At 55.0% G+C, this 115,343-nt stretch carries 101 protein-coding genes, 1 pseudogene and 1 riboswitch (2 of these 103 only partly in view); of the genes and pseudogenes, 54 read left to right on the top strand and 48 right to left on the bottom strand.

Going from position 1 to position 115,343, the window contains the following annotated elements; genetic code table 11:
* The 6 genes from ybiO to rhtA form a co-directional block, all read right to left on the bottom strand.
* Window positions 1-497 carry the 5' end (the start) of a mechanosensitive channel protein gene (gene ybiO, locus CWM66_RS04760; protein ID WP_107146288.1) on the bottom strand. The gene continues 1,741 nt to the left of window position 1, outside the view, so only the first 497 of its 2,238 coding nucleotides appear in the window; its start codon is at window positions 495-497; its stop codon lies off the left edge, out of view.
* Between the two features lie 117 nt (window positions 498-614).
* Window positions 615-1,337, bottom strand: coding sequence for a glutamine ABC transporter ATP-binding protein GlnQ (glnQ, locus tag CWM66_RS04755; protein ID WP_007373996.1), 723 nt, complete (start codon window positions 1,335-1,337; stop codon window positions 615-617).
* Window positions 1,334-1,993: a glutamine ABC transporter permease GlnP gene (glnP, locus tag CWM66_RS04750; protein WP_007373997.1), complete on the bottom strand. Its 660-nt coding sequence runs from the start codon at window positions 1,991-1,993 to the stop codon at window positions 1,334-1,336. Before glnP ends, glnQ begins: the two co-directional genes overlap by 4 nt.
* An 84-nt stretch (window positions 1,994-2,077) precedes the next feature.
* The gene (gene glnH / locus CWM66_RS04745; RefSeq protein ID WP_007373998.1) at window positions 2,078-2,824 is read right to left on the bottom strand and encodes a glutamine ABC transporter substrate-binding protein GlnH; all 747 of its coding nucleotides are present in this window, start codon (window positions 2,822-2,824) and stop codon (window positions 2,078-2,080) included.
* 361 nt (window positions 2,825-3,185) lie between these two features.
* Entirely contained in the window at window positions 3,186-3,689 is a 504-nt protein-coding gene (gene dps / locus CWM66_RS04735; RefSeq protein ID WP_007374000.1) for a DNA starvation/stationary phase protection protein Dps, read from the bottom strand.
* Window positions 3,690-3,987: 298 nt separating this feature from the next.
* On the bottom strand, window positions 3,988-4,875 hold the full coding sequence (gene rhtA, locus CWM66_RS04730; protein ID WP_007374001.1) for a threonine/homoserine exporter RhtA: 888 nt from the start codon (window positions 4,873-4,875) through the stop codon (window positions 3,988-3,990).
* A 363-nt stretch (window positions 4,876-5,238) separates the two neighbouring features.
* Between rhtA and ompX the strand changes: the two genes are divergently transcribed.
* Window positions 5,239-5,751, top strand: a complete 513-nt coding sequence (ompX, locus tag CWM66_RS04725; RefSeq protein WP_007374002.1) for an outer membrane protein OmpX — start codon at window positions 5,239-5,241, stop codon at window positions 5,749-5,751.
* Between the two features lie 64 nt (window positions 5,752-5,815).
* Here ompX and CWM66_RS04720 read toward each other — a convergent pair whose 3' ends face one another.
* On the bottom strand, window positions 5,816-7,405 hold the full coding sequence (locus CWM66_RS04720) for a phosphoethanolamine transferase (RefSeq protein ID WP_107146287.1): 1,590 nt from the start codon (window positions 7,403-7,405) through the stop codon (window positions 5,816-5,818).
* A gap of 278 nt (window positions 7,406-7,683) precedes the next feature.
* On the bottom strand, window positions 7,684-7,815 hold the full coding sequence (gene mntS / locus CWM66_RS04715) for a manganase accumulation protein MntS (protein WP_079518196.1): 132 nt from the start codon (window positions 7,813-7,815) through the stop codon (window positions 7,684-7,686).
* A gap of 188 nt (window positions 7,816-8,003) precedes the next feature.
* Here mntS and mntR point away from each other — a divergent pair, with 188 nt between their 5' ends.
* The 9 genes from mntR to CWM66_RS04670 all read left to right on the top strand — a co-directional run bounded on the left by mntR (window position 8,004) and on the right by CWM66_RS04670 (window position 18,705).
* Window positions 8,004-8,474 carry a manganese-binding transcriptional regulator MntR gene (mntR, locus tag CWM66_RS04710; RefSeq protein ID WP_007374005.1) on the top strand — a complete coding sequence of 157 codons (471 nt, stop codon included), beginning with the start codon at window positions 8,004-8,006 and terminating at the stop codon, window positions 8,472-8,474.
* Window positions 8,471-9,580: an anion transporter gene (locus CWM66_RS04705; protein WP_035885918.1), complete on the top strand. Its 1,110-nt coding sequence runs from the start codon at window positions 8,471-8,473 to the stop codon at window positions 9,578-9,580. Before mntR ends, CWM66_RS04705 begins: the two co-directional genes overlap by 4 nt.
* A 101-nt stretch (window positions 9,581-9,681) precedes the next feature.
* A complete protein-coding gene (locus tag CWM66_RS04700) occupies window positions 9,682-10,779 on the top strand; it encodes an HlyD family secretion protein (RefSeq protein WP_090397212.1) in 1,098 nt (365 codons plus the stop codon).
* Window positions 10,776-12,347: a DHA2 family efflux MFS transporter permease subunit gene (locus CWM66_RS04695; RefSeq protein ID WP_007374008.1), complete on the top strand. Its 1,572-nt coding sequence runs from the start codon at window positions 10,776-10,778 to the stop codon at window positions 12,345-12,347. The genes CWM66_RS04700 and CWM66_RS04695 overlap by 4 nt, the downstream gene beginning before the upstream one ends.
* Window position 12,348: 1 nt before the next feature.
* On the top strand, window positions 12,349-13,872 hold the full coding sequence (locus CWM66_RS04690) for an efflux transporter outer membrane subunit (RefSeq protein ID WP_007374009.1): 1,524 nt from the start codon (window positions 12,349-12,351) through the stop codon (window positions 13,870-13,872).
* A 100-nt stretch (window positions 13,873-13,972) separates the two neighbouring features.
* The gene (locus tag CWM66_RS04685; protein WP_064567677.1) at window positions 13,973-15,013 is read left to right on the top strand and encodes an aldo/keto reductase; all 1,041 of its coding nucleotides are present in this window, start codon (window positions 13,973-13,975) and stop codon (window positions 15,011-15,013) included.
* Window positions 15,014-15,252: 239 nt separating this feature from the next.
* The gene (locus CWM66_RS04680) at window positions 15,253-16,629 is read left to right on the top strand and encodes a glycoside hydrolase family 1 protein (protein ID WP_107146286.1); all 1,377 of its coding nucleotides are present in this window, start codon (window positions 15,253-15,255) and stop codon (window positions 16,627-16,629) included.
* A 24-nt stretch (window positions 16,630-16,653) separates the two neighbouring features.
* Window positions 16,654-17,973 (top strand): PTS sugar transporter subunit IIC, encoded by a 1,320-nt coding sequence (locus CWM66_RS04675; protein WP_107146285.1) that lies wholly within the window; start codon window positions 16,654-16,656, stop codon window positions 17,971-17,973.
* Between the two features lie 15 nt (window positions 17,974-17,988).
* Window positions 17,989-18,705, top strand: coding sequence for a GntR family transcriptional regulator (locus tag CWM66_RS04670; protein ID WP_007374013.1), 717 nt, complete (start codon window positions 17,989-17,991; stop codon window positions 18,703-18,705).
* Window positions 18,706-18,795: 90 nt separating this feature from the next.
* Here CWM66_RS04670 and ldtB read toward each other — a convergent pair whose 3' ends face one another.
* A complete protein-coding gene (ldtB, locus tag CWM66_RS04665; RefSeq protein ID WP_007374014.1) occupies window positions 18,796-19,716 on the bottom strand; it encodes a L,D-transpeptidase in 921 nt (306 codons plus the stop codon).
* A gap of 207 nt (window positions 19,717-19,923) precedes the next feature.
* Here ldtB and CWM66_RS04660 point away from each other — a divergent pair, with 207 nt between their 5' ends.
* Complete coding sequence (locus tag CWM66_RS04660) at window positions 19,924-21,516, top strand: ABC-F family ATPase (RefSeq protein WP_007374015.1); 1,593 nt, start codon at window positions 19,924-19,926, stop codon at window positions 21,514-21,516.
* 694 nt (window positions 21,517-22,210) lie between these two features.
* Here the strand turns inward: CWM66_RS04660 and CWM66_RS04655 are convergent.
* Window positions 22,211-24,577, bottom strand: coding sequence for a TIM-barrel domain-containing protein (locus tag CWM66_RS04655; protein WP_007374017.1), 2,367 nt, complete (start codon window positions 24,575-24,577; stop codon window positions 22,211-22,213).
* 15 nt (window positions 24,578-24,592) lie between these two features.
* Window positions 24,593-25,894, bottom strand: a complete 1,302-nt coding sequence (locus CWM66_RS04650; RefSeq protein WP_007374018.1) for an MFS transporter — start codon at window positions 25,892-25,894, stop codon at window positions 24,593-24,595.
* Between the two features lie 297 nt (window positions 25,895-26,191).
* On the opposite strand from CWM66_RS04650, the gene CWM66_RS04645 reads away from it, so the two are divergent.
* Entirely contained in the window at window positions 26,192-27,265 is a 1,074-nt protein-coding gene (locus tag CWM66_RS04645) for a LacI family DNA-binding transcriptional regulator (RefSeq protein ID WP_007374019.1), read from the top strand.
* Here the strand turns inward: CWM66_RS04645 and CWM66_RS04640 are convergent.
* The 4 genes from CWM66_RS04640 to CWM66_RS04625 form a co-directional block, all read right to left on the bottom strand.
* A complete protein-coding gene (locus CWM66_RS04640) occupies window positions 27,262-28,521 on the bottom strand; it encodes a DUF1479 domain-containing protein (RefSeq protein ID WP_007374020.1) in 1,260 nt (419 codons plus the stop codon). The genes CWM66_RS04645 and CWM66_RS04640 overlap by 4 nt on opposite strands.
* A gap of 161 nt (window positions 28,522-28,682) precedes the next feature.
* Window positions 28,683-29,498: a Cof-type HAD-IIB family hydrolase gene (locus CWM66_RS04635; RefSeq protein ID WP_035885909.1), complete on the bottom strand. Its 816-nt coding sequence runs from the start codon at window positions 29,496-29,498 to the stop codon at window positions 28,683-28,685.
* Between the two features lie 280 nt (window positions 29,499-29,778).
* Window positions 29,779-32,211, bottom strand: coding sequence for a formate C-acetyltransferase/glycerol dehydratase family glycyl radical enzyme (locus CWM66_RS04630; protein ID WP_107146284.1), 2,433 nt, complete (start codon window positions 32,209-32,211; stop codon window positions 29,779-29,781).
* 4 nt (window positions 32,212-32,215) lie between these two features.
* Window positions 32,216-33,115 carry a glycyl-radical enzyme activating protein gene (locus CWM66_RS04625; RefSeq protein WP_007374023.1) on the bottom strand — a complete coding sequence of 300 codons (900 nt, stop codon included), beginning with the start codon at window positions 33,113-33,115 and terminating at the stop codon, window positions 32,216-32,218.
* Window positions 33,116-33,249: 134 nt separating this feature from the next.
* On the opposite strand from CWM66_RS04625, the gene fsa reads away from it, so the two are divergent.
* Window positions 33,250-33,912 (top strand): fructose-6-phosphate aldolase, encoded by a 663-nt coding sequence (gene fsa / locus CWM66_RS04620; protein ID WP_007374024.1) that lies wholly within the window; start codon window positions 33,250-33,252, stop codon window positions 33,910-33,912.
* A 39-nt stretch (window positions 33,913-33,951) separates the two neighbouring features.
* Here fsa and moeB read toward each other — a convergent pair whose 3' ends face one another.
* Both moeB and moeA read right to left on the bottom strand, forming a co-directional pair.
* On the bottom strand, window positions 33,952-34,701 hold the full coding sequence (gene moeB, locus CWM66_RS04615) for a molybdopterin-synthase adenylyltransferase MoeB (RefSeq protein ID WP_007374025.1): 750 nt from the start codon (window positions 34,699-34,701) through the stop codon (window positions 33,952-33,954).
* A 2-nt stretch (window positions 34,702-34,703) separates the two neighbouring features.
* Complete coding sequence (gene moeA / locus CWM66_RS04610; RefSeq protein WP_090397203.1) at window positions 34,704-35,936, bottom strand: molybdopterin molybdotransferase MoeA; 1,233 nt, start codon at window positions 35,934-35,936, stop codon at window positions 34,704-34,706.
* A 163-nt stretch (window positions 35,937-36,099) separates the two neighbouring features.
* On the opposite strand from moeA, the gene iaaA reads away from it, so the two are divergent.
* From iaaA to gsiD, 5 genes are read left to right on the top strand one after another with little or no spacing between them, the layout of a single operon-like run.
* Window positions 36,100-37,041: a beta-aspartyl-peptidase gene (gene iaaA / locus CWM66_RS04605; RefSeq protein WP_107146283.1), complete on the top strand. Its 942-nt coding sequence runs from the start codon at window positions 36,100-36,102 to the stop codon at window positions 37,039-37,041.
* Window positions 37,042-37,051: 10 nt separating this feature from the next.
* Window positions 37,052-38,923 (top strand): glutathione ABC transporter ATP-binding protein GsiA, encoded by a 1,872-nt coding sequence (gsiA, locus tag CWM66_RS04600; RefSeq protein WP_007374028.1) that lies wholly within the window; start codon window positions 37,052-37,054, stop codon window positions 38,921-38,923.
* A 33-nt stretch (window positions 38,924-38,956) separates the two neighbouring features.
* Complete coding sequence (gsiB, locus tag CWM66_RS04595) at window positions 38,957-40,498, top strand: glutathione ABC transporter substrate-binding protein GsiB (RefSeq protein ID WP_007374029.1); 1,542 nt, start codon at window positions 38,957-38,959, stop codon at window positions 40,496-40,498.
* A gap of 49 nt (window positions 40,499-40,547) precedes the next feature.
* Window positions 40,548-41,468, top strand: a complete 921-nt coding sequence (gene gsiC / locus CWM66_RS04590; protein ID WP_007374030.1) for a glutathione ABC transporter permease GsiC — start codon at window positions 40,548-40,550, stop codon at window positions 41,466-41,468.
* A 2-nt stretch (window positions 41,469-41,470) separates the two neighbouring features.
* On the top strand, window positions 41,471-42,382 hold the full coding sequence (gsiD, locus tag CWM66_RS04585) for a glutathione ABC transporter permease GsiD (protein ID WP_007374031.1): 912 nt from the start codon (window positions 41,471-41,473) through the stop codon (window positions 42,380-42,382).
* 101 nt (window positions 42,383-42,483) lie between these two features.
* Here gsiD and rimO read toward each other — a convergent pair whose 3' ends face one another.
* The 9 genes from rimO to CWM66_RS04540 all read right to left on the bottom strand — a co-directional run bounded on the left by rimO (window position 42,484) and on the right by CWM66_RS04540 (window position 60,616).
* Window positions 42,484-43,791: a 30S ribosomal protein S12 methylthiotransferase RimO gene (gene rimO, locus CWM66_RS04580; RefSeq protein ID WP_035885906.1), complete on the bottom strand. Its 1,308-nt coding sequence runs from the start codon at window positions 43,789-43,791 to the stop codon at window positions 42,484-42,486.
* 248 nt (window positions 43,792-44,039) lie between these two features.
* Entirely contained in the window at window positions 44,040-45,404 is a 1,365-nt protein-coding gene (locus CWM66_RS04575) for an HlyD family type I secretion periplasmic adaptor subunit (RefSeq protein WP_035943230.1), read from the bottom strand.
* Window positions 45,391-47,571, bottom strand: a complete 2,181-nt coding sequence (locus CWM66_RS04570) for a type I secretion system permease/ATPase (protein ID WP_035943547.1) — start codon at window positions 47,569-47,571, stop codon at window positions 45,391-45,393. Before CWM66_RS04570 ends, CWM66_RS04575 begins: the two co-directional genes overlap by 14 nt.
* 101 nt (window positions 47,572-47,672) lie before the next feature.
* Window positions 47,673-49,025: a TolC family outer membrane protein gene (locus CWM66_RS04565; RefSeq protein ID WP_007374035.1), complete on the bottom strand. Its 1,353-nt coding sequence runs from the start codon at window positions 49,023-49,025 to the stop codon at window positions 47,673-47,675.
* A 53-nt stretch (window positions 49,026-49,078) separates the two neighbouring features.
* Entirely contained in the window at window positions 49,079-55,573 is a 6,495-nt protein-coding gene (locus CWM66_RS29455) for an adhesin (RefSeq protein ID WP_107146282.1), read from the bottom strand.
* Between the two features lie 323 nt (window positions 55,574-55,896).
* Window positions 55,897-56,238: a hypothetical protein gene (locus CWM66_RS04555; protein ID WP_007374039.1), complete on the bottom strand. Its 342-nt coding sequence runs from the start codon at window positions 56,236-56,238 to the stop codon at window positions 55,897-55,899.
* A 37-nt stretch (window positions 56,239-56,275) separates the two neighbouring features.
* Window positions 56,276-58,213, bottom strand: coding sequence for an EAL domain-containing protein (locus CWM66_RS04550; RefSeq protein WP_072438508.1), 1,938 nt, complete (start codon window positions 58,211-58,213; stop codon window positions 56,276-56,278).
* 9 nt (window positions 58,214-58,222) lie between these two features.
* Window positions 58,223-58,927: a cysteine protease LapG gene (lapG, locus tag CWM66_RS04545; protein WP_233218361.1), complete on the bottom strand. Its 705-nt coding sequence runs from the start codon at window positions 58,925-58,927 to the stop codon at window positions 58,223-58,225.
* A 9-nt stretch (window positions 58,928-58,936) separates the two neighbouring features.
* Window positions 58,937-60,616, bottom strand: a complete 1,680-nt coding sequence (locus tag CWM66_RS04540; protein WP_007374043.1) for a hypothetical protein — start codon at window positions 60,614-60,616, stop codon at window positions 58,937-58,939.
* A 104-nt stretch (window positions 60,617-60,720) separates the two neighbouring features.
* On the opposite strand from CWM66_RS04540, the gene CWM66_RS04535 reads away from it, so the two are divergent.
* Complete coding sequence (locus tag CWM66_RS04535; RefSeq protein WP_233218360.1) at window positions 60,721-61,623, top strand: S9 family peptidase; 903 nt, start codon at window positions 60,721-60,723, stop codon at window positions 61,621-61,623.
* Window positions 61,577-64,906, top strand: coding sequence for a CapA family protein (locus CWM66_RS04530; RefSeq protein ID WP_107146280.1), 3,330 nt, complete (start codon window positions 61,577-61,579; stop codon window positions 64,904-64,906). The genes CWM66_RS04535 and CWM66_RS04530 overlap by 47 nt, the downstream gene beginning before the upstream one ends.
* A gap of 160 nt (window positions 64,907-65,066) precedes the next feature.
* Here CWM66_RS04530 and CWM66_RS04525 read toward each other — a convergent pair whose 3' ends face one another.
* On the bottom strand, window positions 65,067-65,525 hold the full coding sequence (locus tag CWM66_RS04525) for a YbjP/YqhG family protein (RefSeq protein WP_007374046.1): 459 nt from the start codon (window positions 65,523-65,525) through the stop codon (window positions 65,067-65,069).
* Window positions 65,525-65,880, bottom strand: a pseudogene (locus tag CWM66_RS29210) (hypothetical protein). The gene CWM66_RS04525 and the pseudogene CWM66_RS29210 overlap by 1 nt, the downstream one beginning before the upstream one ends.
* Before the next feature lie 293 nt (window positions 65,881-66,173).
* Between CWM66_RS29210 and CWM66_RS04515 the strand changes: the two are divergent.
* The gene (locus CWM66_RS04515; protein WP_107146279.1) at window positions 66,174-67,076 is read left to right on the top strand and encodes an alpha/beta hydrolase; all 903 of its coding nucleotides are present in this window, start codon (window positions 66,174-66,176) and stop codon (window positions 67,074-67,076) included.
* Window positions 67,077-67,102: 26 nt separating this feature from the next.
* Here CWM66_RS04515 and CWM66_RS29045 read toward each other — a convergent pair whose 3' ends face one another.
* Window positions 67,103-67,255, bottom strand: coding sequence for a hypothetical protein (locus tag CWM66_RS29045; protein WP_233218359.1), 153 nt, complete (start codon window positions 67,253-67,255; stop codon window positions 67,103-67,105).
* Window positions 67,256-67,370: 115 nt separating this feature from the next.
* Between CWM66_RS29045 and CWM66_RS04510 the strand changes: the two genes are divergently transcribed.
* Window positions 67,371-67,847 carry a GNAT family N-acetyltransferase gene (locus CWM66_RS04510; protein WP_107146278.1) on the top strand — a complete coding sequence of 159 codons (477 nt, stop codon included), beginning with the start codon at window positions 67,371-67,373 and terminating at the stop codon, window positions 67,845-67,847.
* Window positions 67,848-67,874: 27 nt separating this feature from the next.
* Here CWM66_RS04510 and CWM66_RS04505 read toward each other — a convergent pair whose 3' ends face one another.
* Window positions 67,875-68,255, bottom strand: coding sequence for a helix-turn-helix domain-containing protein (locus CWM66_RS04505; RefSeq protein WP_035885898.1), 381 nt, complete (start codon window positions 68,253-68,255; stop codon window positions 67,875-67,877).
* A gap of 111 nt (window positions 68,256-68,366) precedes the next feature.
* On the opposite strand from CWM66_RS04505, the gene CWM66_RS04500 reads away from it, so the two are divergent.
* Window positions 68,367-69,416, top strand: a complete 1,050-nt coding sequence (locus CWM66_RS04500; protein ID WP_107146277.1) for an NAD(P)-dependent alcohol dehydrogenase — start codon at window positions 68,367-68,369, stop codon at window positions 69,414-69,416.
* A 38-nt stretch (window positions 69,417-69,454) separates the two neighbouring features.
* Entirely contained in the window at window positions 69,455-69,724 is a 270-nt protein-coding gene (locus CWM66_RS04495; protein WP_079518185.1) for a hypothetical protein, read from the top strand.
* A 10-nt stretch (window positions 69,725-69,734) separates the two neighbouring features.
* On the opposite strand, the gene CWM66_RS04490 is transcribed toward CWM66_RS04495, so the two are convergent.
* Window positions 69,735-70,172, bottom strand: coding sequence for an NUDIX domain-containing protein (locus CWM66_RS04490; RefSeq protein ID WP_035885896.1), 438 nt, complete (start codon window positions 70,170-70,172; stop codon window positions 69,735-69,737).
* A 78-nt stretch (window positions 70,173-70,250) separates the two neighbouring features.
* The gene (locus CWM66_RS04485) at window positions 70,251-70,874 is read right to left on the bottom strand and encodes a glutathione S-transferase family protein (protein WP_007374055.1); all 624 of its coding nucleotides are present in this window, start codon (window positions 70,872-70,874) and stop codon (window positions 70,251-70,253) included.
* A gap of 221 nt (window positions 70,875-71,095) precedes the next feature.
* Window positions 71,096-71,194: riboswitch (guanidine-I (ykkC/yxkD leader) on the top strand.
* Window positions 71,195-71,251: 57 nt separating this feature from the next.
* On the opposite strand from CWM66_RS04485, the gene CWM66_RS04480 reads away from it, so the two are divergent.
* The 10 genes from CWM66_RS04480 to CWM66_RS04435 all read left to right on the top strand — a co-directional run bounded on the left by CWM66_RS04480 (window position 71,252) and on the right by CWM66_RS04435 (window position 83,415).
* A complete protein-coding gene (locus tag CWM66_RS04480; protein WP_007374056.1) occupies window positions 71,252-72,310 on the top strand; it encodes a putative urea ABC transporter substrate-binding protein in 1,059 nt (352 codons plus the stop codon).
* Between the two features lie 18 nt (window positions 72,311-72,328).
* A complete protein-coding gene (locus CWM66_RS04475; RefSeq protein ID WP_007374057.1) occupies window positions 72,329-73,144 on the top strand; it encodes an ABC transporter permease in 816 nt (271 codons plus the stop codon).
* Complete coding sequence (locus CWM66_RS04470) at window positions 73,141-73,917, top strand: ABC transporter ATP-binding protein (RefSeq protein ID WP_007374058.1); 777 nt, start codon at window positions 73,141-73,143, stop codon at window positions 73,915-73,917. The genes CWM66_RS04475 and CWM66_RS04470 overlap by 4 nt, the downstream gene beginning before the upstream one ends.
* A gap of 4 nt (window positions 73,918-73,921) precedes the next feature.
* Window positions 73,922-74,638: an urea amidolyase associated protein UAAP1 gene (locus CWM66_RS04465; RefSeq protein WP_007374059.1), complete on the top strand. Its 717-nt coding sequence runs from the start codon at window positions 73,922-73,924 to the stop codon at window positions 74,636-74,638.
* Window positions 74,639-74,649: 11 nt separating this feature from the next.
* A complete protein-coding gene (locus CWM66_RS04460) occupies window positions 74,650-75,282 on the top strand; it encodes an urea amidolyase associated protein UAAP2 (protein WP_007374060.1) in 633 nt (210 codons plus the stop codon).
* A 152-nt stretch (window positions 75,283-75,434) separates the two neighbouring features.
* A complete protein-coding gene (uca, locus tag CWM66_RS04455; RefSeq protein WP_107146276.1) occupies window positions 75,435-79,037 on the top strand; it encodes an urea carboxylase in 3,603 nt (1,200 codons plus the stop codon).
* Entirely contained in the window at window positions 79,034-80,833 is a 1,800-nt protein-coding gene (gene atzF / locus CWM66_RS04450) for an allophanate hydrolase (RefSeq protein WP_107146275.1), read from the top strand. The genes uca and atzF overlap by 4 nt, the downstream gene beginning before the upstream one ends.
* A 103-nt stretch (window positions 80,834-80,936) precedes the next feature.
* On the top strand, window positions 80,937-81,320 hold the full coding sequence (locus CWM66_RS04445; RefSeq protein ID WP_007374064.1) for a biofilm formation regulator BssR: 384 nt from the start codon (window positions 80,937-80,939) through the stop codon (window positions 81,318-81,320).
* Window positions 81,321-81,460: 140 nt separating this feature from the next.
* Window positions 81,461-82,567, top strand: a complete 1,107-nt coding sequence (locus CWM66_RS04440) for a PQQ-dependent sugar dehydrogenase (RefSeq protein ID WP_035885890.1) — start codon at window positions 81,461-81,463, stop codon at window positions 82,565-82,567.
* Between the two features lie 230 nt (window positions 82,568-82,797).
* A complete protein-coding gene (locus CWM66_RS04435) occupies window positions 82,798-83,415 on the top strand; it encodes a protein phosphatase CheZ (protein WP_007374066.1) in 618 nt (205 codons plus the stop codon).
* A 309-nt stretch (window positions 83,416-83,724) separates the two neighbouring features.
* Here CWM66_RS04435 and CWM66_RS04430 read toward each other — a convergent pair whose 3' ends face one another.
* Window positions 83,725-84,630: a flagellin gene (locus CWM66_RS04430; protein ID WP_007374068.1), complete on the bottom strand. Its 906-nt coding sequence runs from the start codon at window positions 84,628-84,630 to the stop codon at window positions 83,725-83,727.
* Window positions 84,631-85,448: 818 nt separating this feature from the next.
* On the opposite strand from CWM66_RS04430, the gene CWM66_RS04425 reads away from it, so the two are divergent.
* Window positions 85,449-86,351: a LysR substrate-binding domain-containing protein gene (locus tag CWM66_RS04425; RefSeq protein ID WP_007374070.1), complete on the top strand. Its 903-nt coding sequence runs from the start codon at window positions 85,449-85,451 to the stop codon at window positions 86,349-86,351.
* 188 nt (window positions 86,352-86,539) lie between these two features.
* Complete coding sequence (locus CWM66_RS04420) at window positions 86,540-86,998, top strand: hypothetical protein (RefSeq protein ID WP_233218358.1); 459 nt, start codon at window positions 86,540-86,542, stop codon at window positions 86,996-86,998.
* A gap of 43 nt (window positions 86,999-87,041) precedes the next feature.
* On the opposite strand, the gene CWM66_RS04415 is transcribed toward CWM66_RS04420, so the two are convergent.
* Window positions 87,042-87,671 carry a glutathione S-transferase family protein gene (locus tag CWM66_RS04415; RefSeq protein WP_007374072.1) on the bottom strand — a complete coding sequence of 210 codons (630 nt, stop codon included), beginning with the start codon at window positions 87,669-87,671 and terminating at the stop codon, window positions 87,042-87,044.
* 234 nt (window positions 87,672-87,905) lie between these two features.
* On the opposite strand from CWM66_RS04415, the gene dacC reads away from it, so the two are divergent.
* Window positions 87,906-89,108 carry a serine-type D-Ala-D-Ala carboxypeptidase gene (gene dacC / locus CWM66_RS04410; protein ID WP_007374073.1) on the top strand — a complete coding sequence of 401 codons (1,203 nt, stop codon included), beginning with the start codon at window positions 87,906-87,908 and terminating at the stop codon, window positions 89,106-89,108.
* Window positions 89,109-89,138: 30 nt separating this feature from the next.
* On the opposite strand, the gene deoR is transcribed toward dacC, so the two are convergent.
* Both deoR and ybjG read right to left on the bottom strand, forming a co-directional pair.
* Complete coding sequence (gene deoR / locus CWM66_RS04405) at window positions 89,139-89,897, bottom strand: DNA-binding transcriptional repressor DeoR (RefSeq protein ID WP_107146274.1); 759 nt, start codon at window positions 89,895-89,897, stop codon at window positions 89,139-89,141.
* A gap of 65 nt (window positions 89,898-89,962) precedes the next feature.
* Window positions 89,963-90,571, bottom strand: a complete 609-nt coding sequence (ybjG, locus tag CWM66_RS04400) for an undecaprenyl-diphosphate phosphatase (RefSeq protein WP_007374075.1) — start codon at window positions 90,569-90,571, stop codon at window positions 89,963-89,965.
* A gap of 273 nt (window positions 90,572-90,844) precedes the next feature.
* Here ybjG and CWM66_RS04395 point away from each other — a divergent pair, with 273 nt between their 5' ends.
* Window positions 90,845-92,077 carry an MFS transporter gene (locus CWM66_RS04395; RefSeq protein WP_107146273.1) on the top strand — a complete coding sequence of 411 codons (1,233 nt, stop codon included), beginning with the start codon at window positions 90,845-90,847 and terminating at the stop codon, window positions 92,075-92,077.
* 23 nt (window positions 92,078-92,100) lie between these two features.
* Here CWM66_RS04395 and CWM66_RS04390 read toward each other — a convergent pair whose 3' ends face one another.
* A complete protein-coding gene (locus CWM66_RS04390; RefSeq protein WP_107146272.1) occupies window positions 92,101-93,303 on the bottom strand; it encodes an MFS transporter in 1,203 nt (400 codons plus the stop codon).
* Between the two features lie 80 nt (window positions 93,304-93,383).
* Here CWM66_RS04390 and CWM66_RS04385 point away from each other — a divergent pair, with 80 nt between their 5' ends.
* Entirely contained in the window at window positions 93,384-93,926 is a 543-nt protein-coding gene (locus CWM66_RS04385; protein WP_035885885.1) for a TetR/AcrR family transcriptional regulator, read from the top strand.
* On the opposite strand, the gene CWM66_RS04380 is transcribed toward CWM66_RS04385, so the two are convergent.
* Complete coding sequence (locus CWM66_RS04380) at window positions 93,897-94,646, bottom strand: 2-phosphosulfolactate phosphatase (RefSeq protein ID WP_369878857.1); 750 nt, start codon at window positions 94,644-94,646, stop codon at window positions 93,897-93,899. The genes CWM66_RS04385 and CWM66_RS04380 overlap by 30 nt on opposite strands.
* A gap of 47 nt (window positions 94,647-94,693) precedes the next feature.
* Here CWM66_RS04380 and CWM66_RS28700 point away from each other — a divergent pair, with 47 nt between their 5' ends.
* Window positions 94,694-94,951 carry a hypothetical protein gene (locus CWM66_RS28700; RefSeq protein ID WP_146159921.1) on the top strand — a complete coding sequence of 86 codons (258 nt, stop codon included), beginning with the start codon at window positions 94,694-94,696 and terminating at the stop codon, window positions 94,949-94,951.
* On the top strand, window positions 94,911-95,900 hold the full coding sequence (locus tag CWM66_RS04375) for an alpha/beta hydrolase (protein ID WP_090397184.1): 990 nt from the start codon (window positions 94,911-94,913) through the stop codon (window positions 95,898-95,900). The genes CWM66_RS28700 and CWM66_RS04375 overlap by 41 nt, the downstream gene beginning before the upstream one ends.
* 240 nt (window positions 95,901-96,140) lie before the next feature.
* On the opposite strand, the gene CWM66_RS04370 is transcribed toward CWM66_RS04375, so the two are convergent.
* On the bottom strand, window positions 96,141-97,826 hold the full coding sequence (locus CWM66_RS04370) for an aspartate:alanine antiporter (protein WP_035885883.1): 1,686 nt from the start codon (window positions 97,824-97,826) through the stop codon (window positions 96,141-96,143).
* A gap of 274 nt (window positions 97,827-98,100) precedes the next feature.
* Between CWM66_RS04370 and ybjM the strand changes: the two genes are divergently transcribed.
* Window positions 98,101-98,460 (top strand): inner membrane protein YbjM, encoded by a 360-nt coding sequence (gene ybjM, locus CWM66_RS04365; protein WP_035885882.1) that lies wholly within the window; start codon window positions 98,101-98,103, stop codon window positions 98,458-98,460.
* 33 nt (window positions 98,461-98,493) lie between these two features.
* On the opposite strand, the gene CWM66_RS04360 is transcribed toward ybjM, so the two are convergent.
* Window positions 98,494-98,757, bottom strand: a complete 264-nt coding sequence (locus CWM66_RS04360; RefSeq protein ID WP_007374085.1) for a GrxA family glutaredoxin — start codon at window positions 98,755-98,757, stop codon at window positions 98,494-98,496.
* A gap of 177 nt (window positions 98,758-98,934) precedes the next feature.
* Between CWM66_RS04360 and nfsA the strand changes: the two genes are divergently transcribed.
* The 9 genes from nfsA to rlmC all read left to right on the top strand — a co-directional run bounded on the left by nfsA (window position 98,935) and on the right by rlmC (window position 107,459).
* The gene (nfsA, locus tag CWM66_RS04355) at window positions 98,935-99,657 is read left to right on the top strand and encodes an oxygen-insensitive NADPH nitroreductase (protein ID WP_107146271.1); all 723 of its coding nucleotides are present in this window, start codon (window positions 98,935-98,937) and stop codon (window positions 99,655-99,657) included.
* 72 nt (window positions 99,658-99,729) lie between these two features.
* Window positions 99,730-100,632 (top strand): 30S ribosomal protein S6--L-glutamate ligase, encoded by a 903-nt coding sequence (gene rimK, locus CWM66_RS04350; RefSeq protein WP_107146270.1) that lies wholly within the window; start codon window positions 99,730-99,732, stop codon window positions 100,630-100,632.
* Between the two features lie 84 nt (window positions 100,633-100,716).
* Window positions 100,717-101,202, top strand: a complete 486-nt coding sequence (locus tag CWM66_RS04345) for a YbjN domain-containing protein (protein ID WP_007374088.1) — start codon at window positions 100,717-100,719, stop codon at window positions 101,200-101,202.
* A gap of 351 nt (window positions 101,203-101,553) precedes the next feature.
* Window positions 101,554-102,666: a spermidine/putrescine ABC transporter substrate-binding protein PotF gene (gene potF / locus CWM66_RS04340; protein WP_007374089.1), complete on the top strand. Its 1,113-nt coding sequence runs from the start codon at window positions 101,554-101,556 to the stop codon at window positions 102,664-102,666.
* 140 nt (window positions 102,667-102,806) lie between these two features.
* A complete protein-coding gene (gene potG / locus CWM66_RS04335; protein WP_007374090.1) occupies window positions 102,807-103,940 on the top strand; it encodes a putrescine ABC transporter ATP-binding subunit PotG in 1,134 nt (377 codons plus the stop codon).
* Between the two features lie 9 nt (window positions 103,941-103,949).
* The gene (potH, locus tag CWM66_RS04330) at window positions 103,950-104,903 is read left to right on the top strand and encodes a putrescine ABC transporter permease PotH (RefSeq protein ID WP_007374091.1); all 954 of its coding nucleotides are present in this window, start codon (window positions 103,950-103,952) and stop codon (window positions 104,901-104,903) included.
* Window positions 104,900-105,754 (top strand): putrescine ABC transporter permease PotI, encoded by an 855-nt coding sequence (potI, locus tag CWM66_RS04325; RefSeq protein ID WP_007374092.1) that lies wholly within the window; start codon window positions 104,900-104,902, stop codon window positions 105,752-105,754. The genes potH and potI overlap by 4 nt, the downstream gene beginning before the upstream one ends.
* 116 nt (window positions 105,755-105,870) lie before the next feature.
* On the top strand, window positions 105,871-106,290 hold the full coding sequence (locus tag CWM66_RS04320; protein ID WP_090474329.1) for a YbjO family protein: 420 nt from the start codon (window positions 105,871-105,873) through the stop codon (window positions 106,288-106,290).
* Between the two features lie 41 nt (window positions 106,291-106,331).
* Entirely contained in the window at window positions 106,332-107,459 is a 1,128-nt protein-coding gene (gene rlmC, locus CWM66_RS04315; RefSeq protein ID WP_035885880.1) for a 23S rRNA (uracil(747)-C(5))-methyltransferase RlmC, read from the top strand.
* Between the two features lie 109 nt (window positions 107,460-107,568).
* Here rlmC and artJ read toward each other — a convergent pair whose 3' ends face one another.
* The 6 genes from artJ to CWM66_RS04285 form a co-directional block, all read right to left on the bottom strand.
* Complete coding sequence (gene artJ / locus CWM66_RS04310) at window positions 107,569-108,303, bottom strand: arginine ABC transporter substrate-binding protein ArtJ (protein ID WP_007374097.1); 735 nt, start codon at window positions 108,301-108,303, stop codon at window positions 107,569-107,571.
* 170 nt (window positions 108,304-108,473) lie between these two features.
* Window positions 108,474-109,142, bottom strand: a complete 669-nt coding sequence (gene artM, locus CWM66_RS04305; protein WP_007374098.1) for an arginine ABC transporter permease ArtM — start codon at window positions 109,140-109,142, stop codon at window positions 108,474-108,476.
* Window positions 109,142-109,858 carry an arginine ABC transporter permease ArtQ gene (gene artQ / locus CWM66_RS04300; RefSeq protein ID WP_107146269.1) on the bottom strand — a complete coding sequence of 239 codons (717 nt, stop codon included), beginning with the start codon at window positions 109,856-109,858 and terminating at the stop codon, window positions 109,142-109,144. Before artQ ends, artM begins: the two co-directional genes overlap by 1 nt.
* 6 nt (window positions 109,859-109,864) lie before the next feature.
* Complete coding sequence (gene artI / locus CWM66_RS04295; protein ID WP_035885879.1) at window positions 109,865-110,596, bottom strand: arginine ABC transporter substrate-binding protein ArtI; 732 nt, start codon at window positions 110,594-110,596, stop codon at window positions 109,865-109,867.
* A gap of 19 nt (window positions 110,597-110,615) precedes the next feature.
* Complete coding sequence (gene artP / locus CWM66_RS04290; RefSeq protein WP_007374101.1) at window positions 110,616-111,344, bottom strand: arginine ABC transporter ATP-binding protein ArtP; 729 nt, start codon at window positions 111,342-111,344, stop codon at window positions 110,616-110,618.
* A 208-nt stretch (window positions 111,345-111,552) separates the two neighbouring features.
* A complete protein-coding gene (locus CWM66_RS04285; protein ID WP_007374102.1) occupies window positions 111,553-112,068 on the bottom strand; it encodes a lipoprotein in 516 nt (171 codons plus the stop codon).
* A gap of 100 nt (window positions 112,069-112,168) precedes the next feature.
* Here CWM66_RS04285 and CWM66_RS04280 point away from each other — a divergent pair, with 100 nt between their 5' ends.
* Genes CWM66_RS04280 through CWM66_RS04270 form a run of 3 tightly spaced genes read left to right on the top strand, consistent with a single transcriptional unit; the run spans window position 112,169 to window position 113,912 of the window.
* Window positions 112,169-112,492, top strand: coding sequence for a heavy metal-binding domain-containing protein (locus CWM66_RS04280; RefSeq protein ID WP_035885878.1), 324 nt, complete (start codon window positions 112,169-112,171; stop codon window positions 112,490-112,492).
* Entirely contained in the window at window positions 112,489-113,316 is an 828-nt protein-coding gene (locus CWM66_RS04275; protein ID WP_107146268.1) for an N-acetylmuramoyl-L-alanine amidase, read from the top strand. Before CWM66_RS04280 ends, CWM66_RS04275 begins: the two co-directional genes overlap by 4 nt.
* A gap of 17 nt (window positions 113,317-113,333) precedes the next feature.
* Window positions 113,334-113,912, top strand: coding sequence for a hypothetical protein (locus CWM66_RS04270; protein WP_227135788.1), 579 nt, complete (start codon window positions 113,334-113,336; stop codon window positions 113,910-113,912).
* A gap of 4 nt (window positions 113,913-113,916) precedes the next feature.
* Here CWM66_RS04270 and CWM66_RS04265 read toward each other — a convergent pair whose 3' ends face one another.
* Together CWM66_RS04265 and CWM66_RS04260 are read right to left on the bottom strand one after the other, a co-directional pair.
* On the bottom strand, window positions 113,917-114,930 hold the full coding sequence (locus CWM66_RS04265; RefSeq protein ID WP_007374106.1) for an NAD(P)-dependent oxidoreductase: 1,014 nt from the start codon (window positions 114,928-114,930) through the stop codon (window positions 113,917-113,919).
* A gap of 94 nt (window positions 114,931-115,024) precedes the next feature.
* Window positions 115,025-115,343, bottom strand: partial view of a DUF2867 domain-containing protein gene (locus tag CWM66_RS04260; RefSeq protein ID WP_107146267.1) — the 3' end only. The gene runs 1,118 nt beyond the window's last position; the window shows 319 of its 1,437 coding nt (coding positions 1,119-1,437); its start codon lies off the right edge, out of view; the stop codon is at window positions 115,025-115,027.

Genomic DNA, 115,343 nt, shown 5'->3' with positions numbered 1-115,343 from the left:
CCCATCCGGCGGTAGAGCGGCATAACACACTGACGCACCAGTATCCAGAAAGCAAAAACCAGTACCGCGAGTAATGAAAAGTGGCTGGCGGCATTAGTGAAGGTTTGCGGGTTAAAGGCCTTATGCGGCGAGCCGGTGATATTGCGGTAGAGTTGGGCGAAGCGAGAGGCCAGCGCTTCGCCGTAGTAGCCGCTGACTTCGGTGACATTTTCCAGCACCGTTTTCTGTTCTTTGACTTCCGGCGGCGTGATCTCCGGAACCGGCTCCTGCGGCGGTGTGGTGGCGACTTTCCGCAGTTGATCAATCAATTCTTTGCGTGAATCATCGTTTTCCAGCACGTCTGCCAGCGCCGCATAGGCTGCTTTTTTTTGTTCGACGCTGGGTTCACTGTTTTGGGTAGATGACGCGCTACTGGCTGCGGGTGCTGTGATGCCGGGTATCGTCGCGGCCTGAAGCGGCGCGCACAGCAGAGTGATGAATAGCAATATCCACGGCATATGCTCCTCCGGTGAGAAAGTCCAGCAAAATGATAAGTATAGATGCCGGGCGGAGCAGGGCAGGAAATGAGAACAATCCGGGGGAAACGCCCCTCCAGGCGGAGGGGCACAAGCGCATCAGGAAACGTGTTGTAAAAATTCCTGTAAGCGCGGGCTGGGTGGATTTTCGATCAACTGTTGCGGATTGCCGTCTTCGGCAATGCGCCCTTTGTCGATGAAAATCAGGCGCGACGCCACTTTCTCGGCGAAGCCGATTTCATGGGTAACGATCACCATGGTCATGCCTTCTTCAGCCAGATCCTGCATCACTTTTAGTACTTCGTGGCGCAGTTCCGGATCGAGCGCGGAAGTTGGCTCATCGAACAGCATCATCTTCGGTTTTACCGCCAGCGCGCGGGCAATCGCGACGCGCTGCTGCTGGCCGCCCGAAAGCTCAGACGGATAGTGGTGCGCACGTTCAGCCAGCCCGACCTTCGCCAGCAGATCTCTTGCCAGCTTTTCAGCATCGGCTTTATTGGTTCCGCGCACGCGCAGCGGGCCAAACATGACGTTTTCCAGCGCCGTCAGATGCGGGAACAGATAGAACTGCTGGAAAACCATGCCGGCTTCCTGGCGGATCAGGCGCTCATCCACTTTCGGATCGTTGACTTTCAGGCCATCAACAATCAGATCACCGCTGGTGATCTCTTCTAGCTTGTTAATGCAACGCAGCAGTGTTGATTTACCAGAGCCGGACGGCCCGATAATGACCACCACTTCACCTTCAGTGATATTCAGATCAATGTTGTGCAGCACCTGGGTTTGACCAAAGTGCTTGGAGACGTTTTTAAATTCGATCACAGGATTTTCATCCTTCTTTCAAGACGACGCAGAATGAAGCTCAGCACCAGGGTAATGATCAGATAGACGACCGCAACGGCGCTCCAGATCTCCAGCGCGCGGAAGTTGCCGGCAATGATTTCCTGGCCCTGGCGGGTCAGTTCGGCGACGCCGATAACAATAAACAGCGAAGTATCTTTGATGCTGATGATCCACTGGTTGCCCAGCGGCGGCAGCATACGGCGCAGCGCTAACGGTAGGATCACATGGCGAATGGTTTCACCACGCGACAGACCTAACGCGAGGCCCGCTTCCCGGAAGCCTTTATGAATAGAAAGCACTGCACCACGGGTGATTTCCGCAATATAGGCGCCAGAGTTAATCATAATGGTGACAACGGCGGCCGAGAAAGGATCGATGCGCAGATCGTTAAACGCCATCGGCAGGGCAAAGTAGATAAACATGACCTGTACGACGATAGGCGTACCGCGAATAACTTCGATAAATACCAGTGCGATATGGTTGGAAATCCAGCCGCCGAAAGTACGTGCGAAACCCGCTGCCAGACCAATGATCAACCCGCCAATGAGGCCGAGGACCGAGATCAACAGCGTCATCTTCGCGCCTTCGATCAGAAGCGGAATGGCAGGCCAAATGGCGCTCCAGTCAAACTGCATGATGTGTTCCTGTATACCGTGGTTGTAACAAATGTATCAGGGGCGAAGATCGCCCCTGAGGAGTAACGCTTTATTTTTTAATAATTATTTAGGCTCAGAACCGAACCATTTTTTGTAGATTTCGTTGTAGGTGCCGTTTTCGCGCAGGGTTTTCAGCGCGCCGTTCACTTTTTCACGCAGGTCGTCGCTGCCTTTCGGGAAGGCGATACCGTACTGCTGCGCTTCCAGGGACTCACCAACCGCTTTGAACTGACCGTTACCGGCAGTTTTAATGAAGTACAGGATGTTTGGCGTGTCATGCAGAACGGCATCTGCGCGGCCAGTGCCCAGTTCCATGTATGCATTGTCGATGTTCGGGAACTGACGCAGGTCTTTGGTTTTGATGTTTGCTTTCGCGTAATCAACAGAACCGGTACCGCTCTTCACCGCCACCACTTTGCCATCCAGATCTTTGACGCTTTTCACGTCGTTGTTGTTGGCTTTCACCATCACCAGCAGACCGCTTTTGTAATAGCCGTCAGAGAACTCGATCGCTTTCTTACGCTCTTCGGTAATCGTAATGCCTGCCAGCGCCAGGTCGACGTTTTTGGTTTGCAGCGCTGGGATGATGCCGCTGAAATCCATCGGCTTCAGTTCATAATTCAGTTTCAGCTCTTTCGCGATAGCTGCCCACAGATCCACGTCGAAACCAACGTATTTGTCGCCTTGTTTAAACTCGAAAGGAACGAATGCTGTGTCGGTGGCAACCACCAGTTTTTTATCAGCAGCCTGAGAGGAAACAGCAAAGGCGAGAGCGAGTGCAGCCAGGGAAAATTTCAGTACAGACTTCATAGTTTTTCCTTTTGTATCCGGGGAGCGATCCCCTGCGAGAATGAACGCAGTATGAAAAAATCATGCCAGGTTTACAACCTATTGTTTTGTAAAGGCGATGCTTTAACCGGTTGCACAATAAGCATAGCAACGAGACTGTTTAGCACTATTTTGGTGCGCACTTTTGGTGCATAAAAATAACCCGGCGGATTTTGCTCTTTTTTAGCGCAGAACGTGGGTGTAAAACAATCGGTTATTAACAATTTTGTGATGAGATAATAACGTAGAGGAAACTTTAGGCAGGGAAAAAGGAAAAACATTGCACCTTAAAAGTGCAAACCCCTTCGCGGGAAGCGAAGGGGTCATTGATAAAGCTTATGGATTATTCGATATTGGATTCGATGAACCACAGGAATTTATCCAGATCGCGGGATGCCGCAGTGAAGATATCTGCAGTATCTTCGTCTTTCGCTTCACTAATCGCTTTACGCACGTCATTTGCCACGATGGCATAACGATCGGCCAGTTCTTTCAGGTGATCCTGAACGCTGTGGATGTCCAGCGGGTAGCTTTTCAGCGGGGTTTTGCTGTTGATCACCTGCGTGGTGCCCAGTGCCACTCCGCCCAGCTGTACAGCACGTTCCGCCATCGTATCAAGATGGTCGGTCAACGCAGTACGGAACTGATCCAGCATTTCATGTACGGCAATGAAGTTAGCACCGCGCATATTCCAGTGGGCCTGTTTGGTAATCAGCGACAGGTCAATGAACTGGATCACCTGGCGATTCAACAACTCAATGGTCGCTTTTTTATCGCTATCCGATACATCGTTGCGGGTATAAAGCAGATTAGACGCTTTCGTTTTAACCAGTTTAGCGGTACTCATAATCTCATATCCTCTTGATGTTTGTGTCCCAAGTAATTACCGGAACTAAGTATAGCACCAGATTTCATTTATCTGTTTTGGCTGTGCCTATCGGTTCAATAGCAAAACCAGAATATATGCTCATTTTTTATGTGGTGACAACTAACAAGATGAATTATAAGAAAAATTAAATAATTTCGTGAATGGAAGGGGGACGGTAATCCTATTTCAAGAGAAATGTACGTAAACGTAAGAAATAATGTCTCTGCAGTTGGAGGATATTCAGCATAAGACAAATCTCATGCTGAACAATAATTATTTAACCAATATCCACTTTGCGGATTTTACTTTCCCGCCGCAGCGTCAGCGTGGAGCCCATCGAGGCGATGACGATGGCCATCAGCGCCAGCACCTGCTGCAAAGCGAGCGTTTCGCCAAGGAAAACCATGCCTGAGATCGCTGCCATCGCGGGCTCCATACTCATCAGAGTACCGAAAGTGCGGGTGGGAAGCCTGGTTAATGCAATCATCTCCAGTGAGTAGGGCAGTGCGGTGGACAACACGGCAACGGCGATACCAAGCGGCAAAATCGACCAGTGCCACAGCAGTTCACCAGACTGGAGCGTACCGAGAGGGACAAACACGATCGCCGCAATTAACGATCCAAGCGCGACCGTTGCCGGGCCGTGTTCCTCACCCGCGCGCTGGCCGCAGAGGATGTAAATCGCCCAGCAGGCACCGGCGCCGAGGGCAAAGGCTGCGCCGCTCAGATTCACATGCGAGACGTTTTCTCCCAGCGGCAGCAAATACCATAGCCCAAGTACGGCCAGGATCACCCAGATAAAATCGACCGGGCGGCGGGAGGAGAACAACGCAACGGCCAGTGGCCCGGTGAATTCCAGCGCCACGGCGATACCAAGTGGTACGGTCTGAATGGAGAGGTAGAACATATAGTTCATCCCGCCGAGCGACAGCCCGTAGAACAGTAGCGGCAAACGTTGCTCACGGGTGAAACGTAACCGCCAGGGTTTGAAAACGATGGCCAGGATAATCGTGCCGAGCGCCAGACGCAGTGCAGTAACGCCAGGTGCACCGACCAGTGGAAACAAAGATTTCGCCAGCGATGCACCGCCCTGAATAGAGATCATGGCGATAAGTAACACCAAAACCGGCAGCCACACCGGTAGCTTACGAGACAACCCTGGCATCCTTTCTCCCGTCAATTTATGTCAAGTGAAGTAAAGCCGTCAGTCTACTTGAAAATACCTCCGGCTGGTTGAGTGTTCGTTGAAAAAAACTGCCCGAATATCCGTAGAATAAGGATCATCTGATGGTTAATTAACCTGTTGATTTAAGAATTGTCTGGATGAATGTGCCACTTATTGAGCATCATAATGGCGCGTTATGCGGGAAAATACGTGTTTTTTGAAAGGGTTGTTCAACAGCGGAAACTTTCTGTTACATCAAATGGCACTTTAGACCCCAATTCCTGCAAAGAGTTTCCTGACCATTTTTGATATATTTAAAAACGTAGGACGTAGGATTTACTTGAAGCACATTTGAGGTGGATTATGAAAAAAATTGCATGTCTTTCAGCACTGGCCGCTCTTCTGGCGGTATCTGCAGGTTCCGCAGTAGCAGCAACTTCAACCGTTACCGGCGGCTACGCTCAGAGCGATGCGCAGGGTATTGCTAACAAAACTAACGGTTTCAACCTGAAATACCGCTACGAGCAGAATGACAACCCGCTGGGTGTTATCGGTTCCTTTACTTACACTGAAAAAGATCGTACCGAAAGCGGCGTCTATAACAAAGCGCAGTACTACGGTATCACCGCGGGTCCGGCTTACCGTCTGAACGACTGGGCGAGCATCTACGGTGTAGTAGGTGTTGGTTACGGTAAATTCCAGCAGACTGTTGATACCGCTAAAGTTTCTGACACCAGCGACTACGGCTTCTCTTACGGTGCCGGTCTGCAGTTCAACCCGATGGAAAACGTTGCTCTGGACTTCTCTTACGAGCAGAGCCGTATTCGTAGCGTTGACGTTGGCACCTGGATTGCCGGTGTTGGTTACCGTTTCTAATCGCTTCGGCGATATAAAAAATCCGCCCAATGGGCGGATTTTTTTTGCCGGAAACGCTCACCAATCAGTGTTTACTGTGGGTATCAAAAAGATCTGTGCCCAGTTGGTTGTAGTCAACTTTCTGTAACTTAAAGTTAGTAATGTAGACTGGCCCGGCCTTTTGCTCGGAGATAAAGCGGTAAGAATTTTTTATCTGCTCGGCGGCGATCCCGGTCCACTGCGAGAAGAAACCAAGGAAATCATTGGCTGAACGGCGAGCCTTGACGATCCGGTGCTTTGTATCGTCGCTGGAGATCACCATAAACGGCACCTGGAAATCCTGCTGGAATTTGTCGGCATGCGCCAGATACTGCGCCTCTTTACCGCGCTCTTTAATTGCCAGCCCGTGATCGGAAAAATAGACCATCGAAAAGCTGTCGCCGGTATTCACCAACTGGGAATAGAGCTTGCCAAGCAGATCGTCCGTCTGCGTGATGGAGTAGAGGTAGCAGGACGTTTCTTTCGATTGTACAAACTCATTGTATTTACCGCCGGTGCGATCGCAGGCTTGCGGGTGCGAACCCATCAGATGCAGAACGATCAACTGAGGCTGCGTACGCTGAGTTGAAAAGACCTGAGCGGTCAACTTCAGCAGCTCTTCGTCACGGGTGTTTTTATTCGCTTCAAAATCGCCATTTTTCAGGAACTGCACTTCATCGGCGCGCTTTGCAATGCTGGCAATCGCCGTATCGTATTCGCCAATCTGCCCCTGATTAGAGAACCACCAGGTCTGGAAACCCGCACGATTCGCCAGCGTAACAAAGTTATCCTGGTATTGCGGTTTATCATCGACCACCCGGTTCAGCGTCAGACCGAGCGACTTCTGCGTTGAGCCGCTGGCAGATACGTAATCCATAAAGAAAGTGCCGTTTGCCTGGCTGGCGAAAGGCGTGTTATTCCAGTGGCCGCCAAACGCGCCTAGCGCATCGCGGCGTGCGCTTTCGCCAATCACCACCACATAGATGTGATATTTCGGTTTTACCGCCGTTACGGTCCAGGTGTCTTTCATGCTGGCGAACTGCGCCATATTCTCCTGCTCGACGCGCACTAAATAGTAGTTAAACGCTACATCGCGCACGAAACGCAGCACCGGCACGCCAGTATCGATAATCCTGAAGTCATATCCCAGGAAGTGGTTCTGTACCGGGCCGATAAAATAAGATGCCACGCAAAACACGGCGCCTACGGTATCCCACTTTAGCCACGGCGTCGGCACGGCCGGGATGCGGCGACGCATCGAAATGACGCCCAGAGCGAAGATAAACAGGCCAATTGCATAGTGATACCACGGGAAAATAGTCAGAATTTCCGTGGACTCTTCCATATTGGTCGACAGCAGAGCGAGCAGCGTATTGAAGTTCGGCGCGCCGTAGGCCTGGCCAAACGGGAAATAACACGCTGCCACCAGAGAGATTATGCCGACAAACACCTTCTGCGCGCGTGGCGCTTGACGCCAGAGCACAATCAGGGCGCAGGTCAGGACAACGGCATACAACACGCTAAATTCGTAACCAAGAGCGAAATTAATCAACATCGACTGGAGAAAATAGAAACCCGTCCACGGATTGACGGTCTGGCTGCGAAACGCAGCGGATTCTTTCAGAATTAGGCTCATTGATGACTATCGCGAAACCGCCATGTGCTCACCCTGGCGTAAGGGTCAAAACCTGCCGGACAGTGCGTGGAGAGGGGATGTGGTCCGCTTCTGCGAGCCGCAATTTGTGCAGGGCAGCGCAAAGATAGAGCGAGGCGCAACGAAGGTCAACACCGGCTAAACGGTTGTTTTGAGAGGGTGATTGCAAATCCAGCAAAAATACGCGAATTTTTAGACGAAACGTTCAGTATGACGTGGGATTGTGACAGAAAAATGAAGCGGCGTACCGCGACGCCGCATTACTTGGAAGGCTTGTCCGGGGTTTGCTGTGGTTTGCCGTTGATGATATCGCACAGCATATTCAGCAGCATTAAACGGACTTTAAAGGGAGAGTGACTAAACACAAGCATGCACCTCTTGAACTCATTCATCGGAACCTCCTTACGCTTTCGTGACCTTTCGTTCCGTGAAGGGTGAACGCATTACATACAGATATAGCACAGGCTATATTTTATAGCTATGGCTAATGCGTTAATTTTTTGTGCTGGTTCACGGATGGTTTACAATGGCGCTTCTCTTATATGATGCAGTACCGCGTCACACCGTCAGAGGAAGCACAATGAACCGTCGCGCAGCGAATCCAACAATAAAAAAAGTGACGCTGGTAAATGTTGAAGAGCACGTCGAAGGCTTTCGCCAGGTGCGCGAAGCGCATCGTCGTGAGCTGATTGACGACTACGTTGAACTGATTTCCGATTTAATTCGCGAAGTGGGCGAAGCCCGCCAGGTTGATATGGCGGCGCGTCTTGGCGTTTCGCAGCCTACTGTGGCAAAAATGCTGAAAAAGCTGGCGACCGTCGGGTTGATTGAGCAGATCCCGTGGCGCGGTGTTTTTCTGACGCCGGAAGGGGAGAAGCTGGCGCAGGAGAGCCGCGAGCGCCATCAAATCGTAGAAAGTTTTCTGCTGGTACTTGGCGTCAGCCCGGAGATTGCCCGCCGCGATGCGGAAGGGATGGAGCACCACGTCAGCCAGGAAACCCTCGACTGTTTCCGCCGTTTTACCCTGCAACACGGGTTGCCTTCCGAATGAACATACCGCTGTTTCGCGCACTGGCGCGCGACCATTTTCTCCATCTGCTGTTGATCATTGGCGTTGTGCTCTGCTTCTTCGTTCCGTTTGCGCCTGCGCGTTGGCCAGGGGCAATTGACTGGCACACCATTATCACCCTGAGCGGCCTGATGCTGCTGACCAAGGGCGTTGAGCTGAGCGGCTATTTCGATGTGCTCGGGCGGCGCATGGTGCGTCGTTTTCACAATGAACGCCGCCTGGCGATGTTTATGGTGCTGGCGGCGGCGCTGCTCTCCACCTTCTTAACCAACGATGTGGCGCTGTTTATTGTGGTGCCGCTGACCATTACGCTAAAGAAGCTGTGTGAAATCCCGGTCAACCGGCTAATCATCTTCGAAGCACTGGCGGTCAATGCCGGTTCGTTGTTGACGCCGATTGGCAACCCGCAAAACATCTTATTATGGGGGCGCTCCGGCCTCTCATTCCCTGCGTTTATCTGGCAGATGACGCCGCTGGCGTTGGTGATGATGGCAACATTGTTGGCGCTGTGCTGGTTTTGTTTTCCCAATAAAAAGCTTAACTACCACAGCGGCGCGCAGACTGCCGACTGGCAACCGCGCCTGGTATGGAGTTGTCTCGCGTTTTACCTCGTCTTTATTACCGCGCTGGAGCTAAAGCAGGAGCTGTGGGGGCTGGGGCTGATCGCGGTCGGTTTTCTGCTGCTGGCGCGTCGCGTGGTGCTGAGCGTTGACTGGACATTGCTGCTGGTCTTTATTGCCATGTTTATCGATGTGCATCTGCTAATACAGCTTCCGGCGCTGCACAGCGTGCTGACCAGCACCAGTCAGCTTTCACCTTCGGGCCTGTGGCTTGCGGCCATTGGTTTGTCGCAATTTATCAGTAACGTGCCCGCCACCATTTTGCTGCTCAACTATGTTCCACCGGATACCTTGCTGGCCTGGGCGGTGAACGTTGGCGGTTTTGGTTTATTGCCCGGTTCGCTGGCGAACCTTATTGCGCTGCGGATGGCGAACGATCGCCGTATCTGGTGGCGCTTTCACCTCTATTCCTTGCCGATGTTGCTGTGGGCTGCGGCCGTCGGATACGGATTACTCTTATTCAGATAGTGCTGATTTGTCAGTTTATCCTGGAAAATGTATAGCAACCGCCTAACTTTAGGTAACGGTGCATCCCTGGCGCCGTTACCTGACAGGACCGTTGCGATACTATGGCAGAAAACACAACCTCTCCTGACGATGTTCAGGAAAATAATAATGACGACACCCGTAAACGCCCCGGAAAGAAACCGCTGATTATCCTCGCCATTGTGGTTGGCGTGATGGTGATCGTCGCGCTGGTATGGTGGTTTTTAACCCGTAACGAAGAGAGTACCGATGATGCCTTCACCGATGGCGATGCGGTCACTGTTGCGCCGAAAGTTGCCGGTTACGTTACCGAGTTGCGGGTCAAAGATAACCAGCGGGTGAAGAAGGGCGATTTACTGGTGGTTATCGATCCCCGCGATGCCACCGCGCAGCGCGATCAGGCACAGGCGCAGTTAGGGCTGGCAACGGCGCAACTGCACCAGGCGCAGGCGCAACTCGAACTCTCAAAAGTGCAGTACCCCGCACAGCTCGATGAAGCGAAGGCGCAGGTACTGAAAGCACAGGCGGATCTGGCGAATGCCGAAGCCGCTTACCGTCGTCAGCGCGGCGTCGATCCCCGTGCAACCACGCAGCAAAATATCGACAGCGCCAACGCCCAGTTGCGTAGCGCGCAGGCGCAACTTGCCAGTGCCCGCGCCCAGTTGGAAGTAGCGGAGCAGGTGCAACTGCAAATCCGTCAGCAGGAGACCAACGTTGAGGCGCGCCAGCAGCAGGTCGCGCAGGCGAAAGCGCAACTGGAAACGGCGGAACTGAATCTCTCGTGGACGGAAGTCCGCGCGCCATTCGATGGCTTTGTCACCAAACGTAACGTACAAAACGGTACGCTGGTGCAGGCCGGCACGGCACTGTTCTCGCTGGTGTCGCCGGAAATCTGGGTGGTGGCCAATTTCAAAGAGTCGCAGCTTGAGCGAATGCGTCCGGGCAATAAAGTGAGCATCAAAGTCGATTCTTGGCCGGATCTGCAACTGGAAGGGCACATCGACAGTATCCAGCAGGGTAGCGGTTCGAAATTTGCTGCTTTCCCGTCCGAAAATGCCACCGGTAACTTTGTCAAAATCGTGCAGCGCGTGCCAGTGAAAATCGTCATTGATAAAGGGCTGGATGCGAATAAGCCATTGCCGCTGGGCCTCTCCGTCGAACCGAAGGTAACGCTGGAATGACCGATCACAGCCACGAAAACTGGCGACCCGCCAGTAACCCGTGGGCCGTGGCATGGGTGGTTACGCTCGCGGTATTTATGGAGATCCTCGACACCACGATTGTTAACGTGGCGCTGCCGCACGTTGCCGGTTCGCTGTCGGCCAGCTACGACGAATCGACATGGGTTCTGACCAGCTACCTGGTGGCGAACGGTATTGTGCTGCCGATTTCGGCCTTTCTCAGCCGGACGTTTGGCCGCAAACAGTTTTTCCTTATCTGCATTGTGATGTTCACCGTCTGCTCATTTCTTTGCGGCATTGCGACTGAGCTGTGGCAAATCATCCTGTTTCGTATTTTGCAGGGCTTTTTTGGCGGTGGCCTGCAGCCGACGCAGCAGTCGGTGTTACTGGATTACTTTAAGCCGGAGGATCGCGGTAAAGCGTTTGGCCTGTCGTCGATTGCCATCATTGTCGCGCCGGTAATGGGGCCGACGCTGGGCGGCTGGATCACCGATAACTACTCCTGGCGCTGGGTGTTCTTCATCAATATTCCGGTGGGCATTATCACCGTGCTGGCGATCTACCAGTTACTGGAAGATCCGCCGTGGGAGCGGAAATCGAAGCAAAAACTGACTATCGACTGGCCAGGGATTGGGCTGATTGCGCTGGGGTTGGGCTGCCTGCAAGTGATGCTCGATCGCGGTGAAGATGAAGACTGGTTCGCGTCAGATTTCACCCGCATTTTCGCGGTGCTGACGGCGGTGGGGATTGTCGGCGCAATCTACTGGCTGCTCTACGCCAAAAAACCGGTGGTGGATTTGCGCTGCATGGCGGACAAAAACTTTACCGTCTCCAGCCTGCTGATGGCGGGCATGGCGATGATTCTGTATGGCAGCTCGGTGGTGATCCCGCAACTGGCGCAGCAGGATCTCGGCTATACCGCTACCTGGTCCGGGCTGGTGCTGTCGCCTGGCGCGGTGCTGATTGTGATGACCATTCCGCTGGTACTGAAGCTGATGCCGATAGTGCAGACGCGCTGGATTATCGCCTTCGGCTTTTGCTGCCTCGCAGCCTCATTCTGGTGGTCGCGTACGCTGACGCCGGATATCGATTTCGAAACGTTAGTGCTTTTTCGCAGCGCGCAATCCATCGGGCTTGGCTTCCTGTTTGTGCCGCTCACCACCATTGCTTTTATCTCCACGCCGCGCGAACTCAATGCGGATGCCGCCGCGTTGTTTACCATGTTCCGTAACGTGGCAGGCTCGATCGGCATTTCGCTCTCCACGGCTGCCATCACAGAGCGCTCGCAGGCGCATATGTCGCATTTGTCGGAACATACCTCCCCGTTTAATGAGCAATTTCAGCTGGCGTTGCGCCAGACTGCCGAGGCGATTCGCAATTTCACCAGTCTGTTGGGCGATCCGCTTTCCAGCGCCAACGGACAGATGTACAAAGCGATGGTCGCCCAGTCGCGTTTTCTGGCGTACATCGACGTTTTTACAATTTTGAGCGTGGTCGCGCTGTTATTGATTCCATTTTGTCTATTGCTTTCGCCGATCAAAAGCGAAGGCAGCGCAGGAGCACATTAATATGAGGTGGCGTCGTTTTCCCGTAACCCTGTTATCGCTGTGGCTGGCAGGCTGTGCCGTGGGGCCTGATTACCGGCCGCCACAACCGCAAACGCCTGCGCGCTGGAACGATCCGGGAGACCGTGCGGTGAAGTCACAGGTTTCCATGCAGGCGCTTAACCCGCGCTGGTGGACCACGTTTCAGTCACCGCAACTCAACAGCCTGATTGAACGGGCGATTGCCGGTAACCTGTCGCTGCAACAAACCGTGCTGCGAATTGCCGGGGCGCGCGAGCAAATCAATCAGGCTGGCGGCGCGCTTCTGCCGTCGGTCAACGGTTCGCTGAAAGCCACGCGTCAGCAGCTTGGCCTTGAAGGTGAGCTGAAATCTCATGATGTTTACGGGCAACTGGATAATGCCGATCCGGCCATCAGCGGTGCGCTGGGCGCGTTAACCCAGCCGGTGAATCTCTACCAGGGTAGCTTTGATGCGCAGTGGGAGCTGGACCTGTGGGGTAAAGTGCGCCGTCAGGTAGAAGCCGCCTCCGCGCAGCAACAGCAGACAATAGAACAACGTAATGACGCGCTGGTGTCGCTGGAAGCGGAAGTGGCGCGCGCCTGGCTGCAGCTGCGCGGCGCGCAGGGCATCATCGCCACGCTGAATACGCAAATCGACAGCGCGCAGCAGACCTTTATCCTGACAGAGAATCGTCAGAAAGGCGGGTTATCGCCGCAGATGGATGTGGAAAATGCCCGTGCGCAGGTCGGTAATCTTGAGGCGCAACTGCCACAGTACCAGGCGCAGGAGCGCCAGGCGATGAACGCGCTGGCGATCCTGCTGGGGAAACCGCCGGGCGCGCTGGATGACGAACTGCGTAACGCGCAGCCGCTTCCAGCATTGCCGGAAGTTGTGCCGACCGGTATTCCTTCGACGCTGGCGCGTCGTCGCCCGGATGTGCGCGAAGCCGAGGCCAGCCTGCATGCTGCTACGGCACAGATTGGTGTTTCGGTTGCTGAGCTATTCCCGAGCTTGTCTCTGAGCGGTCAGTTTGGCCTGCGCAACAGTGAAACCAACTGGCTGACCGACTGGAGCAGCCACTTCTACAGCTTTGGCCCGCAGATTTCGATTCCGATCTTCCAGGGCGGTCGGCTGGTGTCGAGCGTTAAGCTGGCACGTGCGCAGCAGGGCGCGGGGGTGATCAATTATCGCCAGACGGTACTGAGCGCATTAGGCGATGTGGAAAATGCGCTGGTCAGCTATCGCGCCGATCAGCAGCGGGAAGCGGCGCTGGATAAAACAATCAGCGCCCTGCAAAGCGCTTTTGACCTTGCCAGCGACAGCTACCGTAAAGGGATCGCCAGCTTTATCGACGTGCTGGATGCGCAGCGTCAGCTGGCGCAGGCCAGCCAGCAGCGTGAGCAGGCGCGCGTGCAGAGTAGCCTTGATCTCGTGGCGTTGTACAAGGCGCTCGGCGGCGGCTGGGAACCGTATCAAAATGTGCAACTGCCTGATTACAAAGTCTTTGGTGATGCGCCTCGCGGATAATCAGAGAATTGGGCAAGAAACAGGCAGGATCCTCACATTCCTCCTGCCAAAAGATTCCGTATAACTGTTGCGTCAACTAAACCGATGAGGAGACGCCATCATGCGCTATCAAAAATTGGGTAATACCGGACTGTTTGTTTCTGAGTTATGCCTCGGCACCATGACCTTCGGCGGCGAAGGCGGAATGTGGGGCAAAATCGGCCAGCTACAGCAGGCGCAGGCGGAGCAGTTGATTGGCCGCGCACTTGATGCGGGCATTAACTTTATCGACACCGCCAATGTTTATTCTGAAGGGCGCTCGGAAGAGATCACCGGCCAGGCGCTGAAGAATCTGAAAGTCCCGCGTGAAAACGTGGTTGTCGCCACCAAAGTGTTTGGTGAAACCGGCACCGCCGGGGTGAACTCGCGCGGTAGTTCGCGCTATCACATTATCAACAGTGTGAAAGAGAGCCTGCGTCGCTTGCAGCTCGATCATATCGATCTCTACCAACTGCACGGTTTTGATCCGGCTACGCCGATCGAAGAGACACTCTACGCGCTGGATAATCTGGTGCAGCACGGGCATGTACGCTATATCGGCGTCTCTAACTGGGCGGCGTGGCAGATTACCAAGGCGCTGGGGATTTCCGAACGGCTTGGGCTGGCGCGTTTTGCCTCGTTGCAGGCCTACTACACCATTGCCGGTCGCGATCTGGAACGCGAGCTGGTGCCGATGATGCAGAGCGAAGGCGTCGGGTTGATGGTCTGGAGCCCACTGGCCGGAGGCTTGCTGAGCGGTAAATACGATCGCGATGGCAATGGGGAAGCGGGCGGTCGTCGGCTGGAGTTTGATTTCCCGCCGGTGAACAAAGATCGCGCCTTTGACTGCGTGGATGTGATGCGCACCATTGCCGACAGTAAAGGCGTTTCGGTAGCGCAAATCGCGCTGGCCTGGCTGCTGCATCAGCCGGTAGTCAGTAGCGTGATCATTGGCGCTAAACGGCAGGAACAACTGGATGACAACCTTGCCGCCACCGCGATTCGTTTAAGTGCAGATGAGCTGCAACAGCTTGACGCCGTAAGCGCGCTGCCCCGCGAGTATCCTGGCTGGATGCTGGAGCGCCAGGGCGAGTATCGTCGTAATCAGTTAAAACAGCAGTAATTTAAATCCGTTCACCACACCCCGTAGGCCGGATAAGCATTAGCGTCATCCGGCAATCGTGGCACCACTGGCCAAAAAACGCCGGATGGCGGCTACGTCTTATTCGGCCTACTTATGCTGTTATTCGGTAAATCTTTCGAAAACCATCACAAATCTGCACATCTTTCTTTGCCCATTTTTTCGCCGTTATCTATATGACTAGTCATATTCATTAAATGACTAGTCATGGAGAAAGCGCGATGAGCAAAACGTTACCGACTGGCTTCCTGTGGGGGAATTCCGTTTCCAGCATGCAGACTGAAGGGGCATGGAATGAGGGCGGGAAAGGGATGTCGGTATATGACATCCGTGAAGCCAGCGAATTTGCCTCAGACTGGAAAGTCGCCACCGATTCTTACCACCGCTACCGCGAAGATTTCGATCTGATGCAGGATCTGGGCATGAACTGTTACCGTTTCCAGATTGCCTGGAGCCGCGTTTGCCCGCAGGGCGACGGCGAGTTCAACGAAGAGGGTATCGCGTTTTACGACCGCTTTATTGACGATCTGCTGGCGCGCGGCATCGAACCGATGGTGTGTCTCTACCACTTTGATATGCCGCTGGCACTGGCGCAGCAGTACAACGGTTTTGCCGATCGACATGTGCAGGACGCCTTTGTGCGCTACGGCAAAAAAATGATCGATTGCTTCGGCAGCCGGGTGAAGTTCTGGCTGACCTTCAATGAGCAGAACATCTACCACATGCCGGGCGCGTTCCAGGTGGGCGGCTATATCAACGGCGAGAAAACCCTGCGCGAGCTGTATCAGATCCAGCATCACGTGATGATGTCGCATGTGCTGCTCACCCACTATCTGCATGAGACACAACCCGGACGCCTGATGGGCGGCATGCTGGCGCATCAACTGATTTATCCGGCAACCTGCAAGCCGCGCGATGTTTTTTGCGCGACCCAGTATGACGAGTTTCTCAACCAGAATTTGCTGAGGGTGTTTGCCGGGCAGGGCTACAGCCCGGAAGTGCTGGCGGTCGTCGATCGCGAAGGTTTCCGCGATATCTATCGCGATGAGGATCTGGCGCAAATCGCCCGCGTGAAAAACGACTTTATGGCGTTCAGCTATTACGCCAGTAAAACCCTTGATAGCGACGCCATCTCGCCAGAAACCCCGGTCAACTACTACCTGCAACAGGGCGATAAAGCCAACCCGTACCTTGAAGCCACCGAATGGGGCTGGCAAATCGATCCCCTTGGTTTTCGCGCCATTATCACCCGTTACTACAACGACTGGCGCTTGCCGATGTTCCCGATTGAAAACGGCATTGGTGTGATTGAAGAGTGGGACGGCGTAAATCCCATCGATGACGACTACCGTATTGCCTACCACCGCGACCATATCCAGGCGATGCAGGATGCCATTTTCATTGATGGTGCACAGGTGATTGGCTATCTCGGCTGGGGCTTAATCGACATTCTCAGTTCACAGGGCGATATGCGTAAGCGCTACGGCGTGGTGTATGTGAACCGGGAAAATCACGATCTGAAAGATATGAAACGCGTACCGAAGAAGAGTTATCGCTGGCTGCAACAGGTGATCCGCAGTAACGGGCGCGACATGTAACACATTGATTGAGAGGACAGCGCTATGTCTGAAACTAAAATCACGCCGAATATGCAGTCATTCGTCGATAAGTTCGTCGATTTTTCTGCCCGCCTGGCAAACCAGGTGCACCTGCGTTCCCTGCGCGACGCCTTTGCGGCAGTGATGCCGATTTTTATCCTTGCCGGATTGGCGGTGCTGATCAACAACGTCATTTTCCCCTGGGTGCTGGAAGGGGAGACGCTGGCGCGTTTTAAAGTATGGGGCGAAGCGGTGATCAACGGAACGCTGAATATTGCCGCGCTACTGATCGCGCCGATGACGGCCTGGTCACTGGCGCGCAATAAGAACTTTGGCAACCCGGTGTCGGCGGTGGTCATTGCGCTGTCCAGCTTTATTATCATGATGCCGATGCAACTTGAGGTGGTGCCGGTGGGCGCGAAAGCCACGGTCAGCGTGACGCAGATGCTGGCTTTCACTAACATCGGCTCGACCGGGATTTTTGCCGGGGTGATTATCGGGCTGCTCTCCACCGAGCTGTTTATCCGTGTCGCTGGCGTGAAACGGTTTTCAATTTCGCTGGGCGAGAATGTGCCTGCAGCGGTAGGGCAATCTTTTTCCTCGCTGATCCCGGCCATTATTACCCTGTCGCTGTTTGCCATCGTTGCCGCGCTGCTGGCGAATCTTCTCCACACCGATTTGATCCACCTGATCACCACGCTTATCCAGCAACCGCTGCGGCAGATCAACACCAGCCTGCCGGGCACACTGTTTATTTATAGCTTCGGCAACTTCCTGTTTACGCTGGGCATCCACCAGACGGTGGTCAACGGCGTGATCCTGGAGCCGCTTTTGCTGATCAACACCAACGAAAATATGCTGGCTTTTGCCAACGGGCAGCCGATCCCGCATATCATCAACAATATCTTCGTTCCGACCTTTGGCATGATTGGCGGCACCGGCAGTACTATTTCCCTGCTGATCGCCATCTTTCTCTTTGCGAAACAGCAATCGGCGAAGCAGGTGGCGCGCCTCGCCATTTCGCCGGGGCTGTTTAATATTAACGAGCCGGTGATTTTCGGCTTGCCGATCGTATTCAACCTGCCGCTGATGATCCCGTTTGTGCTGTTGCCCGCGATTGGCATCTGGTTTGCCTGGCTCTGTACAACGCTGGGCTGGATGTCGCGCTGTGTGGTGATGATCCCATGGACGACACCGCCGATTCTCAGCGCCTGGCTGGCAACGGCGGGTGACTGGCGGGCGGTGGTGGTGCAGTTGATCATCATTGTCTTTGGTGTATTCTTTTACCTGCCTTTCCTCAAAATTGCCGAGCGAGTGGCCTTGAAAAACAATGGGATACAATAATTACAGAGAAGGGCTATGGCGGCAAAATACATCATGATTGCGCGCGAGATTAAGCGGCGCATTCTCAGCCAGCACTACGCTGCCAGCGCACCGTTACCGGATCAATTTGCGCTGGCGGCAGAGTTTAATACCAGCCGGATGACGATTCAGCAGGCGATGCGCCAGCTGATTGTGGAGGGGCTGGTCTATACCCGCCAGGGGCAGGGCACGTTCATCCGCAAAAACTTTCTTCAGTTGTCGCGCTGGGATCTGCCCGGCAGCGACTATTTTGGCGCCACCAAAACCTGGGAGAGCGTTGGCGAAGTGACGAGTAAAATCATCCGCTTCGAACTGCGTTTTCCCAGTGAGAAAGAGCAGGCATCGCTGCTGGTGGGGCCGGACGATCCGGTATACGACTTTATCCGTTTGCGCATGCTGGAAGGCGAACCGATGTCGCTGGAGTTCACGCTGATGCCGGTCAATCTGGTGCCGGGGCTGAATCGCGGGCATCTGGAAAGTTCCGTCTTTCGCTATGTGCAGGAAGAGCTGGCGCTGAAGATCATGGGGTCGTATCGCATTGTGCGCGCGCTGAAACCCTGGGCGGAGGACAAACAGTATTTGAACTGTGAAGAGACCGATCCGGTGCTGGAAGTGGAACAGGTTATCTATCTGGAAGACGGCACGCCGCTGGAGTACGCCCATTGCCATTATCGCTACGATCACGGCGGGATAATTGTGGTCAATAACGGGTGATTTTTTGGCCGGATGGAGGCTGACGCCTTATCCGGCCTGTGGGTTTTGTCGGCCCGGTAAGCGTAGCGCCACCGGGCATTAAACCGCAGATTAGTTCAGACGTACCGGCATACCGGAACGGTTCTGCACTGCCTGATCGACAACGTTTGAATCCACATCAGACTGACTGGTGACGGCCTGTACCGCTTTGCTCAGCGCGATCGGCACAATTTCGCCGCCGTTGAACTGCGCTTCCGTGGTGGACAGCGGGTTGTGAACTTCGATATAGCGGCTGCCATCCGGCTCGGTGGTCGCTTTTACTGGCTCATCAATGAACTGTACGCGGGTGCCGACCGGCACGTTTTCGAACAGGAATTTGATGTCATCGTTACGCAGACGCACACAGCCGTGGCTTACGCGCAGGCCGATACCGAAGTTGGCGTTGGTGCCGTGGATCGCATACAGACGGCCGATATAGAGCGCATACAGGCCCATCGGGTTGTCCGGGCCAGCCGGAACCACTGCCGGCAGCGGTTGACCTGCTGCAATGTATTCCGCGTGCATTTTCGCGGTCGGCGTCCATGTCGGGCCGGCTTTCTTACGCTCAACTTTGGTGGTCCAGGCGATCGGGGTATCTTTCCCGAGCTGGCCGATACCGATAGGCAGCACGATTACCGTATTGGTGCCTTTCGGGTAGTAGTAGAGACGCATTTCTGCGCTGTTGATGACAATGCCTTCGTGAACGGTATCCGGCAGGATCAGTTGCTGCGGAACATTCATTACCGTACCGCCTTTCGGCAGGTAGGCATCAATGCCCGGGTTGGCTTCCAGCATGTTGGACAGGCCCATCTGATATTCAGCGGCGTAATATTCCAGAGGCTGAGTGTTGCCTTCCGGGATAGTGACAACCTGGTTCTGACCAATCAATCGGCTACCGTCTGTCGGCAGCGGATAAGTAACAGCAGACGCATTATTGCAAAATCCCACGACAGCCAAAGCCGCCGCGAAAAGGGTTTTTATTTTCATGTTCATTTTGTGCGAGATTTTTGCCACACAGGCCGTTGGGTTAGGAATGCAGGAAGCGCATTATATGTGCATTCCTGCGCTCAGGGAATTCAGATGTGTACGAAATCACACTTTTTTCCTTTTGCTTGCAGTTTAGCCATCTGACAGCGGGCAGGAATCTAATTCGGAATTGTGGCATAATAGGGTGTTTGTCACATATTTCAGGATACCTCTGTGTTAGTCACCAGCAACGTCACCATGCAGTTCGGCAGCAAGCCGCTGTTCGAAAATATTTCCGTCAAATTCGGCGGCGGCAACCGTTATGGCCTGATCGGCGCTAACGGGAGCGGAAAATCCACCTTTATGAAGATCCTCGGCGGTGATTTAGAACCGACGCTGGGTAACGTCTCTCTCGATCCAAACGAGCGTATCGGTAAGCTGCGCCAGGATCAGTTTGCCTTTGAAGAGTTCAGCGTGCTCGACACGGTGATCATGGGTCACGCCGAACTGTGGGAAGTGAAACAGGAACGCGATCGCATCTACGGCCTGGCTGAGATGAGCGAAGAAGATGGCTATAAAGTGGCCGATCTTGAAGTACAGTACGGCGAAATGGACGGCTACTCCGCCGAAGCGCGTGCGGGCGAACTGCTGCTCGGCGTTGGCATTCCTGTAGAACAACACTACGGCCCGATGAGCGAAGTGGCACCCGGCTGGAAGCTGCGTGTGCTGCTGGCGCAGGCGCTGTTCGCTAACCCGGACATTCTGCTGCTCGATGAACCGACCAACAACCTGGACATCGATACCATTCGCTGGCTGGAGCAGGTGCTGAACGAGCGTGACAGCACCATGATCATCATTTCGCACGACCGTCACTTCCTCAACATGGTGTGTACCCACATGGCGGATCTCGACTACGGCGAGCTGCGCGTTTACCCGGGTAATTATGATGAGTACATGACGGCGGCAACGCAGGCGCGCGAACGCCTGCTGGCGGATAACGCCAAGAAGAAAGCACAAATCGCCGAGCTGCAATCCTTTGTCAGCCGCTTTAGCGCCAACGCCTCGAAATCTCGCCAGGCAACTTCCCGCGCCCGTCAGATTGATAAGATCAAGCTGGATGAGGTGAAAGCCTCCAGCCGTCAGAACCCGTTTATTCGCTTCGAGCAGGACAAGAAACTGTTCCGTAATGCGCTGGAAGTGGAGCAACTAACCAAAGGTTTTGATAACGGCCCGCTGTTTAAAAACTTCAACCTGCTGCTGGAAGTGGGCGAGAAAGTGGCGGTGCTCGGTACTAACGGCGTGGGTAAATCCACTCTGCTGAAAACGCTGGTCGGCGATCTGCAGCCGGATAACGGAACGGTGAAATGGTCGGAAAATGCCAGCATCGGTTATTACGCGCAGGATCATGCCGCAGACTTTGATAACGATCTGACTGTGTTCGACTGGATGAGCCAGTGGAAACAGGAAGGCGATGACGAGCAGGCGGTGCGCAGTATTCTCGGTCGTTTGCTGTTCAGCCAGGACGATATCAAGAAACCAGCGAAGGTGCTTTCCGGTGGTGAGAAGGGCCGTATGCTGTTCGGTAAGCTGATGATGGAAAAACCGAATATCCTGGTGATGGATGAACCAACCAACCACCTTGATATGGAATCCATCGAGTCGCTGAACATGGCGCTGGAGATGTACCAGGGCACGCTGATCTTTGTTTCTCACGACCGTGAATTCGTAAGTTCGCTGGCAACCCGCGTGATTGAGATTACGCCGCAGCGCGTGGTGGATTTCACCGGGAACTATGAAGATTATTTGCGCAGTCAGGGCATCGAATAAATTTACCGTCGTCTTTCACGCCGCAGGTGCGTTGGCTGCACCTTCGTACCCCGGTCACTTACTCATGTAAGCTTCCGGGGATACTCAGGTTTGCCGCCTTCCTGCAACGCGAAATACTTAGGTAAATTGCGGCGTATTCCGTCGTCTTTCACGCCGCAGGTGCGTTGGCTGCACCTTCGTACCCCGGTTACTTACTTATGTAAGCTCCCAGGGATACTCAGGTTTGCCGCCTTCCGGCAAAACCGTTGGTTTGACGTAGGTGGAATTGTTCCGTTCACCAGATGAACGGTGGTCACATCAACTCGGTATCACGTGAACGGGAAAAGGGGAAGCCACCGCGCTTCCCCTTTTCAATCCCCCGCGGCCCCGCGGGAAATCGGTGCTTCGCACTGCGCTCACCTCCCGCACATTTGCCTGCGGTCGGGTCGACTCGTGATTACTCGTCCCATCCATGGGACTCGCCCCTTCGGGGCCAGCGTAAGCGCTGTTCAAAATTGCTCCCGGCAATTTTGTCCTGCTCGACTCGCCTCTGGCCGCCATCCATGGCGTCCAGACCTTGTCATCTGCGCTTCGGTTCGCCGATTTCGAGCGGGGAACTTAACCCCATCGCTGCAAGACTGGTGTTAGCAAAAACTGTCTCATTGCTGAAAGGGCGCTGATGCCGGGTAAGCGCCAGCGCCATCCGGCATCGGCGTTATGCAAACATCCACTCCGTTGCCGCCACGCCATTGATCAATAACTGGCGTTTATCTCCCGCAGGCAGCGTCACTTTCAGCGCCTGCCAGGCCGGGCGGTAATCACCGCGGGTGCGCACCTGTAAATCCACGCTGCTGCCGCTGCAAACCATTTCCCATTCCAGCCACAGCGCATTGCCGTCTTTATATCCCCAGGATTCGCCATCATCTTCAAACAACAGACCGCCGGAACGCCCCGTACCTTTTACCGGGAAGAGTCTCAGCTCGCGGGTATCATCCGCTTTGGCATCCACATGGCTAATGCGCTCGCTCATCGGCAATCCGGCACCGGCACGAACCAGTAACGGCAGGGTTTCCAGCGGTGCATCCAGCGTTACCCACTGGCCCGGCGCATACCAGACGCCGCTGTAAAAGTCATACCAGCCGTTGTCATTGGCCGGTAACCACACGCGGCGTTCGCGCTGGCCGGGTTCAACCACGCTGGCGACAAGAATATCGCGGCCGAGCAGGAAGTCGTCGCACTCCTCGAACGTCTGTTGGTCATGTTCGTGATCGAGGAACGTTGGGCGCAACATCGGTTCATCGTCGACGTGCGCCTGCCACAGCAGCGTGTAGAGATAGGGCAACAGGCGGTAGCGCAATTCAATGGCGCTGCGGATCGCTGGTGTAATTGCCGGGTACATCCACGGTTCGTTGACCGTACGATCGTCGTTCCAGGAGTGGATGGTAAAGCGCGGATGCATCACGCCGTTCTGTACCCAACGAACGAACAGTTCCGCATCCGGTTTATCGCCGGAGAAACCGCCAACATCGTGACCGACGTTATACAACCCGGAAAGGCTCATGCCGACGCCCATCCGCGTGTTGTAACGCAGCGTATCCCAGTTGGTGCGGTTATCTCCGCTCCAGGTCTGCACATAGCGCTGCATCCCGGCGCAGCCGGAACGGGAGATCAGATACGGGCGTTTCTGCGGCGCAAAACGCTGCTGCGCTTCCATCGAGGCGCGCATCATCAGCAGCGGCATCACCGGGCGAATATGTTTGATGGCGATTTCGCGGCCAAAACCCTGGCAGCGCGCTTCGCCGTCCCACACTTCGAATTCATTATTATCGTTCCAGGTGGAATCAATCCCCATCTCCAGCAGTTGCGTGGTCACACCGTCCTGCCACCAGGCAACGGTCTGCGGATTGGTAAAATCGAGATGAGACCCTTCATCGTCCCAGAAGCTGGAACGCTCCGGCGCGTCGTTTTCCGAATCGCGAATAAACAGGCCTTTCTCCGCCACTTCGTTATAGCGCGGGTGATCCTGCAACAGGCAGGGTTTGATATTCGCCGCCAGCTTCAGCCCGGCATCGTGAAACGCCTGGCTCATCACTTTCGGCTGCGGCACTTTGTCGTAGTTCCAGTTAAAGACGTAGCGCTTACCGTTAATTGAGGTATAGCCGGAGGAGAGCTGGAACGAATCGCACGGAATCGCATGTTCTTCGCACAGGCGAATAAAGTTCATCAGCTGATTTTGCGCATCCGGCGCATCGGTGTAATGCATGGTCGAGCCGCTGTAACCGAGGCTCCATTTCGGCCCGAACAGCGTTTTCCCCGTCAGGCGGACAAACGCTTTGGTCACATCCAGTGCGCGTGCGCCGGTAAAAATGTAGTAATCGATATCACCGGCTTCGGCCTGCCAGCGGCGATAAGCGGTGTGGTAGTTATCGATTTCATTGCCCAGATCCAGCCAGCAACTGCTGAGGTTGTCATAAAACAAGCCGTAGCTGATATCGTCCCGGCGCGTCAGGGTAAAGGGAATGTGTTTGTACAGCGGATCGGTGCTGGCGGCGTTATATCCCATTGCATCAAGGTTGCGCATTTCATAGCGCTGGCCGTTACGTTGCAGGTTGCCCGCTTTTTCACCAAGACCGTAAAAGCGCTCCTCTTTTTTACGGCTGAGATAGTGCGCCACGCCGTCGCCGTGCGCGTTCACCAGATAGGCGCTGGTAGGACGATCGCCTGCCAGCCACTGCCACTCGCCCGCCGCATTGCGGTAGTGCCACTCCAGCCACAGCGGCTGGTGGACCGTCACGCGTAGCTGCGCGCTTTCCAGCACCAGCGTGTCGGCCTGCTGAGTCAGCGTCCAGGCGGGCAAGGTGAAGCCCGACACATCTTCGCGCGAACGGCCTTCCCACGGCACATCTTCACGCGGCGCAATACTCCAGGTTCTGTCCAGCGCCAGCTCGCCTTTGCGTTTTAGCAGCACGCGGAACAGATGCTCTTCCAGCACATACAGGCACAAGGTGTGTTGCCCGTCCACCAGCAGCTCAACGTGGTGAGCCGCCTGTTTTTGTAACGTCCAGTTTTTCAGCGTTTTCATTTCAACGATCCACAATCAGGCGCGTTTAGCGCGACGTTCAGCAATAAATGCCACCAGGAACAGAGCGCCAATCAGGTCAAAGAAACCCATGGCAATAAACAGCGGATTGAAACCAATCTTGTCGGCGGTCACGCCGATCAGCAGTGAAAAGAGGAAGCTGGCGATCCACGCCGCCGAGCCGCGCATGCCGTTCACCGTCGCCATTTGCCCTTTATCGAAGGACTCGACCACCAGTGCGCTCAACATGCAGGAGATGATCTGGTGGCCAAAACCGCCAATCGAGATCAACACAATGGTGATGTAGGGATCGCGCGTGATGGCGACCACGGCCAGCGAAATCATCAGGAATGCGCCGGTCACGGAACTGGCCACCACCGAGTTCACACGGGTGCAGCCAAACCAGCGGGTATAGAGTTTGGTCAGATAACCGCTCGCCACGCTGCCGAGGTCAGCGGCGAGGAACGGCAGCCAGGCGAACATCGCAATCTGCTTCAGATCCATGCCGTGCTCTTTCGCCAGATAGAGCGGCACCCAGAAACTCAGCACCGCCCATGCCGGTTCCGCCATAAAAGCGGGAATGGCGATACCGTAAAAGCGCTTGTTTTTCGATACGGTTTTCAGCGCAGTAAAGAAGGGGAGTTTCACCGCTGGCGGTTCGTGATCCTGCTGAATAAAGGTCAGTTCGTCCTTGCTCAGGTTCGGGTGTTTATCCGGATTATGGTAAAACGCCCACCACAAAATGACCCACACCAGCGCCAGCACGCCGGTAAACATAAACGCGCCCTGCCAGCCAAACGAGGCATGGGCGAAGTAGATGATCGGCGGCGCCAGCATCGCACCAATCGAGAAGCCGACGCCCGCCCAGCCCGCAGCAACCGGGCGTTCCGCTTTCGGGAACCATTCGCCGATGGTTTTGGCGTTGGCTGGCGTGGCAGCAGCTTCCGATGCGCCCATGGTGAAGCGCAGGATCGCCAGATGCACCCAGTTGGCAGCACCCGCGTGGAAGATACAGGCCAGCGCCCAGATAATGGCGCACACCATAAAGCCGACTTTCAGGCCGATAACATCAATCAGCCAGCCGCACAGCGGCTGAAAAATGGTGTAAGCGAGCTGAAAGGCGCCGACAATCCACGAGTACTGTTCGGTGGTGATACCGAGGCTGCTTTTCAGTTCCGGCGCCAGAATGCCCAGCGAGTTACGGGTGATGTAGTTCACCGTCACACCGAATAAAAACAGCACCAGCATCCACCAGCGTAATTTTTTCACTATCCGGCGGCTCTTGCTGGCCGCCATTTCGTTGTTGATTCCCTGGCTCATTCTTTTCTCCGCACATCGTTTTGTAGGGAAGTCGGGGCGAGTCTTTCAGATTTGTTATACCGAAGTGGTTCGCCAGAAGATTTTTTTCGTTTTTTGCCATCAAAATGCATACAACTAGTATGGAAGTTGTACGACAGGTTTACGTTAGGTGAGAAAAATGCGCCGCTAAAGCGGATTTTGTGCAAGGATTCTCATCAGTGACGGCAGATATGCGGCAAACTCTTATTCATGCCATGAATAACAGGGTTTATGGCTCATGAAAATTTTCCCATTCAGCAAATGGAGCGAGATCACAGAATGGATAAAAAGCTAAAAATCAGTGAAATTGCCCGCCGTACAAACCTGTCTACCAGTACCGTTTCACGCGTGCTGGCCGGTAAAGCAAACACCAGCGAGCAGGCACGAAGCGCGGTGCTCGCCTGCGCCCGTGAGCTGGGCGTGATGGAGGGCATTGCTGCCGGGCGTCTGTTGCTGAATAACCTGGTGGTCTTTGCGCCGCAGCGCGCTTTTGATGAGCGGTCCGACATCTTTTATTACCGCGTGATACAGAGCATCAACAAAGCGCTCGATTCTCACGAAGTACGGCTGCGCTACTGTGCGCTGGAGGAGCTGGACAGCGACGCCGGCACGTTTCTTGGCAGGATGCAGGCTGCGGAAACGCAGGCCGCAATCCTGCTCGGCATTGACGATCCGCACATTCACGATCTGGCAGCAGAGAGCGGTAAACCCTGCGTGTTGATCAACTGCCGCGACAGGCGGATGCGTCTACCGTCGATCGCGCCGGATCACCGCACCATTGGCGAATTTGCCGCACGCTATCTGTTTGATATGGGCCACCGCGACGTGGTGACTGTTATGTGCCTGCGCCGTTACACCATGGATCTGCGGCTGGCGGGGATCAAAGATGCCTGGCTGCATGACAATTTGCGCTTTAACAGCAAGCGCAATTTGATCACGGTTCCCAGTTTCAGCGCCCGCGAAGCGCAGCAGCGGGTGGGCGAGTGGCTGGACGACCCGGCGCATAATGTGCCGCCCACGGCATTTCTCGTCAGTGGGGATTTTATGGCGGAAGGCACGGTGCGCGCGTTGCAGCAGCGCGGTTTGCGTGTGCCGCAGGATATCTCGGTGATGAGTATCGATGCCTTTAACCTGGCGGCGATTCAGGATGTCCCGCTGACGGCGGTGCATGTTCCGCGCGATGAGCTGGGCGTTGAAGCGGTGCATCTGTTACAGCAGCGGTTGATTCGTCCGCAGGCGGCGGTCGGTTCGCTGCTGTTGAACGGCACGCTGGTGGTGCGGGAATCGGTACGGCGGATACGTTCGGGACAGCAACGCACCGCCGTTGAATGGCAGGGGCTATACGACGCTTAAACGTCGATACCCAGCGCGCGTTTACCGTGCGCATTCAGATCATCAAGCGTAAAGCGGCCTGTCCAGTCGCTTTCGTAGTTCTCGCGCGGGAAATCCCCCGGCGATGCGCCTTGCTCCAGCGCCACTTTCACCTTGCGGGCATAAGCGAGGTTCTTCTCGCACAGCGGCGCGGCGGGAATATACATCACGTTCCCCCAGCCCTGCTGGTTTTCCACCGGCGCGACCGAGTGGATAACATCGCAGTGCCACCACACGGAATCGCCCGCGTCCAGCGCTGGTATGCTGCTCAGCGCCTCAATCAGTAGCGGGTGCCACTTCTCTGAAACCGGCAGAACGCGGCCCGGCGCGACGCCGCACAGCTCATCCTCCGGCACATCGTCAAGCAGCGGACGCAGCAGGATATACGCCATCGCTTCCGGGATCGGCACCACGTGCAGCAATCCCTGGCCGGGGATCATGTCCGACAGCGCCGTCCAGCCCTGGAAGGTACGGAATACTGAGCATTTGGTGGTGTTATCCACCGTGTACTCTTCCACCTCGGTGCGATGCGCGGCATCCCACGGATCGTACTCTTCCAGTTTGCCGTTAAACACGCTGGCGAATACGCGCTGGTAAGCGGGCAGCAACCAGCGCTCCAGCGCGCCGGAATCGGTATGCGCGCCGAGCCCTTTTGAGGTGGTACCCGGCGGGCGACGGCGGATGCGATCCGGGTAGATCACGCTGACATCCGGGTCGAACCACTGGCGGCCTTCGCTTTCGAAACGCCACAGGCGATTGAGGAAAGATTGCACTGCCGCCATTTCATTGCTTTGCCGCGCCTGCATTTGCGCCTGCGACCAGTAAATCGGGTAGATTTCCGGGCGCGACGCTTCCAGCGTGCCAAAGAAGCTGTCGCCCGGGCCTTTATACACATCGTCAAAATGGTTGGCGTCGAGATAATCCAGCATTGCGCGATCCCAGCCCAGCGCCCGATCGCGCGGAAAGTGGCCTTTGATCACCGCGCAACCGCGCTGTTTAATCAGCGCCCGCTGCGCGTCGCTAACACGGCCCTGCGCAATATCGGCGTAAGGGATTTGTGGCCAGACCGATTCGCCGCGCGCTTGCAGCGCTTTGATCTCTGCGACACGGGCGGCAATCTGCTCGCTCAGGCGGTTAAAGACGCTTTGCACGTCGCCGATCTGCGCGCGCAGTGTCTGTTTCATCTGACGAATCGACGCTTTGTGATCGGCAGGCAAGGTCTCGCTGGTAAACGTCATGTGAACCTCTCAACTTTCATTCGAAAGAAATTAAACTTACAAGTGATAATCTAAGTTAAAAATAAGTTAATGCAAGTTTAAAAATTTGATGGGCAGCACAAAGGGAGAAAAGAGAGAAGAGCAGGGGAGGAAAAAGCCGGAGCGGGCGCTCCGGCGGGAGATTAGCGGTCGAACGGTGCGGTATTATCGAGCACGGCCTGAATCACGTTCAGCGCGCCCTGATGATTGTTGTCATCGGTCTGATGGCGGGCAATGGCTTTAATGGCATCCCCGGCGTTGCCCATGGCAAAGGAGAACTCCGTCATGCGTAGCATTTCAGCGTCATTACCGCTGTCGCCAATGGTGACGCACTGCTGCGGCGACACGCCCCAGCGTTTCAGCAGGCGGGTAATGCCGTTGGCTTTATGCAGACCGGGGATAATCAAATCAACGAAGCCAAAACCGCTGGTGACCGGCTTCATAATGCCATCAAGTGAGACATGCAGTTCATCGATGAGCTGCGGAATCTCGCTGTCCGGTAAGTTCAGCGAGAACTTAAACAGCGTGTCGTCAATCTTCTGGAAATCGCGCACCGGTTTTAAACGGTAGTAGTGCTTTGACATCAGATCGACAAATTCGGCCGGGGCGTTCTCGCTTACGTAGGCGCTTTCCAGCCCGCAGGCGACAAAGTTCAGGCTGCTGTCTTTTAACAGTTCGCCAATGACGACCTGCGCTTCGTGACGGGTCAGCTCACCGTGGAACAGTTGCTGGCCATGTTCATACACCAGCGCGCCGTTTTCGGCGACGAAACAAATCGTCTCTTTCAGTTCCGGGAAGAAGGAGATCAGCTGGTAATACTGGTTGCCGCTGGCGACCACAAACTCAATACCGCGCTGCTGAAGTTGCTGGAATTGCGCCATAAACCGCGTGCGATCGTACTGCTTGGCGTCATCAAGGAAAGTTCCGTCCATGTCAGTGACGATAACTTTGACGGTCATATACTGCGCTCCTGAATATTTTTGTAACGAGCAATATTCTAGAGACAATGTGAGCTGATGCACAAATTTTATTTCATATGAAAGTTTAACCGTCGTCTTTCGAACCGCAGGTGCGTTGGCTGCGGCGGTGCGCCCCGGTCACTTACTTGTGTAAGCTCCCGGGGACTTACCGCCTTGCCGCCTTCCTGCCATTCGAAATCCATAGGTTAAAGGGGAAGGGGGTACAGATAGCGGCGTTATGTATATTGCCGGACAAACGCAGCGCTGTCCGGCAATCACCTTACAAAGTGTGTTCGGTACGGGCGATAATGTCGTCCTGCGTATCCGGCGACAGGGCGGTGAAGAACGCCGAATAACCTGCCACGCGCACCACCAAATCGCGGTACTGATCCGGATGTTTTTTCGCTTCCAGCAGCGTCTCGCGCGAAACAATGTTGTACTGAATATGCCAGCCCTTATGCACTTCAAAGAACGTGCGCAGCAGCACCATCAGTTTCTGCTTATCGCTCTCGTTTTCCAGCGTTGCCGGGTTCAGCTTCTGGTTCAACAACACGCCGCCGAGGATCGCTTCGACCGGCAGTTTACCCACCGAACTGATGACCGCCGTCGGGCCGAGATGATCGGTACCGGAAGCGGGACTTGCACCTTCCGCCAGCGGGGTGTGCGCCTTGCGGCCATCCGGCGTTGCCATGGTGGCGGCACCAAACGGCACGTTGGCGGAAATCGACGACGTTCCGGCGTAGTAATTGCCGCCAATCGGGCCGCGGCCGTAGCGTGGATTATGGTACTGCTTCAGTTCGTCGATATAGGTCTGATAGGCGCGCACCAGCAGGTTATCCACGCTGTCATCGTCGTTACCGTATTTCGGCGCGCTGTTCACCAGACGCTGGCGCAGTTGTTCGTGCGTCAGGCCGTCAAAATTCGCCGCCAGCGCATCTGCCAGTTGCTGCTGCCCGATTACGCCCTGATCAAAGACCAGTTTTTTCACCGCAGCCAGGCTGTTGCCGAGGTTGGCGATCCCGACCTGCAAACCGGAAACCCAGTCATACTTCGCACCGCCCTGTTTGATGCTTTTCGCCCGTTCGATGCAGTCGTCAACCAGCGCTGAGCAGAGAATATCCGGCACGTTCTCTTCCAGCATGGTATCGACGACATACTCGATCTCGATGGATTTACGCGTGTAATAGCGGATCTGCCGATCCCACGCCTGCATCACTTCATCAAATGCCGCAAAGTTACCGGTGGAAAGCGCTTTGCTCTGCGGCAGGAAGATCTTACCGCTGGTGGCGTCGCGACCGCCTTCCAGCGCGGCCAGCATCACGCGGGCAAAATTGATAAAACTCATGCCGGTGCAGCGGTAGCCCCATTTGCCGCCGACCGCGGTTTCGATACAGCCAATCGCGGCATAGTCGTAGGCATCGGCCGTTTCGACGCCCAGTTTGATAAATTCCGGGATCACAATTTCGTCGTTATTGAACGCCGGCATGCCGAAGCCGCAGCGGATCACCTGCACGCAGGCGTCGAGGAAGTCGCTGCTCATCCCGGCGTGGTAACGCACGCTCAGGTTCGGCTGCGTGGAGCGCAGACGACCACAGGATTCGAGGATCGCATACGACAGCGGATTTACCGCATCCTGCGCTGCGCCGTTAATCCACTGCTGCCCGCCGATGGTGACGTTCTGGTACAGCGGGCTACCCGCCGACGCTTTCGAGTGCGAGCCGGAACGGATCTTGTTCACTTCCAGCAGCTTCAACCAGCAACTGTGCAACAGCTCGATGGCATCTTCCCGTTGCAGTGATTGTTGCAGTTCAACATCGCGGCGGTAATAGGGATAGAGATACTGATCCATGCGGCCGAACGAGACCGAGTGGCCGTTGGATTCAATTTGCAAAATCAACTGGATAAAATAGCAAAGCTGCAACGCCTGCCAGAAGGTTTTCGGCGGTTCATGGGCAATAATCAGGCAGTTTTCCGCTATCGCCAGCAGTTCGTCGCGGCGGCTTTGGCGCGTTTCTTCACCCGCCATTTTCCGCGCCAGATCGGCAAAACGCTCAATATGCAGGCTCACGGCCTCAAGCACGATATCGATCGCTTTCAGGAACTGGTCGCCGTGCAGATCGTCAAGCACCGTCAGGTTGATGCGCGTACGGCGTTCGTCCACTTTATGCCGCAGACCATCCAGCCCTTTCTCCAGCAGCAGCGGGAAGTTGACGGCGAGGTGCGCATCGCCGGAGGTCATATTGCCTTCGGCTTTAATAATGCCGGTGTCGAGCAGCGCTTTTTGTTCGTCGGTAAACATACCATAGCAACGATCCTGCACCGTCTGGCCGCGCCACCACGGGCAGATCTCATGCAGTATGCGCTTATTCTCTTCGCTGACGGCAAAACCGGCACCGGGGCGATCCGCCAGTTCGTCGATCTCTTTTTCAATCCACGAAACGGTGTATTCCGGGAAGATCGGCGCGGCGCGAACTTCGCTGGCCTGGTTGCCGATAATCAACTCGTCATGCTTGATCCAGATCGTGCGCTGCGCCAGATGGTGCGCCAGCGCCAGCGCGCGACGTACCGGCAGCGGTTTATCCATATTCTGCTGATAAATCTGAGTGTAATGGCGGGCGCGTTCGGTGCAGACCGGCGGTTTAACAATATGGATCAGCGCCGTTTTATGCGCTTTGATGCGGTCAGTCAGCGTGTTCAGTTGCAGTGTGGTCATGGTGTTATCCTCGTAATGTCGCCGTCAGCCCTTTCTGGCTGGCAAAATCTTCGGCAAACGCCAGCAATTGCGGGGCGTCGAGCGGCTTTTCAGGGGCGGTGTAGGGTTCGCCAAGCAGGTGGTACTTGTTCATGCCCAGCGTGTGATAAGGCAAAAAATGGATGTCGCTGACGTTCAGTTCGTCGGCGGCAAAGGTGGTAATGGCTTTGATTGACGCTTCGTCAGCGTTAAAACCGGGGATCAGCGGCACGCGGATGGTCATCTTTTTCCCCGCCTGCGCCAGCCGTTTCAGGTTGTCGAGCACGCGTCTGGCCGAACCGCCGGTCCACTGACGAAATAGAGCCTCATCGACGTGCTTCAAATCCGCCAGAAACAGATCAACGTAAGGCAGGGAAGGTTCGATATAGTGCCACGGCACATGCAGGCAGGTTTCCACTGCCGTATGAATACCCTGCTGGTGGCTGCTTTGCAGCAGCGCCTGCGCCAGTTGCGGGTTCATAAACGGTTCGCCGCCGGAAAGGGTGATCCCGCCGCCGCTGCGCAGGTAAAAGGGTTTATCGCGCAGCACGGCGGCCATGATTTCATCAACGCTTTGCGTTTCGCCGCAGACGCTCAGCGCCTGGGTCGGGCAGCAATCGGTCAGGGCGTTAAGCTGCGTATCGTTTAGCTTTTCCCGGTGGATCAGCAAACCGTTCAGCGCACGCTCAATCACCTGCGGTGCGGCCTGCTGACACAAATCGCAGCCTGCAAGGCACAGACGCTCATCAAACAGCAGGTCGCGCGTGCGGGAGCGGCTTTCCGGGTTCTGGCACCAGCGGCAGCTCAGCGAACAGCCCTTCAGAAAGACCACCGTACGAATACCGGGGCCATCATGGGTGGAATAGCGCTGAATATTGAAAATCATAACCTGCCTCCGTTATTTCATATGAATAGTAAATTACTTTCGAATGAAAGTTATTTTGATGAAGGTCAACTCTTTGGCGGGTTGTTGCGTGATAGCGTTAAAGCATGCGGAAACTCACACTTCAGGTGAAAACGATGGAACTCTATCTTGATACCTCTGATGTCGCGGCAGTGAAGAAACTGGCGCGTATCTTCCCGCTGGCGGGTGTAACCACAAACCCCAGCATTGTCGCCAGCGGCGCTATACCAATTGAGAAACTGTTGCCCGCCTTGCATGAGGCGCTGGACGGCCGCGGGCGGTTGTTTGCCCAGGTGCTGGCGAATGATGCCGACGGTATGGTGGCCGAAGCGCGTAAGCTGCGGGAAATGGTGGCCGATCTGGTGGTGAAAGTACCGGTAACGGCAGAAGGTCTGGCGGCGATTAAGCGCTTAAAAACGGAAGGTATTCCGACGCTCGGCACTGCCGTTTACGGCGCGGCGCAGGGATTGCTGGCGGCGCTGGCGGGCGCGGAGTATATCGCGCCGTATGTTAACCGCGTAGATGCGCAGGGCGGCGACGGAATTCAGACCGTGACAGAGTTACAGCGCCTGCTCACGCTGCATGCGCCGCAGTCGAAAGTGCTGGCGGCGAGCTTTAAAACACCGCGCCAGGCGCTGGATTGCCTGCTGGCGGGCTGTGCATCCATTACGCTGCCGCTGGATGTGGCGCAGCAGATGATTGCTGCTCCGGCGGTAAGTGCGGCAGTCGGGAAGTTTGAACAGGACTGGCTGGCGGCCTTTGGGCGCGTCACGCTCTGAGTAATAAGCCGGCTGGCATCGCGCCATCCGGCAATGACATCAGCCGCCGCATACTTCACAGGTGGGGTTGCGTTGCAGTTTCATTTCGCGGAACTGGCAGGTCATCGCATCATACATCACGATTTTCCCCGCCGCTGGCGTGCCATAGTGCGCCAGCACTTTTATCGCTTCCATCGCCTGCAACGAACCAATCACGCCCACTAATGGCGCCATCACACCGGCTTCCACGCAGGTCAGCGCGTTTTCGCCAAACAGGCGGCTCAGACAGCGGTAGCAGGGGGTATTTTCTTGCCAGGTAAAGACGCTGATCTGCCCCTCCATACGAATGGCCGCGCCGGAAACCAGCGGCACTTTATGCTGAAAACAGCCCGCGTTGAGTTGATTGCGAATGGCGACATTATCGGTGCAGTCCAGCACCAGGTCATGGGCGGCAATCTGCGCGAACAGCGACGCTTCATCCAGCAGCGCATTGATGGCGGTGTACTGCACATGCGGATTAATGCGCAGCAGCGATTCGCGGGCGGAATCCACTTTCGCCACGCCAATATCCGCATCGCCGTGCAGCGTCTGGCGTTGCAGATTGGAGAGCGCCACGCTATCGAAATCGAGCAGCGTCATCTGCCCGGCGCCCGCCGCCGCCAGATACTGCGCGGCAGCGCAACCCAGACCGCCCAGGCCGACCACCAGCACGCGGGCAGCTTTTAACCGCTCCTGACCGTCAAAATCAAAACCGCGCAGAATGATCTGCCGGTTGTAGCGCATCATCTCCGCGTCGCTGAGTTCGACCATCTTTAGCCTCCAAAGAGCGGGGTAAACATCTCAACGTCCACCCATTCGCCCGCTTCGACATTGCCGCGCTCGCGCTCCAGCACCACGAAACAGTTGCCCTGGCTGAAGGAGCTGAAAATGTGCGAACCCTGATGTCCGGTACTGCGCACTTCCAGCGAACCATCTTCGCCGCGGCTTACTATGCCGCGCTGGAAATCGAGACGACCGGGTGTCTTTTTCAACCGTTCCACGGCGCGGGCGCGAAAACGCAGCGGCTCGAAAGTAGCCGTATCGCCGCTCAGTTTCGCCAGCAGCGGCTGCACCAGTTGGTAGAAAGTGAGAACAGCGGAAACCGGATTGCCGGGCAGACCGCAGAACCAGCTATGGCTCAGCTTGCCGAAGGCGAAGGGTTTGCCGGGCTTGATCGCCAGCTTCCAGAAGGCGATTTCGCCCAGTTCGTCGAGGATGGTTTTGGTGTAATCGGCTTCGCCTACCGACACGCCGCCGGAGCTAATGACCACATCGGCCTGCTGGTCTGCGGCAATAAAGGTCGCACGCAGTTTTTCCGGATCGTCCGGAATAATGCCGAGGTTAATCACCTCGTAACCCAGTTGCGCCAGCATCAGATGAATAGCCAGGCGGTTGGTGTCATAAATCTGCCCGTCGGCCAGCGGTTGCCCCGGCAGTTGCAGCTCGTCACCGGTAGAGAACAGCGCCACGCGGACTTTGCGCAGCACGGAGACATCCGCAATGCCCAGCGATGCCAGCACTGGCAACTCGGCGGCAGTCAGTTTGGTTCCGGCGCGAAACACCACGGCATCTTTGGTGATATCTTCACCGGCCCTGCGGATGTTCTGATTTTGGCGTACCTCAGAGGTAAAGCGGATACCGGCGTCTTTTTGCTCGGTTTGTTCCTGCATCACGACGGCATCGCAACCGGCAGGAATCGGCGCGCCGGTCATAATGCGCACGCAGGTGCCTGCTGGCCACTCGCCTGCGAAAGGCTGTCCGGCAAAGGCTTTGCCCGCCACCGGTAAAGCGCTGCCGCTACTCACATCGGCGATCCGCACGGCATAACCGTCCATCGCCGAGTTATCAAAACCGGGGACATTTAGCGGGGAGATAATATCTTCTGCCACCACGCGGCCAAAGCAGGCGATGAGCGGTAAGGTTTCGCTTTCCGTCAGCGGCGAAATGCGTGACAACATCTGTGACAGGGCCGTCTCCAGTGAGATCAGGCCATTTGATGATTCCATATTTACTGTCCTGCACAATGCGTTAAGGGGCACATTATGGCAGAAAAGGCGAGTCGCCAACACGGCTTGCGGCTACCTCGTTGTAATCACATCGCTTTACATCGTTGTAACGAATTTCTATATTCAGAAATCGTCGGAAACGAAGTGAACCCGGGCAGCACAAATGGTGAAAGCGGTAATCGCAATACATGGCGGGGCGGGAGCGATCGCCCGTGCGCAGATGAGCCAGCAACAGGAGCTGCGATATGTCGAGGCACTCTCTTCGATTGTCGAAACCGGCCAGCGAATGCTGGAGGCGGGCGAAAGCGCGCTGGACGTGGTCACCGAAGCGGTGCGCCTGCTGGAAGAGTGCCCGCTGTTTAACGCCGGGATCGGCGCGGTGTTCACCCGCGATGAAACCCACGAACTTGATGCCTGCGTGATGGATGGCAACACTCTGCACGCCGGGGCCGTCGCAGGCGTCAGCCGCCTGCGCAACCCGGTGCTGGCGGCGCGGCTGGTGATGGAGCAAAGCCCGCACGTATTAATGATTGGCGAAGGGGCGGAGAATTTCGCCTTTTCGCACGGTATGGCCGAGGTTTCGCCGACGATCTTCTCTACGCCGGAGCGTTTCCAGCAACTGTTGCAGGCGCGGGAAAACGGGCAAACGGTGCTCGATCATGGCTCTGCGCCGCTCGATGAGAGTAAAAAATTCGGTACGGTTGGTGCGGTGGCGCTCGATAAACAGGGGAACCTGGCGGCCGCGACCTCTACGGGTGGTATGACCAATAAATTGCCGGGGCGCGTCGGCGACAGCCCGCTGCCGGGCGCCGGGTGTTATGCCAATAACGCCAGTGTAGCGGTCTCCTGTACCGGCACCGGCGAAGTCTTTATCCCCACGCTGGCGGCGTACGATATTGCGGCGCTGATGGACTACGGCGGATTAAGCCTGCACGAGGCCTGCGAAGCGGTGGTGATGGATAAACTCCCGGCGCTCGGCGGCAGCGGCGGGCTGATTGCTATCGATCGTGAAGGCAATGTCGCATTGCCGTTTAACAGCGAAGGGATGTACCGCGCCTGGGGCTATGCCGGCGATGCGCCGAGCGTAGGCATTTATCGTGAATAAGGAGAGTGGGGTGTCGCACGGGGTTGAGACAGATGCCGATGTGGTGCTGGATGTCCGCAATCTGAATATCGGTTTTCGTGATGAAAAAGAGCTGACCCCGGCGGTACGTCACCTCTCATTTTCCCTGAAACGGGGCGAAACGCTGGCGATTGTCGGCGAGTCCGGCTCCGGTAAATCGGTGACGGCGCTGTCGCTGCTGCGCCTGATTGAACAGGCAGGCGGTGAAGTGAGCTGCGATCATATGCGCTTGACGCGGCGCAATCGCCAGAAAGTGGATCTGACCCGCCTCTCTTCGTCGCAGATGCGTAGCGTGCGCGGCGCTGACATTGCGATGATTTTTCAGGAACCGATGACCTCGCTCAACCCGGTCTTTCCGGTTGGCGAGCAGATTGCCGAGTCGATTCGCCTGCACCAGCGGCTGGGGCGTGAAGATGCGATGAATGAAGCGCGGCGCATGCTCGACCTGGTGCGCATTCCGGAGTCGCAGGCTATTTTATCCAGCTTCCCGCATCAGCTTTCCGGCGGCATGCGCCAGCGGGTGATGATTGCTATGGCGCTGTCGTGTCGCCCGGCGGTGCTGATCGCCGACGAGCCGACCACCGCGCTGGATGTCACGATCCAGGCGCAGATCCTGCAACTGATCGCGGTGCTGCAAAAAGAGATGTCGATGGGGGTGATTTTTATCACTCACGATATGGGCGTGGTGGCGGATGTCGCCGACCGGGTTCTGGTGATGAACGATGGCGAAGCGGTGGAGACGGGCACGGTAGATCAGGTTTTCAATGCGCCGTCGCATCCTTATACCAAAGCGCTGCTGGCTGCAGTGCCCAAACTTGGCGCGATGAACGGCAGCAATCTGCCGCGCCGCTTTCCGCTGATTTCCATGAAAAACCCTCAGCATCAGGAAGCGGAAACCGAACAGAATACGGTGGTGCCGGGCGAGCCGATTTTGCAGGTGCGCGATCTGGAAGCGCGCTTTCCGCTGCGCAGCGGCATTCTCAACCGCGTGACCAAAGAGGTACATGCGGTGGAAGGCGTCAGCTTTGATCTCTGGCCGGGCGAAACGCTGTCGCTGGTCGGTGAATCCGGCTGTGGAAAGTCAACCACCGGGCGGGCGCTGCTGCGGCTGGTGGAGAGTCAGGGCGGTTCGATTATCTTTAACGGCCAGCGGATCGACACGTTGCCGGACAGCAAATTGAAACAGGTGCGTCGCGATATTCAGTTTATTTTCCAGGATCCTTATGCTTCGCTGGATCCCCGCCAGACGGTGGGCGATTCGATTATCGAGCCGCTGCGGGTGCACAATTTATTAGCGGAAAAAGAGGGACATCAGCGGATTGAGTGGCTGCTGGAGCGCGTCGGCCTGAAACCGGAGCACGCCTGGCGTTACCCGCATGAGTTTTCCGGCGGCCAGCGGCAGCGCATCTGCATTGCCCGCGCGCTGGCGCTGAATCCGCGCGTGGTAGTGGCGGATGAGTCGGTCTCGGCGCTGGATGTCTCTATCCGCGCGCAGATCATCAATTTATTGCTCGATCTCCAGCGTGAAATGGGGATCGCGTTCCTGTTTATTTCCCACGATATGGCGGTGGTGGAGCGCATCAGCCACCGGGTGGCGGTAATGTACCTTGGGCAGATTGTTGAGATTGGCCCGCGCCGCGCGGTATTCGAAAACCCGCAACACCCCTATACGCGCAAATTAATGTCGGCGGTTCCGGTGGCCGATCCTGCGCATACCCATGCGCAAAGAGTGCTGTTATCTGATGACATGCCCAGCAATATCCGCAAGCGCGGCGAGTCAATGCAACGCGTGCAGTTGCAGAACGTGGGGCCGGGGCACTATGTTGCCCGTTCCACGCCTGGCAGTACGCAGTCCCGTTTTTAACTGAGCAGTGGCAGGGTTATTCAGGAGAGCAACATGACACAATTCGTTTACCGGCAGTGGCGGCTCGTTGCAGGCATGTTGTTCGCGCTGACCGCCACGCAGGCCTTTGCCGCGAAAGACGTGGTGGTTGCGGTCGGCTCCAATTTCACCACGCTCGATCCCTATGATGCCAATGACACGCTGTCGCAGGCGGTAGCAAAATCCTTTTATCAGGGGCTGTTTGGCCTGGATAAAGATATGAAACTGGAAAACGTGCTGGCGCAAAGCTACACAGTTTCTGCCGACGGGCTGATCTACACCATTTTCCTGCGTCAGGGCGTGAAGTTTCAGGATGGAACCGATTTTGATGCCGCAGCCGTTAAGGCCAACCTCGATCGCGCCAGCGATCCGGATAACAGCCTGAAGCGCTACAACCTGTATAAAAATATCGACTTAACCGAGGTGGTGGATCGCTACACGGTAAAAATCATTCTTAAGCAGCCTTTCTCGGCGTTTATCAATATCCTGGCGCATCCGGCAACGGCGATGATCTCTCCGGCGGCGCTAAAAAAGTACGGCAAAGATATCGGTTTTCATCCGGTGGGTACCGGCCCGTATGAACTGGAAGCCTGGAATCAGACCGACTTTGTGAAGGTGAAGAAGTTCGACGGTTACTGGCAGAAAGGGCAGCCGAAACTCGATTCCATCACCTGGCGCCCGGTGGTGGATAACAATACGCGTGCGGCGATGCTGCAAACCGGCGAGGCGCAGTTCGCATTTCCGATCCCTTATGAGCAGGCGGAAGTGCTGAAGAGAAACAGCAAGCTTGAACTGGTCGCCAGCCCGTCGATTATGCAGCGTTACATCAGCATGAACGTCACACAAAAACCGTTTGATAACCCGAAAGTGCGCGAAGCGATTAACTACGCTATCAACCGCCCGGCGCTGGTGAAGGTAGCTTTTGCCGGTTTCGCTACGCCCGCTACCGGCGTGTTGCCGCCGTCGATCCCCTATTCGCAGGCATATCAGCCCTGGCCTTACGATCCGGCAAAAGCCCGCGAGCTGCTGAAAGAGGCGGGTTATCCGCAGGGCTTCAGCACAACGCTGTGGTCGTCGCATAACCACAGTACCGCGCAGAAGGTGTTGCAGTTTACCCAGCAGCAACTGGCGCAGGTGGGGATTAAAGTGCAGGTGACCGCGATGGATGCCGGGCAGCGCGCGGCGCAAGTGGAAGCCAAAGGGCAGAAAGAGAGTGGCGTACGCATGTTTTATACCGGTTGGTCGGCCTCAACCGGCGAAGCAGACTGGGGGCTGTCGCCGCTGTTTGCTTCATGGAACTGGCCGCCGACGCAGTTCAACACCGCGTTTTACAGTAACCCACAGGTGGATAAAGATTTTGCCGATGCGCTAAGAACCTTCAGCCCGCAAGAGAAAGAGCGTTTGTACAAACAGGCGCAGGACATCATCTGGCAGGAGGCGCCATGGGTGCCGCTGGTGGTGGAAAAGCTGGTTTCCGCGCATAACAAGAAGCTGACCGGTTTCTATATCATGCCCGATACCGGGTTCAGCTTTGACAATGCTGATTTGGTGAAATAACTGACTCATTCCACCTTACCGGACGGAAGGGGGCATGAGGGAACAAGCGATGCTTAATTATATTATTAAACGCCTGCTGGGCCTGATCCCGACGCTACTGATTGTGGCTGTGCTGGTGTTTTTATTTGTGCATTTACTGCCAGGGGATCCGGCGCGGCTGATTGCCGGGCAGGAGGCTGACGCGCAGGTGATTGAACTGGTGCGCCGCCAGCTTGGGCTGGATCAGCCACTGTGGTTACAGTTCTGGCACTACATCACCAGCGTGTTGCAGGGGGATTTCGGCATTTCGATGGCGTCCCGCCGCCCGGTAGTGGATGAGATCGCCAGCCGCTTTATGCCGACGCTGCTGCTAACCCTCACCAGCATGTTCTGGGCGATGCTGTTCGGGCTGGGTGCCGGCATTGCCGCCGCCGTGTGGCGCAACCGCTGGCCGGATCATCTGGGAATGGCGCTGGCGGTCACCGGGATCTCATTCCCCGCTTTTGCGCTGGGGATGCTGCTGATGCAAATCTTCTCCGTTGAACTGGGCTGGTTGCCGACCGTGGGCGCCGATAGCTGGCAGCACTATATTTTGCCTTCTTTGACGCTGGGCGCGGCCGTGGCCGCCGTGATGGCGCGCTTCACCCGCGCCTCGTTTGTTGATGTGCTGAATGAGGATTATATGCGCACCGCGCGCGCCAAAGGCGTCAGCGAGCGCTGGGTGATCCTTAAGCACGGTCTGCGTAATGCGATGATCCCGGTCGTCACTATGATGGGGCTGCAATTTGGCTTCCTGCTGGGCGGCTCGATTGTGGTGGAAAAAGTCTTTAACTGGCCGGGGCTGGGGCGTTTGCTAGTGGACTCGGTGGAAATGCGCGACTACCCGGTGATCCAGGCGGAAGTGCTGCTCTTTTCGCTGGAATTTATTCTTATCAACTTGGTGGTTGATGTGCTCTACGCCGCGCTCAACCCTGCTATCAGGTATAAGTAAGGATGCGATTGTTTAACTGGCGCCGACAGGCGATTTTGAACGCCATGCCGGTGGTGAAACCGGGACATGTCCGCACGCCGTGGCATGAGTTCTGGCGACGTTTTTGCCGCCAGCCACTGGCTATGGCCGCCGGGCTGTTTGTGCTGCTGCTGATCCTGCTGGCGGTAATTGCGCCGTGGATTGCTCCCTACGATGCGGAAACCTACTTCGACTATGACCGGCTGAATGAAGGGCCGTCGCTGGTGCACTGGTTCGGCGTCGATTCGCTGGGCCGCGATATCTTCAGCCGCGTGCTGGTTGGCGCGCAGATCTCGCTGGCGGCCGGCCTTTTTGCCGTGCTGATTGGCGCAGCGATTGGTACGGTGCTTGGGTTGCTGGCGGGTTATTACGAAGGCTGGTGGGATCGCCTTATCATGCGCATCTGCGACGTGCTGTTCGCGTTTCCCGGCATTCTGCTGGCGATTGCGGTGGTGGCGGTGATGGGCAGCGGGATGGCGAATGTGATCATTGCCGTGGCCGTCTTCTCGGTGCCCGCTTTTGCCCGCTTGGTGCGCGGCAATACGCTGGTGCTGAAGCAGCAGACGTTTATCGAGTCGGCGCGCAGCATCGGTGCCAGCGATACGGTGATTTTGTTCCACCATATTCTGCCGGGAACGGTGTCGTCGATTGTGGTCTATTTCACCATGCGTATCGGCACCTCGATTATCTCTGCCGCCAGCCTGTCGTTCCTCGGAATGGGCGCGCAACCGCCGACGCCGGAGTGGGGCGCGATGCTCAACGAAGCACGTGCGGATATGGTGATTGCCCCACATGTGGCGCTGTTTCCATCTCTGGCGATTTTTCTGACGGTGCTGGCGTTTAACCTGTTCGGCGACGGCCTGCGCGACGCGCTGGATCCGAAGATTAAAGGGTAAGGCCGATCTCTATTGCCGGATGGCGGCGTCGGCTTATTTGATCTGGGGAAATGGTACAGCAGAAACAAAAAACCCGGCATAGTAGCCGGGTTTTTATGGCATTAAACGCGGGAGCCCCACAGGTCGTACTCGTCGGCGTTTTCCACTTTCACGCGGATCACATCGCCCGGTTTGACACGGGTTTCACCGTTCAGGTACACCGCGCCGTCGATCTCAGGCGCATCTGCCATGCTGCGGCCAATCGCGCCTTCTTCATCCACTTCATCAATGATGACGAGAATTTCGCGGCCGATTTTTTCCTGCAAACGTTCCGCCGAGATCTGCTGTTGCAACTGCATAAAGCGGTTCCAGCGCTCCTCTTTGACCTCTTCCGGCACCTGATCCGCCAGCTCGTTGGCCGTTGCGCCTTCCACCGGGCTGTATTTGAAGCAGCCGACGCGATCCAGACGCGCTTCTTTCAGGAAATCCAGCAGCATCTGGAAATCTTCTTCGGTTTCACCAGGGAAGCCGACGATAAAGGTGGAGCGCAGGGTCAGCTCCGGGCAAATCTCACGCCACTGTTTGATGCGCGCTAACTGACGATCGACCGAACCCGGGCGCTTCATCAGCTTGAGAATGCGTGGGCTGGCGTGTTGCAGCGGGATATCCAGGTACGGCAGGATTTTGCCTTCCGCCATCAGCGGAATGACATCATCAACGTGCGGATACGGATAAACGTAATGCAGACGCGTCCAGATGCCGAGCTTCGCCAGTTGCTCGCACAGGCCGACCATACTGGTTTTCACCGGCTCGCCGTTATGGAAGCCCATGCGATGCTTCACATCCACGCCATAAGCGGAAGTATCCTGCGAGATCACCAGCAGCTCTTTCACGCCCGCATCGACCAGACGTTTGGCTTCGGCCAGCACATCGCCAATCGGACGGCTCACCAGATCGCCACGCATCGACGGGATGATGCAGAAGGTGCAACGGTGGTTACAGCCTTCGGAAATTTTCAGATACGCGTAGTGACGCGGCGTCAGTTTTACGCCCTGTTCCGGCACCAGGCTGATAAACGGGTTGTGTTTCGGTTTCGGCACATAGTGATGAACATGGGACAGCACCTGCTCATAGCTGTGCGGCCCGGTGATTTCCAGCACCTTCGGATGCACTTCGCGAATTTGATCTTCTTTCGCACCCAGGCAACCGGTGACGATAACTTTGCCGTTTTCGTTCAGCGCTTCGCCGATGACTTCCAGCGACTCTTGCACCGCGCTGTCGATAAAGCCGCAGGTATTGACGATAACCATATCGGCGTCGTCATAGCTCTGGACAACGTCGTAACCTTCGGTGCGCAGCTCGGTAAGGATGCGCTCGGAATCGACCAGGTTTTTCGGACACCCTAACGATATAAAACCAATCTTAGACATTTTTTATACTGTACATTGCTCGGAATCGGGGGATTATACATATGCCTCAACGGTACAGCTATATCTGCTGGTTATCGAAAAGGCCGCATAAAAGGGTTAACCGGGCGTTTGTTTTACGCGCCGAATGGAACTTATTGAAATTGAAGATCCCCGGCGGGCGCTGTTCGCTCGAAGAACACAATAAAAGATCATCTGATGGGGCCGGGCGATGGTGTACGGGTGGCGGCGCAGCGACACCCGTCGTGATTTTACCTTTCATGTAATGCATCTGCTCTGGCGCGCAAGAGCGGTTTTAACAGGTACTGAAGAATGGTGCGCTTACCCGTAATAATATCGACCGAAGCCACCATACCCGGAATGATTAATAACGGTTTATCGTCAGTGCCAAGATGGTTTTTATCGGTGCGCAGACGAATAACATAGAAACTATTCCCATCCTTATCTGTCACCGTATCCGGGCTTATCTGCACCAGTTTGGCAGGCAGACCACCGTAAATGGTGTAATCGTAAGCGGAGAATTTCACCATCGCTTCCTGCCCCGGATGGATAAAGGCAATATCCTGCGGGCGAATTTTTGCCTCAATCAGCAACGTGTCATCCAGCGGTACGATTTCAACCATATCATTTCCTGGCTGAATAACGCCGCCAATGGTGTTGACCATGACCTGCTGCACAATCCCCCGTACCGGTGAGACGACCATGGTGCGATTGACCCGGTCTTCAATCGCTTTGTTGGTTGCTTCGGCTTTGCTGAGATCGGTACGAGCCTGATTCAGTTGAGTGAGTGCGTCGCTGCGGGTATTGTCCAGCGTCTCTTTGATTTTGCTTTCTATCTCTTTTACCGCGGCTACCGCACCCGGTATCGCCACTGTTGTGGTGTCCAGTTGCCCGCGCGTCTCCACTTCTGTTCGCTGGAGTCGCAACACTTCCACGCGGGAGATCGCGCCTTTGCTGATTAACGGGACAGAAAGGCTGATCTCCTGTTGCAACAATTGCAGGCTTTTCCGGTACTGCCCGGCTTTGGCCTGCATATCAAGCAGTTCCTGTTTTTTTTGCACCAGCTGTTCATTCAGCCCCGCGATAGCGCTGTTGACGCGGTTATTAATGCTGGTAAACAGTTCCATTTCGCCTTTGGCGATATCCGGCGCATCTTTAACAATATCGGGTGACAACGTCAGCGTTGTGTCGCCATTCGTCTGGGCTGTCAGGCGCTCTACGCGCGCCCGCAATGCCAAACGATCGGCACCGGTTTCCTCGGCATTCGAACGAAAACGGGTATCATCGAGCCGAATGAGCGGCGCACCGGCATTCACAATATCGCCATCGCGCACGTAGACCTGAGCGACAATCCCGCCCTCCAGGTTTTGAATTTTTTGCAGACGAGCAGAGGGAATCGCCCGGCCTTCTCCGCGCGCCACTTCATCAATATCGGCGAGGGCCGACCAGAAAAACATGCAGATAAAAAAGGCAAATATTGCCCACAGCGTGATACGCATAACGCGCGGTGAGTCATCGATTACCGCCTGATTGACTTCATTAATGGCGATTGGGCTGGATTTTCTGTCGCCGAAAAGCCAGCCCATCAGGCGGCTAAGCATGTCAACGATTCGCATGGATTTGCCCCTTTTTCAGAGCACTCATCACACTCTCTTTCGGACCATCGGCAATGATTTTGCCGTTATCGAGAATGATGAGTCGTTCAACCAGTGACAGTAATGAAGCGCGGTGGGTCACCAATAACAGCGTTTTATCGGCTACCACCGGCATCAAGGCTTTTTTGATCAGTTCTTCGCTCGTGTTATCCATTGAGCTGGTCGGTTCATCCATCAACAAAATGGGGGGATTGAGCAGCAGCGCGCGGGCCAGCGCCACCGCCTGGCGCTGGCCGCCGGAAAGGTTCATTCCACGCTCTCCCACGCGCATGTTATAGCCGGAGGGATGGCGACGCGCGAACTCATGCACGCCGGTGATTGTAGCCACCTGCAGCATCGCTTCTTCATCCATATAGCTGGCGCCATACAGCAAGTTGTCGCGCAACGTGCCGCTAAATAAATGAATATCCTGCGGCGCATAGCCAATGTTGTGGCGCAGCTCATGCACATCCAACTGCCGGGCATCGATATCGTCAATCAATATGCTGCCTGCATCCGGCTGGTAGAAGCCGACCAGCAATTTTGCCAGCGAGCTTTTGCCGGAACCGCTGCGGCCAATAATGCCGATTTTTTCGCCCGGCTTGATAGTCAGAGAAATATTATTCAGCGATGTATATTGATTGGATGGATAGTGAAACGTGACATCGCGGAACTCAATCGCGCCAGAGAGTTTCTCGCGTTTTAACGGAACCTCATCGTCGTGGATCTCCTGCTCCAGATCCATCATGCGATCCACGGTTTCTTTGGTGGTTTTTGCCCGTTGATAACGGGTAATCAGCCCGCAAAGCTGTCCGACAGGCATCATGGCGCGGCGATGCAGTAAGTAGCAGGCAACCAGGCCGCCCTGGGTGAGATTACCGCTGATAATGACATAAACCCCGGCGACGATAATCGCCACTCCGCTGGCCTGCTGCACCCACGAGGTAAAGTTAACCGCGACGAACGAGAGCGATTTCACCTTCAATTCCATTTTACTGAGCTGACCAATAATCTGTTCCCACTGATACTGGCGTTCGCTTTGCGCGTTATTCACTTTGATGGCATCAAGCCCGGTCAGGGTTTCGACCAGCATGGCCTGACGCTCGCTGGACAAGCGGAACGTTTTTTGGACTCTGGACATCAACGGGCGCTGGAGCAGCCAGTTACCCACCAACGCAACCGGGTAGGCGACCAGCGGAATAAAAACCAGCGGGCCGCCGATGATGCCGATGACCAGTACAATGAGCAGGGTGAAAGGAAAGTCGATCATCCCGGTCAGCGTCAGCGAGGAGAGAAAATCGCGCACTGACTGATACTCCTGGAAATTTTGCGCAAAGCTTCCGACGCGCGGCGGGCGAAGCTTCATCTTCATGCCCAGCATGCGTTCAAATAGCGCCGCAGAAACGATCAGATCCGTTTTTTTACCCGCCAGATCCAGACACATGCCGCGCAATATTTTCAGAATAAAATCAAAAAAGTAGGCAATGGTAATGCCAATTGCCAGCACCCATAACGTCACCGTCGCCTGATTGGGTACGACGCGATCATAGACGTTCATAACGAACAGTGGAGCGGCCAGTGCGATGATATTAACCAGCAGACTGGCAATCACCGCATCGATATAGAGAAACTTCGAGAGCTTCAGCGTATCCTGGAACCAGTTTTTGGTACGCGGAATCTTCGCCGTCGCTTGTGTATCGTATTCATGCTGCGGCTGGAGAAAGATCGCGACACCGCTGTAATCCTCCTCCAGTTCTTCGCGCGTCAGGGTAATTTCCCCACCTTCCGTTTCACTCGGTAACAGCCGCGCCTTTTCTCCGTCCCAGGCGACCAGCACGGCAGCCTGGTTGTTTTTCAGCAGCAGGATCGCCGGTAATGAGTGGGAAGAGATAGTCTGAAGCGGGCGCTGGAGCGTTCTCGCTTTCAAATCGACCCGTGCCGCCGCGCGCGGAAAAATGCTGAGGATCAGCGTATGGTTTTTTAGCGGCAGCCCGGACGTTAAGGCGTGACGCGACGTAGTAATGTTGTGCAGCGTGCAGACAATCATCAGGCAATCCAGTAAAGGATCGTCATGTGTCTGTCGTGGATCGCTCCTGAGAATCTCATTAGACGAATCAGTGTTATCTTGAGAATCATCATGTTGCGTCATATTCTGACCTCTCAAACCAGCGGTAAATCTGCTATGCGGAGAACCAATAAGGGAATATTCCATCCGGAACACCTGAAATACCCTTGCCTGAATCCGAACTGTTACTTCAGTTCCGGTAATTCGACTTTTGAAGTTTGCAACTCGTCAACGGGCTGAGCCGAAGAGGGCGGCTGGATATTCAGTGTCTTGAGTAATGTTCCGGTACGTGCGTTGATACGGTACGTCGTAAACATCTCGATAAATTGCAGCTCAACGTAACGGCGTTGCGCGGTGAAAACTTCGTTTTCGCTGTCGAGCATATCCAGCAGTGACCGATCGCCTAAGCTGAACTGCTCCTGATAAGCGGTGCGAACCGTCTTGCTTCGATCTGCATAATCTTTGGCGATAGGAACCTGTTTCTCGGCGTTCTGTAACGCGTTCCAGGAGAGGCGTAACTCTTCGTTAAGCTGACGCAGGGCGTTGTTTTTGACATCCTGCGCTTCCTTCATTTTGTAAGCGTCGGACATTAAGGCCGCTTTATCACTGCCGCCGTTGTAGAGGTTGTAACTCATGCGCACCATCGCCTGCCATTCCTGGTTATGGCCCCGGGTGCCGTCAATGTTGTCATCCATTGTGCGCGCCACTTCCAGATTTACGCTGGGGTAAAAACGTGACTTCGCCGCTTCATATTGCTGCCGTGTGGCTTCCACATCTTCATCGGCTTGTTTCAGTAATGGACTGTTTTGCAACATCACTTTTCGCGCCGCTTCCAGCGAGTCAGGGATCGCCGACTTTGCAGGAAGGGTGAGATCATCGGCTTCTTTACCAACCACGCTCTGATAATTCGCCAGCGAATCATCCAGGTTGGTCTGTTCCGTCAGCAGGTTATTGCGTGCCTGCGCCAGTCGGGCTTCGGCTTGTTCGTAATCGGCCTGACGGCCAACGCCCTGCTCGGTACGTAAGGTAATTTGATCGAAAATACGCTCGTGGTTTTTCAGGTTATCTTCTGCCAGCAGTACCATCTGGCGACCTCTCAGCACATCCAGATAGGCCTGAATCGCCGTCAGCGCCGTCGTTTCGCTGGTGTCCAGTACCGTCCAGGCGCGGGAGTTGACCGTGGCGGTCTGTCTGGCCACTTCGCTACGGGTGGCAAAACCACTAAACAGGTTCTGCGTCACCGAAATGCTGGATTCGTTGCGTTGCAGATCGCGCCGATGGTATCCCTCTGCGCGCGTGGTGGAGTTATCCGTTCGCTCCCAACCCGTTCCCGCAGAGAGTTCCACGCTGGGATAATATCCCCCACGCGCTGCGCGCAGATCCTGTTCCGCCGAATAGCGACGATTACTGGAAGCGCTCACATCCGGATGCCAGAGGATGGCATCTTTCACCGCTTGCTCAAGCGTCGTGGCGTTCGCGCTTTTCAGTAAAAGCAGCGAGAGCCCAACTCCGAATAACAGCGTATTGCGATATAACATATGTCACCTTGTACTGCGTTGAGGTTTATTCCGGGCAAAAGGGAGCTGAATCATCAGCCTCCATCGCTGTCGGGTTTGGCGATCAAGTTATCCATGTCATCGTGACTGCCTCCATCACCACTGCCCGCGTCATCGCCGCCTTCACCGGGAGGTGCGGCAGGGGCGGGATGATCGGTATCCTCCGTGGGATCGACTGGCGTGGCTGGCGCGCTGTCACCCTGGATAAGGCTTGCCAGATCCTGGTGTTCGTCACCATCAAGGATGATGTCGCTGAAGTTGATCTGCTGATCCTGGTCAAGGCCTGGCGAGGTGCTGTCGCCGCTATCCTGTGAGGCAGTTTCGCTGCCTTCACCCGAAGCGCTGCTGTTGTCAGGCTGCGTTGCGTGATCCGCTGTCCCGCCCGTGTCGTTCTCAGCCTGCTCACCATCGTCTTCCAGCAGGTTATTCAGCGAACCTGCATCCGTTGTCGATATACTCTGGTCGTCGTGCGCTTCGGCATCTTCGCTGCTGCCAAAGTCCAGACTGATCTCACTGCTATCGACCAGTAATGGCGCACTGGCGTTATCGGCAGCCGTCGCATCGGTATCGGCGGCTGTCTCTGCGTCGGCAGGTGCATCTCCGGCATCGGTGTGGGTATCATCGGTATTCGCGTGGGTATCACCGGCATCGGCATGCGAGAGGTCATCCACTGCTGCGCTGGTGGCTTCAATGTGCGCGCTATCAGCGGCGTCATCCGCAGGGTGATCGTCGCTGTCGGTCATGTCGGTTCCGCTGACGAATTGCCCGCCTTCCCCGGCATTGAAGCTAAAGTCAGTATCGTGATGCTCAGAGGCGGTAGAGTTCACCTCCATTGAGATATCACCGATATCATGCTGGCCTTCCGGGAGGTCGACGGAAATCTGCCCATCGTAATGGGTGGCATGCTCGTCAAAGGTCAGGGTGTACGACCCTTTGTCGCCGTCATAGCTGACGTCGGTATATTCACCGCTAAACTCAGCGCCTTCCGGAAGCCCGTTAAGGGTGATCGACGTCAGATGATCGTTGCTGTCCGAACTTTCCAGATCCACGTCGACGTTCAGCGTTACGGAGTGCGTAACCTCCGTCGAGCCGCCCAGGCTGGAAGAGGGGCCGTCACCGAAGATAACGCCTTCAATACCGTTCGCATTCCCGATCGGGTGCGAGCCATTTTCGGTATTGGTAATTTGCAGGTTATCGATGGAGTTGTTCTGGTGATTTGCCGGGTGATCGACGCCGGAAACGTTGTAATTCGCGCTGTCACCGTTAACAAAGATGTAGTCTTTGCCAGCGCTGCCCTCAGCCACACCATGATTGCCGGTAATGTTATGTACTGGCCTGAAATCATAGTGATCATTCGACCAGTCACCCTGCTGGTAGTAGCCGCCAGTGTGATCGCCCACCACGAAGATATCGGTATGACCGGCCGAACTGCCGTTCACGTTCACGTTACCGTTGCTGTCGTAATAGTGAATCTGACCCGGATTACTGCATTCCGGAACGTGATCGCCTTTAATCGCGCCGTCCGGGCTGTCCGGCGTCAGCCAGATTTGCACGTTGTCGCCAATCGCGATAATGACGCCATTCTGCACATCGTAGCCGTTCGGATCTTCACTACCGCCGTTGATATGCATCACTTTGTTATCAGAAGCCTCTTCCGACTGGCTACCCGGCCTAACGTCTACCGTGAGATGAACATCAACGGCTTCGATACTGGTCACGGTCGCGTCTGCGACTGGCACCGCTTGAGCGCTGCTATCGCTGCTTGCTGCCGTATCGGGCTGCGCTGCGACTGCGTCGCTGGCAGTCTCTTCAGCCGTGGTTGTGCCTGCATCATCAGCGGTTACGGCGCTGGCGTCATCCGTCGCTGTCGTGCCGGAATCATCCGTTGTGGTAGCGTGTGCTTCATCATGCGTGACATCTGTAGCCACGCTTTCTGAGACTGGATGCAGGGTATCAGCCGACGCGCTCTCCGTGCCGCTGGTCAATTGCCCGCCTTCTTCGCCATCGAAGGTGAAGTCGTGATCGATCTGATCAGATGCCGTGGAGCCGACATCTATGGTTATCTCGCCGAGATTGCTTGCACCATCCGGCAGGGTAACCGTTACCTGCCCGTCGTAATGGGTAGTGCTGTCATCAAACGTCAGCGTGTAGCTGCCATGCTCAGGATCGTAGGTGACGCTGGTATATTCGCCGCCAAATTGAGCCCCTTCCGGAAGACCATTGATCGTGATCGAGTTCAGATGATCGCTGCTGTCGGAACTTTGCAGATCCACATCGACGTTCAGCGTTACGGAGTGCGTCACATCCGTAGAGCCGCCCAGACTGGAAGAGGGGCCATCGCCAAAGATAATGCCTTCGACACCGTTCGCATTACCGATCGGGTGCGAGCCATTTTCCGTATTGGTGATCTGTACGTTATCAACGGAGTTGTTCTGATGGTTATCCGGGTGATCGACGCCCGTTACGTTGTAATTCGAACTGTCACCGTTAACAAAAATATAGTCTTTGCCCGCTTCGCCCTCAGGTACACCTTGGTTGCCGGTAATATTATTGACTGGACGGAAATCATAGTGATCGTTCGACCAGTCACCCTGCTGGTAGTAGCCGCCGGTATGATCGCCCACCACAAAAATATCGGTATGACCGGCTGAGCTGCCGTTCACGTTACCGTTGCTGTCGTAATAGTGAATCTGACTCGGATCGCTGCATTTGGGAACAAAATCCCCCTGAATTGCGCCGTCCGGGCTGTCCGGTGTCAGCCAGATCTGCACGTTGTCGCCGATAGCAACAATCACGCCATTCTGTATGTCATAACCATCTGGATTGCCGCTGCCGCCATTAATATGAATGACGTCATTGTCAGACGAATTATCCGTACTGCTGCCCGGCGTCACCGTTACAGTCAGATGCACATCCGAATCGCTGCCTGAATCAGAAGGGTGATCAGCATCTGAGTCCGCATCGGCGTCGGCATCGGCATCGGAGTCTGCGTCAGAATCCGCATCCGCGTCGGAGTCTGCATCAGCATCCGCGTCAGAATCGGCATCAGCGTCCGAATCAGCATCCGCATCCGCATCCGCATCCGCATCCGCATCCGCATCCGCATCCGAATCTGCATCGGAGTCCGCATCAGCGTCTGCGTCGGCATCGGAGTCGGCGTCTGCATCAGCATCAGCATCCGCGTCGGAATCCGCATCGGCGTCGGAATCCGCATCAGCGTCCGCATCTGCATCGGCGTCGGCATCCGAGTCAGCGTCGGCATCCGAGTCAGCATCAGCGTCAGAATCGGCATCCGCATCGGCATCCGAATCTGCATCGGCATCCGAGTCAGCGTCGGCATCCGAGTCAGCGTCGGCATCCGAGTCAGCGTCGGCATCCGAGTCAGCGTCGGCATCCGAATCAGCGTCGGCATCGGTATCGGAGTCAGAATCAGCATCCGCATCCGCATCGGCATCCGAATCTGCATCGGAGTCCGCATCTGCATCAGCGTCAGAATCAGCATCGGAATCGGCGTCCGCATCCGAGTCAGCGTCTGCATCAGCATCGGCATCGGCATCGGCATCGGCATCGGCGTCGGAATCGGCATCGGCGTCCGAATCCGCATCGGCGTCGGAATCCGCATCCGCGTCGGCGTCAGAATCCGCATCCGCATCGGCGTCAGAATCAGCATCGGAATCGGCGTCCGCATCCGAGTCAGCGTCGGAATCCGCATCAGAATCAGCATCCGCGTCGGAATCTGCATCAGCGTCAGCGTCGGAATCGGCGTCGGAGTCAGCATCAGCATCGGCATCGGCATCGGCATCGGCATCGGCATCGGCGTCGGAATCGGCGTCTGCATCGGCGTCCGAGTCCGCATCGGCATCGGCATCGGCATCGGCATCCGCATCCGCATCGGAATCAGCATCAGCATCGGCATCGGAGTCTGCATCGGCATCGGAGTCCGCATCGGCATCCGCATCCGCATCCGCGTCGGCGTCAGAATCCGCGTCTGAATCAGAATCTGCGTCGGCGTCCGAATCTGCATCGGAATCAGCATCAGCATCGGCATCCGCATCGGCATCCGAGTCAGCGTCAGCGTCGGAATCCGCATCTGCATCAGCATCCGCGTCAGAATCTGCATCGGCGTCAGAATCCGCATCCGCATCGGCGTCGGTGTCCGAATCAGCGTCGGCATCGGCGTCGGAATCCGCATCCGCGTCGGAGTCGGCGTCTGCATCTGCATCTGCATCTGCATCTGCATCGGAATCTGCATCTGCGTCTGCATCCGCGTCCGCGTCGGAGTCAGCATCCGCATCAGCGTCCGCATCGGCGTCTGCATCTGCGTCGGCGTCTGCATCTGCGTCGGCATCAGCGTCCGCGTCCGAATCGGCATCGGAGTCCGCATCTGCATCGGCATCCGAATCAGCGTCGGCATCCGAATCTGCATCAGAGTCGGCATCGGCGTCTGCGTCTGCGTCTGCGTCTGCGTCGGCGTCGGCGTCTGCATCCGCATCAGCGTCTGAATCGGCATCCGCGTCCGCGTCTGCGTCTGCGTCGGCGTCGGAATCTGCATCAGCATCCGCGTCGGCATCGGCATCGGCATCGGAGTCAGCATCGGCGTCGGCATCGGAATCTGCGTCCGAGTCGGCGTCGGAGTCTGCATCAGCGTCGGAGTCTGCATCAGAATCCGCATCGGCGTCCGCATCCGCATCCGCATCAGCATCTGCGTCTGCATCGGAGTCCGCATCAGCATCTGCATCAGAGTCAGCGTCGGCGTCCGCATCCGCATCGGAGTCCGCATCTGCATCAGCGTCGGCATCTGCGTCTGCATCCGCGTCGGAATCTGCATCCGCATCAGCGTCTGCATCTGTATCGGAATCTGCATCAGCGTCGGCATCCGCGTCCGCATCGGCATCTGCATCCGCATCGGCATCCGCATCGGCATCCGCGTCGGCGTCTGCGTCGGCATCCGCGTCGGCATCCGCGTCGGCGTCGGCATCAGCGTCCGAATCCGCATCGGCATCCGCGTCCGCATCAGCATCCGAATCGGCATCAGAATCTGCATCGGAGTCGGCATCTGCATCGGCATCGTCATCGGCATCGGCATCGGCATCCGCATCGGAATCTGCATCAGAGTCTGCATCGGCATCCGAATCAGCATCCGCGTCGGCGTCGGCGTCGGCGTCCGCATCGGCATCAGAGTCTGCATCGGCATCCGAATCAGCATCCGCGTCGGCGTCCGCATCGGCATCAGCATCAGCATCCGCGTCGGAATCCGCATCAGCGTCGGCATCCGAATCAGCGTCGGCATCGGTATCGGCATCGGAGTCCGCATCAGAGTCCGCATCGGCATCAGTGTCTGCATCCGCGTCTGCATCAGCGTCTGCGTCTGCGTCGGCATCCGCATCGGCATCTGCATCAGTGTCTGCGTCGGAATCGGCATCGGCATCCGCATCCGCATCCGCATCCGCATCCGCATCCGCGTCGGCGTCGGCGTCGGCATCCGCATCTGCATCGGAGTCTGCGTCAGCGTCGGAATCCGCATCTGCATCTGCATCGGCATCCGAATCTGCATCTGCATCTGCATCCGAATCTGCATCTGCATCAGCATCCGCGTCAGAATCTGCATCTGCATCGGTGTCTGCATCCGCATCCGCATCCGCATCCGCGTCGGCATCCGCATCCGCGTCGGCATCCGCATCGGAGTCGGAGTCGGAGTCGGAGTCGGCATCGGCATCGGCATCGGCATCGGCGTCCGCATCCGAATCAGCATCGGCATCCGAATCTGCATCGGAGTCCGCATCGGAATCCGCATCCGAATCAGCGTCCGCATCAGCATCCGAGTCGGCATCTGCATCGGCATCGGAATCTGCGTCCGCATCCGCATCGGCATCCGAGTCGGCGTCAGCATCAGCATCAGCGTCAGAATCTGCATCCGAGTCGGCGTCTGCATCCGTGTCAGAATCCGCGTCCGCATCGGCGTCGGCATCAGCGTCGGAATCCGCATCGGCATCCGCATCGGAGTCAGCATCTGCATTCGCGGCAGCGATTTCGGGGCCTTGTTCGGATGCAGGAAGGCCTAATTCTTCACGCAGGTCGCCATCGGGATTATCAATTCCGGCAGTGGGGTATCCGGCGGTGGGATCGAGGATCTCACCGGTAAGATCGAGGATGACCTGAGTGTGGCTACCGCCTTCCTCACCGCCATCCGGCGCGGCGGGTGTGGCGTTGGCATTCGGGCCTGCAGCAGGTGCTTCAAGGGTTTGCGTCGGGTCCTGCCCGGCGGCAATCGCCTGCTGGATGGCTTCAACGTCTGTGGATGGGGTTTCGGAGTCCGCGGTTAAAGCAACGTCGTGGCTATCCCAATGGGTATCACGGCCCAAATCGAGGGTTTTTCCATCGGATAAGGTAATCGAAATGGCACCTGCGGCACCCGTATCTATTTGCTCTCCTTCCTGGATTGTGTCGCCTTCAACCAGCAGATGTCTGCTTCCGTCAGGGGAGGTCGCAAAGACTTGTCCTATAACTGTTTTTACGACCCCGACACTCATATAAATTAGCCTCTTAAATACGTCAGATATTTGCCGCTGAATAATCAGAAATGCATTTGTTAAATTAAATAATCGATGCCCGGGTAATTATATTCGGTATCGGAATCATTATTTCTAAAGCGTTGTTTTAAAGGTGGTGATTTTTCCTAAAATAAAATCAACATGATTTCTAAGGAAATGTGATTTTTCCTAAGGGTCATCTTATTTTAAGGTTCGTGATTATTCCTAAGATAAAAAAGAAATGTTATTTAAAAGTTATGTGATTTTTCCTAAAAAATAGTATTTATTATAAGTTGATGATTATTCCGAAAGTGAAAAATAATTCAGAAGATCCCCTCATCTTCATCATCGATTAAACGTTCCAGCCCGCTGAGTGTAAGTCGCGCTTGCGTGCGATTAATCAGTTTGCTTTGCGCGGCTTGCGGCAGATCGGTAATACTAATAATTCCTTTACTCATCAATACTTCAATAAGATCCTCCAGCACACGAACCATTTCAAGATCGCTTTGCTGGAGCCGTTTAAGCGTCTCCTGATGCATGGCATGTATACGAATCCATTCGGTGATTTCTTGAGTATCTTCTTCACGCTGTTCTACCATCCCCGCAAATGGCGAGGATTCGACTCGTGTAATTCGTCCTTCAGCATCGCGTTCAATGTAATGCATGCTTAACTCCTGTTGTATTTATGATGTGACTATTAACTTATTGTTTCGACAATAAACCGGGATCGCCGAAGTAACGCCCCATTGCCCCATAGAGACCTATTTTATTGAGTATCGCTAATTCTCCGGATGTTTCCACTCGCTCAGCAATAAGCGGAAGATCGATTTGCCGGGTTGCCCAGTACATCGCTTCAATAAAAATTCTCTTGTCTTCTTCTGTATCAATAAGATGAATATAGGCGCCGTCCACCTTTATCCAGGCCAGCCCCCATTGAGGTAAATTACCTATCAAATTGAATCTACCGCCAAAATGCTGAATACCCAGATGGCAACCCACGGCTTTAAGTTTATTAACCAGTTCATTGACGCGCTCGGCATGGGGCAATTCATTTTCATCCAGTTCGAGTGTTAAGCGACTGGCCTGATTCGGCGCATTTTTTAACAGCTGTAATATCGCATCCAGTTTTTCGTCATTCGCTACGCTTTCACCGCTGATGCTCAGCGCTAAAGGGTAGGGGATATTTGTCATTTCACGCAGTATTTGCTTAAGCATGACTAAATCCATACGAAAGCTGAGTGAAAACCGATGAATCCAGGGCATGAAATGTCCGGCAGGCGTTAATTCGCCATTATCCTCTTTTATTCGCGCCAGCACTTTATAGTGCAAAATGCGCTGTTGATCGTGACAGGAAAATACCGGCTGCGCGTAAAGGATAAACTTTTCTGCGCTCAATACTTTTTCGAGTTTGCTAAGCCACTGGTGATGGTTCTCCTCACTGTATCCCGTTGCTGTTATCCACGGTTCGGCGGCGTAATGTTTCTCCGTTTCGGCCTCCGCCAGCGCGTGATCGGCCTGCGTCAGCACCGCCTGTGGCGTGTCACCCATGCGAAACGTAACATGCGTGAAATAGGCGACGGGCGAGGTATCGCTCATCCCCGTGTCGTTAAGCGCTTTCAGCCGCCTGGACAACGTGTTTTCCAGTTCTGGCGGAAGAAACTCGCCGGTCAGGAGAGCAAATTCACTGCCGCGAATGCGGGCGAGAAAACCCTCGTTGCGCAGGAAGCGTTTCTGTAGTTCGCGCAAAATAGTGGCAATAGATTTCAGTAGTTCATCGGCTTTTTCTGCGCCGATGCGCTGATTCAACCCGATAAGATCCTGCACCCGCAGTAAAATAAGGTTCCCTTCTTTGCTCTCTTCGTCGCTCAGCAGTGATTGCAGTTTGATATCAAACGCGCGGCGGTTATTGAGTTCCGTCAGGCTATCGCGATAGGCGGCTTCACGCAGAGATTCGGTGCGTTCTGCTTGCTCATGAAACAGGGCTTTCAGTTGCGAAACCATCATGTTGCTGGCTTCGACAACACGCATCAGCTCCGGTGTTTTAGGTACATCGGTGACTTTGCGAAACTCGCGGTGGCAGATGGAGCGAGCCTGCTCAACAACGTTATTCAAGGGGCGCAGGCTGCGGTGCAACATGAACATCGCGCACAGGATGCACAGCAAACTGCACAGGCTCAACCACAGGAAACTGGCGACCATATTGTTCCATAACCGGGCCACAGAAAACATCTGATGGCTGACCACTTCAACACGTGCTGCCTGAATCCAGCCATTCATCACAATGGCATCGCCCACGCCTGGCCGCAGTCTCACGAGATGTGCGAACCACTGGGGAACATTCGCACTTTGCGGCGTGCCTTTTCGCTCAATTAACGTCTTACCACTCTTCACATCGACCAGGCGAATGCTGTAGAAATAACCGCTGTCAAAAATGGAATCTACCATCAGCTCGATCACTGCCGGGTCGTCAATATGGCCGGTCAGTGCAACGCCCAGCGCGGTCGCGGCATCCTGAGCGTGCGAGTTCAGCTGATTACTGTATTGCTCACGTGAGCTTTCAAGCGTGATCACGTAATTTCCGCATAAAAGAACCAATGTAAACAGACAGATGCCGATCAGTAGCTGCTTATACAATGACATGGCAATCTCCTATTCTTGAATGACAAATCCTTCCGCCCGCATTCTTGTGAGAAGCTCCTGCCAGCGGGATAAGCGCTTACTGTCGCCGACACGTTTATTTCCCCCGGCTCCTGGCAGCCATAGCCCCTCGCCGTTAAATGCATAAACCGGCAGAAGATCCGGACGCTGCGTGGCCGGTAAAATTGCGGTATTCAAATTATCCAGTACCAACGGGATCGCATCCGGCGTGGCATACCACGTCACCACCATATGCGCCTGGTTCAGTTTTACTGCTTTGACATAGGTGATGCGTAACTGGCTGGCAGGCACGCCAATTTCGCGCAATGTGAAATATTTGGCTAATGCATAATCCTCGCAGTCGCCTTCACCTTTACGTAAAAATTCAATCGGTGTTGCCCAGTAGTCTTCCGTTCCCCAGACCAGCTTGTCATCGCGAAAAAGCATGCGTTGATTAAAAAACTGGTTCACACGATTTAACTTTCCTTTAATCGATTCCTGCGGCGGGTTATTCACCAATATTGCCCATTGATCAATCCGTTGCTGAGCTGCTGGCGTCGCTGTGCCATATAACTGGTGCGTGCGGGAATTAATGGCATTGAAATCCCATCTCGCCGCCAATCCGCCGGGAGAAAAAAGAAACACAAGCAACAACCAGAAGCACAAATATCGCTGCCTGCCATGGCCTGCTCTGGTTGAGTAGAGGCGCCCGTTCATAAGTCAGTACTAAAGAGCCGAGTGTTGTTCAGTTTTCTGAGCGGCTTGTTGTTGCCAGTATTTTCGATAGGCGATGTAACCTGAAAGATAGTGTTCGACATCATCAATCCTGACCCGATAGCTGTGGTGGCGAATAAAAAAGCTGCCAACGATACGCGATGGATTTTTAAAAAACATCGCCAGTTCCGGCCAAAAAAAACCATTAGCCAGATAACGGGCGCGAGTTTCCAGCGCCAGAGAAAATTTTTCAGGATCGTGTTCTTTTAACAAATGCCGGTGCTCAGATTCCGTCAGGCGGGCTATCATTTTTGCCGCCGCCATCATCAGTTCCAGCAGTGTTGGGTAGGTTGTGATCCGGTTCAGTACAAAATCAAGATGGCCATGAACGTTGTCAAGGCCAAACTGGTAATAACGTTCAAGCGGACGATAGAGTGTCAACTCATTCACGCAGTAGCTTAACCAGTGATCGTGCGCCTGCCAGTGCCGCTGAGCGATAAAATAGCCCATCGCCCGTTCAACGCAGGAGAGCCAGCGCGGCTCGCGGGTAATTCCGTACAGGCGCATCAGCGCAAAGGCGGCTTCGCCATCGTAATAGATAATGCGATGCTCAGCTTTTAGTGATAAATCAGCTGCATGCAGTACATGCACAAAACCGCCGGTTTGCGGATCCTGCATATAACAAATGCCATTCGCCAGCCGGTTCATCTGCGCAAGATAACGATCGTCGGCGGTGAGTTCAGCATGTTTTGCCATTGCCAGGATGCAAACTGCGTTACCGCCCAGCTTGATTTCATTACCGCTATCGATAAGAAAATCCGCGCTGCTGCCATCGGGGAGTTGATAATTTTGAATCAGCTCATCGCTCAGGTTTTTCAGGGCGCGTTCGATAGCCCTTCGCTGATCATCGTTGCGGCTCACCTCCCAGCCCTCAAGTAAGGCATAGGTCGAACTGGCGTGGCGTAACGTGTTGTAGGTGGGGATCCGGCGGTCAAAACAGGGAAACCAGCCATATTCATATTGGCCGCCAGGTTTTATCTGGCGCGCCAGATAATCGGTGGCCGACAGGATCATCATCTCCAGTTCATCCTGCCAGTGCGTTAGCTGACGATACCCTGAGTTTCGCCCGTGAGATTCAATGGGCAGTAGCGTTTTACCGTCGGAAAAAAGCGCTCTGGTTTTGAAGCGCCAGATCGGCCGATCCGCCTCCTGCGGCCAGTCGAATCGCGCACCAAAACGCCGCCGGGTAAAGTGCGCCAGATTTGCACTATTGGGCGTCGCGACGCCCTGTTTTCCATCATACAGCAGCGCGTTGGCAGCAATTTCCTGTTCCAGAAAGGCATAGTTAAAAGCGGGATCGAAACTTAATCCCCAACGAAAATAGTTACGTTTGGTCGCCGCCAGCTTCTCCTGCAATTTCTCCCAACGCAGTTTTTCAACCTGTTCAACGATATCAACGCGCAGCCAGATCATGGCTGCTTCCCGGATACCACATGAATGTTGCAATGCAGCAGCTCCGTTCTGCCATGCTTCATCGAAACGCTGGCCGCGCCCGCACACAACCTGAGCACGGCTTTTACCATCGCTGGCGCTGAAAAAAATAACCCAGCCAGGTGAGGAAGAGGAAGGCGTGCTAATATCCAGTTGTTCTGCGGCGGGCTGCATATGTGTAAGTAATTGATGAAGCGACATTTGGCTCCCCGTTAATTTTTAGCGCCAGCAACATCTATTCTTAATAATTTCAGGTTTATACCCTGCAATTGTAGCAGCCCATTGTTCTGGTTCTGGGGGCAAATATGTTATTTCCACTGCGTATCGGAATAATCACATTATTTTTTTTATCCGTTTCTGTTTATGCGGATATACCCTTGTTATGGCATCAAAAAGCCATTAGCAGTAATTGTCCCATTACGGCTGATGAAGTCTGGGTAAAATATGATGGCGGAGTTGACTGTATCCGATATTTTGCAGGTGGAAATATGCAGAATGCACCCCTGGTGGTGGTGGTATTTCTGGGCGATCGTGTGCCTTTTATCAAGCGCGATCCTCAAACTATTCCGGCAAATACCGCGACGGCGCAACGAAAAATCGCACAAAAATTCAGTATACGAACCGGCCTGCCGGTCGTTATTGTTGCCAGACCTGGCACTTACGGCTCCAGCGGTAATCACTATAATCGTCGGCAACGTGCTGAATTTCTGGCGTTAAACGCCACGCTGGACAAGTTGCGACAACAATACAATATCGGGCAGTTTATTTTGACAGGCCATAGTGGCGGCGCAACCGCAGCCTCAGCGTTATTAACGCTCGGGCGTAATGATATTCGCTGTGCGATTTTAACGTCAGGGGCATGGGATCTTCTTAATCGGGCAGAAACGCTGCGTAAAGAACGTGGTGAGCGCAGCGATGCAGGGAAAGATATTACCGGCCTGGAAAATCCTTATGATCCGCTCTACCACATTGATAATATTCCTCCTGACCCGCAGCGTCAGATTCTGATCATTGGTAATCTTCAGGATCAAATCACCCCCTTTGAACTTCAGGTTAAATTTGCACGCGCATTGCGTGATAAACATCATCGCGTCGCTTTAATTGAATCGCCTGCATATCCCCCTGAATATCATAATCTTAAAGGCAATCAAGAGTTAAAGTATGTCAAACAATGCACATCAGCGAGGATGGCAAAGCGCGGAGCTTGAGCGTTTGCTGGGCAGTAGATGGCACGTACAACCTGGCACAGACTGGCGGGCAGATAATATTGCGCTAACCATGGTTGATACCCAAAAAAATAACGGTAAATGTTTATTTATCGCGATGGATGAAAAAACCTGGCATGCCGGTTCCGGGAATATGGGTATTTATGCGGGCTGGAAAGATACTCATGAAGTATTAAAAAATAATTATCATCACTTCTGTGGCGCAATTGTTCAGCATTATCTTGCGGAGCTTCCTGACGGGTTTCCGCAAATGGTTGTGGAAAATACCTATGATGTATTACCGGTTCTCGCCGATGAAGCACGCCGTCGGATGAATGGCACCATTATTGCTATCACCGGTACGGTAGGGAAATCATCGACGAAAGATTTATTACATATGTTGCTGGCGGAGGAGGGGGCCACGATTGCGACACAAGGGAACCATAATACCCGAACCGGAACGATGGTAAGCCTTGCTCGCTGTATTACCGATCCACAACATGCGGTGCTGGAAGTGGCTATTTCCGCATTATGGATGCAGTCTGGCGGCGCGGGGACGCGAATAAAACCCCACATTGTTATCATCACGGAAATAGGCATGACGCAGGTGGGGCGTAATGTGAAAACATTGCGTGATACTGCACGTTTTAAAACACGGTTATGCAATGCGATTTTACCTGGCGGCTACGCGATATTAAATCGTGATATGGATGAATATGATTTTGTATCTCAGGAGGCTATTCGCTACGGCGCCCGCGTAATCAGTTATGGTTTTCATCCGCAGGCTGATGTTCCTGTCACAAATTATGCAGCGGAAACGGACCACTCAATAATAGAAATTTTATTCAACGGCACGGCAATTAAATATCAACTGAATGTGCCGGGAAAAGGCATGGCGAGAAATTCTGTTGCTGCGCTGATTGCCATTCATTTTTCAGGCGGCGATATCAATAAAGCGGCCGGACGTATTGCAGATTACCGTAATCATAAAAATAAATTACAAACCGGGACAATGACGCTGCCTGGCGGCGGTTCGGTGACGCTAATTGATGACAACTATAACGCTACGCTGACCTCAATGTGCAATGCATTTGAAGTTGCCTCCCTGTATCAAATGCGTCCAGGGCAACGGCGTGTTGCGGTTCTCGGGCGGCTGGCAACCCTCGGCGAACTGGCTAAAGAGAGCCATCTTGCCCTGGCGGAACCTCTGCTGCAGGCTGGTTTTGATCGGGTCTGGTTGCATGGCGAAGAGATGCGGGATTTGATGGCCGTGTTGCCTGCCGGACGGGTCAGCGGCCACTTTACCCGGGTTGACGAGATGGCTGAAAGCGTGATGGCCGGGCTGAAAGCGGGGGATGTGGTTCTGGTAAAAGGCAGCGTCAGTGACTCCGACTTCCATCAGATCGTCAGGCGAATGAAAAATATCAGCCGTCGTGCGGCGCCAGCGTTAAAAGAGGGTCAGACGGCGGGTGTGTTGATCAATCTTTCCCGCGGTGAGCAGGTGGTGTCGTGCCATGCTGATGCGGTTTTCGAACCCTTGCATTTAAGTCATCTGTTATTAATTACGCAACTTGCTGCCCGGCAGAACAAAAACAACAGCGCGCTGACCACCCCCATCACCGCGAAAACGGTGCCTGCCGGTATTTTGCAAAAAGGCCCGGCATTGGGGCTGAAAGCGGGACAAGAGTACAGCGTAAAATGTCTGCTGCAGGCGATGATCATTCACAACGCCAGAGATGCCGCCGTTAACCTGGCGCATTATCTGGCCGGCGATACGGCGGCGGCGCTTTCGCGCGTGCAGGCGCAGGCAAAGGCGCTGAAGATGACGCAGACGCAAATCAGTAATGTGTCGGGGCGGTTGTGGCGGCAGCAGCAAACAACGGTGCAGGATATCGCGCAGCTGGTTCGCCATTTTTACCACCATTTTCCTCATTTTCTGCACTGGTTTGCCGAAAGCGAAATGGTGTCTGGCGAGCGGCTTTACCGCAAGAGCAGCAACATTCAGGCCGCAGGCCGCGCCAGCTACAGCTATAGCTCCGGCGGGACACCGCGCTGGGGATTTGCCATTCATCGCCACGGCGGCGAGCTATGGCTGGCCTGTGCCGCTGGTGCAGATGATGCTTTTCATCTCGATTATTTATTGGATGAATTGTTAGCGCAGGCGGAAGGAGAGGCAACGGTGGTTAATGATGAGCAGGTCATCACCTTCGATAAAAACGACATTACCGTGGCGCTGCTGGGCGACACCTATTGTGGCGAGTGGTACACGCGCCAGCGTCAGCGCCGCGGCATCGATGATGGGCTGCAACGTTACGGTTACGATCACGCGTTCCTCGGCATTGCGCCGCTACTGGCGGGGAGCGATCTGACGATCGCGAATTTTGAAGCGGCGCTCACCGAGAGCACGCAAGGCACGCTGGCGGGGCGTAAACCCTTTTGTCTTACCGGCGATCCGCTCGCGACAACGGTGACCTTAAAAAATCATGGCATTGATGCTGTGACGCTGGCAAATAATCATGCAATGGACGCGGGGATCGCCGGGCTACGTCGTACACTGGATGCTTTTCATCAGCAAGGAATATCAACGTTTGGCGCGGGAATGAATGCCACACAGGCGCATGCGCCGTTGACGCTGGCGATCAACGACAGGCGTTTTAAATTTTTCAGCGCTTACTGGTTTCGACAATATATGGAGCAGGATTGCGCTTTCTACGCGCAGCCCCGCCGCGCAGGCGTTGCCTGTATCAGTGGAGGATTAACGGAAAAGCTGCGCGAGGAAAAACGCAGCGACGATCCGGCAACGCTGATTGTGCTGGCTCACTGGGGGCAAGATTATCAATGGACACGCCCTCAGCAGCGCCAGCTTGCGAAGCGGTTGATGGATGCTGGCGCCGATCTGATTATTGGCTCCGGCCCGCATATTCCTGGCGATATCCTGCGCACCGGGCAAGGCTGGGTGCTCTACAGCATTGGTAATGGCGTGTTCAACAGCAACGGAGAGTATCAGTCACGCGGAATGCCGCCGTACGGTTTTATCGTGCGTTTGTCCTTAGGGGGCACACAGCCAGCGCTGGAATTACAGCCCATTTTTACCGATAACCAGCAAACATTCTGGCAGCCCCGGCCGGTGAGTGAAACCGAGTTCGAACATGTCATTACGATTTTGCGTGAACAGGGAACGCGCATTACAGAACAACCGCGGCAAGAGGGCGCGTGGATTAAACGTCAGAAAAATGCTCGCCCGGTCATTGTGCTGCCGCTGGATATCCGATTTGCCGGACGTTAATAACAGGCCAGGCGAACAGGAAGGGAAAAGAGATCGATCACAATTAAGGCGGGAGCGAATATCGAATAACGTGGGGTGGGGAAGTAAATAAACACCCGGCGGTATTAAATTGGTGTTTTGAAGCAGAAATAAAACCCGTGTTTCCACGGGCGAAGCCGATTTAATACAATTTTTGTTCGATATGTTCCCCGGCATCAATAACCCGGAAGATTTTCCATTGTCCGTCTTCCTTGCATGTCCAGACCTGCAGATGCGCCAGCTTGTTATCTTCTATACCCAGCCAGACATCGAGCTTAAGATTATCCCCATCAGGATACGCCGGAGAAACTTTCAGGCGTGGGATCCACGCCGGATCATAATCCTGGCTGTAGGTGAAATAGTCGGCTCCCAGCAACTCCTGTTCAGGCATATTATAGATAGCTGCAATGCGGGCCAGTAATTTACCGGAGACCCACTTGTGCATTTTCTCCATTTTGGCCATTTCATCCGGCGGTGTTTTATCTAATTCATGCAGATAAAAGGTATAGAATTCCGTAATATTTTTCTGCACATCGGTGGCAGTATTTGCGCTGGCGAAGGGCAGATAACACGCGAGCAATAATGAGATTATTAAACGCATCAGTTCTTCCTGTAGATAGTATAAGAAGGGTGAAGTCTGCGATAACCCGGCCCCGGATACATGTCTCGTTGTTTAAAATCTGAGTACCATGTTTTACCATCAAACATGGTCATATGTCCGATACCGTTCCCCCCAATATAGGGCTGAATAATGGCAACATCGCCTTTTTCTGGTATTGCCGTTTGCGGTAAGGCGACAAATCCAGCTTTCAGCAATGAGTCGCCATAATCTTTCGCATACCGCGTTTGTATAAGGTTGATGCCGCCAGCAGAGTGTATTTTGCACATTCAGACCGGGATTTTGTGCCTGCATGTTTCACCAGATAATCCACCGCAGCAGATCTATCCCATCCCATAAAATTCCCTTTGAAAAAATGAAAACCACAAGATAACAAGGCGTTGTCATGCTACATCGGGCTATTTTTCGCGGAATAAAATTTATCCTGGTTGAGAGAGGAGAGGCAGGAAAGCTGCCTGGTGTTCTGCGTTGTTCGGTCGTGGAAGGAAGATGAAGCCAGATTTGTTCAGGTAAGAGGTAAACGCGTAATTATTGCAATCAAGAATAATTCCTATTAACGTTTGTCCCGTTCATTTGACTTTTCAGCCTGGCAGCGAAGACTGCGGTGCTGATGCACAGGGAGTATGCGTAATGCATCGTCGTTTTTATGCCGCGCGCCTGGCCGCGCTGGTTGTGCTGCTGCTTTGTTCGAAAACCGTTTTTTCACGGCCTGATATGACCCCGCTCGGGCCGAATATCGCCGATAAGGGGTCGGCATTTTACCATTTTGCCGTCAATACTTTTGATTCCACCGACGGCAAGCGGCATTACAAAGTGTGGACCGCGATACCGAAAAAAAGTCCTCCCGCGGCCGGTTATCCGGTGCTGTATCTGCTGGATGGCAATGCGGTAATGGACAAGCTTTCGGAGCCGCTGTTGCAGAAATTGTCAGAACGCGATCCGCCGGTGCTGGTGGCGGTCGGTTATCAGACCGATCTGCCTTTTGATCTGACGGCCAGGGCCTACGATTACACACCTGCCGCAGAAGGAGAGCCGCAAAATCTGCGTGGCCGTCAGGGCGGTGGCAGCGCGCTTTTCCGTCAGTTGCTGGAAACCACCATCGCGCCGCAGGCCGAAAAAGGCGTTGCGGTAAATCCGCAGAAACGGGCGCTGTGGGGGCACTCTTACGGCGGGTTATTGGTGCTGGAGAGTTATCTCTCATCGACATTTTTTAGCGCTTATTACTCGGCTGTACCTTCGCTGGAGCGGAACAACTTTACGTTGCTCAAGGCGATGGACAGGTTGCCGAAAGCGTCATTCGGCCATAAATCGCTGTGGTTTCTCGAAGGTGATGGCGACCGCAAGGCCGATGATGAAAACGCCTCTTCCGGTGTGCTGAGCGCTATACAACATAGGGTTTCCCGACTGCGCGCTGACGATTTGCCGGTTACGTATTTGCTCTATCCGGGGCTGACGCACGGCGCGATGTTTGACGCGTCGATGAAGGCGGCAATATTGCATATGTCCGGCGAGGCGCTGCCCGCATCGCATTAAAAAAGGCCGCGCCTGCGGCCTTCGCTTTATCGAGCTGCGGCGAAAATGAGTTCAAAAATCGTGGCGGGAATGCAGTCATCTTTGATGAATTCTTCGGGCACAGCGGTGTTCTCTTTGAAATGCGCCAGCATGTTATCCACCGCCTGCGCTTCATCTTCCGCGTCGGTTTCAAACGGCATTGTATGCAGTCTGCCTGCTCAATACAGGGCAATGTAAAAAAACGATACCGTACTTCTTTGTTCTCAGATCGTGGTACGGTGAACTTTTGGGCGAGACGACAGAAGAGAAACCAGCATGATAGCGACACAGGAATGGCGTAAAGAGGGTTATCTGATCACCACCGATAAAGAGAAGCAGGATATCGCGGCAATCCACCGTTATTTGACCCGTTCTACATGGGCGGCAGGTATCGATCGCGAAACGGTGGCTATCTCCGTACAAAACAGCCTGAATTTCGGTCTTTTTCACAATGGTGAGCAGGTCGGTTTTGCCCGGCTGGTGACGGATTACGCCACGTTTGCTTATCTTTGCGACGTATATGTGCTGGAGGAGTATCAGGGGGAGAAGCTGGGCCGCTGGCTGATCGCCTGCTGCCACGCACATCCGGTTTTCGCGAAATTACGCCGGATCGTGCTATTTACCTCCACCGCCCCCTGGCTGTACGAGAAGTTCGGCTATCAACCGGTTAACCGGCAAAATTACACCTGGACCATCGCCCGGCCAGATATTTACCAGAAGGCCAAAAAACCGGCCGATCAATCTGAGCGTTAATTTAGGGTGACCGCGCGGGCGGGGCAGTTATTCCGGCGTGCGGTAGTTCTTTTCCATTTCATCCAGCGCGGCCTGGTTTTCCAGCCCCCACTGATACATCTGTTCGATCGGTTCGGCAAAGGTTTTACCCAGTGACGTGAGCCGGTAATCCACCCTGGGCGGCACTACGTCATAAACGTGGCGCACGATCAGCCCGCGTTGCTCCAGCTCCTTTAGCGTCTGAAACAGCATCTTTTTCGAAATGCCTTGCAGGCTACGTTGCAGTTCGCCGGTACGGGCGCGTCCTTCCGGCCAGTGATACAGCGCATGCAGCACCATGGTGCTCCATTTCACTGAAAAAAGATCCATCAAACGACGCGGCGGCGAATCCGCATAGAAAAAGAGTTTGCCGTCGACCCAGGCTGGCATGGCGATCTCCCCACGTTATGGTCACCAAATGGTGACTACTATCAATATCGAACCATGAGGATTATAGTCTGCCGCCTTCAGTCAGCCAACGCCTGTTCTCATGGAGGCACTATGAAAATCAATGCATTAGTTGCACGCGATGCGGCTAACCCTCTGACTTCCGGCACGATTAATCTGCGCCCGCTGCAACAGCAGGACGTGAGTATCGAGATCCTTTACTGCGGCGTTTGCCACTCGGATCTGCACATGGCGCGTAACGAATGGGCGGTGAGTCGCTATCCGCTGGTGCCGGGGCATGAAATCGTCGGCCGCGTGGTGGCAACCGGCGCGGCGGTAACGAAATATCAACCTGGCGATATCGTTGGTGTCGGTGTGATGGTCGATTCCTGCCGTGAATGTCACTTCTGCAAACAGCAGGAAGAGCAGTATTGCGAAACGGGCTTTACCGCCACCTACAACGGCATCGATAAATATACCGGCGACAGTACCTGGGGCGGTTATGCGCAGCGCGTGGTTGTCGATCAGCACTTTGTCGTTTCTGTTCCGGAAAACTTGCCGTTGGCGGGCGTTGCGCCGCTGCTCTGCGCTGGGGTCACCGTCTGGTCGCCGCTGCGCCATTTCAACGTTAAAGCTGGCGATGCGGTGGGCGTCGTCGGCCTTGGTGGGCTGGGGCATATGGCGGTGAAACTGGCGAGCGCGATGGGCGCAGAAGTGACGCTGTTTACCACCTCGCCGGAGAAGGGCGCCGATGCCCGCCGTCTTGGAGCAACGCGCGTTGTCGTTTCCCGCGATGCCGCGCAGATGGCCGCCTGCCAGACCTCGCTGGATTTTATTCTTGACTGTGTTGCCGCACCGCATGATCTCGATCCATATCTGGCCACCTTAAAAACCAATGGCCGCCTGGTGCTGGTTGGCATTCCGGATCGGCCACACGCCGCGCCGGACATTACGCCCATGGTTTTTCGTCGCCTGAGCATCAGCGGTTCATCGATTGGCAGCATTCAGGAAACTCAGCAGATGCTGGACTTCTGCGGCGAACATAACATCACCGCTGATATCGAAATGATTAACGGTGAAGAGATTGAAATGGCGTTTGCCCGCATGCTGAAAGGCGAGGTGAAGTATCGCTTTGTTATCGATATGCAGGCCACGCGCTGGTAAAACCGTTCTAAGTGAGCAGCGCTGTAAAGGGAAAAACGATGCGGGCGGCAATTATTAAGGTTCTGGCGGGGCTGTTCTATGTGGCGATCGCCTTTTTTATCACCGGTGCCGTCAGGCCTGTCGATAGATTCTGGCTGTGGTCATCGGACAGGCTTTTTGATCTGCTCTGGCAGCACAAGATCCTTGCCGATACCTACGAATGGGGCATGGATCCGGCAAGCACTTTCATGCTGGTGCTGATTGTGTTGGTTATTGCCTGGGGCTTAGCGCGAGGTGTAAAAGGGGTGCGGACAATCCTCGGGCGCTGAACCCCGCGCTTCACCAGCCGTATTCTGAGTAGGGCTGCCCCGCGATAATCTGCTGAACCGCCTGCCGGACATACGGGATAGTGTTTTGCGGCAAATCCTCAATGGCCTGCCAGTGCATATCGCCGTGCTTGTCCGGCTCGGCAATGTGTGGTTCGCCTTCCCAGCGGGTGCAGGTAAAAAAATGCCCCATCCATGAGCGGTCTTCCGTGCGGACATGCATCGAATGGCTTAAGCGAAGATCCTGCGGGGCAATCAGCACGCCGCTCTCCTCTTTGGCTTCTCTGGCCGCTGCCGTCGCCAGCGTTTCATTCTCCTCCAGCCCACCGGCAGGCAGGCTGTACCAACCGTCCATCCAGCCCGTGCCGGTACGTTTCAACATGCAGATATGATTTTCTTTGCGCAGCAGGACAAAAACGGCAACCGACAGGCAGTATCTTCCTCGTTTCATCTTTTCACCAGGTTTGCAGAAAGCTGTATATAAATACAGTTTTCTGCCGTTTTCAAATCCTTTCGCTGCTCCGTTTTCCTATACCATCCCATTATTACCATGGCGCAAAAACGCCGGGCGCTGGTTCAGCCGCGCAAACCACGCGTCGATAGCCGGCACCTCCGGATGTTCAAACGGCGTCATTTTCCAGCGGTTCACCGACAGCCCCAGCACCACATCTGCCAGTGTAAAGGTATCGCCCGCGGCAAAGGCGCCGGTGCGTTGCAGTTGCTGCTCCAGAATGGAGATGCAGTGGTTCCACTCTTTGATACCCGCCTCAATGGCTTTTGGATCATTAAAGGCCGGGTTTTTGCGCGCCAGCGCGGGGAAGACATAGCGCCAGGCGTTGTTAAACTCGGTGGCTTGCCAGTCCATCCAGTGCTCCACAATGGCGCAGGCCTGCGGTTCGGCAGGTAACAGATCGCTGCGCCCCGTTTTACGCGCCAGATAGCGGCAAATCGAGTTCGATTCCCACAGCACAAACTCATCATCCAGCAGAACGGGCACCATGGCGTTCGGGTTCAGTGCGCGGAATGCGTCGGTCTCGGTCGAGGCAAAACCGCTGCCGTAATCTTCCTGTAAATAATCCAGCCCCGCTTCCTCGCAGGTCCACAACACTTTACGCACATTGATAGAAGAGGTTTTGCCAAGGATTTTGAGCATATATAAACATCCGTCTGCGTGATTAATCGTTTAAAAACAATACACCAGTCGAATGTATTCCCGCCACTTGCGCTGTAGCACCAGCGTGGTGCAGTGCCTTGTTGTGGCTCACCAAAACAGGGATAGCGTAACGCAACAAATCGCTAACGTTATGACGATAAAGCAAAAACAACCTGGCACAGCGCTTGCAAATGCGAGAGGGCAGTGCAACACACAATTTGAAAATAGCTGGCTAGGGTTCCGGTTCACTTCGGTGAATGTCTGGTCCAAGAGCTGGCGACCTCTGCGAGGTTACACGGCGGGACAAAAACCCGGGAGACAGCAGCACCAATGGGTGTCGCGCTGCTCCCTAACTTTGTGCCAATCAGAGGTCAAGAATGAAGAAATCTCCATTGTTCCGCTCTCTTGTGTTGTCGCTGGCGATGCTGGTCAGTCTCCCCACCTTTGCCGCCGTGAAAAAAGAGTTCAACGTCTGCTGGACCATTTACGCCGGATGGATGCCGTGGGGTACCATCAGCAGTAGCAAAATCATTGATAAATGGGCCAGCAAATACGGTATCAAGATCAATGTCGTGCAACTGAACGACTATATCGAATCCATCAACCAGTACACCGCTGGCCAGTTTGATGGCTGCACCATGACCAATATGGATGCGCTGACCATTCCGGCTGCGGGCGGCGTTGACAGTACGGCGCTGATCCTCGGCAGTTACTCCGAAGGCAACGACGGTGTCGTAATGAAAGGTGAGGGCAAAACCCTCAAAGATTTGAAAGGGATGAAAGTCTACCTGCCAGAACTCTCCGTTTCTCACTATCTGCTGGTGCGCGGGCTGGAAAAAGCCGGGCTGGCGGAGAAAGACGTCACCGTGGTGAACACCTCCGATGCGGATATTGTCTCGGCGTTTGGTACGCCAAATGTGCAGGCTGCCGTCGCCTGGAACCCGCAGCTCTCCGTGATTAAAGCCACGCCGAAAACCACCGAAGTCTTTAGCTCCTCGCAGGTGCCGGGCGAGTTGATCGACATGATGGTGGTCAACAGCGCCACCCTGAAAGATAACCCGGCGCTGGGTAAAGCGCTGACCGGCGCATGGTATGAAATGATGGGGCTGATGAAAGCGCAGGACGCCACGGCGCTTAATTCGATGGCCGCCGCTTCCGGTACCGATCTGGCTGGTTACAAGGCGCAACTGAAAACCACCCACCTGTTCTACACCCCGGCGGACAACATTGCTTTTGTGACGTCAGCGGAGCTGGCGAAAACCATGCAGCGCGTTGCGTCATTCTCCTTTGAAAAAGGCCTGCTCGGCGATGGTGCGCAGAGCGCGGATTTTATCGGTATGACCTTCCCCGGCAATGTTACGCAGGGCGATGCGAATAACGTGAAACTGCGCTTTGACGACAGCTTCGTGAAGATGGCCGCTGCCGGCAAGCTGTGATAACTGACGGAGTTCGCCATGCGACAAATTAATCGCCATCCCACCTCTGGCATGCGGACGCTGCTGATCCTGCTGCCTTTCGTCCTGCTGCTGGCCGCCTATTTTATGGGCTCAGCAGTACGGCTGGAGGCCAATCCACAGGACAAGCTGCTGCCCGGTCTGCAACAGATGCTGGATGCACTTTCACGGATGGCGTTTACCCCGGATAAGCGCAGCGGCGAATACCTGTTCTGGATGGACACGCTGGTGAGCCTCGGCCGCTTGCTGATGGGCCTTGCTATCGCCTCGGTGATTGGTCTGTGCATTGGCATCACCGCCGGCGTTTTCCCGCTGTGGCGGGCGTCGTTGTCGCCGCTGATGACGGTGCTGTCGATGATCCCGCCGCTGGCGATTTTACCGGTGTTGTTTATCGTTTTTGGCCTCGATGAGCTGTCGAAAGTGATGCTGATTGTCATTGGCATCACGCCGATGCTGGCCCGCGATCTGGAGCAGCGCGCCTGCGAAATCCCGGCGGAGATCCTGATCAAAGCGCAAACCCTCGGCGCCAATAGCTGGACGCTGGTGCTGCGGGTGGTGTTGCCGCAGTTGCTGTCGCGCCTGCTGATGTCGCTGCGTCTGCTACTGGGTTCGGCGTGGCTGTTTCTCATCTCGGCAGAGGCGATTTCCTCAACCGCCGGGCTGGGCTACCGCATTTTCCTTGTGCGTCGCTATATGGCGATGGACGTCATTATCCCGTACGTCTTGTGGATCACGTTGCTGGCGTGGCTGATGGATCTGGCGCTGCGTCAGTTACACAAAACCTGTTTTCCCTGGGCGGAAGGAGGGAAGGCATGAGCTTTATCACTATCGACAATATCTGGCAGGAGTACGGCGACCACGTGGTGCTGGAGCGCCTGAACTTGCAGGTGAAAGAGGGGGAGTTTTGCTCAATGGTCGGCGCGTCCGGCTGCGGCAAATCAACCTTTCTGCGCCTGCTGCTCGGCCAGGAAAAACCGAGCCGCGGCGTCATCACGCTGGAGGGAAAACCGCTGAGCGCCGAACCGGACAGCAGCCGTGGCGTGGTGTTTCAGCGCTACTCGGTGTTCCCGCACCTCACGGTGCTGGATAACGTCGCCATTGGCCTCGAACTGCCGCAATCTCCGTTTTTTGGGCGGTTCTTTGGCGCGAAAAAACGCGCCGCCCGCGAGCAGGCCAGAGAATTGCTGGAAAAAGTCGGTCTTGGCCACGCGCTGAAGAAATATCCGGCACAGCTCTCCGGCGGTATGCAACAGCGTTTAGCCATTGCTCAGGCTTTTATTATGCAACCGCGCGTCCTGCTGCTGGATGAGCCGTTTGGCGCGCTTGACCCCGGTATCCGTAAAGAGATGCATACGCTGCTGCTGCAACTGTGGAGTGAAACCCGCATGACGGTCTTTATGGTGACCCACGATCTTTCGGAAGGCTTCAACCTCGGCACCCGCCTGCTGGTGTTCGACAAGGTGCGTATTGATCCGCAGGCACCCAACGCTTACGGCGCACGCATCACCTATGACATCCCGCTCAACGAAACGCGGCTCTCCGCGATGAGCGGCGCGAAGCCCGATAACGTCTACGCATTAAGGAGATAATCCTGTGAATCCAACTTCTGTTCTTCGTGACGAGATCCTGCCTGGCGGCGGCCATCTCTCTTTTATCCTCAAACGCGGGCAGATCCTGCGCATGACCGACATCGAAGGCGGCGCAAACGTCAGCCTGATGATGCTCAACGCCCATGAAAAAAGTGAGCGCCTGAACCTGCCGGATACCCTGAAAGGCCAGCACACCGCGCGCCTGACGGCCGGGCACTGTTTCTACTCGGATATGGGGCGCGTGCTGGCGGGCATCACCGCTGATACCAGCGGCTGGCACGATCCCTTTGGCGGCGTACTGAACGCGGCCGAAGTGGCGGAAAAGTACGGCCAGGGGCGCTACCAGGAGCTGCGTAACGGCTTTTTCCGCAACGGTGCGGATAACCTGCTGGTGGAGATGGGCAAGTGGGATCTCAACCTCGAAGATCTGCTGATGGTGGTTAACTTCTTCAGCAAAGTGTCGGTTGATGACCACGGCCAGTTCACCTTCCACAGTGGCCATTCTCAGCCGGGAAGCTATGTTGAACTGTTTGCGCCGATGGATGTGCTGGTGGTGCTGACCGCGCTGCAACATCCGATGGACCCTTCCCGCGAGTATGCGCCGCGCCCGGTACAACTGAGCTGGCGGCAGGCCGACGATGAGCAGGCGATGATCAACGCCCTGCTGACGCGCCCGGAAAACAGCCGTGCCTTCACCAATACCCAACTTTTCGCCCTGTAAGGAGCCGCACGATGACAGTTGCCAGCGAAAAACAAGCCCAACATGCCGTTTTCCGCCATGTGATCCCGGCGGGTGAACCGTATCTGTTTGAAGTGAAAAAAGGTCAGACACTGCGTTTGCTGGATCTGGAAGGAAATCAGGCCATTGATACGCTGTTCTACAATGCGCAGAACCCGCGTGAACGCTACGATGCCCAGCGCACGCTGCGTCGGCAGAACAACGCCTATCTCACCAGCGGCAGCGTGCTGTACTCCAACCTTGGCAACCCGCTGCTGACCATTGTCGCCGATACCTGTGGCCGCCACGACACCCTTGGCGGCGCCTGCGCACAAGAGAGCAACACCGTGCGTTATGCGCTGGATAAACGGCACATGCACAGTTGCCGCGATAACTTCCTCTGCGCCTGCCTGCACGATGGCCGCCTGCAAAAGCGCGACATTGGCGCAAACATCAACTTCTTTATGAACGTGCCGGTAACGCCACAGGGTGGGCTGACGTTTGAAGATGGCATCTCCGCGCCGGGGAAATATGTTGAACTGCGCGCCGAGTGTGATGTGATTGTACTGATCTCTAACTGCCCACAGCTCAACAACCCGTGCAATGGCTGGAATCCGACGCCTGCGGAGGTGCTGGTATGGAATTGACGCCAACTCGCTGGCAGCGCCTGCGCCTGGCGCTTTACCACCTCTGCGCGGTACGCGCCGGACGCATCCTGCTGTAATCGCATTTTCCCCATGGACGACCATGCGGTGAGCCAATGTTCGGCGGGACGACCCGCCACGATTGAGTCTGACCTATGTTTACGAAACTCCTGATCGCCAACCGCGGGGCGATTGCCTGCCGCATCCTGCGCACCTTGCGTGCCATGCAGATTGGCGGCGTTGCCGTCTATTCCGATGCCGATATCAGCAGCCTGCACATCCGCGAGGCCGACGAAGCGATTAGCCTCGGCGATGGCCCGACAGCAGGCACCTATCTGGTGACGGAAAAAATCATTGCCGCCGCCCGCGAGAGCGGGGCACAGGCTATTCATCCCGGTTATGGTTTCCTCTCTGAAAACGCGGCCTTTGCCGAAGCTTGCGAAGCTGCAGGCATTGCCTTTGTTGGCCCGACGCCTGCGCAACTGCGCGTTTTCGGCCTGAAACATACCGCCCGCGCGCTGGCGAAAAAACAGGGTGTGCCAATGCTGGAAGGCACCGAACTGCTGGCGGATGTGGATGAAGCGCTGCGCGCCGCAGAAATCGTCGGTTACCCGGTGATGCTGAAAAGCACGGCGGGTGGCGGTGGTATTGGGATGCGCGTCTGCACGACGGCGGCTGAATTACACGACGCATTCGACGCGGTGGTGCGGCTGGGGAAAAACAACTTCAGCGACGCGGGGGTCTTTATTGAGAAGTACATCGCCCGCGCCCGCCATCTGGAAGTGCAGATCTTCGGCGATGGCGCAGGTGAGGTGATTGCCCTTGGCGTGCGCGATTGTTCCGTGCAGCGTCGTAACCAGAAAGTGCTGGAAGAGACGCCTGCGCCAAATCTGCCTGCGGGCATGGAAGAAGCGCTGTGCAGCGCGGCCGTTAAGCTCGGCAAAGCGGTCAACTACCGCAGCGCGGGCACGGTGGAGTTTGTCTACGACAGCGAAGCTAAACGGTTTTACTTCCTCGAAGTGAATACCCGTTTGCAGGTTGAGCACGGCGTGACCGAGCAGGTGTGGGGCGTCGATCTGGTAGGCTGGATGATTGCGCTCGCCGCCGGGGAACTGCCGCCGCTGGCGCAGCTTCGCGACAGCCTGACACCCAGCGGCCACGCGATTCAGGCGCGGGTTTATGCGGAAGATCCTGGCCGCCAGTTCCAGCCATCTCCCGGTTTACTGACTGACGTGGCATTTCCGACGGACGATCGCCGGACATTGCGTATCGATAGCTGGGTGGAATCCGGCTGTGAAGTGCCGCCGTTCTTCGACCCGATGCTGGCGAAAATCATCGCCTGGCAGCCCACGCGTGAGGCGGCGGTGCATGCGCTGCACGACGCGCTGGGCGCAACCCGTTTATACGGCGTGGAGACTAACCGCACCTATTTACAGCAGATCTTAACCTTTGCCCCGTTCGCCTGCGGTGAACCCTGGACGCGCTGCCTTGAAGGGCTGACGTATCAGGCGTATACGCTGGAGGTGCTGAGCGCCGGGACGCAAACCACCGTGCAGGATCACCCCGGGCGCGTGGGATACTGGGCGGTGGGTGTGCCGCCATCCGGCCCGATGGACAGCCGCGCGCTGCGTCTTGGCAACCGTCTGCTGGGCAATGATGACAACGCGGCGGCACTGGAGATCACTCTGAGCGGCCCGACGCTGAAATTTAACTGCGATGCACAGGCGGTTGTCACCGGGGCGGATATTGCGCTAACGCTCGATGGCGAGCCGCTGGCGATGAACTGTATCTTCACGCTGCGGGCGGGGATGACGTTGCACATCGGTGACATCAGCGGTGACGGTGTGCGCAGCTACCTCTGCCTGCGCGGGGGATTGCAGGTACCAGAATACCTGGGCAGCAAAAGCACCTTCACGCTGGGGCAGTTTGGCGGCCATGCCGGGCGCGCGCTGCGTACCGGCGACGTGCTGCATCTGGCGCCGTTAACGGCACCATGCCGCGAAACGGCGCTACCGCAGGTGTTGCATACGCCGCTTTCCCCGGTGCGTGAGCTGCGGGTGATTTATGGCCCGCACGGCGCGCCGGAGTACTTCACCCCGGCGTATATGGCGACCTTTTTGGCGACCGACTGGGAAGTGCATTTCAACTCCAGCCGCACCGGCGTGCGCCTGATCGGCCCGAAACCGGAGTGGGTGCGCGACAGCGGCGGCGAAGCCGGGCTGCATCCCTCCAATATTCACGACAACCCGTATGCCATCGGTGCGGTGGATTTTACCGGCGACATGCCGGTGATTCTCGGCCCGGACGGCCCGAGCCTCGGCGGTTTTGTCTGTCCGGTGACCATTATCGAAGCGGATTTACCGGCCGTCGGCCAACTGAAAGCGGGCGATAAAGTGCGTTTTATCCCGGTGGATATCGCCACTGCGCGCCGTCTGGCGCAGGCGCAGGAAGCGCAAATCGCCAGCCTCACACCGCAGGAGGTGGTATGGCAACCCGTGGCGTTGGCTTCGCCGATCGTCCTGAACTGCGGCGAGGCGGATAAGCGCCTGGTGGCGCGGCTTTCCGGCGATACGCATCTGCTGCTGGAGATCGGCGAGCCGGAGCTGGATCTGGTGCTGCGTTTTCGCGCCCACGCCTTAATGCAGGCGCTGGAAGCCCTGGCGCTGCCGGGGGTTATCGATCTGACGCCGGGCATTCGCTCGCTGCAAATTCACTACCAGCCGGAAGCGCTGGGGCTGGCGCAACTGCTGGAGACGGTGGCCGGGTTGTGGCAGGGCGTGTGTGAGCGCCAGGATCTGGATGTGCCGTCGCGCATTGTCTGGCTGCCACTCTCGTGGGACGACCCGGCGTGCCAGAAAGCCATCGACAAATATATGACCACCGTGCGCCGCGATGCGCCGTGGTGCCCGAGCAACCTGGAATTTATCCGCCGCATTAACGATCTGGCGAATATCGATGAAGTCTATAAAACGGTATTTGACGCCAGCTATCTGGTGATGGGGCTGGGCGATGTCTACCTTGGCGCGCCGGTGGCGACACCGCTCGATCCGCGCCACCGACTGGTGACCACCAAGTACAACCCGGCGCGCACCTGGACGGCGGAAAACTCGGTCGGCATTGGCGGCGCGTACCTTTGCGTGTATGGCATGGAAGGGCCGGGCGGCTACCAGTTTGTCGGGCGGACACTGCAAATGTGGAATCGTTACCATACCGTGGCGGATTTTGCCGGTAAGCCATGGCTGCTGCGCTTCTTCGATCAGATCCGTTTTTATCCGGTGTCTGCCGATGAATTGTTAACCATTCGTCGCGACTTCCCGCTCGGGCGTTATCCGCTGCGCATTGAGCACACCACGCTGAAGCTGGCGGAGTATCAGCAGTTTCTCGCCGATGAAGCGCAAAGTATTGCTGCTTTCCGTGCGCAACAGCAGGGCGCTTTCGCCGCCGAACGCGATCGCTGGATCGCCAGCGGCCAGGCGCATTTCGACAGCAGTGAAGCGCTGGCGGAAGAGGGCGAAGATGCACCGTTACAGCCGGGGCAACAGGGCATCGACAGCCCGATCTCCGGCAACTTGTGGCAGGTGAATGTCACGCCGGGCAGCCAGGTTCGCGCAGGCGATGTGCTGGTGGTGCTGGAGTCGATGAAGATGGAGATCCCGCTGCTTGCCGCCCACGATGGTGTGGTAAGCCAGGTGCGCGTGCAGCCGGGCAGTTCGGTGCGTGCAGGTCAATGTGTGGTGGTTCTGGAGAAAACAGCATGATGCAGCCATTTGATTTACGCCTTGATGTTCTGGCGCAGTCTTACCGCGACGGCCATTTAACGCCGCGCGACGTGATAGCGACGCTGCGCACGCGGGCGCTGGCGTTGAATCCGGAATTCAACACCTTTATTTATCTTCTCAGCGCGGCGGAACTGGAACCGTATCTGGCGGCGCTGGACAACGTGCCGCCTCAGTCGCTGCCGCTGTATGGCGTGCCGTTCGCCATCAAAGACAATATCGATCTGGCTGGCATTCCGACCACCGCCGCCTGCCCGGCATTTGCGTATACCGCAGAACAGGATGCTACCATCGTTGCGCAACTGATTGCGCTGGGCGCGGTGCCGCTGGGTAAAACCAATCTCGATCAGTTTGCCACCGGGCTGAACGGCACGCGTTCACCGTATGGTGCCTGCCGTAACAGCGTGCATGCCGATTATCCGGCAGGTGGCTCCAGTGCCGGATCGTCGCTGGCGGTGGCGCTTGGGCTGGCAAGTTTTGCGCTCGGCACGGATACCGCAGGCAGCGGGCGTGTTCCGGCGTCGCTCAATAATCTGGTTGGCCTGAAAGCGACCAAAGGGTTGATCTCCACGGCGGGTGTGGTACCGGCCTGTCGCACGCTCGATTGCGTGACCTTTTTTACCGCTACCGCCGCCGAAGCCAGCCGTTTACTGGCGCTAACGGCAGTGAAAGACGTGCGCGATGCCTACAGCCGCAGTAACCCGGCGTGGAACGGCGCGCAGGCCTTTGGCGCGCCGCAGCCGGGTTTCCGTTTTGGCGTCCCGGCTACGCTGGAATTCCTCGGCTGCGCAGAGAGTGAGGCGCTGTTTTATGCGGCAAAAGCGCGGCTGGAGTCGCTTGGCGGCGTGCCGGTGACGCTTGATTTCGCCCCGTTTCTTGCCGCTGCGCGCCTGCTGTATGAAGGGCCGTGGGTGGCGGAGCGCTACCACGTCGTCGGGCCGCTGATTGAAAAACAGCCAGATGCGGTGCTGCCGGTGATCAAGGCGGTGCTGAGTAAAGCGCCTTCCACCGATGCGGTGGCGACCTTTGATGCACAATACCGCTTACAGGCCTACAAAGCGCAGTGCGACGCTCTGCTTACCGGTCTGGACTGCGTCCTGACGCCGACCTATCCTCGCCCGGTGACGCTGGCGGAGCTGGCTGATGAACCGGTAAAACGCAATGCCGATCTCGGTTACTACACCAATTTTATGAACCTGCTGGATTACGCCGCTGTTGCGGTGCCAAACGGCATGATGGCCAACGGCCTGCCTTCCGGCGTTACGCTGTTTGGCCGCGCGTTTACCGATCAGTATCTGCTGGGCCTTGCCGATGCGATGCAGCGCAACGCAGCGCTGGCCTTGCCCGGTGGGCGGAAAATGGCGGCTGCCGTTCCGGTAAATACCGCGAGCCACGATCGGCTGGCGCTGGTGGTGTGTGGCGCGCATCTGGACGGGCTGGCGCTTAATGGGCAGTTGCGTCAGCGGGGCGCGACTCTACTTAGCGCCACCCGCAGCGCGCCGCGTTATCGGTTATATGCGCTGGCAGACGGTAAACGGCCAGGCATGGTGCGCGATGAGCAGCAAGGTACGGCGATCGACGTGGAAGTGTGGGAACTGCCGCACAGCGAAGTCGGCTCTTTCCTTGCTGGTATTCCGGCGCCGCTTGGGTTGGGTAAAGTCGAGCTGGAAGATGGTCGCTGGTTGAGCGGATTCATTTGTGAAAATTATGGCTTGCAGGGGGCGCAGGAGATCACGTCTTACGGAGGATGGCGCGCCTGGCTGGCTTCCGGTTTGTAAAGGATTGTCAATATCGATTAATTATTGACCGCGTGCATGATTTTGTGCAAATAGCAGCCATACTATTAACTTACCCCATTGGCTGACAAGGGAGGAAATATGTATGAGCTTTGATGAACTTGTTCGTCGCTTGTTGACGAAGTTGACTGCTGCCAGAGCGGACCTTGCGGCCTACACCCAGATGAGGAAGGCAAAAGGTTATATGTCGGTCAGCGAAAACGATCGTCTGCGTGAACGTCTGTTTGCCCTGGCGCTTGAGATTCGTGATAAAGGAGAACGGCTGAATGAAATGCCGGATCGCGAATCGCGGGGTGCGTTGTACCGCGCCGAAGAGGCGCTCTCTTCAGCGGCGGTTTGCCTGATGAGCGGGCGACAGGATTGCCCAACGTATATCTCTGTGAATGCCGACAAACTCGAACGTTCACTGAATGTGCTTGATCATGCCATTCTCTACCTTAACGAGCATTCACCGCTCGAAGAGGCCTAAGCTTAAGGGGGAGGGAACTCCCCCTTCTTGTCTGTCCGTTTTCTTTCATGCCGAATGTATAAATTCTGTAAACCTGCGTTTCATTTCTGCGCCCCGGTCTACCCTTTACTCTGCGAAGCTGCTGAATAAAGGAGAGCCCGATGCGCCGTCTTCCCCTGTTGCTGCTGTTTCTTTCCGTCCCGGTATGGGCTGAGCCCGCGGCGGTGAAGGTTGATGTTCTGCAAGGCAAACTTGATCACCCCTGGTCGCTGGCATTTTTGCCCGATAATCACGGCATGCTAATTACTTTGCGCGGCGGGCAACTGCGTTTGTGGCAGGCCGGTAAGGGGCTTTCCGATCCGATAAGCGGTGTGCCGAAAGTGTGGGCGCACGGGCAGGGCGGCTTGCTGGATGTGGTGCTGGCGCCTGATTTCGCCCAGTCGCGCCGGGTGTGGTTAAGCTATGCGGAAGCGGACAAAGAGGGCAAAGCCGGTACAGCAGTCGGTTATGGCCGCCTGAGCGAGGATTTCACCCGTCTGGAGGCGTTTCAGACGGTGTTCCGCCAGCAGCCGAAACTCTCAACCGGCAACCACTTTGGTGGTCGGCTGGTGTTTGACGGCAAAGGCTATCTGTGGATTGCGCTGGGTGAGAACAACCAGCGCCCGACGGCGCAGGATCTGGAGAAATTGCAGGGCAAACTGGTACGGCTGACCGATCAGGGGAAAGTGCCGGATGATAACCCGTTTGTCAGCCGCAAAGATGCCCGTCCGGAGATCTGGGCATATGGCATTCGTAACCCGCAAGGAATGGCGATAAACCCGTGGAGCAATGCCCTGTGGTGGCACGAACATGGCCCGCGCGGCGGTGATGAAATTAATATTGCGCAAAAAGGCAAAAATTATGGCTGGCCAATTGCTACCTGGGGCATTAACTATAGCGGGCTGAAAATCCCCGAGGCGAAGGGGCAGATTGTGCCTGGCACCGAACAGCCGATCTTCTACTGGCAGAAATCTCCGGCGATAAGCGGCATGGCATTCTATAACGCCGACACGTTCCCGCAGTGGAAAAACAAACTCTTTATTGGCGCGCTTAAAGATGAAGATGTCATCGTGATGAGTGTTAATGGCGACAAAATCACGGAAGATGGCCGCATTCTTACCGATCGTAAACAGCGTATCCGCGATGTGCGCGTGGGGCCGGATGGTTACCTTTACGTGCTGACGGATTCATCGGACGGCGAGCTGTGGAAAGTGCGTCCGGCTTCGTGAAGAGGGGGAATGGATTCCCTTTTTCGCTTTTTCCTGGTTAAAACGCAGTATTAGATAATAACTATATTACGGTGTTCTATAATGTTTGCCTTTTATATTTATTAAAATAAACCTTTACGCCTTTCTCTATTTATATAGCGGTTGGCTATCTTGCGCCTTTTATTTAAGTGTGTGGATAAAGTGCCGATAACTGAATATCCGAGAAAAGATGGCGTAAAGGAGAGGTAATAATGAATGTGCATACTGTTCCGCATACGGCAACCGATATTTATGAATTGATTGCCCGCATTGGTAATGTGACCCGGATGTTAAGAACCAGCCTGCGTGAGCTGGGGCATGATATTACTATTGCTGAAATCGCCCACTCTATTCCCGATGCGCGCAGCCGTTTGCAATATGTTGTCGATTTGACGGCGCAGGCCTCCGGTAAAACGCTTAATTTGATTGAGCAGACGCAGCCGTTGCAGGAGCGGCTCAGCAAAGAAGCCAGCCAGCTACTGTCACAATGGGATGGTATTAAAGAGAGCGATGGCATTGACGGTATGATGGCGCTTGCCCGCGCAACGCGCGGCTGGCTTGGCGCGGTGCCGCTTTGTACCGATGCCACCAAAAACTATCTGCGCGATATTATGCTGGCGCAGGATTTTCCGGATACCACCGCGCGCATTATTGTGCGCATGATGGCGCTGCTGGAGAATTTAGAAAAACAATTCCTCGCGGTCTTATTAGACAGCGTACCGCAGGAAAGCCGGGCGACGCTGACCAGAGAGAAAGAACACGCCGCACATTTACCTGCGGCTTCCACACAAGATGATATTGATGAGTTACTGGATAGCCTTGGTCTGTAATCAGTAATTGTTCTGCATTATGAAAACCCTCAGGTGATGTAAAAGCTGTTTTACTTGCTGTTATTTATTCTGGATGCAATGGTTCATTGCATCCTTTTTTTATTTCTGCGGGATAATAACTTTGTGCACAGGAGCATAATAAAACAGGCGAAAAAAATCCCGCAATGCCATCTAACATTGCGGGATAAAAATATTTCTCAATAGACAGTTATGCTGAATCACCCGCCCTCATGGCAAAGCGGGGATGTATTACCTGAAATAACGTTTAAAACGATCCGCTATGAAGGAGGGTAACGGACCTTAGCCTGCTTAACGCAGCAGCGACAACATGGTTTGCGGAACCTGGTTCGCCTGCGCCAGTACCGAGCTGCCAGCCTGTTGCAGGATCTGCGCACGTGACATGTTGGAAACTTCCGTCGCGTAATCGGAATCCTGAATACGGCTGCGCGCGGCAGAGAGATTGTTGGTGGTGTTATTCAGGTTAGAGATGGTGGATTCAAAACGGTTTTGGGAAGCACCCAGCAGGCTGCGCTCGCTGTCCACCGCTTTGATGGCGGTATCCAGATCCGCCAGCGGGTTACCGTTTGTGCCGCCGGTAGCATCAACCACGCCCTGCAATACATCGAAGCCGTGCGCGTCAGTGGCACGCGCGCTGCCGTTGACAATTTGCCCGGTGGTGGAAGCCGTTGCGCCGGTGGTGCTGTAGAGGTTGAAGGCATCGCTGCTGCTGACGGTGATGCTGATGGTTTCGCCATCTTTCGCGCCAACCTGGAAGTTATACACGCTGTCGCCGGAACCGGTGTTCAGCACTTTCAGACCGTTGAAGTCCGTCTGAGTGGTGATGCGGTTGATCTCTTCCATGCGCTGGTTGACTTCGGCCTGAATGGAGTCAACGTCAGACGCGGAGTTGGAACCGTTTTGCGCCTGTACAGTCAGGTCACGAATACGTTGCAGGTTGTTGTTGACTTCGCTCAGTGCGCCTTCAGTGGTTTGCGCCAGTGAGATCCCGTCATTGGCGTTACGTGCGGCAACAGACAGGCCATTAATATTTGATGTAAAGCGGTTTGCAATTGCCTGACCAGCAGCATCATCTTTTGCGCTATTAATACGCAGACCGGATGACAGGCGTTCAATGGAGGTGCCCAATGAAGATTGCGATTTGCTCAGGTTATTTTGGGTCGTTAAAGACAAGGTGTTGGTATTAATAACAGCCATTTTATTTCTCCAGGAATATAGAATTAATCTATTAGTGTTGCCCTGATAATATCGCCGGGCTTCAATCATATCGGATGGGATTAATAAAACTTTAAATTTAAATGGAGAATATTTTTATTTTATAAATATCACTGTTCAACATAATGATTTTATAGCTAATAGGTAATTTGAATATATTAATTATGACAACGGTTAATTCTATTTGCAGATCTTCTATAGGCCATTGCAATTATAATTTTACCTAAGAGATGAAATATTGATTAGTCTGCGTTTAATTTAATGTAGTATTGCTTAACAATCAATTAAGCAACGATTATGATTTTATTGTTTGTTTATGCGGAGAGCGGGAGACACACTATAAATTAGCTTTTCTTAACTGTTCGATGCTGTTAGTCTCATATTTGAATATGCGTTCTGCTATCAGAATTCTCTGCTTAAAAGAAATCGGTGGGTAACTTTCTCCGTTCTTGTTGTTCATTAATGTGATGATTATAAAACAGGTGAAATAGTAGTCATAAAAGCACCACTAAAAGCAAATTTTCTATTTTTACATCGTTACATCCTATTGTGATTTTGACGATATAAATTACCGATTAAAGTTTTTACTTCTGTCATCGATTATTGATGCGTGTAAATTTGGGGTTTTGTATAAAACAAATAATTGATGAAAAGTGCTTTTGTGGTCCTTAAATTAAATTACGCATAAGAATTTACTTAAATGCCATCGGCAGGTTGTTTGTGTCGCTGGAAACATAAAAGACCTTATGCTCTGTAGTGTTTTGTTCTTTATTTTTTCTACACACGGGAGAGTTGACAATATGAGAACCCAGGATTTGGAATATTTTGTATCGTTGGTGCAACATATGAATTTCCAGAAAGCTGCCGAGGCGTGTGATGTTTCACAACCGACCCTCAGCATACAAATCAAGAAGCTGGAGGAAGAGCTGGGCATCCCTCTGCTGCACCGCAAAGGTAAAGGCTTTAGCCTGTCGCCAACCGGCCTGCATCTATTGCCGGTGATCGAAAATATTCTCCGTGAAGTTCATAACCTTCAGGAAATGGCGCGCTGGCTACGTTTTCAGCCGGTTGGTGTTATTAATATCGGCATTACCCCGACGCTGGGTTCTTACATTCATGACGATTTATTTAGCGTATTTAAAGAGAAATTTCCCGATAATGAAATCAAGCTGCATGAGGTCAATGAAGATAATCTATTGAGCATGCTGGATAAAGGGCAATTGCAACTGGGTTTGCTGATTGGCCCGATTGATAACGATCGTTTTTTCGAAGCCCAACTTTATGAAGAGCAATTTGTTCTGGGGGTGAATATCAGCCATCCGTTATCCAGCTATGAAGCTATTGAGCTCAAAGATTTGAAGAAGCATAAACTCATTATGACCAAGTCGATGCCAGAACATTTACAGCTTGAGCCAGGTAGTGAGGAGATTCTCAATCATGCGCGCAGTATTTCAAACGATCTGGAAACCATCAGATATATGGTGAGAAATTCTGATAATGTTTCTTTCTTTCCGAAATTGTCAACGCTTGGAAATGAGCAAAGCAGCATCAAATATATCAATATTAAGGATAATAATTTATCCCGCAAAGTATTTTTGATGATGCGCACGGGCGATATCATGAAAGAGAAATATTACAGTTTCGGCAATGATGTCGCAGGCAGGATTAGTGCCCGGCTTCGCCCTGTGCGCCAGGGAGTGTAACGATTGTTTTTCTGCGCACCAACGTGCGTTTAAATTTGAGGAGCAACACGTTGAGATGCAAACGTTTAAAAACGGCATAGCGTTTGTTTCTCAGCAATGCTGCTCTGTTTTCCGCACCCTTTAACATCGCATTTAGAAAAATATTCAGCTACCGCCATGAGTTTTGTATATTACTTTATGAGATTGAGATGATGGATATTGAAGTCACTGCACAGTTGGATCTTTCGTTAGAACGGGCAAGTTTTCTCAAAAAACGTTCGCAGTTATTTTTGGCTGTCGCCAGAACATCTGCGTTGTCAGATAACGCGGGCGATGAATTCGATGACGCATTGAGTGATGATCATGCTGCAGCTATTTCCGGTATGGGGCTCGGCGAAGAAGTCAATCTGGTGCTGGAGAGTTTACATAATATTGAGTTTGCGATGACGAAACTTGAGGCGATTGATAATGGCGAGCTTGTCGATGCGGACATCACGGTCTGCTGGCAGGATGCGATTGCCTTGCTGGATGAAGCCGAAGAAGTGCTGGAAGAGTGCTGCGGCATTGATCCGGTGCATTATGCCAGCGAGGAAATCGAATGGGATGAGAGCAACTTGTTCAAAGAAGATGAAGCACTATTTGCAGATGACGAAGGCGGCGAAGAGTAGGGCGCGGGGTTTACCGGGCTTCCCTGCCCGGTAACGTCGGGTATCAGGTTACCGGAATCATCACGGTTATGCGGAACCCCGGACGCTCGCACAGTTGCGCGTACCAGCGTTGCAGATTGGCGCGTGGCGCCCAGCTTAAGCCGGGAATCGCAAACAGGTTGTAGATAAACGGACCAACGGCGATATCGCTGCAGCCAAAAGTTTCGCCGGAAAACCAGCTCTGTTTTGCCAGCGCGTTATCGAGAATATCCAGCATTCCTTCGAGCGATTGTATTGCGGCAGCAATCGCGGCGTTATCCCGCTGCTCTGGCGGCGTGCGTACCAGCCCAATCATCACCTGGGAATATTTCGGCGCCAGGGTGCCAATCGTCCAGTCCATCCATTTTTCCCCTTCCGCACGCGCGGCGGGAGTTTCAATCCACAGGCGGTCCTGCCCGTACTGGGCGGCAAGATAACGCACGATAGTGTTTGATTCCCACAGCACAACGCCGGTTTCATCGTCGCGCAGCAGCGGCACCAGCCCGTTCGGATTCATCGCCAGATATTCGGCATCGTGATTCAGGCCAAATTGCCCGCCCGCCAGAATGTGCTCGTACGGCAACTCCAGTTCTTCCAGCAGCCAGCGAACTTTTTTGACATTAGTTGAGTTATTCCTGCCCCATAGCGTTATCATTTTTACCCCTTTGAAGTGGATCTCTGTCTGGGGATTTATGGTGGGGGAAAGTTAACGTTCTGGCAACGACTTAGAAAAAGATCGCACAAAGTGAGCGCAACACCCTGTTATTGCATAAACTTTAATAACTTTACTCACCGACGGTTTTTTTCGCTCCGTTTGTGCGCTATTACTCACCGTTTGTTGCGGCACGTGTTGTGACGTTTGTTTGAATGGATACTCGGGTGGCCATATATGACGCATTTCTCTTTATCCCTTCGCGGCCTGGCTGCGGGCTCCGCGCTGTTATTTCTCTTTTCTCCTTCACTCTATGCGGTTGAACAAAACCCGGCGGCGCCGCCGGTTGACGCCCGCGCATGGATCCTGATGGATTACGCCAGCGGTAAAGTGCTGGCGGAAGGTAATGCCGACGAGAAACTCGATCCCGCCAGCCTCACCAAACTGATGACCAGCTACGTGGTTGGTCAGGCATTGAAAGCCGGAAAAATTCACCTCACCGATACGGTAACCGTCGGTAAAGATGCCTGGGCGACCGGCAACCCGGTACTGCGCGGCTCCTCGCTGATGTTCCTGAAACCGGGCGATCAGGTGTCGGTCGCGGATTTGAATAAAGGGGTCATTATTCAGTCCGGCAACGATGCCAGCATCGCCATTGCCGACTATGTTGCCGGGAGCCAGGATTCATTCGTCAGCCTGATGAACAGCTACTCGCAGAAACTGGGGCTGACCAATACCACCTTTAAAACCGTGCACGGGCTGGATGCGCCGGGCCAGTTCAGTACTGCGCGCGATATGGCGCTGCTCGGCAAAGCCTTAATTCATGATGTGCCCGATGAGTACGCCATTCACAAGGAAAAAGAGTTCACCTTTAATAAGATCCGCCAGCCGAACCGTAACCGGCTGCTGTGGAACACCAGTATGAACGTGGACGGCATGAAAACCGGTACGACCGACGGCGCCGGTTACAACCTGGTGGCGTCCGCGACGCAGGGCGATATGCGCCTGATCTCGGTGGTGCTGGGCGCGAAAACCGACCGCATCCGCTTTAATGAATCCGAGAAACTGCTCAACTGGGGCTTCCGCTTCTTCGATACCGTAACGCCAATCAAACCTGATGCCACTTTTGTCACGCAGCGCGTCTGGTTTGGCGACAGCAGCGAAGCGAAGCTCGGCGCAGGCGAGGCGGGCTCGATCACTATCCCGAAAGGGCAGCTTAATAATTTGAAAGCGAGCTACACGCTGACGCAGCCGGAATTGCAAGCGCCGCTGAGCAAAGGCCAGGTGGTGGGGACGATCGATTTTCAGCTGAACGGTAAAACCATAGAACAGCGTCCTCTGGTGGTGATGGAAGCGGTGCAAGAGGCCGGGTTTATCGGCCGGATGTGGGATTTTGTTCTGCTGAAATTCCACCAGTGGTTTGGCGGCTGGTTCTCCTGACGTTAACAGGCCGTGCCCCGGCGGGCACGGTCAGTACATCAATGTGATTTGCTGCTGTTTTGCGAACTGCACCAGGCTGTCATCGGGACAGCAGTCGCTGGCAATCACGTCAAACTGGTTGAGCGCGCCCATGCAGGCCGGGCGCACTTTACCGAATTTGCTGTGATCCACCACCAGCACATGGTATTGCGCACTCTCCATTGCCCAGTGTTTCACTGGCAACTCTTCGAGATTAAAACAGGTCGCGCCCTGCTGCACATGCACGCCTGCCGCCGAATAGAAGGCGATATCCGGGCACAGATTTTTCAGCGTCTCATTAAAATTCAGCGGTTTGAAAATCGCGTTGCTGGCATGGAATTCGCCACCGCAGAGGATCGCGCGGCACTGCGGTTTTTCCTGTAAAGCCAGAAAAGTGTTCAGAGAGTAGCAAACGCCGATAAACGGCAAATCGTCAGGAATGGCATCAATCACCCACGGCATGGTGGTGCCGCAATCGAAGAAGGCCATCTGATGCGCGCGCAACAGCGCGGCAGCATGCTTTGCGGCGCGGCGTTTCTCTTCGACCAGCCGGGTTTTTTGATCGCTTAACAGATAGTGGCTGGCCGCGCGCGGTTCCAGCACGATATAACCGCCCAGCAGAACCACCGGAGCGCTGTTGGCGCTGAGATCGCGGCGAATGGTCATCTCTGAAACGCCAAGCAGCGTTGCCGCCTCTTTCAGATGCAGCTTGTCACTGTGCCTGAGCGCCGTCAGCAGCTGGCTAATCCGTTCGTCACGTCTTGTTTCCATATTTCCCCTGAATAAAAGAAAGCCCTGCATTGAGCAGGGCGTTCATCTTACCTTTGGCGCTGGGCTTAGTCACGCACCCAGCCACGGCGAATCAGCGTTGCGAAGCAGAACCGATAAATCTGCTGAATGATACGGTAGAGCGTGGGACCAAAACCCTGCCACAGGATTTGCGCGCTCAGGCAGCCGCTGATACCGACTAACAGCGCGCCGAACATGTCCAGCGGCCAGTGGACGCCGAGATAGACGCGGGACCAGGCGATCGTCAGACCAACCGCCATCAGCACGGCGCCCGACCACAGGCGGTGCCAGGCGAGGAACGCCACGGCAAAAGTAAAGATGACCGTACCGTGGTCGCTCGGGAAAGAACTGTCCGGTGCATGCGGCAGGAAGTTATAGCCGACATGATCGGCAAAGGGACGATCGTGCGGCAAGAAGTGGCCTAATAACAGTGAGATGCACATGCTGACTACGATCGCCATTGACACTTTAATCACCAACTGACGCTGGGCGCTAACCTGATGGCGCGGACCCCACAGCCAAAGGCCCACCGCCAGCAGCGGCACAATACTGATGAGATCGCTGGCGCTAAATTCGGCCAGCGCAATTAACCAGTGGGGGGAGTCGGGCGTTGCGTTAATCCAGTAGAACAGCGTGTAGTTGAGGCTCTCTAGCATAGGTTTGTTACTCTTTGATTAAACGACCACATTTGCGCGAAAGCGCCCACCTTAAAAGTGCGTCGGCAAACGGTAAAGGGGTTTTATCTTACTCCCAGGAGAGTTAGACGATTCTTAAACAAAACTGTAATAATGCGCACGCTACGCCCAGGCAATTAAGAAAACCTTAATTTGCCGAAAAGCGCTAAATTTAGGCAACGGCTGCAAATTCGCTATCACAGCCGGACAGCTTTTATTACACTCTGCGCGATTTTTCATAGATGAAGAGACAGCATGCAAAACCATTCCTTATCTGGCCAACGTCTGGGACGACGGGCGCTACTATTTCCCCTCTGCCTGGTGCTTTACGAATTCTCGACCTATATCGGCAACGACATGATCCAACCCGGCATGCTGGCGGTGGTGGAGCAGTACAACGCCGGGATCGAATGGGTGCCAACGTCCATGACCGCTTACCTGGCGGGCGGCATGTTTTTACAGTGGTTACTCGGGCCGCTGTCGGATCGCATTGGCCGCCGTCCGGTGATGCTGACCGGCGTGGTGTGGTTCATTTTGACCTGCCTTGCCACGCTGCTGGCGCAAAATATCGAACAATTCACGCTGCTGCGTTTTTTACAGGGCATTAGCCTGTGCTTTATTGGTGCGGTGGGCTACGCCGCGATTCAGGAATCCTTTGAAGAGGCCGTGTGTATCAAAATTACCGCGCTGATGGCCAACGTGGCGTTGATTGCGCCGCTGCTTGGCCCGCTGGTGGGTGCGGCCTGGGTGCACGCCGCGCCGTGGCAGGGGATGTTTGTGCTGTTCGCGGCGCTGGCGGCGTTCTCCTTTTTTGGTCTGCAAAAGGCGATGCCGGAAACGGCGACCCGCATTGGCGAGCCGCTCTCACTGAAGGCGTTGTGGCGCGATTATGCTGAAGTCATGAAAAACCTGCGTTTTGTCGCCGGCGCGCTGGCGACGGGGTTTGTCAGCCTGCCGTTACTGGCGTGGATCGCCCAGTCGCCGATCATCATCATTAGCGGTGAGCAACTCAGCAGCTATCAGTACGGGCTGTTGCAGGTGCCGGTTTTCGGCGCGTTGATTCTCGGTAACCTGGCGCTGGCGCGTCTGACGTCGCGGCGCACCGTACGGGCGCTGATCATTATGGGCGGCTGGCCGATTGCTGCTGGTCTGCTGCTGGCGGCAGTCGCGACGCTGGTCTCTTCTCATGCTTATTTGTGGATGACTGCCGGGTTGAGCCTCTACGCTTTTGGCATTGGGCTGGCGAATGCCGGGCTGGTACGGCTGACGCTGTTCGCCAGCGAAATGAGTAAGGGCACGGTGTCGGCGGCGATGGGTATGTTGCAAATGTTCATCTTTACCGTCGGTATCGAAATCAGCAAACATGCCTGGCTGGCGGGCGGCAATGGTCTGTTCAGCCTCTTCAACCTGGCAAATGGCGTGTTGTGGATCGGCCTGATGGTGGTGTTTCTGCGCGATAAACGCGTGGGGAATTCGCTGGAAGTTTAAGGCGGCAGTGCGCCGCCTTGCTGTTAACAGGTTTCCGCTTGTGCTTCCGGAACCGGTTTTGCCACGGCGCGAGCGACCAGCGCGGCAATCAGCATCAGACTGAGTACCACCAGCATGGCGCTGCGCAGGCCGTAGTGCTCGCCGAGAAAACCGAGCAGCGGCGGGCCGACGAGAAAGGCCAGGTAACCGGTGGTCGCTACCACGCTAACGCGGGTAGGGGCGTCCGGGCCGGTATCGCTGGCGGCTGAGATGGTCAGCGGGAAGCCAAGCGACGCGCCAAGCCCCCACAAAATCACCGACACGCCTGCCACCCAGGCGCTGTCGACAAAGATAATCAAACCAATCCCCAGCGCGCCCATTAATGCGCTGGCGCGAACCACCGCAACGCGGCTGTAGCGGTCGATAAACCAGCAGCCGGTAAAACGGCCAACGGTCATACCGAGGGTGAAACCGGCATAGATCAGTGAGCCGGAAGTGGGGCTAAAACCGTGACCGTCCACCATCAACAGCGGCAACCAGTCGTTGGCGGAGCCTTCCGCAAACGCCATCGCCAGCACCACTACGCCAATCAGCAATAATTGGCTATCGCGCCAGAAGGGGATTCCCTTCTTCCCTTGCGCGTTCTCTTCTGCGGAGTTTTTGCCGGTGCCATCCGGAATAGCAGCAATCGCCAGGATAATCGGCACAATCGCCACCAGCGCCGCCAGCAGAATATGCACATTGGCGGTGAGGCCGAGTGCGGTTAGCGTCATGCCGATCCCTGCGCCGACCAGCGTGCCGAAACTGTAAAAACCGTGCATCATCGGCAGCACGGTTTTATTCATTTCACGTTCAACCACCGCGCCTTCAATATTCATCGCCACTTCGCCCGCGCCGAGGCTACCGCCGAACACGGCCAGCCCGAGGGCAAACAGCAGCGGTGAAGCGACCCACAACGCGAGGCTGAGGATCATCATGCCGAGCACGGAAAAGGACATGCTGGCGCGGATCACTTTGCGCGCGCCGAAGCGTTTAACCAGCCACGCGGAAGAGAGAATGCCGCTCATCGAACCGATCGACAGGCCAAACAGCACGCCGCCCATTTCCGCCGTCGAGACGGACAAAATATCGCGGATTGCAGGCGTACGCGTTGCCCAGGAGGCCATCAGTAATCCGGGCAGAAAAAAGAAAGTAAACAGCGCCCATAGACGGTTGCGCAGGGCATTGCGGGAGGCAATTACGGTCATAACTTCACGTCGGAAAATGAAAAGGTGAGACAACACTAGCAAGGAAGTGTACATTTGTACATAAATCAGTGAGAGGATCTATGGCACGACGACCGAACGACCCGCAGCGGCGCGACCGCATTCTTGAAGCGACGTTGGACACCATCGCCGAATGCGGCATCCAGGCGGTAACCCACCGCAAAATCGCCAGCTGTGCGGATGTGCCGCTCGGCTCGATGACCTACTATTTCTCCGGCATTGACGCGCTGCTGGAAGAGGCATTCAGCCGTTTTACCGGGCAGATGTCGGCGCAGTACGCCGCTTTCTTTGACGGTGTTGATAGCCCGGCGCGGGCCTGTGATGCGGTCACGGATCTGATTTACGGCGCGCAGGTTACCACCGCGCGCAATATGGAACTGATGTACCAGCTTTACGCCTTTATGAGCCGCCAGCCGGTGCTGAAAAGCGTGATGCAAAACTGGATGCGTTCCAGCCAGACAACCCTTGAACGCTGGTTTGATCCGATCACGGCGCGCGCACTGGACGCCTTTATCGAAGGGATGACGCTGCACTTTGTGACCGACAGGCAACCGCTGAGCCGCGAAGAGATCCGCCTAATAATTGGCCGGATCGCCGGGCTCTGAGCGGTATGCGTTATCCTGCAACCGGCAGGCGCGGCGGCTGACATCCAGCGCCAGGCACAGCGCGACATCGCGGGCAAAACCTCGCTCCTGAAGCTCTCTTGCTGAGGCGCAGTGATGCAAATCAGCGAGGCTGCTTTCACGAAATGCCGCGGCTGCGGCTTGTGCTTCCGGCGAAAGATGGCGTTTGCCGAGGGCGGCAATAATCGCTCCCGCCGCCAGATAATCTTCTACCGCCGGGCGCAGGCTACCATCCGGCCAGCGCTCTCCGGCCGGGATCAGCAAAATACGTTGAAAACCGGCGCAGGCTTGTGCGGTGGCGGTCCGGTTACGAAAGCAGCCGCTAAATACCGCCGCGCCACAGTCGCGCGCTTTGAAGGCGATCGTCGAACCGTTCGGCGAGGGCAGCACCAGCCGGTGCCCGGCGGGAATATCGCGCAATGAAGTGGGTGAGAGCGTATAGCGCTCGCCGCTGAACGTGCGCTCGAAACTGGCGACATCGGCACCATTCTCCTGGGCGTAGCGCAGCGCGCTGTCATCTTTCCACGGCCATGGATAGATAAGTGCGTCGTTATCATTTGCCAGGCTGACGCAGGTGGAAAACGACATCACATCGACAATCACCACGCAATCGGCTTCGTGCGCCAGATGTTCCGCTGCCGCTAACCCCCACTCCAGCCGCACGTCAAACGGGTTTTGGTTGAACCAGGCGTTGCTCATCATGGGAGGCCTCTGTGAGTTGTGGTCCAGTAATAAAGCAGAATCGCGCGATGAAAAACAATCCGCTGGCGATTTCTCTGGAAAAGGTCTGCATATATTCATCTAAAATTCAGATGAATTTCATTCACTTATTGGGTTTGACGTTAAAAAAATCGCTGGTAACGTTTGTGTCGACCATTCCCGCTTTGCCCACTCTCGCTTATTTTTTTAATGAGAATGGAGAGGTGCATAATGCGAGGTCGATTCACGGTAGCGGGGTGGTTTCTGATGGCGAGTATTTCGGGTTCGGCATTGGCTGCCAGCCATGAGCTGGCGGGTAATACGCCCGGCGCGGAGGTTATTAATGTTGAAAAATCCCGCGGGCAGATCGATTTACTGAGCAATATCGTTTACAGCCAGATTCGGAATGTGCGTTCCGTTCGCCAGTTAAACATGTCGCTACTGGTTCCGCGCACCAGCGCGCTGAAACCAGCCATCGTCTACTTTCCCGGAGGCGGTTTTACTTCCGCCGATTACGATAAATTTATTGAAATGCGTATAGCGCTGGCGGAAGCGGGGTTTGTTGTCGCCGCGGCGGAGTACCGTGTTGTGCCGAATACTTTCCCGGCGCCGCTGGAAGATGGTAAAGCCGCAGTGCGTTATTTGCGCGCACATGCGAAGGAGTACAACATCGATCCGCAACGAATCGGTGTGTTGGGGGATTCCGCTGGTGGCTGGCTGGCCCAGATGCTCGGCACCACCAACAATCTAAAAACCTTCGATACCGGCGATAACACCGATCAATCGTCGGCAGTGCAGGCGGTTGCGACGTTATATGGCATTTCAAACTTGCTGAATATCGGTGAAGGATTCCCGCAAGAGATCCAGCAAGTGCATCGTTCCCCGGCGGTCACCGAATCGCTGTTGGTGAACGGCGCGGCGTTCAGGAATTTCCCCGGCGCGACCATCGACAGCGATAAACAAAAAGCGCTGAATGCCAGCCCGATGGGGCATATCAGCGGTAATGAGCCACCGTTCCTTATCATGCACGGCAGCGCCGACACGCTGGTGTCGCCGGAGCAGAGCGCGCAGCTTTACAATGCGCTGAAAGAGAAACATGACAAGGCGAAATACATTCTGGTCAAGGGCGCGGAGCATGGTGATATTTCCTGGTTCCAGCCTGCGGTGATCAAAACGGTGGTCGAATGGTTCAAGCAGACACTGGGCGCGCCTAACGGTGAAGGTAAAGCGGCAAGCGGTAAAGATAATAACCTGTAAGCGGAGTAATCAAGGCCACCGGAGCGCGGTGAGATTTCAGAAAACGAAATCCGCAGAGCAGGGCTGAATGTCTTAGGGAGTGAATTCCAGGCAACAAAAAACCCATCAACCTTGAACCAAAATGGCGGGGTTGATGGGCTCCACAAAATGGGGACATCAAAGAAAAGCAGTGGCACTAGTTATGACTGACACCCCAGAAAAAAGTTCTGCGCATAACTGAAATATTTTTCAGCTTAGGAGTTATCCGAGTCCCGGCCAGATGATGATAATCAGCGTCCCCGCCAGGGTTAACAACACGTTGGCAATCGCGTAGGTTCCGGCGTAGCCCAGCGCCGGGATATTGCTGCGCGCGGTATCGCTGATGATCTCCATGGCGGGCGCGCAGGTACGTGCGCCCATCATCGCGCCAAAGAGCAGAGCGCGGTTCATTTTCAGCACGTAAGCGCCGAACAGGAAACAGATCAGCACCGGAACGAGGCTTACGATCAACCCGGCAATCAGCATCTGCCCGCCGACGGCGCCCAGACCATGACCAATGCCGCTACCGGCGCTTAAGCCGACACCCGCCATAAACACCATCAGGCCAAACTCTTTCACCATCATCAGCGCACCCTGCGGGATATAGCCGAACGTCGGGTGGTTCGCACGCAGGAAGCCAAGCATGATACCGGCAAACAGCAGACCGGCGGCATTACCCACGCCAAAACTGAACGAGCTGAACTGGAAGGTGATCATGCCGATCATCAGGCCAACAATAAAGAAGGCGCAGAAGGCGAGCAGATCGGTCACCTGGCTGTGAATCGAGATAAAGCCGATACGGTCGGCAATGGTTTTCACCCGGCGGGCATCGCCACTGATTTGCAGCACGTCGCCTTTATTGAGCACGATATTGTCGTCGATCGGCATCTCAATCTGGCTACGGATCACGCGGTTAAGAAAGCAACCGTGATCGGTCAGTTTTAACTGTGCAAGACGGCGGCCAACCACATTGTGGTTCTTCACCACAACTTCTTCCGTCACGATGCGCATATCCAGCAGATCGCGATCGAACACCTCTTTACCGTTACGGAAACTGGGATCGAGGCGTGCATGTGCGTCCGGGTAACCGACCAGCGAGATCTCATCGCCCATTTGCAGCACCGCGTCACCGTCCGGACTGGCGAGAATGCCGTTGCGGCGAATACGCTCAATATAACAACCGGTCTGGCGATAGATCCCCAGCTCGCGCAGGTTCTTGCCGTCAGCCCAGGCCACCAGCTCCGGCCCGACGCGGTAAGCGCGGATCACCGGCAGATACACTTTGCGATGGGCATCAGTATCGAGGCCGCGTTCGCGAGCGATCTGTTGGGCGCTGGTTTGCAGATCCTGGTGTTGCAGCTTCGGCAAATAACGCGCGCCGAAAATCAGGCTGACCAGACCAATCAGGTAGGTTAACGCGTAGCCAAGGCTGAGGTTATCCAGCGCGCTGGCAAGATTACCGCTCTCCATCGAAGCATGGCGCAGTGTATCGCCAGCGCCGACCAGAACCGGGGTTGAGGTCATCGAACCTGCCAGCATCCCGGCGGTGAGGCCAATATCCCAGCCGAACAATTTTCCCAGCCCTAAAGCAATTAATAGCGCACTGCCAACTAATACCAGCGCGAGCATCAGATAATTCTTACCGTCGCGAAAAAAAATCGAAAAAAAGTTGGGACCGGCTTCAACACCCACACAAAAAATAAACAGCATAAAGCCAAGATTTAATGCATCTGTGTTTATGCTGAAATGCTGCTGACCTAATAATAACGAAACGACTAAAACGCCAATGGAATTACCGAGTTGTACCGAACCCAGACGTAATTTACCAAGACAAAGGCCGAGTGCCAGTACGACAAACAATAACAGTATGTAATTCCCGTTTAACAAATCTGCGACGTTTATATTCACGGAGGCTAACTTCTTGTTTACTTGTAAGTTGTTGAAAGGAATGGTTATTTGAGCTAGTGTTTTGAATGTGCGCTGGCATTAAAAAGCGGTCTTGCACCATGCATTCTTCGCAAAACAAAAACAGGGCGATAGTTTAATCGGATTAGATTACAACGGCTAGTGAGAATCGCGTGTTTACGGCCAGGCCATTTCAGGTATGGATTGCCGTCACCCTTTATCTGTCCGGACATTCTTTTGAACGAACTGGTGTGTGATAGAGAGTCAGGAGGATTGTTTGAAGCTCAGGCGACGTCGGCTCGGTGTTATTTGTAGTTTTCTACTCTTTATTGCGGTATGCCTTTCTTTGGTTGTAAGCATGAAAGGGGATTTACCCGGTTCTGGTAAACCCGAAACAGGTTTGTTGTTTTTTATATTGCCCGGTATTGCCAGCGGCCTTGTTGCCCGTCGTCGCCGGGTGGTTATTGCGTTGCTGGGTGCGCTACTGGCGCTACCATTCTGCTATGTACTGATTCATCTGTTTCTGCTGCCGTCGCGTTCGGTCTGGCAGGAGTTGGCCTGGCTGTTCAGCGCGGTGTTCTGGTGTGGGATTGGCGGTCTGGCGTGTCTGTTTGTGGGCAGGATGTTCAGGCACTAAACGCCCCCGAAAGTGGGGGCGGGCGTCGGATCGTTATGCAAACAGGCCGAAATGCTGTTTGGCGTAGGCTTCAAAATCAGTGCAGCCGCCAATGTGTTGCTGGTCGAGGAAAATTTGCGGTACGGTTTCTACCGGTTTACCGACGGTTTTTTCCAGATCGGCTTTCGTGATTCCTTCTGCGTGAATATCGACATAGCGATAGTTGAAATCATCACGTTCGGCAGTCAGTTTTTCTGCCAGTTCTTTTGCGCGCACGCAGTACGGGCAGCCCGGGCGGCCAAAAATTACAGCAAACATACTCTCTCCTTAAACCTGAAGGTTAATGGTCGCTATCATGACCAACCCCCGGCCTGTTGGAAAGCAGGTTTTGCCTGTTGCATTAATCTCTGCAACCTTTCAGGACAATTTCGGTTTACTGCGATCCTGTGTCTCTGTCCTATACTCGGGGTCTTGTTTATACGGGGATTCTTCATCATGACACCAACGATTGACTTGCTGTGCGCCCATCGTTCCATTCGCCACTTTACCGATCAACCAGTCACACAGGAGCAGCGTGAAGCGATTATCGCCAGCGCGCAGGCGACCTCCAGCTCCAGCTTTTTACAATGCAGCTCGATTATTCGGATAACCGATAGGGCGATGCGTGAGCAACTGGTGACATTGACCGGCGGGCAGCAGCATGTCGCTCAGGCGGCTGAGTTCTGGGTGTTCTGCGCGGATTTCCATCGTAACTTTGAGATCAGCCCGGAAGCGAAACCCGGTCTTGCGGAACAGCTGCTGCTGGGTGTGGTGGATACCGCGCTGATGGCGCAAAACGCCTTTACGGCTGCGGAATCTCTGGGGCTTGGCGGTGTTTATATCGGCGGGATTCGTAACAATATCGAAGCGGTGGGTGAACTGTTACAGGTGCCAAAACATGTGCTGCCGCTGTTTGGCCTGTGCCTTGGCTGGCCGGCGGACGATCCGGGGTTAAAACCGCGGATGCCAGCGTCGCTGCTGGTGCATGAAAACCATTATCAGCCGCTGGATCGCGATGTGCTGGTGCAGTATGACGAAGAGATCGCTAACTACTATCTGACGCGTGGCAGCAATACGCGCCGCGATACGTGGAGCGATCATATCCGTCGCACGCTGATTAAAGAGAATCGTCCTTTTATTCTCGATTATTTGCATAAACAGGGATGGGCAACACGCTAATTCCCGTTCATCCTGCTCTTCGCTGCGTGTATGATACGCGAGCTTTAACGGCTCTTTTTAGCGAGGTGCAGGGTGAGAATTGCCATATTGTCCCGGGACGGAACGCTCTATTCATGTAAACGCCTGCGCGAAGCGGCTACGCAGCGCGGCCATCTGGTCGAAATTTTCGATCCACTCTCCTGTTACATGAATATCAGCCCTGCGGAATCGTCCATTCACTATAAAGGGCGTCAGCTCCCGCATTTTGATGCGGTGATCCCACGCATTGGCTCCGCCATTACCTTTTACGGTACGGCTGCGCTGCGCCAGTTTGAAATTCTGGGCAGCTATCCGCTCAATGAATCCGTCGCCATTACCCGCGCCAGAGATAAATTGCGCTCGCTGCAACTACTGGCACGCCAGGGGATCGATTTACCGGTGACCGGTATTGCGCATTCGCCGGATGACACCAGTGATCTGATCGATATGGTCGGCGGCGCGCCGCTGGTGGTAAAGCTGGTGGAAGGCACGCAGGGGATTGGCGTGGTGCTGGCGGAAACCCGCCAGGCGGCAGAAAGCGTGATTGACGCGTTTCGCGGCCTGAATGCGCATATCCTGGTGCAGGAGTTTATCGCCGAAGCCAAAGGGTGCGATGTCCGCTGTCTTGTTGTCGGCAATGAAGTGGTTGCGGCCATTGAACGCCGGGCGAAAGAGGGGGATTTTCGCTCCAACCTGCACCGCGGCGGGCAGGCGACTGTCGCCAACATCACGCTGCGCGAACGCGAAATCGCGCTGGCTGCTGCGCATACGCTGGGGCTGGATGTGGCGGGCGTGGATATTCTGCGCGCCAGTCGCGGGCCGCTGGTGATGGAAGTGAACGCGTCGCCGGGGCTGGAAGGCATCGAAAAGGCCACCGGCATCGATATCGCCGGGCGAATGATCCAGTGGATTGAGCGTCAGGCAACGCCTGGATTTTGCCTGAAAACAGGCGGCTAGGGCATTTCCCTGCGCTATTAATGGTGCCTGCCGTGCTTTTTGCGTAAGCTATGGGTAATTTTTTCAGTAAGAGAGTATTACGTTATGGATTCACTCGTCGTTCCTGGTCTGGACACGCTTCGTCACTGGCTCGACGAACTGGGCATCACTTTTTTTGAGTGTGATAACTGTCAGGCGCTGCACCTGCCGCATATGCAAAATTTTGATGGCGTGTTCGATGCGAAACTTGACCTGGTTAATGACATCATGCTGTTTACGGCGATGGCGGAAGTTAAACCTTCGGCGCTGCTGGCGCTGTCAGCGGATCTCTCTGCCATTAACGCCAGTTCGTTGACCGTAAAAGCGTTTCTCGATATTCAGGATGATAATCTGCCGAAGCTGGTGGTATGTCAGTCTTTATGCGTTGGGCCGGGAGTCACCTTCGAGCAGTTCGCCTGGTTTATGCGCCAGAGCGAGGAGCAGATTTCTATGGTGATTATGGAAGCCAACGCGCACCAGCTGCTGTTTCTTGCGACAGACAGCGAGGAAGAGGCCGTCATGGGCGACGCAACGCGCAATTTTCTCCACTGACTCTTTGCCGCAATTCATGCAGTCGCTGCCAGCGCGGCTGCAAAATAAATATTTTTATTCTGCTTTTAACCTTTCTTTAAAGAACTATTCACCGCAATTCCGGCGGTGAAGGCTTATCCCATAGACAGATCCTGCATAAAAAATTGATAAACCGCGTTTTTTAATCTGACCTATAGCCTCAAACCCTGGCTACAGTTATTCTTGCGCTGCTTACAACAGCATGCGGTGTCTGCCGGAAGAGTTTTCTCCTCCGAGGCTGTGCAGAGTGACAAAATATGCATGATTCTTGCATACCTTAAAATGCGTACATTTGGTTCGTATGTTAACGGGCTTTTCCAGAAGGAATGAGATATGACCGCCTTGAGCAAAAAATGGGTATCAGGTCTTGTCGCGGGTGCGTTGATGGCTGTCTCTGCCAGCACGCTCGCAGCCGAGCAAAAGACGCTGCATGTTTACAACTGGTCTGATTATATTGCGCCGGACACCGTCGCAAATTTCGAAAAAGAAACCGGTATTAAAGTCGTTTATGACGTGTTTGACTCCAACGAGGTGCTGGAAGGCAAATTGATGGCGGGCAGCACCGGCTTCGACCTGGTGGTGCCGTCGGCAAGCTTCCTTGAGCGCCAGCTGGCAGCCGGCGTGTTCCAGCCGCTGGATAAGAGCAAGCTGCCAAACTGGAAGAACCTCGATCCAGACGTGCTGAAAATGGTTGCCAAGCATGACCCGGGCAACAAATACGCCATGCCGTACCTGTGGGCGACCACCGGTATTGGTTATAACATCGATAAAGTTAAAGCTGCCCTGGGCAAAGATGCGCCGGTGAACAGTTGGGATCTGGTGCTGAAGCCGGAAAACCTGGAAAAACTGAAAAGCTGCGGCGTCTCTTTCCTCGATGCGCCGGAAGAGATTTTTGCCACCGTGCTGAACTACCTCGGCAAAGATCCGAACAGCAACAAAGCGGATGATTACACCGGTCCGGCAACGGATTTGCTGCTGAAGCTGCGTCCGAATATCCGTTATTTCCACTCTTCGCAATACATCAACGATCTGGCTAACGGCGACATCTGCGTGGCGATTGGTTGGGCAGGGGACGTATGGCAGGCCGCTAACCGCGCGAAAGAAGCGAAAAACGGCGTCAACGTGACCTACACCATTCCGAAAGAGGGCGCGCTGGCATTCTTTGACGTCTTCGCGATGCCTGCTGATGCGAAAAATAAAGATGAGGCTTATCAGTTCCTTAACTATCTGATGCGCCCGGATGTGATTGCTCATATCAGCGATCACGTGTTCTACGCGAACGGCAACAAAGCCTCTGTCCCACTGATCAGCGAAGAAGTGCGTAACAATCCGGCAATCTTCCCGCCGCCGGATGTCTTCGCCAAACTGTTTACGCTGAAAGTCCAGGATCCGAAGATTGACCGCGTAAGAACCCGCGCATGGACTAAAGTTAAAAGCGGCAAGTAAATCAATTACCTGACCGGTGATTTGAATGCACCAACATGGTGCGATTGCCCCAAAGCTGGACAGAGGTACTGCGCCTCTGTTCAGCCATTTGTAAGTCAACCTGTTGAAACAGGGTGATGTTTATGCCGGAGAGCACTGGATTGAACGACGCTATTCCCCGCCCGCAGGCGAAGAGCCGCAAGGATCTGACGCCGCTGCTTGAAATCCGCAATCTGACCAAATCGTTTGACGGCCAGCATGCCGTTGATGATGTCAGCCTCACTATCTACAAAGGCGAAATTTTTGCACTGCTAGGCGCGTCCGGCTGCGGCAAATCGACCTTGCTGCGTATGCTGGCCGGTTTTGAGCAGCCAACGCAGGGGCAAATTATGCTCGACGGCGTCGATCTGGCGCACGTGCCGCCATATCTGCGCCCCATCAATATGATGTTTCAGTCTTATGCCCTGTTCCCGCATATGACGGTTGAACAGAACATCGCGTTCGGGCTGAAACAGGACAAGTTGCCGAAAGCGGAAATTGCCAGCCGCGTGGCGGAGATGCTCAATCTGGTGCATATGAGCGAGTTCGCCAAACGTAAGCCGCATCAGCTTTCCGGCGGGCAACGTCAGCGCGTGGCGCTGGCGCGCAGTCTGGCGAAACGCCCGAAATTGCTGCTGCTGGATGAACCGATGGGCGCGCTGGATAAAAAACTGCGCGACCGCATGCAACTGGAAGTGGTGGATATCCTCGAGCGCGTTGGCGTGACCTGCGTAATGGTAACGCACGATCAGGAAGAGGCGATGACCATGGCTGGCCGTATCGCCATCATGAACCGTGGTAAATTCGTGCAGATTGGCGAGCCGGAAGAGATTTATGAGCATCCGACCACCCGCTACAGCGCTGAATTTATCGGCTCGGTCAATGTCTTCGAAGGGTTGCTGAAAGAGCGTCAGGATGATGGCCTGGTGGTCGAATCTCCTGGGCTGGTGCATCCGCTGAAGGTCGATCCGGATGCATCGGTGGTGGACAACGTGCCGGTGTACGTGGCGCTGCGCCCGGAAAAAATCATGCTCTGCGACGAGCCGCCAGCCGATGGCTACAACTTTGCCGTCGGCGAAGTGGTGCATATTGCCTACCTTGGCGACCTTTCTATTTATCACGTGCGTGTGCAAAGCGGGCAGATGATCAGCGCCCAGTTGCAAAACGCGCATCGCTACCGTAAAGGCGCGCCAACCTGGGGCGACGAAGTTCGTCTCTGTTGGGATGCCGATAGTTGTGTGGTTCTGACGGTTTAAGGAGCGGTGATGAGTACACTGGAGCCGCCGGCCCGCGTTGAAAAACCGGGCGGTTTAACACTGTGGCTGGCGCGTATGCAGATGCGCCACGGGCGTAAGTTGGTGATTGCGCTGCCCTATGTCTGGCTTATTTTGCTGTTTCTGCTGCCGTTTTTGATTGTCTTCAAAATCAGCCTTGCAGAGATGGCGCGCCAGATCCCGCCGTATACCGATCTGATTGAGTGGGCCGACAGCCAGCTTACGGTCACGCTGAATATCGGCAACTTCCTGCAACTGACCGACGATCCGCTCTATATCGAGGCGTACCTGCAATCGCTGGAAGTGGCGGCGATTTCCACGCTGTGCTGTTTGCTGCTTGGTTATCCGCTGGCCTGGGCGGTGGCGCACAGTAAGCCGTCAACGCGCAATATTCTGCTATTGCTGGTGATTCTGCCGTCGTGGACCTCGTTCCTGATCCGCGTGTACGCGTGGATGGGCATTTTGAAAAGCAACGGCGTGCTGAATAACTTCCTGATGTGGCTGGGCGTGATCGATCAGCCGCTGAATATTCTGCACACCAACCTGGCGGTCTATATTGGCATCGTTTACGCCTATCTGCCGTTTATGGTGCTGCCGATTTATACCGCGTTAACGCGTATCGACTATTCGCTGGTGGAAGCCTCGCTGGATCTCGGCGCGCGACCGCTGAAAACCTTCTTCAGCGTGATTGTGCCGCTGACCAAAGGCGGGATTATCGCCGGGTCGATGCTGGTGTTTATCCCGGCGGTGGGGGAGTTTGTGATCCCGGAACTGCTTGGAGGCCCGGACAGCATTATGATTGGGCGCGTGCTGTGGCAGGAGTTCTTTAATAACCGCGACTGGCCGGTGGCTTCTGCGGTGGCGGTGATCATGCTGTTGTTGCTGATTGTGCCGATCATGTGGTTCCACAAACATCAGCAGAAACAGGCGGGGGATCACGCATGAACAACTTACCGGTAGTGCGATCGCCGTGGCGTATCCTGATTCTGGTGCTTGGGTTCTCATTCCTGTATGCGCCAATGCTGATGTTGGTGATCTACTCGTTCAACAGTTCGAAGCTGGTCACGGTATGGGCGGGCTGGTCAACGCGCTGGTACGGCGAACTGTTCCATGATGATGCGATGATGAGCGCGGTGGGTTTAAGCCTGACCATTGCCGCCTGTGCGGCCACCATGGCGGCGATCCTCGGCACCATAGCCGCTGTTGTGATGGTGCGTTTTGGCCGCTTCCGTGGTTCCAACGGTTTTGCTTTTATGATCACTGCGCCGCTGGTGATGCCGGATGTGATTACCGGTCTGTCGCTGCTGCTGCTGTTTGTCGCCCTCGGGCATGCGATTGGCTGGCCTTCGGATCGCGGGATGTTAACCATCTGGTTGGCGCACGTCACGTTCTGTACTGCTTATGTGGCGGTGGTGATCTCCTCACGCCTGCGTGAACTCGATCGCTCGATTGAAGAGGCGGCGATGGATCTGGGCGCCACACCGCTGAAAGTCTTTTTTGTTATTACGCTGCCGATGATCATGCCTGCGGTGATCTCCGGCTGGCTGCTGGCCTTTACGCTGTCGCTGGATGATTTGGTGATCGCCAGCTTTGTCTCCGGGCCGGGCGCGACAACGTTGCCGATGCTGGTCTTCTCCAGTGTGCGCATGGGGGTGAACCCGGAAATCAACGCGCTGGCGACGCTGATCCTTGGCGTGGTCGGGATTGTTGGTTTAATCGCCTGGTATCTGATGGCGCGCACGGAAAAGCAGCGGATTCGCGATATCCAGCGTGCAAGACAAGATCATTCTCATTAAAATCGGGAAATTGTGTCGCTGATGCCGCGCTTGTCGCGGCATTTTTTCACAGGGAAATCACAGGATTGGGCTTCTTTAAGAAAACCACTCATCACGCGAAACTGAATGTACCCGCGATGGTGCAGGTGGCGGCTATTGCCATCATCACCATTCGCTGTGTCGATGTGCTGATGGTGCTCAATGTACTGGGCGGACGCGGTATTATCGATTTTGTCCAGCGCAGCGCACAGACCTGGGCGCTGACGCTGATTTTTCTCGGCAGCCTGTTGCTGGTGTTTATCGAGATCCTTTGTGCGTTTTCGGTAGTGAAAGGGCGCAACTGGGCGCGCTGGCTCTATCTTCTGACGCAGCTTATCGCTACCGGCTATTTGTGGGCCGCCTCGCTCGGCTATGGTTATCCGGAGCTGTTCAGTATTGCCGGTGGATCGCGCCGGGAGATTTTCCGTTCGCTGATGCTGCAAAAACTGCCTGATATGCTGGTGCTGTTCCTGCTGTTTATCCCCACGCCCAGTCGACGCTTTTTCCGCCTGCAATAACGGTGGTACAATCCCGGCCCCGCAAAACGAAAGGCTTTATTATGCAGTGCGCTCTCTACGATGCTGGTCGCTGTCGCTCCTGTCAGTGGATCGAACAACCGCTTGCCACCCAGCTTACCGCTAAGATGGACGATCTCCGTCACCTGCTGGCAGGGTTGCCGGTGGCAGAGTGGCGCACGCCGGTGAGTGGCCCGGAGCAGGGGTTTCGCAATAAAGCCAAAATGGTGGTCAGCGGCAGCGTAGAAAAACCGCTGCTCGGTATGCTGCACCGCGACGGTACGCCGGAAGATCTCACTGATTGCCCGCTCTATCCCGACTCTTTTGCCCCGGTTTTTGCTGCGCTTAAACCCTTTATTGCCCGCGCGGGGTTAACGCCCTACAACGTGACACGCAAGCGCGGCGAACTGAAATACCTGCTGCTGACCGAAAGCCAGCAGGATGGCGGCATGATGCTGCGTTTTGTATTGCGTTCCGAAGTTAAGCTGGCGCAACTGCGCGCCGCGCTGCCGTGGTTGCAGGCGCAATTACCGCAGTTAAAGGTTATTTCGGTAAATATTCAGCCGGTGCATATGGCGATCATGGAAGGGGAGACGGAGATTTTCCTCACCGAACAGCAGGCGCTGGCGGAAAATTTCAATGGTGTGCCGCTGTGGATCCGCCCACAAAGCTTCTTCCAGACTAACCCTGCCGTCGCCAGCGCGCTGTACGCCACCGCCCGTGACTGGGTGCGTGCTTTACCGGTCGCGCATATGTGGGATCTGTTCTGCGGCGTTGGCGGTTTTGGTCTGCACTGCGCTACACCTGAAATGCGGCTGACCGGCATCGAGATCGCCCCGGAAGCGATCGCCTGCGCAACGCAGTCGGCGCAGGTGCTGGGATTGCATAATTTGCATTTTCAGGCGCTCGATTCTACACAGTTCGCCACTGCGCAACAGGACGTGCCGGATCTGGTACTGGTTAACCCACCGCGACGCGGCATCGGGGCGGAATTATGCGACTACTTAAGCCGTATGGCGCCGCCTTTTATCGTCTATTCAAGCTGTAATGCGCAATCAATGGCGAAAGATATTCGACAGCTTCCAGGCTATCGCATCGAACGCGTGCAACTGTTTGATATGTTTCCGCATACCGCGCATTACGAGGTGTTGACGCTGTTGGTTAAGCAATAAAAAAGCCGCGCAAGCGGCTTTTTTATAATCTTATGGCTTCGTCTTATCCGAATGACAGATGAGAAGTCCGTTGATCTGGTAAGCGCGACGCTACCGGGCAAGGCTGCACTTACTGCGGGAACCACTGGTTGCTGATTTTCTGGTACGTACCGTCAGCTTTGATCGCTTTCAGGGCGGTATTCAGTTTTTCCAGTAGCGCCTTGTTTTCCGGGCGAACAGCAATGCCGAGGCCGGTGCCGAAATATTGCGGATCGGTCACTTTCGGTGTTGCAACGCCAAGCTGCGGGTTGGTTTTCAGCCACTCATTAACCACTGCGGTATCACCAAACACGCCATCGATACGGCCATTTTTCAGGTCGATAATCGCGTTCTGATAGCTGTCATAAGCCACGGTTTTCACTTCCGGGTGCTTATCCTGCAAATATTTCTGATGCGTGGTGCCGTTTTCCATACCGATGCGTTTACCTTTCAAATCGTCGAAAGATTTAAACGCGTCTTTTTTCGCAATCACCACGGCGGAGTTCGCGTAGTACGGATCGGTGAAAGAGACCTGTTTGGCGCGCTCTGGCGTAATATCCATACCGGAGATCACCGCATCATATTTTCTGAATTTCAGCGATGGGATCAGGCTGTCAAACGCGTGGTTAGTGAAGGTGCAGTCTGCCTGCATCTGTTTGCACAGCGCATTTGCCAGGTCGATATCAAAACCGACGATTTTATTGTTCGCGTCCAGCGATTCAAACGGCGGGTAAGTGGCGGAAACGCCGAAATTGATTTTATCAGCAGCAGAGGCGCTTGCAGCGAAAGTCGCGATCAGGGCGGCGGCCAGCATCAGTTTTTTCATTTTCGAACTCCTGTCGATCAATCTTATTGTTTTTGCCGTGTCTTCAGCATGGCGTTTACGATGCCATTAATTGAATGTATATGCAATAAAAATGCTTAAATATATTTTATTGGATATAAAAAAGGCGAGATATTAAAGCATTATCTCGCCGTTGATTATTATTTATGCAATTAGCTGCGGCGTTCGAAAGCCAGCGCTTTGCGTTCAATCAGGCGCATCATTAGCGTCAACAGACCGTTCACCACCAGATAAATCAACCCGGCTGCGCCAAACACCATTACGTCATAGGTGCGGCCGTAAAGCAGTTGGCCGTGCCCCATCACCTCCATCAACGTGATGGTGTAAGCCAGCGATGTACTTTTAAACACCAGCACCACTTCGTTGGAATAGGACGAAAGGGCGCGTTTAAAGGCATAAGGCAGCAGGATCGCCAGCGTGTCTTTCTTGCTCATGCCTAGCGCGCCGCAGGATTGCCATTGACCTTGCGGAATCGCGCGGATCGCGCCGTAAAACAGCTGCGTGGTATACGCCGCACTGTTCAGTGACAGCGCCAGCAGCGCACACAGCCACGGCTGCGACAGCAGATGCCAGATGAACGGATAGTTCTGCAACGACGGGAACTGGCCGGGGCCGTAGTAAATCAGGAAGATCTGCACCAGCAGCGGCGTACCGGTAAACAGCGTGATATAGCCGCGTACGATGTGCGTCAGCACCGGCGTTTTCAACGTCAGTATGACGGTAAACAGTAGCGACAAGATCAGCGCCACAATCAGTGACGCGATGGTCAGCGTCAGGCTGGTATGCAGGCCTTTAAACAGCTCTGGTAAATAGGCAAGCATTATCCCGGCCTCCGTTCAAAGCGCGTCGCACGCAGGTCAATACGTTTGAGGATCCACTGGCTGAACAGAGTGATCACCAGGTAAATCGCCGCCGCCACAATGTACCAGGTGAAAGGCTCCTGAGTACGGGTCGCAATGCTTTTGGTTTGCAACATCAGATCGTTAACGCTGATCAGCGACACCAGCGCGGTATCTTTCAACAGCACCAGCCACTGGTTACCCAGACCCGGCAGCGCATGGCGCCACATTTGCGGCATCACCAGACGGAAGAAGATCGCTCCTTTCGACAGACCGAGCGCCTGGCCGGATTCCCGCTGACCGTCCGGCACAGCTTTTAATGCACCGCGCAGGGTTTGTGAGGCGTAAGCCGAATAGAGCAGAGAGAGCGCGATTACGCCGCACAGAAACGGGCTGACATCGAAGTTTTCAATCTGTACCTGCACCGGGATTTGCACCACGCCCAGATTGATGGTGAAACCATCAGAGAGCGTCAGCAGTAGCTGCGAGGCACCGAAATAGATAAACAGCACCACGAGGATTTCCGGCAGGCCGCGCAGCAGCGTGACCAACGCGGTACCGATCCATGCAATAGGACGCCACTTAATGGACTCCCAAACGGCAAAGATCATCGCCAGCACCAGGCCGATGAGCAGCGCACAAACGGCAAGGCCGACGGTCATCCCGGCGGCGCTTGCTAATGGAAACATTTCGTTCATTAAGGATTACTTCTGGAACCATTTGCTGTAGATGGCCTGGTAAGTCCCATCTTTCTTCACTTTTTCCAGCGCAGCGTTGAATTTCTGCTGCAATTCAGTGTTGCCCTGGCGTACGGCGATACCCAGACCGGTACCGAAGTACTCTTTGTCCGTCACTTTATCGCCTACTGCTGCCAGTTTGGCATCGGCTTTCAGCCATTCGGTGACCACTGCGGTGTCACCAAAGACAGCATCAATACGGCCGTTTTGCAGATCCAGACGCGCGTTCTGGTAGCTGTCGTAAGGCACGGTGGTGATTTCCGGGTGTTTATCGTTGATGAATTTCTGGTGTGTGGTGCCGTTCTGCACGCCAACACGTTTGCCTTTCAGCTGATCGATGCTGGTGAATTTACCCTGCTGGCCGACGAACAGCGCAGAGTTGTCGTAGTACGGTGTGGTAAACAGAACCTGTTTTTCACGCTCTGGCGTGATATCCATACCGGCCATTACCGCGTCAAAACGGCGGAATTTCAGGCTCGGGATCAGGCTGTCAAAGGCCTGGTTGGTAAAGGTACAGGTCGCATCGATCTCTTTACACAATGCATTCGCCAGATCCACATCAAAGCCGACGATCTTGTTGTTGGCATCGGTGGATTCAAACGGAGGGTAGCTCGCTTCTGTCGCAAAACGAATGGTCTGGGCTGCTGTAGCGCTAAGGCTGATGCTGGCAAGTAGTGCGGCAATCAGTACTTTTTTCATTGTCTTTATTCCCGAGTCTTCAGTGAGATAGGTAGTATTTAAACGCATCGGTCTGCGGCGCGGCAAAGCAGCTGGCATCCCCTTGCTCAACAATGTGACCGTTTTCCATATACACCACGCGGCTGGCGGTTTTGCGCGCCACTTCCACTTCGTGGGTCACGATGACCTGCGTAATGCCGGTTTCCGACAGTTCGCGAATGATGCTGACAATTTGCGCGGTGATTTCCGGATCGAGTGCGGCGGTAGGTTCATCAAACAGCAGAACCTGCGGCTCCATCATCAGCGCACGGGCGATGGCGACACGCTGCTGTTGTCCGCCGGACAGGTGCAGCGGATAGCGATCGCTATAAGGTTTAAGACGTAAACGCTCCAGCAGCTTTTCGGCGCGCGCCAGCGCCTGATCTTTGCTTAAACCGAGCACGCGGCACGGCGCTTCAATCAGGTTTTGTTGCACGGTCAGATGCGGCCAAAGATTATATTGCTGGAACACCATGCCCACGTTCTGGCGCAATTCACGAATCGCTTTATCTGACGGGGTTTTGGCAAAATCAAAATGGTTGCCTGCAATGCTTAACTGGCCGGAACGCGGCATTTCGAGCAGGTTGAGTACGCGCAACAGCGAACTTTTACCCGCACCGCTTGGGCCGAGCAGCACCAGAGTTTCACCCTGTGGGCAATCCAGTGTGATGTCGAAGAGCGCCTGGTGTGCGCCATAAAAGCAATTGATGCTGTTTAATTTAATACTCATCGAAGCAGTCTGATAGCAATTGAGGCCGCAAATAGTAACGTTGACAGAATAGTTATGCAATATTTGTGCGTTAAAACTTAAAAATAAACCAGGTTATGCGATAAAGTTAGCACAAAATACCGGGCGGTGAGGGAACCAGGCATAAATGTCGGCATTCCCCGGGGAATGCCAGACAATTTACGGGGGTTACCACATGTTGTGATAACCGTTAGCGATGTTCTACCGACTGGCGCAGCGTCCCGGCGGGCGCATGTACCGAGCCGCCCAGGTAGCGGACATCGTCCACCGCCCAGCACTGTCCTTCGCGGATCATCAGTACTTCATCCTGCCAGCTCTGGCTGCCCTGGCTTAGCGTTACGCGCAGCGGAATATTCCGCGCATCGCTATTAGGAATGGTGGAAGCGCTGGCGACGTCGGCATGATCGGCGGCAACGCTACGGCTGGAGAAGGGATCGGTTTTTAGCAACGCAGCGGTTTGCGGATCGCGGCTGGCGTTATTCAGCATTTTTGCCAGGTCGTCACTCAGGTATGGGCGCAATGCTGTCAGGTCGCTGCCCGGATGAGCGATGCGGTAGTCATAAAATTGTTGTGCAACGCTGTCCGGACCGCCTTCCACACACTGCCCGCTATGGGCGCCAATATCTTTATAGGCCGGGGTTACGGTGGTACAGGCGCTCAGCAGCAGCGCGCACGGCATTACAAGAGTCAAAACTGAATAGCGCATGTTGATTTCCTTATTTCTCTTCAGAAGACACGACCTTTCAAGAATAGTGTATTGATCTGATAATGTGTCTCGTAACGTGCGCAATCAAAAGGAGAACCTTATGCAATTTTCAACCACGCCGACACTCGAAGGACAGCCGATTATCGAGTATTGCGGCGTCGTGACGGGCGAAGCGATTCTGGGCGCCAATATTTTCCGCGATTTTTTTGCCGGTATCCGCGATATTGTCGGCGGACGTTCTGGTGCTTATGAGAAAGAACTGCGTAAAGCGCGGGAAATTGCCTTTCGTGAACTGGGCGACCAGGCGCAGCAGCTTGGTGCAGATGCGGTGGTCGGTATTGATATCGATTATGAAACTGTAGGCAAAGACAGCAGCATGCTAATGGTGAGCGTCAGCGGTACGGCGGTTAAAACGCGCCGATGAAAAAGTATGCATTAGCAATGCTGGCGCTGCTTCTGGCTGGCTGTGCGAGTGAAAAAGGGATTATCGATAAAAACGGCTACCAGCTGGATACGCGGCGTCAGGCGCAGGCAGCCTATCCACGTATCAAGGTGCTGGTGATTCATTACACGGCGGATGATTTTGATGTCTCGCTGGCGACGCTCACCGACAAGCAGGTGAGCGCCCATTACCTGGTACCCGCCAGGCCGCCGCTGTACCACGGTAAACCGCGCATCTGGCAGCTGGTGCCGGAGCAGGATCTTGCCTGGCACGCGGGGGTGAGTTTCTGGCGCGGCGCGACGCGCATCAACGATACCTCCATCGGCATTGAGTTAGAAAACCGCGGCTGGCAACGAAGCGCGGGAGGAAAAACCTTCGCGCCTTTTGCTCCTGAGCAAATTAGTGCATTGATACCACTGGTAAAAGATATTATCGCGCGGTACAACATCGCGCCGCAAAACGTGGTGGCGCATGCCGATATCGCGCCGCAGCGTAAAGACGATCCCGGCCCGTTATTCCCGTGGCAGGCGTTGGCCGCTCAGGGGATTGGCGCCTGGCCGGATGCGGCGCGGGTAGCATTTTACCTGAATGGTCGTTCTCCTCATCAGCCGGTGGAAACGGCGTCGCTGCTTGATTTGTTGGCGCGCTACGGCTACGAAGTGAAACCGGAAATGACGTCTGCGCAGCAGAAACGAGTGATTGAGGCGTTTCAGATGCATTTCCGTCCGGGGTTATGGAACGGTGTTGCGGATGCCGAAAGCCAGGCCATTGCCGAGGCATTACTGGAAAAATATGGCCAGGGGTGACTGCCGCTGGTTTTTTTATGACGAGGTCAATGGAAATGGTGTTTCGCATCATGACAGGTGCACTGCTGATGGCGGCTTTTGCTGTCCACGCTGCGCCAAACCCGCCGTACGCATGTTCCTACTGGGACAAACAAACTGACAGTGTGGAAACGCTGGATGAGTGCGCCGTACTGAAAGACGGCAAGCTGGTATTTTTACCCGCGCTATTTGCCAAAACCCATGATGTCGATGGCATGTCGTGGGTCGGGCTGCACAATTATACCCGTGGAGCGGGGGAGCAGGATGCGGATTATTATGTGCGTTCTGCGCACGAGTATTTGCCAGTGATTCATTTCGATAACGGGCCGGACTGGTTTGTTGAGGGACTGGTGCGCTCAACGCAGAACGGCAAAGTGGGCTACTGGGATGACAGTTTTCGCAACCGCATTGCCGCCCGCTATGATTACGCTTCGCAGTTTGAGGGTGGCAAAGCGCTGGTCTGCATCGGGTGCAAACCGCAGCGTGAAGGCGAGCATATCTCGTTGAGCGGCGGGGAGTGGTACTACATTGATAAGAGCGGCCAGCGGGTGTCTGAGATTAAATCCGGGCCGTTCTGATCTGTTAGCGGTGTAGTTTACCGTGATCTTTTAACCAGTGCGCCGTGCGTTTGATGCCTTCATCCAGCGTCACGATCGGCGCATAGCCCAGCTCTTCCTGCGCGCGCGTGATATCCAGCGTGAAATCAAAATTGAGCTTCGACACGCCATAGTGGGTGAAGGCGGGTTCTTTCGCGCGCTTATCGCCAAAACGCTCCATGCTGCGGGCCAGCATATCCAGCATGGTGTAGGGTACGGAGCGAATGCGGCAGGAGATCGCCAGATCGTCAATCAGCCGCTGTACGATGCTGCGCAGCGAGCGCGGCTCGCCGTTAGTGATGTTATACGCCCGCCCTGAGGGTAACGTGTCGCACTGTTGCTGGCTGGCGAGCCACATCGCATGCACTGCATTTTCGTAGTAGGTCATATCCACCAGCGCATCACCACCGCGCGGCAGTAACACGCTGCGGTAGTGGTGCATCATCTGCGCCAGACGTGGGATAAATACTTTGTCGTGCGGACCAAACAGGCTTTGCGGGCGCAGAATCGTAAAGCGGGTATTGGGGTTCGCCTGCGCCAGCAGATCGATGACCTGCTCGCCAGCGGCTTTGCTGCGGGCAAATTCGTTGGCGAAACGCGCCGGGCGAAAATCTTCCGGGATATCGCGATGGTGGTGATAATCGAAGTAGAGCGAAGGCGAGGAGATATGGATAAAGTTGCGTACGCCCCAGGCGACAGCCCATTCACCCAGACGGCGCGTGGCACGCACATTCGCCAGGTCAAACGCTTCCTGCGTTCCCCACGGTGAGGTGAAGCTGGAGCAGTGCCACAGCGTATCGATATCAGCGAGCATGATTTTAGCCTGCGATGAAACCAGCTCGGTTAAATCTGCATGCACAAACTCGGCGCCCATCTTGCTCAGCAACTTGCCCATCGCTTCGTTGCGGCCCGTCGCCCTGACGCTGATCCCTTTTTGACGCAGATATTCGACGGCGTTTCGGCCTAAACCGCTGGTTGCGCCCGTGACCAGTACCTTCATATCAATCCACTGTGTTGAAAAGCAATTATCGCGCGCATTCTTCCGTGAATTACGCCGCGATGCAATGGGAGAAGTAAAAGAAAAACGTTAACCGTCAGACTTTTTCGCTATTTTTTTCTGCCAGACGGGCAATTTGTTGCGCCATACCACGAAAGATGAACAGATGAGCCGGGAACATCAGCAGCCAGTAAAACAAACCCGGCATGCCGTGCGGATGCCACCAGGCGCGGACATCCAGCAGCCGGTGATCGCCTTTGTCGCTTAACGTAAAGGTCAGCCGCCCCAGCCCCGGCGCTTCCATGCCAAACAATAATGCCAGTTGCTGCTCCGGCTCGGCGATGATCACTTTCCAGCTATCCACCGCATCACCGGTTTGCAACCAGGCGCGATCGGGACGCCCGCGCGGCAGTTGG

It is taken from the genome of Kosakonia sp. H7A (assembly GCF_003028445.1).
GTDB classification, from domain to species: domain Bacteria; phylum Pseudomonadota; class Gammaproteobacteria; order Enterobacterales; family Enterobacteriaceae; genus Kosakonia; species Kosakonia radicincitans.
Note: the sequence above shows the minus strand (reverse complement) of the source record. Positions and strands in the feature narration are given on the sequence as shown.

Excerpts from the sequence above, each read along its gene's own strand:
- artJ (WP_007374097.1), bottom strand. The coding sequence starts at position 108,303 with ATGAAAAAACTGATGCTGGCCGCCGCCCTGATCGCGACTTTCGCTGCA.
- CWM66_RS04655 (WP_007374017.1), bottom strand. The coding sequence starts at position 24,577 with ATGAAAACGCTGAAAAACTGGACGTTACAAAAACAGGCGGCTCACCAC.
- lapG (WP_233218361.1), bottom strand. The coding sequence starts at position 58,927 with ATGAACGGGCGCCTCTACTCAACCAGAGCAGGCCATGGCAGGCAGCGA.
- CWM66_RS29455 (WP_107146282.1), bottom strand. The coding sequence starts at position 55,573 with ATGAGTGTCGGGGTCGTAAAAACAGTTATAGGACAAGTCTTTGCGACC.
- CWM66_RS04380 (WP_369878857.1), bottom strand. The coding sequence starts at position 94,646 with ATGATGAGCAACGCCTGGTTCAACCAAAACCCGTTTGACGTGCGGCTG.
- CWM66_RS04280 (WP_035885878.1), top strand. The coding sequence starts at position 112,169 with ATGCAATTTTCAACCACGCCGACACTCGAAGGACAGCCGATTATCGAG.
- CWM66_RS04440 (WP_035885890.1), top strand. The coding sequence starts at position 81,461 with ATGCGCCGTCTTCCCCTGTTGCTGCTGTTTCTTTCCGTCCCGGTATGG.
- artP (WP_007374101.1), bottom strand. The coding sequence starts at position 111,344 with ATGAGTATTAAATTAAACAGCATCAATTGCTTTTATGGCGCACACCAG.
- CWM66_RS04265 (WP_007374106.1), bottom strand. The coding sequence starts at position 114,930 with ATGAAGGTACTGGTCACGGGCGCAACCAGCGGTTTAGGCCGAAACGCC.
- CWM66_RS04515 (WP_107146279.1), top strand. The coding sequence starts at position 66,174 with ATGCATCGTCGTTTTTATGCCGCGCGCCTGGCCGCGCTGGTTGTGCTG.
- CWM66_RS04390 (WP_107146272.1), bottom strand. The coding sequence starts at position 93,303 with ATGACCGTAATTGCCTCCCGCAATGCCCTGCGCAACCGTCTATGGGCG.
- rimO (WP_035885906.1), bottom strand. The coding sequence starts at position 43,791 with ATGTCTAAGATTGGTTTTATATCGTTAGGGTGTCCGAAAAACCTGGTC.
- CWM66_RS28700 (WP_146159921.1), top strand. The coding sequence starts at position 94,694 with ATGAAAAACAATCCGCTGGCGATTTCTCTGGAAAAGGTCTGCATATAT.
- moeA (WP_090397203.1), bottom strand. The coding sequence starts at position 35,936 with ATGGAATCATCAAATGGCCTGATCTCACTGGAGACGGCCCTGTCACAG.
- nfsA (WP_107146271.1), top strand. The coding sequence starts at position 98,935 with ATGACACCAACGATTGACTTGCTGTGCGCCCATCGTTCCATTCGCCAC.
- CWM66_RS04555 (WP_007374039.1), bottom strand. The coding sequence starts at position 56,238 with ATGCATTACATTGAACGCGATGCTGAAGGACGAATTACACGAGTCGAA.
- gsiC (WP_007374030.1), top strand. The coding sequence starts at position 40,548 with ATGCTTAATTATATTATTAAACGCCTGCTGGGCCTGATCCCGACGCTA.
- CWM66_RS04510 (WP_107146278.1), top strand. The coding sequence starts at position 67,371 with ATGATAGCGACACAGGAATGGCGTAAAGAGGGTTATCTGATCACCACC.
- CWM66_RS04705 (WP_035885918.1), top strand. The coding sequence starts at position 8,471 with ATGAACATACCGCTGTTTCGCGCACTGGCGCGCGACCATTTTCTCCAT.
- mntR (WP_007374005.1), top strand. The coding sequence starts at position 8,004 with ATGAACCGTCGCGCAGCGAATCCAACAATAAAAAAAGTGACGCTGGTA.
- CWM66_RS04630 (WP_107146284.1), bottom strand. The coding sequence starts at position 32,211 with ATGACCACACTGCAACTGAACACGCTGACTGACCGCATCAAAGCGCAT.
- CWM66_RS04525 (WP_007374046.1), bottom strand. The coding sequence starts at position 65,525 with ATGCGTTTAATAATCTCATTATTGCTCGCGTGTTATCTGCCCTTCGCC.
- moeB (WP_007374025.1), bottom strand. The coding sequence starts at position 34,701 with ATGGTCGAACTCAGCGACGCGGAGATGATGCGCTACAACCGGCAGATC.
- CWM66_RS04505 (WP_035885898.1), bottom strand. The coding sequence starts at position 68,255 with ATGCCAGCCTGGGTCGACGGCAAACTCTTTTTCTATGCGGATTCGCCG.
- CWM66_RS04500 (WP_107146277.1), top strand. The coding sequence starts at position 68,367 with ATGAAAATCAATGCATTAGTTGCACGCGATGCGGCTAACCCTCTGACT.
- CWM66_RS04535 (WP_233218360.1), top strand. The coding sequence starts at position 60,721 with ATGTTATTTCCACTGCGTATCGGAATAATCACATTATTTTTTTTATCC.
- ybjG (WP_007374075.1), bottom strand. The coding sequence starts at position 90,571 with ATGCTAGAGAGCCTCAACTACACGCTGTTCTACTGGATTAACGCAACG.
- CWM66_RS04460 (WP_007374060.1), top strand. The coding sequence starts at position 74,650 with ATGACAGTTGCCAGCGAAAAACAAGCCCAACATGCCGTTTTCCGCCAT.
- CWM66_RS04675 (WP_107146285.1), top strand. The coding sequence starts at position 16,654 with ATGTCTGAAACTAAAATCACGCCGAATATGCAGTCATTCGTCGATAAG.
- ompX (WP_007374002.1), top strand. The coding sequence starts at position 5,239 with ATGAAAAAAATTGCATGTCTTTCAGCACTGGCCGCTCTTCTGGCGGTA.
- rhtA (WP_007374001.1), bottom strand. The coding sequence starts at position 4,875 with ATGCCAGGGTTGTCTCGTAAGCTACCGGTGTGGCTGCCGGTTTTGGTG.
- CWM66_RS04540 (WP_007374043.1), bottom strand. The coding sequence starts at position 60,616 with ATGTCGCTTCATCAATTACTTACACATATGCAGCCCGCCGCAGAACAA.
- CWM66_RS04485 (WP_007374055.1), bottom strand. The coding sequence starts at position 70,874 with ATGCTCAAAATCCTTGGCAAAACCTCTTCTATCAATGTGCGTAAAGTG.
- uca (WP_107146276.1), top strand. The coding sequence starts at position 75,435 with ATGTTTACGAAACTCCTGATCGCCAACCGCGGGGCGATTGCCTGCCGC.
- CWM66_RS04470 (WP_007374058.1), top strand. The coding sequence starts at position 73,141 with ATGAGCTTTATCACTATCGACAATATCTGGCAGGAGTACGGCGACCAC.
- CWM66_RS04645 (WP_007374019.1), top strand. The coding sequence starts at position 26,192 with ATGGATAAAAAGCTAAAAATCAGTGAAATTGCCCGCCGTACAAACCTG.
- CWM66_RS04575 (WP_035943230.1), bottom strand. The coding sequence starts at position 45,404 with ATGCGAATCGTTGACATGCTTAGCCGCCTGATGGGCTGGCTTTTCGGC.
- CWM66_RS04285 (WP_007374102.1), bottom strand. The coding sequence starts at position 112,068 with ATGCGCTATTCAGTTTTGACTCTTGTAATGCCGTGCGCGCTGCTGCTG.
- potI (WP_007374092.1), top strand. The coding sequence starts at position 104,900 with ATGAACAACTTACCGGTAGTGCGATCGCCGTGGCGTATCCTGATTCTG.
- CWM66_RS04360 (WP_007374085.1), bottom strand. The coding sequence starts at position 98,757 with ATGTTTGCTGTAATTTTTGGCCGCCCGGGCTGCCCGTACTGCGTGCGC.
- gsiB (WP_007374029.1), top strand. The coding sequence starts at position 38,957 with ATGACACAATTCGTTTACCGGCAGTGGCGGCTCGTTGCAGGCATGTTG.
- CWM66_RS04530 (WP_107146280.1), top strand. The coding sequence starts at position 61,577 with ATGTCAAACAATGCACATCAGCGAGGATGGCAAAGCGCGGAGCTTGAG.
- artM (WP_007374098.1), bottom strand. The coding sequence starts at position 109,142 with ATGCTTGCCTATTTACCAGAGCTGTTTAAAGGCCTGCATACCAGCCTG.
- CWM66_RS04430 (WP_007374068.1), bottom strand. The coding sequence starts at position 84,630 with ATGGCTGTTATTAATACCAACACCTTGTCTTTAACGACCCAAAATAAC.
- CWM66_RS04685 (WP_064567677.1), top strand. The coding sequence starts at position 13,973 with ATGCGCTATCAAAAATTGGGTAATACCGGACTGTTTGTTTCTGAGTTA.
- glnH (WP_007373998.1), bottom strand. The coding sequence starts at position 2,824 with ATGAAGTCTGTACTGAAATTTTCCCTGGCTGCACTCGCTCTCGCCTTT.
- CWM66_RS04490 (WP_035885896.1), bottom strand. The coding sequence starts at position 70,172 with ATGAAACGAGGAAGATACTGCCTGTCGGTTGCCGTTTTTGTCCTGCTG.
- fsa (WP_007374024.1), top strand. The coding sequence starts at position 33,250 with ATGGAACTCTATCTTGATACCTCTGATGTCGCGGCAGTGAAGAAACTG.
- CWM66_RS04475 (WP_007374057.1), top strand. The coding sequence starts at position 72,329 with ATGCGACAAATTAATCGCCATCCCACCTCTGGCATGCGGACGCTGCTG.
- CWM66_RS04625 (WP_007374023.1), bottom strand. The coding sequence starts at position 33,115 with ATGATTTTCAATATTCAGCGCTATTCCACCCATGATGGCCCCGGTATT.
- mntS (WP_079518196.1), bottom strand. The coding sequence starts at position 7,815 with ATGAATGAGTTCAAGAGGTGCATGCTTGTGTTTAGTCACTCTCCCTTT.
- CWM66_RS04445 (WP_007374064.1), top strand. The coding sequence starts at position 80,937 with ATGAGCTTTGATGAACTTGTTCGTCGCTTGTTGACGAAGTTGACTGCT.
- potF (WP_007374089.1), top strand. The coding sequence starts at position 101,554 with ATGACCGCCTTGAGCAAAAAATGGGTATCAGGTCTTGTCGCGGGTGCG.
- artI (WP_035885879.1), bottom strand. The coding sequence starts at position 110,596 with ATGAAAAAAGTACTGATTGCCGCACTACTTGCCAGCATCAGCCTTAGC.
- CWM66_RS04415 (WP_007374072.1), bottom strand. The coding sequence starts at position 87,671 with ATGATAACGCTATGGGGCAGGAATAACTCAACTAATGTCAAAAAAGTT.
- CWM66_RS04480 (WP_007374056.1), top strand. The coding sequence starts at position 71,252 with ATGAAGAAATCTCCATTGTTCCGCTCTCTTGTGTTGTCGCTGGCGATG.
- CWM66_RS04565 (WP_007374035.1), bottom strand. The coding sequence starts at position 49,025 with ATGTTATATCGCAATACGCTGTTATTCGGAGTTGGGCTCTCGCTGCTT.
- CWM66_RS04690 (WP_007374009.1), top strand. The coding sequence starts at position 12,349 with ATGAGGTGGCGTCGTTTTCCCGTAACCCTGTTATCGCTGTGGCTGGCA.
- glnP (WP_007373997.1), bottom strand. The coding sequence starts at position 1,993 with ATGCAGTTTGACTGGAGCGCCATTTGGCCTGCCATTCCGCTTCTGATC.
- artQ (WP_107146269.1), bottom strand. The coding sequence starts at position 109,858 with ATGAACGAAATGTTTCCATTAGCAAGCGCCGCCGGGATGACCGTCGGC.
- CWM66_RS04395 (WP_107146273.1), top strand. The coding sequence starts at position 90,845 with ATGCAAAACCATTCCTTATCTGGCCAACGTCTGGGACGACGGGCGCTA.
- CWM66_RS29045 (WP_233218359.1), bottom strand. The coding sequence starts at position 67,255 with ATGCCGTTTGAAACCGACGCGGAAGATGAAGCGCAGGCGGTGGATAAC.
- CWM66_RS04680 (WP_107146286.1), top strand. The coding sequence starts at position 15,253 with ATGAGCAAAACGTTACCGACTGGCTTCCTGTGGGGGAATTCCGTTTCC.
- CWM66_RS04375 (WP_090397184.1), top strand. The coding sequence starts at position 94,911 with ATGGCGAGTATTTCGGGTTCGGCATTGGCTGCCAGCCATGAGCTGGCG.
- CWM66_RS04650 (WP_007374018.1), bottom strand. The coding sequence starts at position 25,894 with ATGAGCCAGGGAATCAACAACGAAATGGCGGCCAGCAAGAGCCGCCGG.
- gsiD (WP_007374031.1), top strand. The coding sequence starts at position 41,471 with ATGCGATTGTTTAACTGGCGCCGACAGGCGATTTTGAACGCCATGCCG.
- CWM66_RS04425 (WP_007374070.1), top strand. The coding sequence starts at position 85,449 with ATGAGAACCCAGGATTTGGAATATTTTGTATCGTTGGTGCAACATATG.
- CWM66_RS04570 (WP_035943547.1), bottom strand. The coding sequence starts at position 47,571 with ATGACGCAACATGATGATTCTCAAGATAACACTGATTCGTCTAATGAG.
- CWM66_RS04635 (WP_035885909.1), bottom strand. The coding sequence starts at position 29,498 with ATGACCGTCAAAGTTATCGTCACTGACATGGACGGAACTTTCCTTGAT.
- CWM66_RS04670 (WP_007374013.1), top strand. The coding sequence starts at position 17,989 with ATGGCGGCAAAATACATCATGATTGCGCGCGAGATTAAGCGGCGCATT.
- CWM66_RS04275 (WP_107146268.1), top strand. The coding sequence starts at position 112,489 with ATGAAAAAGTATGCATTAGCAATGCTGGCGCTGCTTCTGGCTGGCTGT.
- CWM66_RS04385 (WP_035885885.1), top strand. The coding sequence starts at position 93,384 with ATGGCACGACGACCGAACGACCCGCAGCGGCGCGACCGCATTCTTGAA.
- CWM66_RS04700 (WP_090397212.1), top strand. The coding sequence starts at position 9,682 with ATGGCAGAAAACACAACCTCTCCTGACGATGTTCAGGAAAATAATAAT.
- CWM66_RS04495 (WP_079518185.1), top strand. The coding sequence starts at position 69,455 with ATGCGGGCGGCAATTATTAAGGTTCTGGCGGGGCTGTTCTATGTGGCG.
- CWM66_RS04550 (WP_072438508.1), bottom strand. The coding sequence starts at position 58,213 with ATGTCATTGTATAAGCAGCTACTGATCGGCATCTGTCTGTTTACATTG.
- CWM66_RS04270 (WP_227135788.1), top strand. The coding sequence starts at position 113,334 with ATGACGAGGTCAATGGAAATGGTGTTTCGCATCATGACAGGTGCACTG.
- ldtB (WP_007374014.1), bottom strand. The coding sequence starts at position 19,716 with ATGAACATGAAAATAAAAACCCTTTTCGCGGCGGCTTTGGCTGTCGTG.
- CWM66_RS04435 (WP_007374066.1), top strand. The coding sequence starts at position 82,798 with ATGAATGTGCATACTGTTCCGCATACGGCAACCGATATTTATGAATTG.
- iaaA (WP_107146283.1), top strand. The coding sequence starts at position 36,100 with ATGGTGAAAGCGGTAATCGCAATACATGGCGGGGCGGGAGCGATCGCC.
- potH (WP_007374091.1), top strand. The coding sequence starts at position 103,950 with ATGAGTACACTGGAGCCGCCGGCCCGCGTTGAAAAACCGGGCGGTTTA.
- CWM66_RS04720 (WP_107146287.1), bottom strand. The coding sequence starts at position 7,405 with ATGAGCCTAATTCTGAAAGAATCCGCTGCGTTTCGCAGCCAGACCGTC.
- CWM66_RS04345 (WP_007374088.1), top strand. The coding sequence starts at position 100,717 with ATGGATTCACTCGTCGTTCCTGGTCTGGACACGCTTCGTCACTGGCTC.
- atzF (WP_107146275.1), top strand. The coding sequence starts at position 79,034 with ATGATGCAGCCATTTGATTTACGCCTTGATGTTCTGGCGCAGTCTTAC.
- CWM66_RS04420 (WP_233218358.1), top strand. The coding sequence starts at position 86,540 with ATGATGGATATTGAAGTCACTGCACAGTTGGATCTTTCGTTAGAACGG.
- CWM66_RS04695 (WP_007374008.1), top strand. The coding sequence starts at position 10,776 with ATGACCGATCACAGCCACGAAAACTGGCGACCCGCCAGTAACCCGTGG.
- deoR (WP_107146274.1), bottom strand. The coding sequence starts at position 89,897 with ATGGAAACAAGACGTGACGAACGGATTAGCCAGCTGCTGACGGCGCTC.
- dacC (WP_007374073.1), top strand. The coding sequence starts at position 87,906 with ATGACGCATTTCTCTTTATCCCTTCGCGGCCTGGCTGCGGGCTCCGCG.
- CWM66_RS04640 (WP_007374020.1), bottom strand. The coding sequence starts at position 28,521 with ATGACGTTTACCAGCGAGACCTTGCCTGCCGATCACAAAGCGTCGATT.
- dps (WP_007374000.1), bottom strand. The coding sequence starts at position 3,689 with ATGAGTACCGCTAAACTGGTTAAAACGAAAGCGTCTAATCTGCTTTAT.
- rlmC (WP_035885880.1), top strand. The coding sequence starts at position 106,332 with ATGCAGTGCGCTCTCTACGATGCTGGTCGCTGTCGCTCCTGTCAGTGG.
- CWM66_RS04320 (WP_090474329.1), top strand. The coding sequence starts at position 105,871 with ATGGTGCAGGTGGCGGCTATTGCCATCATCACCATTCGCTGTGTCGAT.